General features: G+C 55.4%; 95 protein-coding genes, 4 tRNA genes and 3 pseudogenes. 54 read left to right on the forward strand and 48 right to left on the reverse strand.

Annotated features, from left to right (window positions below):
• Window positions 1-263: 263 nt before the first annotated feature.
• Window positions 264-911 carry a 2,3-diphosphoglycerate-dependent phosphoglycerate mutase GpmB gene (gene gpmB / locus F3J37_RS22165; protein WP_166935882.1) on the reverse strand — a complete coding sequence of 216 codons (648 nt, stop codon included), beginning with the start codon at window positions 909-911 and terminating at the stop codon, window positions 264-266.
• Window positions 912-962: 51 nt separating this feature from the next.
• Here gpmB and yjjX point away from each other — a divergent pair, with 51 nt between their 5' ends.
• Window positions 963-1481 carry an inosine/xanthosine triphosphatase gene (gene yjjX / locus F3J37_RS22170; RefSeq protein WP_160833988.1) on the forward strand — a complete coding sequence of 173 codons (519 nt, stop codon included), beginning with the start codon at window positions 963-965 and terminating at the stop codon, window positions 1479-1481.
• On the opposite strand, the gene trpR is transcribed toward yjjX, so the two are convergent.
• Window positions 1482-1805: a trp operon repressor gene (trpR, locus tag F3J37_RS22175; protein WP_038649187.1), complete on the reverse strand. Its 324-nt coding sequence runs from the start codon at window positions 1803-1805 to the stop codon at window positions 1482-1484.
• A gap of 44 nt (window positions 1806-1849) precedes the next feature.
• Window positions 1850-3769, reverse strand: coding sequence for a murein transglycosylase (sltY, locus tag F3J37_RS22180; protein WP_058959378.1), 1920 nt, complete (start codon window positions 3767-3769; stop codon window positions 1850-1852).
• A gap of 256 nt (window positions 3770-4025) precedes the next feature.
• Between sltY and atzF the strand changes: the two genes are divergently transcribed.
• The 8 genes from atzF to urtE all read left to right on the forward strand — a co-directional run bounded on the left by atzF (window position 4026) and on the right by urtE (window position 15790).
• On the forward strand, window positions 4026-5822 hold the full coding sequence (atzF, locus tag F3J37_RS22185) for an allophanate hydrolase (protein ID WP_166935884.1): 1797 nt from the start codon (window positions 4026-4028) through the stop codon (window positions 5820-5822).
• Between the two features lie 2 nt (window positions 5823-5824).
• Window positions 5825-9442 (forward strand): urea carboxylase, encoded by a 3618-nt coding sequence (gene uca, locus F3J37_RS22190; protein ID WP_166935886.1) that lies wholly within the window; start codon window positions 5825-5827, stop codon window positions 9440-9442.
• A gap of 9 nt (window positions 9443-9451) precedes the next feature.
• Complete coding sequence (locus F3J37_RS22195) at window positions 9452-10150, forward strand: GntR family transcriptional regulator (RefSeq protein ID WP_166935888.1); 699 nt, start codon at window positions 9452-9454, stop codon at window positions 10148-10150.
• 28 nt (window positions 10151-10178) lie between these two features.
• Window positions 10179-11447 (forward strand): urea ABC transporter substrate-binding protein, encoded by a 1269-nt coding sequence (gene urtA, locus F3J37_RS22200; protein WP_034826208.1) that lies wholly within the window; start codon window positions 10179-10181, stop codon window positions 11445-11447.
• 217 nt (window positions 11448-11664) lie between these two features.
• Window positions 11665-13230 (forward strand): urea ABC transporter permease subunit UrtB, encoded by a 1566-nt coding sequence (urtB, locus tag F3J37_RS22205; RefSeq protein ID WP_166935889.1) that lies wholly within the window; start codon window positions 11665-11667, stop codon window positions 13228-13230.
• Complete coding sequence (gene urtC, locus F3J37_RS22210) at window positions 13230-14306, forward strand: urea ABC transporter permease subunit UrtC (protein WP_166935891.1); 1077 nt, start codon at window positions 13230-13232, stop codon at window positions 14304-14306. Before urtB ends, urtC begins: the two co-directional genes overlap by 1 nt.
• A complete protein-coding gene (gene urtD / locus F3J37_RS22215; protein WP_034826215.1) occupies window positions 14299-15090 on the forward strand; it encodes an urea ABC transporter ATP-binding protein UrtD in 792 nt (263 codons plus the stop codon). Before urtC ends, urtD begins: the two co-directional genes overlap by 8 nt.
• Window position 15091: 1 nt before the next feature.
• Window positions 15092-15790 carry an urea ABC transporter ATP-binding subunit UrtE gene (urtE, locus tag F3J37_RS22220; protein WP_038649204.1) on the forward strand — a complete coding sequence of 233 codons (699 nt, stop codon included), beginning with the start codon at window positions 15092-15094 and terminating at the stop codon, window positions 15788-15790.
• Window positions 15791-15881: 91 nt separating this feature from the next.
• Here the strand turns inward: urtE and F3J37_RS22225 are convergent, their stop codons facing one another.
• The 4 genes from F3J37_RS22225 to rbsK all read right to left on the reverse strand — a co-directional run bounded on the left by F3J37_RS22225 (window position 15882) and on the right by rbsK (window position 20895).
• Window positions 15882-17468, reverse strand: a complete 1587-nt coding sequence (locus F3J37_RS22225) for a methyl-accepting chemotaxis protein (protein WP_166935893.1) — start codon at window positions 17466-17468, stop codon at window positions 15882-15884.
• A gap of 164 nt (window positions 17469-17632) precedes the next feature.
• Window positions 17633-18646 (reverse strand): aldose 1-epimerase family protein, encoded by a 1014-nt coding sequence (locus tag F3J37_RS22230; protein WP_166935895.1) that lies wholly within the window; start codon window positions 18644-18646, stop codon window positions 17633-17635.
• Window positions 18643-19968: an L-fucose:H+ symporter permease gene (fucP, locus tag F3J37_RS22235; protein WP_166935897.1), complete on the reverse strand. Its 1326-nt coding sequence runs from the start codon at window positions 19966-19968 to the stop codon at window positions 18643-18645. Before fucP ends, F3J37_RS22230 begins: the two co-directional genes overlap by 4 nt.
• Window positions 19969-19977: 9 nt before the next feature.
• The gene (gene rbsK, locus F3J37_RS22240) at window positions 19978-20895 is read right to left on the reverse strand and encodes a ribokinase (RefSeq protein ID WP_166935899.1); all 918 of its coding nucleotides are present in this window, start codon (window positions 20893-20895) and stop codon (window positions 19978-19980) included.
• Between the two features lie 361 nt (window positions 20896-21256).
• Here rbsK and deoR point away from each other — a divergent pair, with 361 nt between their 5' ends.
• On the forward strand, window positions 21257-22021 hold the full coding sequence (deoR, locus tag F3J37_RS22245) for a DNA-binding transcriptional repressor DeoR (RefSeq protein WP_097118406.1): 765 nt from the start codon (window positions 21257-21259) through the stop codon (window positions 22019-22021).
• 2 nt (window positions 22022-22023) lie between these two features.
• Here deoR and F3J37_RS22250 read toward each other — a convergent pair whose 3' ends face one another.
• Window positions 22024-22971, reverse strand: coding sequence for a 2-hydroxyacid dehydrogenase (locus F3J37_RS22250; RefSeq protein WP_166935901.1), 948 nt, complete (start codon window positions 22969-22971; stop codon window positions 22024-22026).
• 185 nt (window positions 22972-23156) lie between these two features.
• On the opposite strand from F3J37_RS22250, the gene ettA reads away from it, so the two are divergent.
• Complete coding sequence (gene ettA, locus F3J37_RS22255) at window positions 23157-24824, forward strand: energy-dependent translational throttle protein EttA (protein ID WP_072017012.1); 1668 nt, start codon at window positions 23157-23159, stop codon at window positions 24822-24824.
• A 52-nt stretch (window positions 24825-24876) separates the two neighbouring features.
• Here ettA and nadR read toward each other — a convergent pair whose 3' ends face one another.
• The 3 genes from nadR to serB all read right to left on the reverse strand — a co-directional run bounded on the left by nadR (window position 24877) and on the right by serB (window position 28653).
• On the reverse strand, window positions 24877-26103 hold the full coding sequence (gene nadR, locus F3J37_RS22260) for a multifunctional transcriptional regulator/nicotinamide-nucleotide adenylyltransferase/ribosylnicotinamide kinase NadR (protein ID WP_034826244.1): 1227 nt from the start codon (window positions 26101-26103) through the stop codon (window positions 24877-24879).
• Between the two features lie 176 nt (window positions 26104-26279).
• The gene (radA, locus tag F3J37_RS22265; protein WP_034826249.1) at window positions 26280-27662 is read right to left on the reverse strand and encodes a DNA repair protein RadA; all 1383 of its coding nucleotides are present in this window, start codon (window positions 27660-27662) and stop codon (window positions 26280-26282) included.
• Between the two features lie 13 nt (window positions 27663-27675).
• Window positions 27676-28653: a phosphoserine phosphatase gene (serB, locus tag F3J37_RS22270; protein ID WP_166935903.1), complete on the reverse strand. Its 978-nt coding sequence runs from the start codon at window positions 28651-28653 to the stop codon at window positions 27676-27678.
• Between the two features lie 107 nt (window positions 28654-28760).
• Here serB and F3J37_RS22275 point away from each other — a divergent pair, with 107 nt between their 5' ends.
• The gene (locus tag F3J37_RS22275) at window positions 28761-29438 is read left to right on the forward strand and encodes a YtjB family periplasmic protein (protein WP_097118295.1); all 678 of its coding nucleotides are present in this window, start codon (window positions 28761-28763) and stop codon (window positions 29436-29438) included.
• Here the strand turns inward: F3J37_RS22275 and yjjJ are convergent.
• The 4 genes from yjjJ to F3J37_RS22295 all read right to left on the reverse strand — a co-directional run bounded on the left by yjjJ (window position 29435) and on the right by F3J37_RS22295 (window position 32403).
• Window positions 29435-30757, reverse strand: a complete 1323-nt coding sequence (gene yjjJ / locus F3J37_RS22280; protein WP_166935905.1) for a type II toxin-antitoxin system HipA family toxin YjjJ — start codon at window positions 30755-30757, stop codon at window positions 29435-29437. The genes F3J37_RS22275 and yjjJ overlap by 4 nt on opposite strands.
• Before the next feature lie 128 nt (window positions 30758-30885).
• Window positions 30886-31569 (reverse strand): pyrimidine 5'-nucleotidase, encoded by a 684-nt coding sequence (yjjG, locus tag F3J37_RS22285; RefSeq protein ID WP_166935907.1) that lies wholly within the window; start codon window positions 31567-31569, stop codon window positions 30886-30888.
• A gap of 11 nt (window positions 31570-31580) precedes the next feature.
• Complete coding sequence (gene rimI, locus F3J37_RS22290) at window positions 31581-32021, reverse strand: ribosomal protein S18-alanine N-acetyltransferase (RefSeq protein ID WP_166935909.1); 441 nt, start codon at window positions 32019-32021, stop codon at window positions 31581-31583.
• Entirely contained in the window at window positions 31993-32403 is a 411-nt protein-coding gene (locus F3J37_RS22295) for a DNA polymerase III subunit psi (protein ID WP_166935911.1), read from the reverse strand. Before F3J37_RS22295 ends, rimI begins: the two co-directional genes overlap by 29 nt.
• A gap of 106 nt (window positions 32404-32509) precedes the next feature.
• Here F3J37_RS22295 and rsmC point away from each other — a divergent pair, with 106 nt between their 5' ends.
• The 4 genes from rsmC (at window position 32510) to F3J37_RS22315 (ending at window position 34015) form a co-directional block, all read left to right on the forward strand.
• Window positions 32510-33544, forward strand: a complete 1035-nt coding sequence (gene rsmC / locus F3J37_RS22300) for a 16S rRNA (guanine(1207)-N(2))-methyltransferase RsmC (protein ID WP_166935913.1) — start codon at window positions 32510-32512, stop codon at window positions 33542-33544.
• 141 nt (window positions 33545-33685) lie between these two features.
• A tRNA-Leu gene (locus tag F3J37_RS22305) sits at window positions 33686-33772 on the forward strand.
• Window positions 33773-33802: 30 nt separating this feature from the next.
• Window positions 33803-33889 (forward strand) — tRNA-Leu (locus tag F3J37_RS22310).
• 39 nt (window positions 33890-33928) lie between these two features.
• Window positions 33929-34015: transfer RNA gene (locus F3J37_RS22315), tRNA-Leu, on the forward strand.
• Between the two features lie 109 nt (window positions 34016-34124).
• Here the strand turns inward: F3J37_RS22315 and F3J37_RS22320 are convergent.
• Window positions 34125-34409 carry a DUF1435 domain-containing protein gene (locus F3J37_RS22320; protein WP_097118291.1) on the reverse strand — a complete coding sequence of 95 codons (285 nt, stop codon included), beginning with the start codon at window positions 34407-34409 and terminating at the stop codon, window positions 34125-34127.
• A gap of 229 nt (window positions 34410-34638) precedes the next feature.
• Here F3J37_RS22320 and F3J37_RS22325 point away from each other — a divergent pair, with 229 nt between their 5' ends.
• From F3J37_RS22325 to F3J37_RS22335, 3 genes are all read left to right on the forward strand, one after another.
• Window positions 34639-35733 (forward strand): GGDEF domain-containing protein, encoded by a 1095-nt coding sequence (locus F3J37_RS22325; RefSeq protein WP_034826268.1) that lies wholly within the window; start codon window positions 34639-34641, stop codon window positions 35731-35733.
• 149 nt (window positions 35734-35882) lie between these two features.
• Window positions 35883-36677 (forward strand): siderophore-iron reductase FhuF, encoded by a 795-nt coding sequence (gene fhuF / locus F3J37_RS22330; RefSeq protein WP_160868543.1) that lies wholly within the window; start codon window positions 35883-35885, stop codon window positions 36675-36677.
• 95 nt (window positions 36678-36772) lie between these two features.
• A complete protein-coding gene (locus tag F3J37_RS22335) occupies window positions 36773-37237 on the forward strand; it encodes a YbaK/EbsC family protein (RefSeq protein ID WP_034826269.1) in 465 nt (154 codons plus the stop codon).
• Here the strand turns inward: F3J37_RS22335 and F3J37_RS22340 are convergent.
• From F3J37_RS22340 to F3J37_RS22355, 4 genes are all read right to left on the reverse strand, one after another.
• Window positions 37234-38487: an MFS transporter gene (locus F3J37_RS22340; protein WP_205299024.1), complete on the reverse strand. Its 1254-nt coding sequence runs from the start codon at window positions 38485-38487 to the stop codon at window positions 37234-37236. The two genes, F3J37_RS22335 and F3J37_RS22340, sit on opposite strands and share 4 nt — an antisense overlap.
• 253 nt (window positions 38488-38740) lie before the next feature.
• Window positions 38741-39724 carry a nucleoside hydrolase gene (locus F3J37_RS22345; RefSeq protein ID WP_160868542.1) on the reverse strand — a complete coding sequence of 328 codons (984 nt, stop codon included), beginning with the start codon at window positions 39722-39724 and terminating at the stop codon, window positions 38741-38743.
• 12 nt (window positions 39725-39736) lie between these two features.
• Complete coding sequence (locus F3J37_RS22350; RefSeq protein WP_166935917.1) at window positions 39737-40759, reverse strand: LacI family DNA-binding transcriptional regulator; 1023 nt, start codon at window positions 40757-40759, stop codon at window positions 39737-39739.
• A gap of 77 nt (window positions 40760-40836) precedes the next feature.
• Window positions 40837-42231: an MFS transporter gene (locus F3J37_RS22355; protein ID WP_166935919.1), complete on the reverse strand. Its 1395-nt coding sequence runs from the start codon at window positions 42229-42231 to the stop codon at window positions 40837-40839.
• 580 nt (window positions 42232-42811) lie between these two features.
• On the opposite strand from F3J37_RS22355, the gene F3J37_RS22360 reads away from it, so the two are divergent.
• Window positions 42812-43366 carry a histidine phosphatase family protein gene (locus tag F3J37_RS22360; RefSeq protein ID WP_058959398.1) on the forward strand — a complete coding sequence of 185 codons (555 nt, stop codon included), beginning with the start codon at window positions 42812-42814 and terminating at the stop codon, window positions 43364-43366.
• A gap of 70 nt (window positions 43367-43436) precedes the next feature.
• Here F3J37_RS22360 and F3J37_RS22365 read toward each other — a convergent pair whose 3' ends face one another.
• A complete protein-coding gene (locus F3J37_RS22365) occupies window positions 43437-44387 on the reverse strand; it encodes a YncE family protein (RefSeq protein ID WP_166935921.1) in 951 nt (316 codons plus the stop codon).
• A 416-nt stretch (window positions 44388-44803) separates the two neighbouring features.
• Here F3J37_RS22365 and F3J37_RS22370 point away from each other — a divergent pair, with 416 nt between their 5' ends.
• Window positions 44804-45817 carry a glycosyltransferase family 32 protein gene (locus tag F3J37_RS22370; protein WP_034826283.1) on the forward strand — a complete coding sequence of 338 codons (1014 nt, stop codon included), beginning with the start codon at window positions 44804-44806 and terminating at the stop codon, window positions 45815-45817.
• Here F3J37_RS22370 and F3J37_RS22375 read toward each other — a convergent pair.
• The gene (locus F3J37_RS22375) at window positions 45791-46714 is read right to left on the reverse strand and encodes a LysR family transcriptional regulator (protein WP_045832974.1); all 924 of its coding nucleotides are present in this window, start codon (window positions 46712-46714) and stop codon (window positions 45791-45793) included. The genes F3J37_RS22370 and F3J37_RS22375 overlap by 27 nt on opposite strands.
• 120 nt (window positions 46715-46834) lie before the next feature.
• On the opposite strand from F3J37_RS22375, the gene F3J37_RS22380 reads away from it, so the two are divergent.
• The 3 genes from F3J37_RS22380 to F3J37_RS22390 all read left to right on the forward strand — a co-directional run bounded on the left by F3J37_RS22380 (window position 46835) and on the right by F3J37_RS22390 (window position 50629).
• Window positions 46835-47224, forward strand: a complete 390-nt coding sequence (locus F3J37_RS22380) for a tautomerase family protein (RefSeq protein ID WP_034826287.1) — start codon at window positions 46835-46837, stop codon at window positions 47222-47224.
• A gap of 212 nt (window positions 47225-47436) precedes the next feature.
• Window positions 47437-49728, forward strand: a complete 2292-nt coding sequence (gene opgB, locus F3J37_RS22385; protein ID WP_166935923.1) for a phosphatidylglycerol--membrane-oligosaccharide glycerophosphotransferase — start codon at window positions 47437-47439, stop codon at window positions 49726-49728.
• Window positions 49729-49927: 199 nt separating this feature from the next.
• The gene (locus F3J37_RS22390) at window positions 49928-50629 is read left to right on the forward strand and encodes a hypothetical protein (RefSeq protein WP_166935925.1); all 702 of its coding nucleotides are present in this window, start codon (window positions 49928-49930) and stop codon (window positions 50627-50629) included.
• 32 nt (window positions 50630-50661) lie between these two features.
• Here F3J37_RS22390 and F3J37_RS22395 read toward each other — a convergent pair whose 3' ends face one another.
• Window positions 50662-51366 (reverse strand): GNAT family N-acetyltransferase, encoded by a 705-nt coding sequence (locus tag F3J37_RS22395; RefSeq protein WP_166935927.1) that lies wholly within the window; start codon window positions 51364-51366, stop codon window positions 50662-50664.
• Between the two features lie 106 nt (window positions 51367-51472).
• Between F3J37_RS22395 and pdxR (F3J37_RS22400) the strand changes: the two genes are divergently transcribed.
• The gene (pdxR, locus tag F3J37_RS22400; RefSeq protein ID WP_166935929.1) at window positions 51473-52924 is read left to right on the forward strand and encodes a MocR-like pyridoxine biosynthesis transcription factor PdxR; all 1452 of its coding nucleotides are present in this window, start codon (window positions 51473-51475) and stop codon (window positions 52922-52924) included.
• Window positions 52925-52954: 30 nt separating this feature from the next.
• On the opposite strand, the gene F3J37_RS22405 is transcribed toward pdxR (F3J37_RS22400), so the two are convergent.
• The 4 genes and pseudogenes from F3J37_RS22405 to F3J37_RS22420 all read right to left on the reverse strand — a co-directional run.
• On the reverse strand, window positions 52955-53449 hold the full coding sequence (locus F3J37_RS22405; RefSeq protein ID WP_034826295.1) for an RcnB family protein: 495 nt from the start codon (window positions 53447-53449) through the stop codon (window positions 52955-52957).
• Between the two features lie 160 nt (window positions 53450-53609).
• Window positions 53610-54788: a serine hydrolase domain-containing protein gene (locus tag F3J37_RS22410; protein WP_205299025.1), complete on the reverse strand. Its 1179-nt coding sequence runs from the start codon at window positions 54786-54788 to the stop codon at window positions 53610-53612.
• A gap of 147 nt (window positions 54789-54935) precedes the next feature.
• A complete protein-coding gene (locus F3J37_RS22415; protein ID WP_166935931.1) occupies window positions 54936-55718 on the reverse strand; it encodes a MetQ/NlpA family ABC transporter substrate-binding protein in 783 nt (260 codons plus the stop codon).
• Window positions 55711-55905, reverse strand: a pseudogene (locus F3J37_RS22420) (hypothetical protein); the annotation flags it as partial. The gene F3J37_RS22415 and the pseudogene F3J37_RS22420, both read right to left, overlap by 8 nt.
• Before the next feature lie 175 nt (window positions 55906-56080).
• Between F3J37_RS22420 and F3J37_RS22425 the strand changes: the two are divergent.
• Window positions 56081-56758, forward strand: a complete 678-nt coding sequence (locus F3J37_RS22425) for a YecA/YgfB family protein (RefSeq protein WP_166935933.1) — start codon at window positions 56081-56083, stop codon at window positions 56756-56758.
• 139 nt (window positions 56759-56897) lie between these two features.
• Here the strand turns inward: F3J37_RS22425 and F3J37_RS22430 are convergent, their stop codons facing one another.
• On the reverse strand, window positions 56898-57947 hold the full coding sequence (locus F3J37_RS22430) for a DUF1176 domain-containing protein (protein ID WP_166935935.1): 1050 nt from the start codon (window positions 57945-57947) through the stop codon (window positions 56898-56900).
• A 388-nt stretch (window positions 57948-58335) separates the two neighbouring features.
• On the opposite strand from F3J37_RS22430, the gene F3J37_RS22435 reads away from it, so the two are divergent.
• Both F3J37_RS22435 and F3J37_RS22440 read left to right on the forward strand, forming a co-directional pair.
• Window positions 58336-59481, forward strand: a complete 1146-nt coding sequence (locus tag F3J37_RS22435) for a helix-turn-helix domain-containing protein (RefSeq protein WP_160833957.1) — start codon at window positions 58336-58338, stop codon at window positions 59479-59481.
• Window positions 59478-59975, forward strand: coding sequence for a DUF4411 family protein (locus F3J37_RS22440; protein WP_166935937.1), 498 nt, complete (start codon window positions 59478-59480; stop codon window positions 59973-59975). The genes F3J37_RS22435 and F3J37_RS22440 overlap by 4 nt, the downstream gene beginning before the upstream one ends.
• A 40-nt stretch (window positions 59976-60015) precedes the next feature.
• Here F3J37_RS22440 and F3J37_RS22445 read toward each other — a convergent pair whose 3' ends face one another.
• From F3J37_RS22445 to F3J37_RS22465, 5 genes and pseudogenes are all read right to left on the reverse strand, one after another.
• Window positions 60016-60345 carry a DUF1493 family protein gene (locus tag F3J37_RS22445; RefSeq protein ID WP_160868531.1) on the reverse strand — a complete coding sequence of 110 codons (330 nt, stop codon included), beginning with the start codon at window positions 60343-60345 and terminating at the stop codon, window positions 60016-60018.
• An 80-nt stretch (window positions 60346-60425) separates the two neighbouring features.
• Window positions 60426-60920, reverse strand: coding sequence for a chemotaxis protein CheW (locus F3J37_RS22450; RefSeq protein WP_034826310.1), 495 nt, complete (start codon window positions 60918-60920; stop codon window positions 60426-60428).
• Entirely contained in the window at window positions 60917-62968 is a 2052-nt protein-coding gene (gene cheA / locus F3J37_RS22455) for a chemotaxis protein CheA (RefSeq protein WP_166935939.1), read from the reverse strand. The genes F3J37_RS22450 and cheA overlap by 4 nt, the downstream gene beginning before the upstream one ends.
• Window positions 62955-63854: a flagellar motor protein MotB gene (gene motB / locus F3J37_RS22460; RefSeq protein ID WP_166935941.1), complete on the reverse strand. Its 900-nt coding sequence runs from the start codon at window positions 63852-63854 to the stop codon at window positions 62955-62957. The genes cheA and motB overlap by 14 nt, the downstream gene beginning before the upstream one ends.
• Window positions 63851-64381, reverse strand: a pseudogene (locus F3J37_RS22465) (MotA/TolQ/ExbB proton channel family protein); the annotation flags it as partial. The gene motB and the pseudogene F3J37_RS22465, both read right to left, overlap by 4 nt.
• Here F3J37_RS22465 and F3J37_RS22470 point away from each other — a divergent pair.
• Both F3J37_RS22470 and F3J37_RS22475 read left to right on the forward strand, forming a co-directional pair.
• A pseudogene (locus tag F3J37_RS22470) lies at window positions 64380-66062 on the forward strand (flagellar biosynthesis protein FlhA); the annotation flags it as partial. The pseudogenes F3J37_RS22465 and F3J37_RS22470 overlap by 2 nt on opposite strands.
• The gene (locus F3J37_RS22475; RefSeq protein WP_166935943.1) at window positions 66062-66469 is read left to right on the forward strand and encodes a flagellar protein FlhE; all 408 of its coding nucleotides are present in this window, start codon (window positions 66062-66064) and stop codon (window positions 66467-66469) included. The pseudogene F3J37_RS22470 and the gene F3J37_RS22475, both read left to right, overlap by 1 nt.
• A gap of 216 nt (window positions 66470-66685) precedes the next feature.
• Here the strand turns inward: F3J37_RS22475 and F3J37_RS22480 are convergent.
• Window positions 66686-66770, reverse strand: a tRNA-Leu gene (locus F3J37_RS22480).
• A 266-nt stretch (window positions 66771-67036) separates the two neighbouring features.
• Here F3J37_RS22480 and F3J37_RS22485 point away from each other — a divergent pair.
• Window positions 67037-67549 (forward strand): YjjA family protein, encoded by a 513-nt coding sequence (locus F3J37_RS22485; protein WP_160868515.1) that lies wholly within the window; start codon window positions 67037-67039, stop codon window positions 67547-67549.
• 239 nt (window positions 67550-67788) lie between these two features.
• Here the strand turns inward: F3J37_RS22485 and pdxR (F3J37_RS22490) are convergent, their stop codons facing one another.
• The gene (pdxR, locus tag F3J37_RS22490) at window positions 67789-69165 is read right to left on the reverse strand and encodes a MocR-like pyridoxine biosynthesis transcription factor PdxR (protein WP_166935945.1); all 1377 of its coding nucleotides are present in this window, start codon (window positions 69163-69165) and stop codon (window positions 67789-67791) included.
• A 169-nt stretch (window positions 69166-69334) separates the two neighbouring features.
• On the opposite strand from pdxR (F3J37_RS22490), the gene F3J37_RS22495 reads away from it, so the two are divergent.
• The 5 genes from F3J37_RS22495 (at window position 69335) to F3J37_RS22515 (ending at window position 72362) form a co-directional block, all read left to right on the forward strand.
• Window positions 69335-69775, forward strand: a complete 441-nt coding sequence (locus tag F3J37_RS22495) for a GNAT family N-acetyltransferase (RefSeq protein WP_160868513.1) — start codon at window positions 69335-69337, stop codon at window positions 69773-69775.
• On the forward strand, window positions 69772-70377 hold the full coding sequence (locus tag F3J37_RS22500) for an FMN-dependent NADH-azoreductase (RefSeq protein WP_160833924.1): 606 nt from the start codon (window positions 69772-69774) through the stop codon (window positions 70375-70377). The genes F3J37_RS22495 and F3J37_RS22500 overlap by 4 nt, the downstream gene beginning before the upstream one ends.
• 14 nt (window positions 70378-70391) lie before the next feature.
• Window positions 70392-70871: a carboxymuconolactone decarboxylase family protein gene (locus tag F3J37_RS22505; RefSeq protein ID WP_034826422.1), complete on the forward strand. Its 480-nt coding sequence runs from the start codon at window positions 70392-70394 to the stop codon at window positions 70869-70871.
• A 95-nt stretch (window positions 70872-70966) separates the two neighbouring features.
• Window positions 70967-71602: a Mic1 family protein gene (locus F3J37_RS22510; protein ID WP_034826425.1), complete on the forward strand. Its 636-nt coding sequence runs from the start codon at window positions 70967-70969 to the stop codon at window positions 71600-71602.
• An 82-nt stretch (window positions 71603-71684) separates the two neighbouring features.
• A complete protein-coding gene (locus F3J37_RS22515) occupies window positions 71685-72362 on the forward strand; it encodes a MarC family NAAT transporter (protein WP_166935947.1) in 678 nt (225 codons plus the stop codon).
• A 30-nt stretch (window positions 72363-72392) separates the two neighbouring features.
• Here the strand turns inward: F3J37_RS22515 and F3J37_RS22520 are convergent, their stop codons facing one another.
• From F3J37_RS22520 to F3J37_RS22530, 3 genes are read right to left on the reverse strand one after another with little or no spacing between them, the layout of a single operon-like run.
• Window positions 72393-73649 carry a c-type cytochrome gene (locus tag F3J37_RS22520; protein WP_058959422.1) on the reverse strand — a complete coding sequence of 419 codons (1257 nt, stop codon included), beginning with the start codon at window positions 73647-73649 and terminating at the stop codon, window positions 72393-72395.
• A 4-nt stretch (window positions 73650-73653) separates the two neighbouring features.
• Complete coding sequence (locus F3J37_RS22525; RefSeq protein WP_160868511.1) at window positions 73654-75423, reverse strand: GMC family oxidoreductase; 1770 nt, start codon at window positions 75421-75423, stop codon at window positions 73654-73656.
• A gap of 39 nt (window positions 75424-75462) precedes the next feature.
• Window positions 75463-76194 (reverse strand): gluconate 2-dehydrogenase subunit 3 family protein, encoded by a 732-nt coding sequence (locus F3J37_RS22530; protein ID WP_166935949.1) that lies wholly within the window; start codon window positions 76192-76194, stop codon window positions 75463-75465.
• 533 nt (window positions 76195-76727) lie between these two features.
• Between F3J37_RS22530 and F3J37_RS22535 the strand changes: the two genes are divergently transcribed.
• The 3 genes from F3J37_RS22535 (at window position 76728) to F3J37_RS22545 (ending at window position 81355) form a co-directional block, all read left to right on the forward strand.
• On the forward strand, window positions 76728-78299 hold the full coding sequence (locus tag F3J37_RS22535) for an ABC transporter substrate-binding protein (RefSeq protein ID WP_160868510.1): 1572 nt from the start codon (window positions 76728-76730) through the stop codon (window positions 78297-78299).
• 117 nt (window positions 78300-78416) lie between these two features.
• Window positions 78417-79919 carry a helicase HerA-like C-terminal domain-containing protein gene (locus tag F3J37_RS22540; protein WP_160868509.1) on the forward strand — a complete coding sequence of 501 codons (1503 nt, stop codon included), beginning with the start codon at window positions 78417-78419 and terminating at the stop codon, window positions 79917-79919.
• Window positions 79920-80077: 158 nt separating this feature from the next.
• Window positions 80078-81355: a DUF445 domain-containing protein gene (locus F3J37_RS22545; RefSeq protein ID WP_166935951.1), complete on the forward strand. Its 1278-nt coding sequence runs from the start codon at window positions 80078-80080 to the stop codon at window positions 81353-81355.
• 68 nt (window positions 81356-81423) lie between these two features.
• On the opposite strand, the gene lptG is transcribed toward F3J37_RS22545, so the two are convergent.
• Together lptG and lptF are read right to left on the reverse strand one after the other, a co-directional pair.
• On the reverse strand, window positions 81424-82500 hold the full coding sequence (lptG, locus tag F3J37_RS22550) for an LPS export ABC transporter permease LptG (protein ID WP_160868502.1): 1077 nt from the start codon (window positions 82498-82500) through the stop codon (window positions 81424-81426).
• Window positions 82500-83600 (reverse strand): LPS export ABC transporter permease LptF, encoded by a 1101-nt coding sequence (gene lptF / locus F3J37_RS22555; protein ID WP_034826453.1) that lies wholly within the window; start codon window positions 83598-83600, stop codon window positions 82500-82502. The genes lptG and lptF overlap by 1 nt, the downstream gene beginning before the upstream one ends.
• A gap of 267 nt (window positions 83601-83867) precedes the next feature.
• Here lptF and pepA point away from each other — a divergent pair, with 267 nt between their 5' ends.
• The 4 genes from pepA (at window position 83868) to F3J37_RS22575 (ending at window position 89346) form a co-directional block, all read left to right on the forward strand.
• Window positions 83868-85379: a leucyl aminopeptidase gene (pepA, locus tag F3J37_RS22560; RefSeq protein WP_166935953.1), complete on the forward strand. Its 1512-nt coding sequence runs from the start codon at window positions 83868-83870 to the stop codon at window positions 85377-85379.
• 77 nt (window positions 85380-85456) lie between these two features.
• Entirely contained in the window at window positions 85457-85918 is a 462-nt protein-coding gene (locus F3J37_RS22565; protein WP_166935955.1) for a DNA polymerase III subunit chi, read from the forward strand.
• A 2-nt stretch (window positions 85919-85920) separates the two neighbouring features.
• Entirely contained in the window at window positions 85921-88776 is a 2856-nt protein-coding gene (locus F3J37_RS22570) for a valine--tRNA ligase (RefSeq protein ID WP_166935957.1), read from the forward strand.
• Between the two features lie 63 nt (window positions 88777-88839).
• Complete coding sequence (locus tag F3J37_RS22575; protein WP_370662139.1) at window positions 88840-89346, forward strand: GNAT family N-acetyltransferase; 507 nt, start codon at window positions 88840-88842, stop codon at window positions 89344-89346.
• A gap of 33 nt (window positions 89347-89379) precedes the next feature.
• Here the strand turns inward: F3J37_RS22575 and miaE are convergent, their stop codons facing one another.
• Together miaE and rraB are read right to left on the reverse strand one after the other, a co-directional pair.
• Window positions 89380-90141 carry a tRNA isopentenyl-2-thiomethyl-A-37 hydroxylase MiaE gene (gene miaE, locus F3J37_RS22580; RefSeq protein WP_166935961.1) on the reverse strand — a complete coding sequence of 254 codons (762 nt, stop codon included), beginning with the start codon at window positions 90139-90141 and terminating at the stop codon, window positions 89380-89382.
• Window positions 90142-90200: 59 nt separating this feature from the next.
• Window positions 90201-90623: a ribonuclease E inhibitor RraB gene (gene rraB, locus F3J37_RS22585; RefSeq protein WP_034826466.1), complete on the reverse strand. Its 423-nt coding sequence runs from the start codon at window positions 90621-90623 to the stop codon at window positions 90201-90203.
• A 163-nt stretch (window positions 90624-90786) separates the two neighbouring features.
• On the opposite strand from rraB, the gene argF reads away from it, so the two are divergent.
• The 4 genes from argF (at window position 90787) to ridA (ending at window position 93902) form a co-directional block, all read left to right on the forward strand.
• A complete protein-coding gene (gene argF / locus F3J37_RS22590; protein ID WP_166935962.1) occupies window positions 90787-91794 on the forward strand; it encodes an ornithine carbamoyltransferase in 1008 nt (335 codons plus the stop codon).
• A 232-nt stretch (window positions 91795-92026) separates the two neighbouring features.
• On the forward strand, window positions 92027-92962 hold the full coding sequence (gene pyrB, locus F3J37_RS22595; protein WP_034826472.1) for an aspartate carbamoyltransferase: 936 nt from the start codon (window positions 92027-92029) through the stop codon (window positions 92960-92962).
• Window positions 92963-92972: 10 nt separating this feature from the next.
• A complete protein-coding gene (gene pyrI, locus F3J37_RS22600; RefSeq protein WP_034826475.1) occupies window positions 92973-93437 on the forward strand; it encodes an aspartate carbamoyltransferase regulatory subunit in 465 nt (154 codons plus the stop codon).
• 78 nt (window positions 93438-93515) lie between these two features.
• Window positions 93516-93902: a 2-iminobutanoate/2-iminopropanoate deaminase gene (ridA, locus tag F3J37_RS22605; RefSeq protein ID WP_084934256.1), complete on the forward strand. Its 387-nt coding sequence runs from the start codon at window positions 93516-93518 to the stop codon at window positions 93900-93902.
• 180 nt (window positions 93903-94082) lie between these two features.
• On the opposite strand, the gene F3J37_RS22610 is transcribed toward ridA, so the two are convergent.
• The gene (locus F3J37_RS22610; RefSeq protein WP_166935964.1) at window positions 94083-96467 is read right to left on the reverse strand and encodes a beta-N-acetylhexosaminidase; all 2385 of its coding nucleotides are present in this window, start codon (window positions 96465-96467) and stop codon (window positions 94083-94085) included.
• 271 nt (window positions 96468-96738) lie between these two features.
• On the opposite strand from F3J37_RS22610, the gene nrdD reads away from it, so the two are divergent.
• Window positions 96739-98877, forward strand: coding sequence for an anaerobic ribonucleoside-triphosphate reductase (gene nrdD / locus F3J37_RS22615; protein ID WP_166935966.1), 2139 nt, complete (start codon window positions 96739-96741; stop codon window positions 98875-98877).
• Complete coding sequence (nrdG, locus tag F3J37_RS22620) at window positions 98874-99440, forward strand: anaerobic ribonucleoside-triphosphate reductase-activating protein (protein WP_166935968.1); 567 nt, start codon at window positions 98874-98876, stop codon at window positions 99438-99440. Before nrdD ends, nrdG begins: the two co-directional genes overlap by 4 nt.
• Here nrdG and F3J37_RS22625 read toward each other — a convergent pair.
• Both F3J37_RS22625 and F3J37_RS22630 read right to left on the reverse strand, forming a co-directional pair.
• Window positions 99333-100370: a permease gene (locus F3J37_RS22625; protein ID WP_166935970.1), complete on the reverse strand. Its 1038-nt coding sequence runs from the start codon at window positions 100368-100370 to the stop codon at window positions 99333-99335. The genes nrdG and F3J37_RS22625 overlap by 108 nt on opposite strands.
• Window positions 100371-100497: 127 nt before the next feature.
• Window positions 100498-100938 carry a YhbP family protein gene (locus F3J37_RS22630; RefSeq protein WP_166935972.1) on the reverse strand — a complete coding sequence of 147 codons (441 nt, stop codon included), beginning with the start codon at window positions 100936-100938 and terminating at the stop codon, window positions 100498-100500.
• An 80-nt stretch (window positions 100939-101018) separates the two neighbouring features.
• Here F3J37_RS22630 and F3J37_RS22635 point away from each other — a divergent pair, with 80 nt between their 5' ends.
• A complete protein-coding gene (locus tag F3J37_RS22635; protein WP_058959440.1) occupies window positions 101019-101306 on the forward strand; it encodes a GIY-YIG nuclease family protein in 288 nt (95 codons plus the stop codon).
• Here the strand turns inward: F3J37_RS22635 and F3J37_RS22640 are convergent.
• Together F3J37_RS22640 and ubiT are read right to left on the reverse strand one after the other, a co-directional pair.
• Window positions 101290-101796: a GNAT family N-acetyltransferase gene (locus F3J37_RS22640; RefSeq protein ID WP_034826492.1), complete on the reverse strand. Its 507-nt coding sequence runs from the start codon at window positions 101794-101796 to the stop codon at window positions 101290-101292. The two genes, F3J37_RS22635 and F3J37_RS22640, sit on opposite strands and share 17 nt — an antisense overlap.
• Window positions 101790-102314 carry a ubiquinone anaerobic biosynthesis accessory factor UbiT gene (gene ubiT / locus F3J37_RS22645; RefSeq protein ID WP_166935983.1) on the reverse strand — a complete coding sequence of 175 codons (525 nt, stop codon included), beginning with the start codon at window positions 102312-102314 and terminating at the stop codon, window positions 101790-101792. The genes F3J37_RS22640 and ubiT overlap by 7 nt, the downstream gene beginning before the upstream one ends.
• A 203-nt stretch (window positions 102315-102517) precedes the next feature.
• Between ubiT and ubiU the strand changes: the two genes are divergently transcribed.
• The 3 genes from ubiU to F3J37_RS22660 all read left to right on the forward strand — a co-directional run bounded on the left by ubiU (window position 102518) and on the right by F3J37_RS22660 (window position 105533).
• Window positions 102518-103513 (forward strand): ubiquinone anaerobic biosynthesis protein UbiU, encoded by a 996-nt coding sequence (gene ubiU, locus F3J37_RS22650; RefSeq protein ID WP_166935974.1) that lies wholly within the window; start codon window positions 102518-102520, stop codon window positions 103511-103513.
• Window positions 103514-103522: 9 nt separating this feature from the next.
• Window positions 103523-104407 (forward strand): U32 family peptidase, encoded by an 885-nt coding sequence (locus F3J37_RS22655; protein ID WP_166935976.1) that lies wholly within the window; start codon window positions 103523-103525, stop codon window positions 104405-104407.
• 115 nt (window positions 104408-104522) lie between these two features.
• Window positions 104523-105533, forward strand: coding sequence for a luciferase-like monooxygenase (locus tag F3J37_RS22660; protein ID WP_034826498.1), 1011 nt, complete (start codon window positions 104523-104525; stop codon window positions 105531-105533).
• A 3-nt stretch (window positions 105534-105536) separates the two neighbouring features.
• Here F3J37_RS22660 and F3J37_RS22665 read toward each other — a convergent pair whose 3' ends face one another.
• A complete protein-coding gene (locus F3J37_RS22665; protein ID WP_166935977.1) occupies window positions 105537-106454 on the reverse strand; it encodes an AraC family transcriptional regulator in 918 nt (305 codons plus the stop codon).
• Window positions 106455-106637: 183 nt separating this feature from the next.
• On the opposite strand from F3J37_RS22665, the gene F3J37_RS22670 reads away from it, so the two are divergent.
• On the forward strand, window positions 106638-107384 hold the full coding sequence (locus tag F3J37_RS22670) for an SDR family NAD(P)-dependent oxidoreductase (protein ID WP_034826502.1): 747 nt from the start codon (window positions 106638-106640) through the stop codon (window positions 107382-107384).
• The last annotated feature ends 166 nt before the right edge of the window (window positions 107385-107550 follow it).

Consider the following 107550-nt stretch of genomic DNA (forward strand, 5'->3'; position numbering starts at 1 on the left):
AATGGCGATGGCGCCAGGGCTGGTGCTGCCGGAAAGAAGAGTGCGGCATTACCCAAGGGCGGTAAAAAAGAGGCCACAACGTTATCCGTTGCGGCCTCCATTAAGATCTTAACTGACAAGCATTACGTCATGATGACGGCATTTTTTTGCTTCAATAACGGCAGCTCGCCATAAATGGCGAGCTGACCCTTTTGCTGGGCAGGCAATCATTACCCCCACCCTTTACAGGCTGCGCATTGATGCGCACCGAAACCGAATGACGCTTAACGCTGCAATTCGTCCAGCGCAGGCGCGTCCAGATGCGACACATCACCTGCCGTCTCGACCACCCAACCTGCAGCCAGCCACGCGCTCTGTTGATGATCCACGCGTGAAATAGAGCAGTTGCGCAGGCGCAAACGGCGCTCAGCGTGCGCCGGCAATCCCAATAGCGTACTCACTAACACGCCTAACGCCATACCGTGACTGACAATCAACGGACGGCTGCCCGCTGGCAGTTCGAGCAACGCGTTCAGCGCTTCGTGCATGCGCGTCGCCATCTCCAGCATCGATTCACCGCCAGGGATGCGGCCGTCTTGGGTGCCATCCACCAGCGTTTTACGCCAGCTCTCCTCTTCCGGCGTTAAGCCATCAAGGGGGCGCTGTTCGAGACAGCCCATATTCAGCTCACGCAAACGTGCATCAACCGTGACCTTACAACCGCAGGCATCCGCGATGATCTCGGCGGTGCGGCGCGTGCGGCCTAAATCGCTCGCAATCACATGAGTGATGCCCTGCGATTTCATCCGTTCGCCCACTTGTTGGGCCTGTTGCTCACCTTTTTCCGTCAGCGGACTGTCGGATTGACCTTGAATGCGTCGGGCCGCATTCCATACCGTTTCGCCGTGACGAACAAGATAGACCTGTAGCATGCTTAATTTCCGTTATACTGCGACAAATTTGCCTTGAGGGTTCAAACAATTATGTACCACGTTGTCGCAGCCACCATCAACCCGGCAAAAATCCGCGCGATTGCTCAGGCGTTCAACGACGTCTTTGGTGAAGGATCCTGCCATATTGAAGGGGTCGAGGTCGAGAGCGGCGTTGCCGCACAGCCGTTAAGCGATGTCGAAACGCGAACTGGCGCACGTACCCGCGTGGCAAATGCGCGTTTGCAGCGTCCTGAATCTGACTACTGGGTCGCGATTGAGGCCGGTATCGAAGGCGATTGTGCCTTTGCATGGATGGTGATTGAAAACGCCCAGCAGCGCGGCGAATCGCGCTCCGCCAGCTTCACCTTGCCGCCGATTGTCATGGCGGGCTTAGCCGCCGGACACGAACTCGGTCACGAAATGGCGCGCTTAACTGGCGTTGATAATATCAAGCAGAAAGGCGGTGCTATCGGTGCGTTTACCAACGGTCTGTTGAGCCGCTCCAGCGTTTACCACCAGGCGCTGATACTGGCACTCTGCCCGTTCACCCATCCGCTGTATCAGCAGTAATTAATGGCGGCCTAAGCGCGCTTCCAGCCAGCGTTTCAGCTCGGGAGGCGCTTCTTTCAGACTGTTAGATCCACGCGTGATGGTGGCGATACCGACGCCCAGCTCATTCTTCAGCTCGCGCTGGCTCATGTCGCCGTTCATCAGCTCTTCGATAATGCGCAGGCGTGTGCCAAACGCTTCACGTTCATCGGGCGTCATCATCAGTTGCAACAACGGCAACGACACACCATCCGCGAAAGCGTTTTGCATTAAATCGATAAAACGCAGCCAGTTATCTTCAACAGGCTGAGCCGCATCCGGCTGGGAAGAAAGAGGTTGGCTCATGAAGGGCTTCCGTACTCATTAGCGAGTACGGAAGCATAGCACAGCTAGTAACGGCGATTCCACTCGCCATCGGCGAGAATCTTATCCGGCTTGCCCATGAAGTAACGGTAGTAGGCGTCATACGCCAGCACGTTTTTCACGTAGCCGCGTGTTTCTGAGAACGGAATGGTTTCGATAAACGCCACTGCATCCAGTTTGCCACCGCTGTTATTCAACCAGCTGCGTACCCTGCCCGGCCCGGCATTATAGGCCGCCGAGGAGAAGATGCGGTTCTGATCGAACTGCTGATAGACGTATTCCAGATACTGCGTACCAATCTGAATATTGGTCTGTGGGTCGAGCAACTGGCTGCTGTTCACATAGCCGGGGATGTTGTACATCTTCACGGTATGGCTGGCCGTGGCTGGCATCACCTGCATCAAACCACTGGCACCGACCGGCGAACGCGCTTTCGGATTCCACGCACTCTCCTGGCGGGAGATCGCCATGGCATAGCTCTGCGGAATACCTTTATCGCTGGTGTATTGCTGATACAGATTGCGCCATGCCAGCGGGAAGCGCTCTTTCAGGCTATCCCACATTTTCGCGGTGATAGTGGCCTGCACACTGAGATCCCACCAGTCCTGCTCGTTGGCGTAACGCGCCAGCATCTGTTGCTGCGAATGGGTCTTGCTGGAGATCAGATTGGCCCATTCGCTGCGCGCCAGGTTATCCAGCCCCCAGTACATCAGCTCACGTACGCGAGCCAGTTCTGGCCCCTGCACCACCGAGCTGTCTGCCGCCGGGGCCTGATCGATCTGCAACGGATACTCCACGCCGAGACGCTGCGCCGCCACCATCGGGTAGAAACCACGAGCCTGCATCAGCTTACGCAGAATCTCATCGGCTTCTTCTTTGCGCCCCTGAGAAATCAGCAGATCGGCTTGCCAGTATTGCCACTCATCTTTCTCTTTGGCTTCAACCGGTAAACGCGCGATCCAGGTGTTCAGTCCACGACGATCGTTCTGACTGAGCGCCAGACGCACGCGACGCTCCACCAGCGCGGTGGATTCACTGTTCATCACCACCGCATCACGCCAGCGCGCCTGCTCGGAGGTCAGATCGGCGCCCATCATGCGCCACACGACAGTTTCCTTCAGATCCTGCTCTTCCGCCGGGCTCATTTTTTGCGCCTGCACCAGTTGCGGGATCATCATGCGCGCATTATCCATGTCTTCACGCGCGACGCGGGCAAAGGCATAACTGGTGGCCATACGAGTGAAATCGGTCGGACCGAGGCTGCTGGCAAAAGTGGTGACGGTCTGCGGATTTTGCTGCAGCGCAATCAGCGCGCTGGAAGTGGTTTGATAATCCGCCGGCAGCATTTTGGCCAGATAATTCACCAGACTGTCGTTGCCGGCTTTCATCGCCAGGCGAATACGTTCGAGAATGGTAATCGGCGACATCTGTCCGGACGCTTGCCACACCGAGAACAGCTGATCGCAGTCATTCGGCAACGCGGAACCGCGCAGCCAGATCGATTTCGCGCCATCAAACGCCACCTGCTGCTGGCCGGTAGCCCACTTGGCGTAATACCAGTTACAGCGCGCCTGCACCGGTTTGGGCTCATCCGGGCTAAAGCTCAGCACGCCCTGCCAGTCCTGACGATGTGCCAACACGTTGACGAAGCGTGTCGAGAGTGAACGCGCCGGTGGCAGCGTTGGATATTGCTGAATGAAATTCTTCACCGCCAGCGGCGTCTCTTGATCGAGATCCTGCGCCAGCAAACGGTATTGCAGATACGGATAGAGCGGATAATCCTGCAGCGTTGGCATCAGCTGCGAGACCTGGTCCATTTGATTGTTATCCCAGGCTTGTTTGATTTGCGCATAGCGCTGTCTTTGTTGATCCAGCGAGTCGGCCCACACGCTGCTGGCCGTGCTGACCAGACAGATCCCTATCATCCAGTTACGCCACTTCTCCACTCTGCTCTCCTCTCTGCTGCGATCCAGCTCATGCCAGACTTAACTCATGCTAACCAGGCCAACGGTCTCTTGCCATGTTCTTCACAAAATTTACGCAGGCGCACCGTGATTGCACACTGTCTGCGCTGTGACTGTGCAAATTATCATCACAAAATCTTATGTCATATCAATTAGCTACAGCTATTCATTTACTTACAAAAATGGCACGCGCTTTGCTCTATTGAATTCCATCTTGTATACCAGTTGGAATTCACTCATGGCAGCAACCTTCGGATACACGCTTCAGGATTGGCAACACCGCTATCAGCAGGACCCACAGTGCATCAGCACCTTGTTGGCAGCACACCTCGACGCCATCGACCAGCAGGATAACGCCTGGCTGTATGTCGCTTCGCCCGCACAACTGCAGGCGCAAATTGAACCCTTGCTGGCCAGTTACTTGCGCAATCCCGCTGCATTGCCGCTGTTTGGCGTGCCGTTTGCGGTGAAAGACAATATCGATGTGGCAGGCTGGCCGACCAGTGCCGCCTGTCCGGCCTTAACCTATACGGCTGAATCTGATGCCTTTGTGGTCGCACAGCTTAAAGCGGCCGGTGCGGTGGTGATCGGCAAAACCAACCTCGACCAATACGCCACTGGGTTAGTCGGCACGCGTTCTCCGTTCGGTGCGGTAAGCAACACCTTTAACCCCGAGTATGTTAGCGGTGGTTCCAGCTCCGGTTCTGCTTCGGTGCTGGCGCGCGGCCTGGTGGGCTTCTCGCTGGGCACCGATACCGCCGGTTCCGGTCGCGTCCCGGCAGGTTTTAACAACATCGTCGGTCTGAAACCGACCAAAGGCTGGTTTTCGGCCAGCGGCGTAGTGCCTGCTTGCCGTTTGAATGACACCATCTCCGTCTTCGCTCTGACGGTGGAAGATGCCTTCACCGTTGCCACCGCCGCAGGCGGTTACGATGCGGGAGACGCCTACTCACGCAACAATCCGCACACCGCGCCTGCCAGCTTTAAGGCTCGACCTGATTTCGCCATTCCTGCCACGCCTGAATTCTTTGGTGATAAGCAGGCCGAAGCAGCCTGGTTACGTGCACTGGAGCAACTGCAAGCGGGCGGCGCGACGCTGCACCCTATCGACTTCACCGCATTCCACCAACTGGCGGAACAGCTTTATTACGGCCCGTGGGTTGCCGAGCGCACTGTCGCTGTCGGTGAGATGATCAATCGCCCGGAAGAGATGGACCCGGTGGTGTACGGTATTGTCAGCAGTGGCCTGAAATACACCGCCGTCGAGGCTTATCAGGCGGAATACCTGCGCGCTGAGCTGACGCGTCAAATCCAGCAAACCCTGGCGCAGTTTGATGCGCTCGTGGTGCCGACCTCGCCAACCATTCACACGCTGGAAGAGATGAAGCAGGAGCCGGTGCATTACAACTCGCAGTTTGGCACCTACACCAACTTCACTAACCTTGCTGACCTTAGCGCACTGGCGCTGCCTGGTCCGTTCCGCGCCGATGGCCTGCCTGCGGGCATCACGCTGATTGCGTCTGCCTGGCAGGATCGCGCGCTGGCAGGCTTCGGCATTCAGTGGCAACAGCAGATGGCGCTGACGTTAGGCGCGACCGGCAAAGCTCAGCCCGCTCAATACACCGCATTCCCGGTGTCTGCCGATCACGTACGCGTGGCAGTGGTCGGTGCGCACCTCACCGGCATGCCGCTCAATTTCCAGCTCACCACCCGCAATGCGGTGTGGGTGGAAGAGACACAAACCGCCAGTCACTACCGCCTGTTTGCCCTGCTCGATGGTCCGATCAAAAAACCCGGCCTGCTGCGCGGTGACAGCGGTGCCGCCATCACCGTGGAACTGTGGGATATCCCACTCGCGCGCTTTGGCGAATTCGTGGCGGAAATCCCGGCACCGCTCGGCATTGGATCTCTGACGCTGGCTGATGGTCGCGTGGTGAAAGGCTTTATCTGTGAACCGGCGGTGCTGTCGCAGGCGCTGGAAATTACCGAATTTGGCGGCTGGCGCAACTGGCTGGCCTCTCAGGGGAGTAAATAACCATGTTCAGCACCGTCCTGATCGCTAACCGTGGCGAAATCGCCTGCCGTGCGATTCGCACCCTGAAGCGCCTCGGCGTGAAAAGCGTCGCCGTTTACTCCGATGCCGACCGTAACGCGCGCCATGTCAAAGAAGCCGATGTGGCAATTGCCCTCGGCGGTGACAAAGCCAGCGACAGCTATTTGCGCATCGATAAAATTCTGGCTGCTGCTAAAGAGACCGCCGCAGAAGCCATCTGGCCGGGCTACGGCTTTCTCTCCGAAAGCCTGCCGTTTGCCGCCGCCTGTGAAGAGGCGGGGATTGCCTTTGTTGGTCCGACGGCGCAGCAGATTGGCGAGTTTGGCCTGAAGCACCGCGCGCGTGAACTGGCGGCTAGCGCAGGTGTGCCGATGACGCCTGGCACACCGCTGCTCAACTCGCTGGAAGAGGCGCTCAGCGCGGCAGAAAACATCGGTTATCCGGTGATGCTAAAAAGCACGGCGGGCGGCGGCGGTATTGGCTTAACCCGCTGTGACGACGCCGATGCGCTGCGCAATGCATGGGAGAGCGTACGTCGTCTCGGCGAACAGTTTTTCAGTGATGCAGGCGTGTTCCTGGAGCGCTTTATCGACCGCGCGCGCCACGTTGAAGTGCAGATTTTTGGTGACGGCAGCGGCAAAGTGATTGCCCTCGGTGAGCGTGACTGCTCATTACAGCGTCGCAACCAGAAAGTGGTGGAAGAGACCCCGGCACCGAACCTGCCGCAGGCGACGCGTGAGGCGCTGCTCTCATCGGCCGTGCGTCTGGGCGAGTTAGTGAGCTATCGCAGCGCCGGTACCGTGGAATACATCTACGACGCCGAACAGGACGCGTTCTACTTCCTCGAAGTGAACACCCGTTTACAGGTGGAGCATCCGGTGACGGAGTGTGTCACCGGGCTCGATCTGGTGGAGTGCATGCTGCAAGTCGCCGCCGGTGATGCCATCGACTGGGCGCGACTGCAGCAGGCCCCCAAAGGCGCATCGATTGAAGTGCGTATCTATGCTGAAGATCCACTGAAAAACTTCCAGCCAAGTCCCGGCACCCTGACCGGCGTCAGTTTCCCGGATGGCGTGCGCGTCGATGGCTGGATCGATACCGGCACCGAAGTCTCAGCATTTTACGATCCGATGATTGCCAAACTGATTGTTCACGCCGACACGCGTGAAGCGGCGCTGGCAAAAATGCAGCAGGCGCTGGATGCCACGCAGCTGCACGGCATCGCCACCAACCTCGATTATCTGCGCCAGATTGTGGCCACCGAAGCGTTCAGCAGCGGCAAAGTCTGGACGCGTTTCCTCGACAGCTTTACGCCGTCCGCCAGCGTGATTGAAGTGCTGCAACCCGGCACCTTCAGCAGCATTCAGGATTTCCCTGGCCGCCTCGGCTATTGGGATATTGGCGTGCCACCTTCAGGCCCGATGGATGACTTCGCTTTCCGCCTCGCAAACCGCATTGTCGGCAACCACGACAGCGCCGCCGGGCTGGAATTTACTTTGCAAGGCCCAACGCTGCGTTTCCACAGCGACGCAGTCATTGCCCTGACCGGCGCAGATTGCCCGGCAGAACTGGATGGCGCAAGCCTCGATTACTGGCAACCAATCAGTGTAAAAGCAGGCCAGACGCTGACGTTAGGCCGTGCGCAAAGCGGTTGCCGCACCTATTTAGCGGTGCGCAACGGCTTCGATGTGCCGGAATATCTGGGCAGCCGTTCTACCTTCTCACTCGGCCAGTTTGGCGGTCATGCCGGACGCACCCTGCGCATCGCCGATATGCTGCCGATCTCCCAGCCGCTGCTGGCCGCCTGCACCACGCCCGCGCCGATCAGTGAACCGCAAGCGCTCGATCACGCGCTGGTGCCGCACTATGGCAACGCATGGCGCATCGGCGTGCTGTACGGCCCGCACGGCGCGCCGGATTTCTTCACCCAGGCTGCCATCGACGAGTTCTTTGCCAGCGACTGGCAGGTGCACTACAACTCCAACCGTCTCGGCGTGCGCTTAGTGGGACCCAAACCGACCTGGACGCGTGCCAACGGCGGCGAAGCCGGGCTGCACCCTTCCAACGTACACGACTGCGAATACGCAATTGGCGCGGTGAACTTTACCGGTGACTTCCCGGTGATCCTGACCCATGACGGCCCGAGCCTCGGCGGCTTCGTCTGTCCGGTGACGATTGCCAAAGCGGAGCTGTGGAAAGTCGGTCAGGTAAAACCGGGCGACCGCATTCGCTTCCACCCGATCAGCGCTGATGAAGCGGTGGCGCTGGAGAAAGCCCAGGCGCACAGCGTGGAAACTCTGCGCAGCACTCATGCGCCAGCCTTTGAGGTTCCCTCACTGGCGGCCAGTAACATCGGCTCTGCGACCTTGCTGGCCGCACTGCCCGCCACAGACACCACGCCTGCTGCCGTGTATCGCCAGGCCGGAGATAAATACGTGCTGATTGAGTACGGCGATAACGTGCTGGATCTGGCGCTGCGTCTGCGTGTGCACCTGCTGATGAATGCGCTGCGTGAACGTGCAGTGCCCGGCGTCGAAGAGCTATCACCCGGCGTTCGCTCCCTGCAGGTGCGCTATGACAGCCTGATCCTCAGCCAGAAACAGCTGATGAATCTGCTGCTGGAACTGGAAGCCGGACTCGGTGATGTCAGCCAGCTGAAAGTGCCTTCGCGCATCGTCTGGATGCCAATGGCATTTGAAGACAGCGCCACGCTCGGTGCGGTTGAGCGTTATCAGGAAACCGTGCGCGCTACCGCACCATGGCTGCCGAACAACGTTGATTTTATTCAGCGCATTAATGGGCTGGAGAGTCGCGAAGCGGTGCGCGACACGATTTTCGATGCCAGCTATCTGATTCTCGGCCTGGGCGATGTCTACCTCGGCGCACCATGCGCGGTACCGATCGACCCACGCCATCGCCTGCTCAGTTCCAAATACAGCCCGGCACGTACCTTTACCGCCGAAGGCACGGTCGGTATTGGCGGCATGTACATGTGCATCTACGGCATGGATTCACCCGGTGGCTATCAGCTGGTGGGCCGAACGCTGCCAATCTGGAACAAATTCCTCAAGAACGACCAGTTCGCAGCGGATGAGCCATGGCTGCTGCACTTCTTCGATCAGGTGCGCCTCTATCCGGTGACCGAAGATGAACTCACGCAACTGCGCGATGACTTCCGCGAAGGCCGCGCCACGGTACGTATCGAAGAGACGCTGTTTGATTTCGCTGCCCACCAGCAATTCCTCGCTGAACACGCCGGCTCGATTGCTGAATTCCGTCAGCGCCAGTCAGCTGCCTTCGAACAGGAAGTGACGCTGTGGGCACAGGAAGAGCAGAACGCGCCGCTGACCAGTGAAGAGACGCTGATCGCCCCGGAAGCCGACGAAGATGCGCTAGCGGTCTGTGCCGATATGAACGGCAACATCTGGAAAGTGCTGGTGCAGCCAGGTGACGCGGTGGAAGCCGGTCAGACGCTGATCATCGTCGAAGCCATGAAAATGGAACTGGCGATTGTCGCGCCGCAGGCCGGCACGGTGAAACGCATTGCCTGTCAGGCAGGACGTCCGGTGAGTCCGGGCGACACTCTGCTGTGGCTGGAATAAGGAGCTCGTATGCATCAAAGCCCACGCAGCAAAGGCCGCCCGGAAGCGCTGGCGGAGAAGGTTTATCAGGCATTGAAACAGGACATTTTTGAGTTTCGTTTAATGCCCGGTGACCGCTTTAGCGAAAACGAAATCGCCGATCGGCTCGACGTGAGCCGCACGCCGGTGCGTCAGGCGCTGTTTTGGCTGGAGCGCGAGGGCTATGTCGAAGTGTGGTTCCGCAGCGGCTGGCAGGTGAAGCCGTTCGACTTCGAATACTTCGAAGAGCTGTACGACTTCCGCACCGTGCTGGAGCGCGAAGCAGTGCGCCGCCTGTGCGCGCTGCCGCCGCTGGCCTGTGCGGAAATCCTGAACGAACTGACAGGTTTCTGGATCGATGCGCCACGCATGGAGGATGGCAAAGCGGTATCGGCGCACGACGAAGCCTTTCATATGGCGCTGGTAGCCGCCGCGGGCAATCAGGAGATGGCACGCATCCACGCCGAACTGACCGAAAAGATCCGCATCATCCGTCGTCTCGACTTTACCCGTGACGACCGGGTAGATGCGACATACCGCGAACACGCTCAGATTTTACGGGCGATTTTCCAGCAACAAACCGAGGAGGCACAACGCATTTTAACCGACCACATCGCCGTCAGTAAGGCAGAGGTCAGAAAGATCACATTGCATATGTTACAGCAGGCCCGGCTTCAACCCATTGAATAAAAACACTAACACATTTAGAGGGTTAACGATGAAAAGACGTTCTTTGCTAAAAGCTTTTGCGCTCTCCGCCACCGTGGCCAGTTTGGGCTTTACCTTTGGTGCCCAGGCCGCTGATACCATCAAAGTCGGCATCATGTCGTCGCTTTCCGGCACCATGGCAATCTCCGAGACGCCGCTGAAAGACGTGGCCCTGATGACCATTGATGAAATCAACGCCAAAGGCGGCGTGCTGGGCAAAAAGCTGGAACCGGTGGTGGTCGATCCGGCGTCTAACTGGCCGCTGTTCGCGGAGAAAGCGCGCCAGCTGTTGACGCAAGACAAAGTTGCGGCGGTGTTCGGCTGCTGGACCTCGGTCTCACGTAAGTCAGTGCTGCCGGTGTTTGAAGAGCTGAACGGCCTGCTGTTCTATCCGGTGCAGTACGAAGGCGAAGAGATGTCGCCAAACGTGTTCTACACCGGTGCGGCACCCAACCAGCAGGCGATTCCGGCGGTGGAATACCTGATGAGCGAAGACGGCGGCAGCGCCAAACGCTTCTTCCTGCTGGGTACCGATTACGTCTACCCGCGTACCACTAACAAGATTCTGCGCGCCTTCCTGCACACCAAAGGCATCCAGGATAAAGACATCGAAGAGGTCTATACGCCGTTTGGCTACAGCGACTATCAAACCATCGTGTCTAACATCAAGAAGTTCTCTGCCGGTGGCAAAACGGCCGTGATCTCCACCATCAACGGTGACTCCAACGTGCCGTTCTACAAAGAGCTGGCTAACCAGGGCATCAAAGCCACGGATATTCCGGTGATCGCCTTCTCGGTCGGCGAGGAAGAACTGCGCGGGATTGATACCAAACCGCTGGTCGGTCAGTTAGCCGCGTGGAACTACTTCGAATCGGTGGATAACCCAACTAACGCGAAATTCGTGGCGGATTACCGTGCTTATGCCAAAGCGCACAACCTGCCGAACGCAGGCACCGTGGTCACCAATGACCCGATGGAAGCGACTTATGTCGGCATCCATATGTGGGCGCAGGCGGTAGAAAAAGCGGGTACCACCGATGTGGACAAAGTGCGTGCGGCGATGGCCGGACAGACCTTTAAAGCGCCGGACGGCTTCACGCTGACCATGGATAAAACCAACCACCATCTGCACAAGCCCGTGATGATCGGCGAAGTGGAAGAGAACGGTCAGTTCAACGTGGTGTGGCAGACCGATAAGCCAATCCGCGCTCAGCCCTGGAGCCCGTACATCGCCGGTAATGATAAGAAGCCGGATTATCCGGTGAAATCGACGAAGTAATACGCAAAATGCGCGCTGATGCCCGATCCGGCTCTGTAATGGAGCCAGGGTAAAGGCATCAGCCGCCTGCGGATCTTCTCTGGCAAAGTATGGGAGAGGATGCCGAATGTGATTAACAGCGTTCTTTGCTGGATCGGTCCCCTCTCTCGCTTACGGGAGAGGGTTAGGGTGAGGTCATCAACCGCCCCCAAGCCCAACGACATACAGGATCATCATCATGACAATCCGCCGTTATCTTTGCTGTCTGCTGCTGCTCCTGCCGTGGCTCGCCCAGGCGGGCGATGGCGCGGATTTCGCCGCCGCCAGCCGCACTGAACAGGCCAACCTGCTGCAACAATGGGCGGCCACCCCGCAGGCCAGCCGCTTGCCGCTGCTGCAGGCGCTGCGTAACGAAAGCATGGTCATCGACCAAAATAAACAGCCGTTCAGCAAGCAGGATGACAAACTCATCCCGCTGGATCGCGCACAACAGCCGACGGGTGAGACCAAAAAGCTGTTTATGAACAACCGGCTACGCGTGTTAATCGCCAGCGCCCTCGCCGCCCACCAGCTGGTGAGCGAGGATCCCGCGATTCGCCTGCGTGCCGCCCAACAGTTGCAAAACGACGGTGCCGCCGATCAGTTGCCGCTGATCGAACAGCGTCTCGCCGTGGAAAAAGACACTCAGGTTCACGCCGTGCTCGTCATGGCCGCCGACAATCTGCAACTTGCCAGCCCGGATGCCCGCGTGCGCCTCAAAGCCGTCACGCTGCTCGGTGAGTCCAGCGACCCGAATATGCAGGCCAGCCTCAATCGCTTAACGCAGGCCAGCAACGAACCCGATGCGCAGGTGCGCGCCGCGGCCACGGAGAGCCTGCAACAAATCAAACATCGCCTGATGTGGGGCGATCTCTTTGGTCAGGCGTTTACCGGCCTGTCACTCGGCTCGATCCTGCTGCTGGCCGCGCTGGGTCTGGCGATCACTTACGGCCTGCTGGGCGTGATCAACATGGCGCACGGTGAGATGCTGATGCTCGGTGCGTACGCCACCTGGTTTGTACAAAACTTGTTCCAGCAGTTCGCACCGCAGTGGCTGGCGTGGTATCCGCTGCTGGCGCTGCCTGTGGCATTCCTAATCACTGCGAGCATTGGCATGCTGCTGGAGCGCACCATCATTCGTCATTTATACGGCCGCCCGCTGGAAACCCTGCTCGCCACCTGGGGCATCAGTCTGATGCTGATCCAACTGGTGCGTGTGCTGTTTGGCGCACAAAACCTGGAAGTGGCTAACCCAGGCTGGCTGTCTGGCGGCTGGCAAGTGTTGCCTAACCTGGTGCTGCCGTACAACCGTATTGCGGTGATCCTGTTTGTGTTTGCGGTACTCGGCCTGACCTGGCTGCTGCTCAATAAAACGCGTCTGGGCCTGAGCGTGCGCGCCGTGACGCAAAATCGCGCGATGGCCGATTGCTGCGGCGTGCCAACCGGGCGCATCGATATGCTGGCGTTTGGTCTGGGCTCTGGCATTGCCGGACTGGGCGGCGTGGCGCTGTCGCAGCTCGGCAACGTCGGCCCGGAACTCGGCCAGGGTTACATCATAGACTCTTTCCTGGTGGTGGTGCTGGGCGGCGTGGGGCAGCTGGCGGGCACCGTGGTAGCGGCCTTCGGCCTTGGCATCCTTAACAAAGTGCTGGAACCGCAGATTGGTGCGGTGCTGGGTAAAATCCTCATCCTCGTGCTGATCGTACTGTTCATTCAGAAACGTCCACAGGGCCTGTTTGCCTTCAAAGGGAGGGTAATAGACTGATGAGCCAACCCCTGACGTTAACGCTGACGCGCAAAGCGCCGCGCCTCAGTATCAGCCTCTGCATCGTGATCTCCTTGCTGCTGCTGGTGCTGCCGTTCTGCGCCCTATTACCCGCCACGCATCCGCTGGCGATCTCCACTTACACGCTGACCTTGATCGGCAAAATCCTCTGCTACGCCATCGTCGCGGTAGCGCTGGATCTGGTATGGGGCTATGCCGGATTGCTGTCTCTTGGACACGGTCTGTTCTTCGCATTAGGCGGCTATGCGATGGGCATGTACCTGATGCGCCAGGCATCGGGCGAGGGCTTACCGGCCTTTATGTCGTTTCTGTCGTGGAGTGAGCTGCCGTGGTTCTGGGCCGGCACGCAACATTTTGCCTGGGCGCTGTGTCTGATCATGCTGGTGCCGGGTTTGCTGGCGCTAGTGTTCGGTTACTTCGCCTTCCGCTCAAAAATCAAAGGCGTTTACGTCTCGATCATGACGCAGGCGCTGACCTATGCCGGCATGCTGCTGTTCTTCCGTAATGAAACTGGCTTTGGCGGTAACAACGGTTTTACCGGCTTCACCACCCTGCTCGGCTTTAACGTTACCGCCACCGGCACGCGCATTGGATTGTTCGTCGCCACCGTGCTGCTGTTGTTAATCAGCCTTGGCATTGGCTTCGCACTGGCGCGCAGTAAGTTTGGGCGGGTGTTGACGGCGGTACGCGATGCCGAAAACCGCCTGATGTTCGTCGGTTACGACCCTAAAGGCTTCAAGCTGTTTGTCTGGACGCTGTCGGCGGTGTTGTGTGGTCTTGCGGGCGCGCTGTATGTGCCGCAGGTCGGCATTATCAATCCCAGTGAAATGTCGCCGACCAACTCGATTGAGGCGGCTATCTGGGTGGCACTCGGCGGGCGCGGCACCTTAATTGGCCCGCTGTTAGGGGCCGCGATTGTGAACGGGGCCAAAAGCTGGTTCACCGTCGCCTTCCCGGAATATTGGCTGTTCTTCCTCGGCCTGATGTTTATCCTCGTCACGCTGTTCCTGCCGCGTGGTGTGATTGGCCTGCTGCGCCGGAGGCGTGATGACTGAACAACTGTTTACCCAACCCCATCCCGCCGATCGCCATCGCGATCAGAGCGATCCGGTGCTGCAACTGGAGAAGATCAACGTCTCATTTGATGGCTTCCGCGCGCTCACCGATCTGTCGCTGAAGATCGGCGTCGGTGAACTGCGCTGTGTGATCGGCCCCAACGGCGCGGGCAAAACCACGCTGATGGACGTGATCACCGGCAAAACGCGTCCCGATAACGGGCAGGTGATCTATGACCAGGACACCGATCTCACCCGCATGTCGTCGGTGGAGATCGCCCGGGCCGGCATTGGCCGCAAGTTCCAGAAACCCACGGTTTTTGAAGCGCTCACCGTATTCGAAAATCTGGAAATCGCGCTTAAAAACGATAAGTCGGTGTGGGCTAGTTTGCGTGCACGACTCAACGGCGAACAGCAGGATCGCATCGATGAGGTGCTAAAACTGCTGCGGCTGAGCGGTGAGCGCCAGCGCAAAGCGGGCTTGTTGTCGCACGGTCAGAAGCAGTTTCTCGAAATCGGCATGTTGTTAGTGCAGGACCCGCATCTGCTACTGCTCGACGAACCCGCGGCGGGTATGACCGACGCGGAAACCGAGTACACCGCCGAGCTGTTCCGCAGTCTGGCAGGCAAGCACTCGCTGATGGTGGTCGAGCACGACATGGGCTTTGTCGAAACCATCGCCGATCACGTCACGGTGCTGCATCAGGGCCAGGTGCTGGCTGAGGGATCGTTACGCGAAGTGCAGGCGAACGATCGCGTCATCGACGTATATCTGGGGCGCTAACATGTTGCAGGTTTCTGAACTGAATCAATATTACGGCGGCAGCCATATTTTGCGCGGCCTCTCTTTTGAAACCAAACCGGGCGAAATTACCTGCCTGCTGGGGCGCAACGGCGTGGGTAAAACCACACTGCTGAAATGTCTGATGGGGCTGATTCCGGCGAAATCCGGTGAGATTCGCTGGCAGGATAAGGTGATCAACAGCCGTAAGCCGCATCAGCGTGTGCAAGCGGGTATTGCTTATGTGCCGCAGGGCCGCGAAATTTTCCCGCGCCTGACGGTGGAGGAGAATCTGCTGATGGGGCTGGCACGCTTCTCGGGATCGCAGTCCAAATCCGTGCCCGAGGAGATTTACCAGCTGTTCCCGGTGCTGCGCGAAATGAAGGCCCGACGCGGCGGCGATCTGTCCGGTGGGCAACAGCAGCAGTTGGCGATCGGTCGTGCACTGGCTTGCAAGCCACAGCTGTTGATCCTTGATGAGCCGACCGAAGGGATCCAGCCCTCGGTGATCAAGGAGATCGGCGCGGTGATCCGCCAGTTAGCCCAGCGCGGCGATATGGCGATCTTACTGGTGGAGCAGTTTTACGATTTCGCCGCCGAGCTGGCCGATCAGTATCTGGTGATGTCGCGTGGAGAGATCGTACAACGCGGCGCGGGATCCAATATGGAAGCAGAAGGCGTGCGCGGATTAGTGGCGATTTAACTTTTAACTGTAGAGTGCACGAAAGGGCGCCATTGATGGCGCCCTACGACTCAATACCTATCGGTGTAACGGCGTAGTTTGTTGCGCGACGTTACTGAGCCGGCTTCGACTCCAACTGGAATACGCTGATATTCTCCACCAGCGAACCAACCTGCTGATTCAGCGCGCGTGCCGACTGAGCGGACTGCTGCGACAGCGTGGCATTCTGCTGGGTGGCGGCATCCATATGCGTCACCGCCAGGTTCACCTGCTCAATACCCACGCTCTGCTCCGCGCTAGCGGATGAGATGTTCTCCATCAGCTCGCACAGCTGCTTCACGCTCTCGACAATCTCCTGCATCGACGATCCCGCGCCTTTCACCAGCGTGTTGCCCTGCGCAATCAAACTCACTGAACGATCGGTCAGCCCACGAATATCACGCGCTGCGGAAGCGGAGCGCTGTGCCAGCGCACGCACTTCCGACGCTACCACCGCAAAGCCACGCCCATCATTTCCAGCGCGTGCCGCTTCGACTGCGGCATTGAGTGCCAGAATATTGGTCTGGAACGCGATGCCATCTATCACCGTCACGATCTCGTTGATCTCACGCGAGAACTGGTGGATCTCGCCCATTGCCACCACCACTTTTTCCACCACCTCGCCGCCCTCGCCGGCGCGCTGGCGGGTATCACGCGCGATATCGCTGGCATGGCGTGCGTTCTCGGCATTGTTTTTCACCACGGAAGTCAGCTGCTCCATTGAAGCGGCGGTCTCTTCCAACGCACTGGCCTGCGCTTCGTTGCGCGCCGACAACTCGCGGCTGCCGTGTGCGACCTGATCGGTGGTATCGGCTATTGCCTCAGTCCCCGAACGCACGCCGGTCACAATACGCGTCAGGTTATGGTTCATATCACGCAGCGCCGCCATCAGCTGTGCGGTTTCATCACGTCCTGAGACCGCAATCCGGGCTCGCAGATCACCTGCCGCCACGGTCTTCGCGACGTTAATTGCCTGCTTCAGCGGACGCGTGATGCTCTGCACCAGCCAGGCCGTAATGCACACACCAACCAGCAAGATACAGCCCATCGCGATCAGCAGCAGCATGCGCGTTTTCTGGTAATGGGCGAGGTTGTTGGCCTCTATCTCCTGATGCATCTGCTGCGCGCGTTTCAGCGTGGCAGCCACCAGATCGTCGATTTGCTGTGTCGGTGCGCGGTCGATACCGGTGACCAGATGGTCAACGCGTGCCGCACTGTTAATATCGCTGATACTGTAGTTTTCCAGCGCCGCCAGATATTTGCTCTCCAGCCCGGCATGCACCGCGCGCGCCTGTTCCACGGGAGCGTCAGGTAACCCCAGCGACGTCTGAATCTGGCTCAGCTTACTCAGCAGCGCCTGCGTTTGCTGGCTCTCTTTCAAAAACGCCTTTTTGTACTTATCGAAGGTCTCCTGCCCTTGGGTGCCGCGCAACAGGGTATTTTTCCACTCCTGCACCTGTATCTTGAACTGCACCTGCGCACTGCGCGCGGTGTCGATGCTGTCGGCAATCAGGACTTCACGTGCCATCACGTCCTGATTGTTTTCCAGCGCCTGCATATTGACTTGCAGTCCGTGCAGTCCCATCAACAATGTGGCGAGCAACAGCAGCGTGGCGAGAAAACCCAGCCGCTGGCCAATTTTAAACTGATTGAGCTTCATAAATCTGAACCCTGGTAAAGAGAGAGGAGAACCAATGTGACGAATGTCGCAGGGGTTATCGTCATACAGGGCAGTTGGCTTTATAGGATTGGCAAGGATATTGCGTGACAGTTTCGTGAATAGCGAAGCGGTAAAAATTGAGGCGGCACAAGGGCCGCCTGCGATTAGAGAATGCCGGTCTCCACACTGAAATGGCGTTGCTCGCCCGATGCCAACTCAATCAAGGTTCCAGCACGCTGTGCCGCCTTAAATCCTTCAGGCCGACAAGTTGAGGGCAGCACGTAAGCCGCGACCTGCTGATCGTGATTGTGCAGCAGCCAGCGTGTGGCGTGGGGGAACTGTCGGCTATCGAAGCGCGTCATCAAGGCATAACCTTCCGGGGCATGCAGTTCGAACTGCACCTCGTTGCCGTATTGCGGCAGATTATCGGCAAAAAACACGATTTCCGGATCGCACATCTCCGGTTGATCTAGCTGCTGCAATGCCTGGGGATCGCGCGCCAGCCGATCAGTGTACGCGGTCCACTGGGGCGTTGGTTTCACATGTGCCGGGATCGAGGTGCGTAACTTGAACGCATCCTGCGGGATCGACTGCTTAAAGCGGCCATTGGCCAGCCAGGCGCTGTTCAGATGGCACATGTACTGCAGCGGCATCGGCGCGCCCGCCAGATTGGTGACGTTCATCTCAATCTGCAAGCGCGGCGCGTTAGCGTGCAACCGCACCGCTGGAGAAGCCAGATAGTGATGACCAAAACCTTTCACATATTCGGTTTCCCCTTCCAGAGAAACGCGATCTTGCTCCAGCACGATCCACGCGCTGTCCATACGTGCGCAGGCCATTTCACCGTGCAGCGGATGTTCGTCATCGGGCGCAGGACAGCCGTTCGCCAGCAATCCAGAGTGGAAGGCAAAACAGCCGTAAGTATCGATAATCGAACTGCCTGGCAGCGGCTGCTTAAAGCTGTGCCCCATGGTGAGGGAATGGCCATCGAAGGTCGCATCCCACACCATTTGACCGTAAAACGGCAGCACAATTACCTTGCCGCGCTGGTTGCTGATACGCACCGCTTCGACACCCGCCGGATAGCGAAACAACTCGACGTGGAAATAGTCATTGTGCAACAGCGTACTTGGGGTTTCATGGAACTGCTCACGACGCAGCGGCAAACGGGTTTTCATGGCATCTCCTCAACCAGACGACCTGCCTGCATCGCCTGATTTTTATGGCGCAGTTCGCCCCAGAAATAGAAACCCACCCACGCAAAGCACAACAGCGACACGCCAAACGCCAGTTGCATCGATCCGAGATGATCAGAGGCGAATCCCTGTATAGCCGGGATAAACGCCGCACCCACAATCGACATCACAATAAACGCGCCTGCCACTTCGGTGTACTTGTTATCCACTGTGGCTAACGTGCCTGCATAGATAGTGGCCCAGCAGGGCCCAAACAGCACGCTGACAAACACTGCTGCGTACACGGCGGTAAAGTTTGGCACAAACATCACCCACGCGAGGGTGATCACGCCCAGAATCGAGTAGGCAATCAGCACTTTTTCCGCACGGAAGCGCGTCATCAGGAAGTTGGCGACAAACTTGCCGATAAAGAAGCAGATAAAGCTGTAAATCATAAAGTTAGACGCGTGACGTTCGTTCGTTGCCCCCAGCGTCAATGCCAGACGGATGGTGAAGGACCACACCGCCACCTGCATCCCGACATAGAGGAATTGCGCTACGATGCCACGTTTGAAGTGACGATTACCCGCCAGATAGCGGAAGGTTTCACCCAGCGAGGGCAATGACTTCTCACTGGATTCCGGCTTGCAACGTGGATAGCGGGTGAACAGAAACAGCAACATCACCACCACTAACACCATCACCAGATATTTGTAGGGTTCCAGCGTGTGCTCCAGCATGCTAAGACGGAAAGCGTGGGCCTGCCCGGCGTTCATGCCCGCCATCTGCGCATGCAGGCTTTCCCCATCCTGAAACACCAGATATTTACCCAGCACGATGCCCATCAGCGCACCAATCGGATAGAACGTCTGGCTGATGTTAAGACGGAGCGTGGCGTGATCGCGGTGACCAATCATCGAGCTATAGGTGTTGGCGGCCGTTTCGAGGAAGCTGAGGCCAATGGCGATGGCGAAGATCGCCGCGAGGAACATGGTGTAAGTCGCCATATGTGACGCCGGATAGAACAGCACGCAACCGACGATATACAGCACCAATCCCATCAATATCGCCAGCTTGTAAGTGGCTTTGCGGATCACCAGCGAGGCGGGAATCGCGATCAGGAAGTAGCCACCGTAAAAGGCACTCTGCACCAGCGCACTGGCAAAATCGCTCAGCGCAAATACGCTTTTGAATTGCGTAATCAGGATATCGTTTAAGCTCGCGGCACAACCCCACAATGGGAACAGGCACGAGAGCAAAATGAACTGAAACAGTGGCGTCTTATTCAGATAGCCGTCAGATTGCTGAACAATGTTCTGTTGCATGACTCGACCTCAGTTTAGGTTGAGAAAACGCTGGAAGGTTTCCGCGTCCGGGTAGGAACGTTGCGTGCCGCGTCCAGTGACGCTGCAGGCGGCATAGGCCGAGGCTTGCGCCATCGCCGTGGGAATATCGCCGGTCTTCACCAGCGTGTGCGCAAAGCAGCCGATAAAGGCATCACCGGCACCGCTGGTGTCCACCGCCTTCACTGACGTTGGCGCGACCTGATGCAGCGTGTCGCCCGCCATCCACAGTGAACCGCGCGCACCCAAGGTGATAATCAGGTTTTTGAGGCCGCGCTTGAGCAGCGTCTGGCCTGCACGGATCACTTCATCATCGGTTCCGACCGGCATGCCGGTGAGGATCTCCAGTTCGGTTTCGTTAGGCATAAAAAAGTCGCACTTGCAGGCGTAATCGATATCGAGATTCGCCACCGCCGGCGCCGGATTGAGGATCACTTTGATGTCGTGCTGACGGGCAAAATCAATCGCGTAATAGACGGTTTCCAGCGGGATTTCGAGTTGCAGGATAATCAGTTGGCACGCTTTCAGCCCCTCGGCCGCCTCATCAATATCGGCCGGTTTGAGCTGCTGGTTGGCGCCTTTGATGATCAGAATGCGGTTCTGCGATTGATCATCAACAAAGATCGGCGCCACGCCGCTGGAAGTGCCCGGCGCGGTGGTGACAAATTGGGTATCGACGCCCTGTTGTTTCAGGTTCGCCACGGTGTTCGGCGCAAACAGATCGTCACCCACTTTGCTCACCATCATCACGCTGCCGCCCATTTTCGCCGCAGCCACCGCCTGATTTGCGCCTTTGCCACCACAGCCGATGGCGAAATCAGGTGCTTCCAGCGTTTCGCCCGCTTTCGGCATCTGATTGGTGTAGGTAATGAGGTCCACCATATTTGACCCAATAACCGCGATATCCATTGTTTACTCCCCGGTGAATTTTTAGCATTTAAATGTTATTTAAATCACACTAGCAGGTATACAAAGTGATCTGTGTGACAAAATTCACATCCTGAGCAGCGTATGAAAACGATTTTTTGGACAGAAAGGCCCGCGCTGATGTTATTATTTTAACAAAACAACATCAGCGCCGTTGACGCTTTCAGCGCGGTGTGGGAAGTTTGCGGGGCGATTTCATTACAGGTAAGATTGAAAAACTGCCGGCTAGATAAGTCGCAAATCATTAAAATATGAGAGATTTACCTTGGTTTGTCGGTGGCGCTTCTCTCGCGCCGACGGGTAAACTTTTCCCCCTCAGGATAGCCATAACACAGAGATGCTCATGGAAACCCGGCGCGAAGAACGTATTCATAAGCTGGCGCAAGCACTGAAGCGCACCGATAAGCTGCACCTGAAAGATGCGGCGCAACTGTTGGGCGTCTCAGAGATGACTATTCGTCGCGATCTGACTGAGCCAGCTTCGACGGTGGTCCTGCTCGGGGGCTACATTGTCAGCGATCCGAAAAGCCATGCCGGGCACTATTTCGTCTCCGACCAGCACGGGCAAAACGCCGCACGCAAACAGCGCCTGGCGCAGGCCGCAGCCAGTTTGATCAGCGAAAATGACACGGTGTTTTTCGACTGTGGCACCACCCTGCCTTATATCGTGGATGCAATTCCAGACACGCTGGCGTTCACCGCGATTTGCTGCGCCATGAACACCTTCCTCGCGCTGAAAGAGAAACCCGCCTGTAATGTGATATTGAGTGGTGGCGAGTTTCATGCCGATAACGCGCTGTTTACGCCGATTGGCGCGCACTCGATCCTCGACGATCTCTGCCCGACGCTGGCCTTTATCTCAGCCGCAGGGATCGATCCGGAACAGGGCGCAACCTGCTATAACATCAATGAGCTAGCGATGAAACATCACGCCATGCTGCGTTCGCGCACGCGCGTGTTAGTGGCGGACAGCAGCAAATTTGGCAAAGTGCTGCCCGCGCGCATTGGCGAGCTACGCCATTTTGATTTACTGGTGAGTGACAGCGCCCCGGAACCGGCGTTGAAGAGCTGGCTGGCGCAACAGAACATCCCGCTGCGCCTGCCTTAAAATTATGCCTTGCGATCGATCACCGCGTCGCCGTCGCGCAGACGGCGCAAGTTATCGCAGATCCCTTTGATAATTCCCTTCATTGAGACATCGGTGACGCCGCCAATGTGTGGCGTCGCGATCACGTTATAGCGGAACACCGGATCTTGTGGATCGGGTGGTTCCTGCCAGAACACATCCAGCCCGGCGCCAGCCAATTTTTTTGTCTCCAGCGCTGCCAGAAAGGCCTGTTTCTCGATCAGTCCACCGCGTCCCAGGTTGATCAGGAAGCTGTCTGGTTTCATCTGCGCCAGCGCATCGGCATTAATGATGTTATGCGTCGCCGCATTGTCAGGCAGACTGAGCACGACAAAATCGGCTTGCTGCAACAGTTCCGGCAGCTGCGCCATATTGCCGACCCAGTCGAGTTGATGTTGACGCGCAAAAGCTTCATCCGCTTCACGTTTTACCCCGATCATGCGCATACCAAACGGAGCAAGTCGCTTCGCCAAAGCTTTACCAATGCCGCCCAGCCCCACCAGCCCCACGGTTTTGCCCATCAGGCCTAAGCCAATGGGTTGACCCAGTCTCTGCTGCGCCAGGCAATCGGCGATCTCATGCTGGCGACGTGCCAGGCCAATCATCATCCAGATCCCCAATTCCGCCACCGAATCGGCATTACCGGAATGGTCGGAGGGAACATTCGCCACCATAATGCCGGCCTTTTTGGCCGCTTCAAGATCGACACCTTCCAGCCCGACACCCGCCTGCTGCACCAGCTTCAGGCGATCGGCCGTGGCGATCAGTCGGGCATCCACCCGGCACATACCAGGAATTAGCGCATCAAAACCGGCCAGACTCTCCGCCGCATGGCCCGCCGAGGCAATAAACTCCATATCCGGTAACGTCTGACGAATGGCCGGAATTAATCCGCCCCAGGCATGTTCATCTGCAGCAATCAGCACTTTCATCGAACCCCCTCCGTTTTCCAGGCAAAAAAGCAGCATAGCGACTGTTGAGTGAGAATCAATCAGTTATCCCCTGTTCAACCCCACTCCAGAAGATTCAACGCCATGCGGCTGTGATTGCCAGGTGAAAACGGCTAAACTTCAGCATCTGAGGTTCCACCATTCACAGACCAGAGGCTCATTACAACGTGGCTCAATTCGTCTATAGCATGCATCGCGTCGGCAAAGTGGTTCCGCCGAAGCGTCACATTCTGAAGAACATCTCTCTTAGCTTCTTCCCAGGCGCCAAAATCGGTGTACTCGGCCTGAACGGCGCGGGTAAATCCACCCTGCTGCGCATCATGGCCGGTATTGATACCGATATCGAAGGGGAAGCACGCCCACAACCGGGCATTAAAGTCGGCTATCTGCCGCAGGAACCCAAACTCAATCCAGAGCACACCGTGCGTGAATCTGTGGAAGAGGCGGTTTCTGAAGTGGTTGGTGCGCTGAAGCGTCTCGACGAAGTGTACGCACTGTACGCCGATCCTGATGCCGATTTCGATAAACTGGCTGCCGAACAAGGTCGTCTGGAAGAAGTGATTCAGGCGCACGATGGCCATAACCTCGACACCCAGCTGAACCGTGCTGCTGATGCGATGCGTCTGCCAGACTGGGATGCCAAAATTGGCAACCTGTCCGGTGGTGAGCGCCGCCGCGTCGCGCTGTGCCGCCTGCTGCTGGAAAAGCCAGACATGCTGCTGCTCGACGAACCGACCAACCACCTGGATGCAGAATCCGTGGCCTGGCTGGAACGTTTCCTGCACGACTTTGAAGGCACCGTGGTGGCGATCACGCACGACCGTTACTTCCTCGATAACGTTGCAGGCTGGATTCTGGAGCTGGACCGCGGTGAAGGTATTCCGTGGGAAGGTAACTACTCTTCCTGGCTGGAGCAGAAAGATCAGCGCCTGGCGCAGGAAGCTTCTTCTGAAGCGGCGCGTCGTAAGTCGATTGAAAAAGAGCTGGAGTGGGTACGTCAGGGCGCGAAAGGCCGTCAGTCTAAGGGCAAAGCCCGTCTGGCGCGTTTCGAAGAGCTGAACAACACCGAATACCAGAAACGTAACGAAACCAACGAATTGTTCATTCCACCAGGTGCGCGCCTCGGCGACAAAGTGCTGGAAGTGACCAACCTGAGCAAATCGTATGGCGACCGCGTACTGATCGACGATCTGACCTTCTCGGTGCCGAAAGGCGCGATTGTCGGCATCATCGGCCCGAACGGTGCCGGTAAATCGACCCTGTTCCGCATGATGTCCGGTCAGGAACAGCCCGATTCTGGCACCATCGAGCTGGGCGAAACCGTCAAGCTGGCGTCTGTGGACCAGTTCCGTGACGCGATGGACAATTCGAAAACCGTGTTTGAAGAAGTGTCAGGTGGTCAGGACATTATGCGCGTCGGCAACGTTGAGATGCCAAGCCGTGCCTATGTCGGCCGCTTCAACTTCAAAGGCACCGATCAGGGCAAACGCGTTGGCGAACTGTCCGGTGGTGAGCGTGGTCGTCTGCACCTCGCGAAACTGCTGCAGGTTGGCGGCAACCTGTTGCTGCTCGATGAACCGACCAACGACCTGGACATCGAAACCCTGCGCGCGCTGGAAAACGCCCTGCTGGAGTTCCCAGGCTGTGCCATGGTGATCTCGCATGACCGTTGGTTCCTCGACCGTATCGCCACCCACATCATCGATTATCAGGATGAAGGTAAGGTGGAGTTCTTCGAAGGTAACTTTACCGAGTACGAAGAGTACAAGAAACGCACCCTCGGCGCTGACGCGCTGGAGCCGAAGCGTATCAAGTACAAGCGTATGGCGAAGTAATTGTCATGATGTGAAAAAGGCGCCGATTGGCGCCTTTTTTATTGCTGGAGGGTTAGGCCCCCAGCATCTGCTTCACCAGTTCAACGCAGCGCAGGAAGCGCGTGTCGTAGTCATCCTCTTTGACATGGACGAAGTCGATATTGTTTTCACGCAACATGGTCACCAGCATCGACTGAAACTCGCGACGATCCATTGAGCTGCCCAGGCTGCGCAAACCGTCAGCCACCCACGGCACATTGTTCTCCAGCAAGATCACCAGATCGAAACGGTACTCATCGATCAGCGCCTGCACGAAAGGATGCTCGCGCCCTTCATACTTGAGGCAAAACGCCTGCGTGGTGACAAAATCGGTATCGATAAACGCCACTTTGCTGGCGTATTTCACTGCGAAATCAATGTACTGCGCCTGACCCAGCGCGATCTTATCGTAGTCAGAATACTGCAGCGCCATCTCATCGCCACCGAGGTGCGAGAAGACATAATCGCGACCGTATTCCCACGCACTGGTGGTGTTAAAGATGTTCGCCAGCTTGTTCACCAGCGTGGATTTGCCGCTGGATTCCCCGCCAAGGATCGCCACGGTGCGCACAAAGAACGGCTTCACTTCGGTGGGAATATATTCCCAGTAGCGGAAGGGATCCTGGCGAATCTGCCCGCCGCTGATGTTCATAAAGGATCGGTTGGGATCGATCACCACCGTCGAGATGCCGAGATGCTGTTGATACATCGCCGCATCCGGCTCTTCACTGGTGTAAATGCAATCCGGTTCAATCCCCTGCTCTGAGAGGAATTTCTTTACCCCTTCGCTCCACACATCCCAGCCGTGTGGATAAGGTTCGATCCCCTCTTCATCAAACGAGTGGATGCGGATGTTTTTCTGGTACTTGAAGGTCTGTAACAACCAGCGCAGGCGATCGCTGACGGTCGGCTGCTGCGACATGGCGCTGTTTTCAAACAGCTCGCGATCGCGCGGATCGTCATGGCCCATGATGATGTGCAGCTCATCCACCTGGCTGCAGGCGCGCTGGATCAGATAGATGTGGCCGGTGTGCAGCGGGTAGAACTTACCGAACACCACGCCAACGGTTTTGTCACGACGGGGGAATTCCAGCCCAAGAAATCGATGCAGTGCTTCCAGCTTTTGCGCGCTGGGGCTTTTGATTTTGGCATTCAGCAACTGGCTCAAGTAGCCTTTGGTCATCCCGCTGGCATCTGCAACCTGCTGCAGCGTATGGCCCTGCTGGCGTATGGCGGTTTTCAGGTAGTCGAACGATGACATTTGGTGCCTCCTGCATGGGAAAGAATGGGATGGGGCATGCGCTGGCCCTCACCCCGGCCCTCTCCATTTTACGTGAGAGGGAAAAGTCTGTGCGGTACGTTTATCAAGATGCGCATGAATGCGCACGCTACAGTGACGGTGAAAGGCAGGGGCGGCAGGTATGCCGCCCGGCGAAATTACAGCTCGTCTAATATCGCCAGCGCATCCGCCAGCTTCTTCGCGCTATACACCTTCATGCCTTCAATCGCTTTCTTCGGTGCATTGCCCGCCGGCACAATCGCACGTTTGAAACCGTGCTTGGCCGCTTCGGATATGCGCTCCTGACCACTTGGCACCGGACGTATCTCGCCCGCCAGCCCCACTTCGCCGAAGATCACCAGATCCTGCGGCAGCGGACGATCGCGTAAGCTTGATACCATTGCCAGCAGCAGCGCAAGGTCAGCACTGGTTTCGGTGACTTTCACACCGCCGACCACGTTGACGAACACATCCTGATCCGCCATCTGCAAACCACCGTGTCGATGCAGCACTGCCAGCAAAATCGCCAGACGGTTTTGCTCCAGGCCAACAGCGACGCGACGCGGGTTGCCCATCATCGAGTGATCCACCAGCGCCTGAATCTCCACCAGCAGCGGACGCGAACCTTCCCACACCACCATAACCGAACTGCCAGAGGTGACTTCATCTCCACGTGACAGGAAAATGGCTGACGGATTGCTGATTTCACGCATGCCCTGCTCGGTCATGGCAAACACACCCAATTCGTTCACCGCACCGAAGCGGTTTTTATGACTGCGCAGCGTGCGGAAACGGGAATCGGCATCGCCATCCAGCATCACTGAACAGTCGATGCAGTGCTCCAGCACTTTTGGCCCGGCCAGCGAGCCATCTTTGGTCACGTGGCCGACCATCACAATCGCGACGCCGCGTGTTTTAGCGAAGCGCGTCAGGTAAGCGGCAGTTTCACGCACCTGCGCTACGCTCCCGGGCGAAGACTGGATATCCGCCATGTGCATCACCTGTATGGAGTCGATAACCATCAGTTTCGGCTGCTCCTGCTCGGCGATCAGACAGATCTGCTCGATGCTGGTTTCCGACAACATATTCAGGTTTTCAGTGGGCAATCCCAGACGATGGGCGCGCATCGCGACCTGTTGCAGTGACTCTTCGCCAGTGACGTACAGGGTTTTCATCCCTTCGGACAGCTTGCACATCACCTGCAACAGCAGCGTCGATTTACCGGCTCCCGGATTACCTCCGATCAAAATCGCACTGCCTGGCACTACGCCGCCCCCCAACACGCGATCAAACTCTTTGAAGCTGGTGGAGAAACGCGGCACGGCTTCGAGGCTGATCTCGGACAGCTTCTGCACCCGGCCGGGTCCCGCGCTGCCGGCATAGCCACTCAGGCGCTCATTACGCGCTGCCGCAGGCGAGGCGGCAATACGCACCTCGGTGATGGTGTTCCACGCGTTGCAGGCGCTGCATTGCCCCTGCCAGCGTGGATAATCTGCGCCACACTCGTTACAAACGAAGGCGCGTTTTGCCGCTTTGGCCAAATCAAATCCTCAGTTAACGCTCTTCGTGAATCAGGCTGCCGGTCAGGATGCAGAACACCCCCATCAGATCGGCATGACGGATAATGATCGACGCCTGCTCATTCACTTTTGGTTTAGCATGGTAAGCGATACCCAATTCCGCCGCCTTGATCATCGGCAGATCGTTGGCGCCATCGCCAATCGCAACCGTTTGTTCTGGCGCGATTTCATGACGTTCAGCGAGATTCTTTAAGGTATCTGCTTTAAATTGGGCATCCACAATCTGCCCCAGCACTTCGCCCGTCAGCTTACCATCGCGCATTTCCAGCTCATTGGCGACGGCCGCAGCCAGATGCAATGTCTGACGCAAATGGTCGGCGTAGTAAGTGAAGCCGCCGGAGGCAATCGCCACCTGCCAGCCCAGCGCCTGCAGTTTATGCACCAGCGTGGTCAGGCCTGGCATCAGTGGCAGCGTATCGCGTACCTGCTTAAGGATGTTGGCATCAGCGCCCGCCAGTTTTGCCACGCGCTCACGCAGGCTGGCTTTGAAGTCCAGCTCACCGCGCATCGCGCGTTCGGTGACTTCTGACACCTGCTCGCCGCAGCCCGCCAGTTTGGCGATCTCATCGATGCATTCGATCTGAATCGCGGTGGAATCCATATCCATCACCAGCAATCCTGGGGTTTTCAGATGCGGGATCTTGCCAAGCGGCGCCACATCAAATCCCACATCGTGCGCCAGTTTGGTCGCACGGGGCGTCAGCGAACCGGCCAGACGAACCACCTGATACTCATCGACATTCCAGGCACTGACGATCACCATCGCCGCACCCAGCAGATGCTGATAATCGGTCAGTTTTTGTTTATCGAGTCCGCGCCCATACAGCAACCAGCCAGTCCGACCGGCACGGTAATCCAGCGGCATCACTTCATCACCGCTGAGAGAGAGGGGTAGACCCGGCCAGAGTGAAACATCGGCGGGCAGATCGCACCAGGTAAGACGATTTGGCATTACAGCTCCTGTAGGGACAACAAAACCACGCAAGAGGCTACCTTGTCTGCGCGGGTTCTGGCAACATAATTGCCAGCCTTTCTGCTGTTACGTCACACGGGTTTCTGATGGTTAAAACCGCACTGAAATTTCGCCTGCATCGCACGGTGATTGTTCTTATCTCGCTGGCCCTGTTAGTGGTGCTGATGCAAGGGGCATCCTGGTTCAGTCTCGGCCACCAAATGGCACGCTCTGAGCAGGTGGAAGAACTCGCGCATACGCTGACGCGTCAGGTGGCATTTAGCCTCAAACCGCTGATGGACAACAGCGACGACAACCGTACGCAAATCGAAGCCATCCTTAATCAGATGACCGATAATAGCCGCATTCTGGATGCCTCGGTGTATGCCGACGACGGCAGCCTGGTGGCGCACAGCGGCGAAAGCATTAACGTGCGCGATCGTCTGGCGCTGGATGGTAAACGTGCCGGCAGCTACTTCAACCATCAAATCGTGCAGCCGCTGGAAGGCAAAGAGGGGCCACAGGGATTCCTGCGCGTGACGCTGGATACCCACGTGCTGGTCACCGAATCACGCCAGGTGGACAACACCACCAACATTTTGCGGTTGATGATGCTGCTGGCGCTGGCGATTGGCATCATCCTGACACGCACCCTGCTGCGCGACCGCCGTACCCGCTGGCAGCAATCACCGTTCCTGCTCACCGCCAGCCGCGCGGTAAAAGAGGATAAGGAACGAGAGGAAGAAGAAGCGGCCACCAACTCAGAGAATGAAAAAAGCCTTTAAGCCATTTTGCGGATGGTCTCATCCAGCGTATCCAACTGCTGCCATGCTTGCGTGGCGATACGCTGGAAGTTGGCGCTGAACGTTTCGTCATCCGCAATCGCCTGCCAGTAGGTTTTCGCCATAGTGCTGGCAGCACGCCACACCTCACCTGGTAATGAAAAATCCAGCGTTAATGACAGTTCATCACGCATATGCCCCTGCGCGTTCGGTGCCAGTGCCATAGGCAGCATGTCGTAGGCTGGCGTCAGACTGAATTTTTCCTGGTCGGTGAAGAAAGACAAATTCCCTGCGTGCATATCAATGTTACCAATCAGGCGACCAAATGCCCATTGCAAGGTGCCACGCTGTAGGGTGACATCATCAATGCGCTGCTGATGGTGCAGTTCACGCAGCGCGGCAGGCCAGTGTTGTTGATGACCAACAAACTCTGCGCTGACGGCCTCAAGTGAACTCATCTCACGTCGACCACGCTCACCGATGCGATCAAAACGCTGCACTTCGAGAAATAACTGCTCTGCACCTTCAATCAACTGGCTCTGCGCCGCGGCCACGTCTGTAGCATGCAAATGCTTTAATGCCAGATGTTCCGCACGTAGCAAATCGCGCCAGCGCTGCGCATTATCACTGTGGCTCGCCACACTGAATTTCACCAGACAGTGACGATCGCCATTGTCTGTCGCGGCATAACAGAGGAATTTAGGTTGCTCCCCCCCCGCTGATGACCCGGGCTCATCCCCACTCAGCGCATGATGTGCTCGCTGCGGATACGTTAACGTTTTCTCTTTTTCGCTGATGGCGTGCGGTGCTTCCTGCTCTAACCAACGCTGATAGGTGCGTTCACCGATGATGAACGCGCCCGGCATATCGACACCACCGCTTGCCAACGCCATTATGCACTGATCATCACTCCACAGGCGAATGTCATCATTCAATCCTAATGGGTGGGCATTCTCTCTACCCCACTGACGACCAATAAAGCCCTGCGGGCGCATATCCTGTAAAAACCACGGCAACCCTTCGAAAAAGTGGCCTCGGCCCTGCTCATCCTGATGCAGGCAACTGCCCTGCGGCCAGGTGGGTAACAAAGCACCCGCGGGCTGCGCCTGGCCTTGTGCAGAAATGCGATACAGTGGGAAGCGGCTTTCGCCGCGAATCGGACGGAGCAAGGCATAACGCGTCGCGCGGGCTTTGCCCCATTTCAAGATTTGGGGCTGTTGTCGTAATTGCCGCGACAACGTCGCCTGACTAATGCCAGAGCGTTGCAGTAAATCGGCTGCACTGAGCGGTCCCGCTAGCAGCAAACTTTGCAGATCGGCCATTGTCGTTCACCCTATCAGCGTCTGATGAATAGATTCGTGAATAGATTTATGCATAGATTTTATCATAAAAAAAGCCCGCACAGCGGGCTTCTTCGAATCATCACAACGTTAACGGTGAATAGATACTTTTAGCATTCTGCCAGCAACGCCTGCAGCTCAGCCAGCGTCTTCACCTGCCAGGTCGGTTTGATATGTTCCGGCAACGGACGCGTGCCGTGATCGATCCAGCAAGTTTTCACTCCCGCATTCATGCCGCCCAGAATGTCAGACTCAGGTGTATCACCGACCATCAACACCCGGCTGCGATCCGGGTTGCCAAGCAACGCCAGCGTGTGGTCGAAAATCGCCACATCCGGCTTCGGTACGCCGACTTGCTCAGAAATCACCAGCTCATCAAAGAACTCGCGGAATCCGGTACGTTCCAGACGTGCCTGCTGCAAAGCGGTGAAGCCGTTGGTAATGATGGCGATCTTCACCTTTCCCTTCAGCGCATTGAGCAACTCAGCAGCACCGTCGAGAGGCAGGCAAATATCTGCCATGGCACTGAGAAAATCGCTGTTCAGCACTTCGGGCGCGACGCTGAGTTTCTCACCCCACAAGGTGAAACGACGTGTTTGCAACTGCAACGCCGAAATGGTGCCGTTTTGATAATCGACCCACAGCGGTTTGTTGACCGCCTGGTAATCGGCGTAATCCTGATCGCTGAAGTGCACTTCATAGCTGGCAAACATGCGCTGTAAACCGGCGTAAGCGTCAAAATGAAAAAGTGTGTCATCCGCATCAAACAGGATGCAGTCCCAGTCGTTTAACATAGTGTCCCTTTTTAGAGAGTGAGCGCCATGATAATGGCATCTTCACGGCCGTTGGCGGTGGGATAGTAGTTGGGGCGTACGCTGACCTGATGGAAATCCAGTTGCTCATACAGTGCAATCGCCGGGTGATTCGAGGCTCGCACCTCAAGCCACAGCGTCATGACATCGCGCTTTTCCAGCTCAGCAATCAAATGTTTCAGCAGCTGGCGCGCATAGCCACGGCGCTGAAAATCGGGATCGACCGCAATGTTGAACAGCGAGGCTTCATCCAGCACCACTTGCGTAATGGCGAACCCTGCCAGTTTACCCTCGGCTTCCAGACGATAATTCACAAAACGTTCGCCCTGATTACTGGCAAACGTCTGCTCGCTCCACGGAAAAGCGTGGCTGCGACGTTCAATGGCCAGCAGCTGCGGCTGGTCTTCAGGGGTGACTAAAGAGATGGCTGTCATGGTTACACATCTGTTGCCACAGGGCGCGTTTTGCCGCACCACTGCTGATTAATTCGTTGAAAACGGCGGTGGAAAAGGTGATGCCGTTAAAGGTGTATTCGCTCTCGACGCCCAGCAACCAACCGGCACAATCCACCTGCTCAGGCAGCATCGGCAACTGTTCCGGCGTCAGCGTCATCACCTGCGAAGGCTGAATATTCAGGGCATGCAGGACATCGCGAATTAAGGGTTCCTGCAGCGCGGGGGCATGCTCAGCCACCAACACCAGGCGGGTGTCCGGGGCCAGCGTCACGGCAATTTCGCCCTGCAGCACGCGCGGACGCCGCAATTGATACTGCGTAATCCCCATTTGCTGTAGAAGCCAGTCGCGCCTTGTGCTCATGCTATTACCCGTTATGCTGCCAGAATGCGACGCTATGCTAGCAAACCCATCGAACATGCGCCAACAAAGCACTATAATCCCCGCTCTGATTTAACAGGAGCGTTCCATGTCTGCTTTTACCCCGGCCAGCGAAGTCATTCTGCGCCACAGTGATGAATTTACCGCCCGCCATGTTTTGTTTGCTGGCGACCTGCAGGATGACCTGCCCGCCCAGCTGGAAACCGCATCAACGCGCGTGCACACCCAGCAGTACCATCACTGGCAGAACCTGAGCCGTCGCCTCGGTGAACGTGCGGTTTACAGCATGGTGGCCACTGCCGCTGATGTTGAAGGCTGCGATACGCTGGTTTATTTCTGGACGAAGAACAAGCCAGAAGCGCAGTTCCAGCTGCAAAACCTGCTGTCGCTGATGCCGGTCGGCTGCGATATCTTTGTGGTCGGTGAAAACCGCAGCGGCGTGCGCAGTGCAGAAGGCATGCTGGAAGAGTGGGCGAAACTGGAAAAAGTCGACAGCGCGCGTCGTTGCGGTCTCTATCATGGTCGTCTGGATACAAAGCCAACCTTTGATGCCAGCAGCTACGGCAATACTTACATGATCGAGCACCTTACCATCCACACGCTGCCGGGCGTCTTCAGCCGCGATGGACTGGATATCGGCAGCGATCTGCTGCTCTCCACGCTGGAGCCGCACTTCCGTGGCAAAGTGCTGGATATCGGCTGTGGCAGCGGCGTGCTGGCCACCGTGATGGCGCAAATCTCTCCACGCATCCGTTTGTGGCTGTGTGATGTACACGCCGCAGCGATTGAAGCCAGTAAACTGACGCTGGCCGCCAACGAACTGGAAGGTGAAGTATTCGCCAGTAACGTCTTCTCGGATGTCACCGGCCGCTTCGATATGATCATCTCCAACCCACCGTTCCATGATGGCCTGCAAACCAGCCTTGATGCGGCCAACACGCTGATTCGTGGCGCGCTTAAGCATCTGAACAGCGGCGGTGAATTGCGTATTGTCGCCAACGCCTTCCTGCCTTATCCGCAGATTCTGGATGAGACCTTCGGCAACCACGAAGTGCTGGCGCAGACCGGGCGTTTTAAGGTGTACCGTGCAGTGTACGGTCGCGGTGCTAAAACGCGTAAATAACGCATTTTGATCTTCATGACGGTGAAAATGTTGTTTTTTGCAGCAATCGTTTCATCGTCGTGAAATATGTATTGACGCAAAGAGTAAAATCTCTAGAATGCGCCTCCGTGGTTAGCAATACTTTAGAGTGTTGCAGGGTACGCGACGGTGGCGGAATTGGTAGACGCGCTAGCTTCAGGTGTTAGTGTCCTTACGGACGTGAGGGTTCAAGTCCCTCCCCTCGCACCAATAATCACAAAGTTTATATCATAGCACTGAGCGATGGTGGCGGAATTGGTAGACGCGCTAGCTTCAGGTGTTAGTGTTCTTACGGACGTGAGGGTTCAAGTCCCTCCCTTCGCACCAATGCGATGGTATAAACAAGACAAGTAAAGACAACACAATGCGATGGTGGCGGAATTGGTAGACGCGCTAGCTTCAGGTGTTAGTGTTCTTACGGACGTGAGGGTTCAAGTCCCTCCCTTCGCACCACGTTGTCTGAATTGCCTGCCCCTTCTGGTAGTAAAATTCCCATTTGAATCAAAAGAAAATATCACGCACTGAGCGTGATGTTGTCGTTTCTGTCATCCTGAAAGCAGGATCAGATGATATGGAAATTCACGGTGACCGCCGCCGCCCCGCCCGCCAATGCCAGACAAGAAGGCAGCAGCAAATAATGACGCAGACGATGATGGAACAACATCACTACTGTCATCAACAGCGCAACAATCATCACCACGCGCCACTGGCTGAAACTCGGCTCCCACAGCGCAAAAATCGGTAAAGCCGCACAGGGCAACAAGACTCCCCAACCGCTGTCTAGCCGCTTACCCATCATCCAGCTCACGCCCCATAAGCCGCAGGCAGCCATCATCGCCATGATCATCGCGCAACCCTCAAATGATAAATATTCGTATTATCATATGACAATATTTCTCATCTTGCAGCGAATTTTTTATCGAGGGATGCGTTGGATGACAGATTTACTGGAAAATGCTAAATTGCCGCCGATAACTATTTCGATAACACGTCAATAACGTGCTCACTATCCGATTTGCGGGAGTATTTCCCACGGGTAGCGCTTTGATATTTCAGGGCTGTGAAGAGTAATAATAATGAAATTACAATCTTATGATGAGTTGAAACACAGCAAATATCGGCTTTCGCTGATGCTCTTTTTGTTTTTAAATGTCGCCGTTTCGCTTTTTTGCCTGTTACCTTTTTTAGGCACAGATAGCCCGGTAAGCTCGCTGCCAGTAGGCATTGTCGCGGCTTTCAGCCTGACGTTACTGACCGTTTGTCTGATGATGCCAAAACGGAAATTACCGCTATTAAATCCTGTTGCCATGATATTAGGTGCGCTCTGGGCATGGCACATTAACCACAGGTATCATCAGGTTTTTTATTTTGATGGCAGCTTTTTAATAATCAGCTTGTTAAGCGTATTTTTCGTCAGTGCCATTGCGCTCAGTGATTATTTGATCGCATTTTGTTTACACATTACGCCCCCCGTATTAACCGTATTGTTATTAGATGATGGTCAGCATTTAATGATGATCATTTTTACGATCACGCTGCCGTTGATTGGTTTCTCGCTGCATCATTTAATGCGCCGCCGTTTTGATACTTTTACCCGACGACTGGTAAGCCAGCTGTATGAGGAAAAAGAGAGTTTTAGCGATTTGAGTATGCTGGATCCGCTCACTGGTTTGTATAACCGCCGTGGCCTGAAAAATCGCCTCGACACCATCCTGGAAAACCACGCGGGCAGTCATTACGTACTGCTGCTGGATATTGACCACTTCAAAGCCTACAACGACAACTACGGTCATGCGATGGGCGATCAGGCGCTGGCGCGGGTATCGGTTGCCATTCGTGATGCCGTGCGTTCACGCGATGTGGTAACACGGTATGGCGGTGAAGAGTTTCTGGTGCTGATGACCAACGTTAACGCCTCGATTGCGATGAAGCTGGCGGAGCGCATTCGTCAGTACGTAGTGGACCTCGAAATCCCGCATCGCTTTAATGAAAAGGTCTCCACTCATGTCACCATCAGTGCCGGGATCGCGCCTATTTTTGGCGATGAGTTTGACCAGGCGGTGGCAAATGCTGACCGCGCATTATACGTCGCGAAAAATCAGGGGCGTAACACCATACTCGCCTGGGAAGATTTGCCGAGGCTGACGCAAGTCAGTAATGACCTGATGTAACCGGTAGATGAGCGAAGCCATTTATCACGGAGCGGCATCGGATCCTGATAAGTGGTGCCATCCCCCTTCTTCGCTTGATGACATCTTGTTCGCATTGACAGTAACGATTATCATTTGCCTCACGATTCCCGTTATCACTCAGGACCGGCATGACCATCATCACGCGTCAGGATCATCGCTTTAGCGACCATCCTCTGATCTTTATGCAGAGCGACCGCAGCTTAGCGAGCGCACTGGAAGATCTGATGCGTGATCAACGAAGCTACATGCTGGATAACGTCAAACTCGGCCAGGCCGCTCCCGCAGGGACCTTGACGCTGGCCGAGTGGTCCACTCCGCTGCACTATCGTCGCCTGACACAGCGCTATAGCGATTATCTCTATCGCAATCACCCTGATGTGCAACAGGAAGCCAAACCGCTGCAGTCACTTTGGGCACAATGGTATTTTGGCTTGCTGTTGGCCCCGCTGATGCTGATGTTGCTGCAGGAGCCGCGGGCATTGAAGTGCGCCCCCCATCTGATTCATGTGGAGTTTCATGAAAACGGCCATCCCTGTGCTTTCTGGATTGATGTGCAGGAAGATGAAGAGGCGCGTTACCTGAGTGCACAGCAGCGTATTGACCGCCTGATTCAGCAATGCCTGATCCCGGCTGTCAACGGCATGACGCAGCACGGTGATATCAACGCCAAACTCATCTGGAACAACATGGGTTATTCGTTTTACTGGTTCCTCGGTGAACTGAAAGGCCAGTTATCCGCGCCCGTCATCACTCAGCTGGAACAGGCATTGTTCTTCACCCAGACGCTGCTGGATGGCAGCGACAATCCGCTTTATCGCACCATGATCCCGCGTCATGGCGAGATGGAACGTCGCAGTTGCTGCCAGCGCTATCGCATTCCGGACGTGGAACGCTGTGGTAACTGCACGTTAAAAGTGGTTTAACCTGCGCGCATTCTGTTACAGATTCTCTTTTTATCCCGTTTACACTTTTCCCCCCTTATGGCAGCTTTTAGGCTCTGTTTTTACCGGAGAAAAAAATGAGCCTGGAGTCGGTACGGCACTTCTTTGCCGAACATGCACCGGATATCGACATCATCGAGATGCCGGAAAGCACCGCCACGGTAGAACTGGCCGCACGCGTCCATGGCGTGATGCCGGGGCAAATCGCCAAAACCCTGTCGTTGAAGGTGAAGGATGCCATTGTGCTGATCGTCACGCGCGGTGATGCCCGCCTCGACAACCGCAAGCTGAAAGCCGCACTCGGCGCTAAGGCCCGCATGTTGAGTGTGGATGAGGTGGTGAACTGGACCGGACATCCGGTGGGCGGCGTCTGCCCCTTTGGACTGGAAAATCCGCTGACCGTTTATTGTGATGTGACCCTGCGCGGTTTTGATGAAGTGCTGCCCGCGGCAGGTTCGATTCACAGTGCAGTGCGCATTTCGCCGCAGCGCATGGCTGAGCTGACTGCGGCGAAATGGGTCGACGTCTGCGAGGCGCTTTAACGCTGTTCGCGCGCCACGGCACCGGATATTTCGATACCCCGCGTCTCTCGCCCGAAGGCGACAAACACGCAAATCAGCACCGCCACCGTACCGGCAACGATTGCCATCCCTAGGCCGTAGTTGCCGCCGTGAGCCTCGGCAATGCGTGACTGCAAGGTCGCATTGACCGAGGCAATCAGATTACCCAACTGATAAACAAAGCCCGGCAGTACCGCACGTGCATTCGCAGGCACCAGTTCGGTAAGATAGGTCGGCACCACGCCCCATGCGCCCTGCACCATAAACTGCATCAGGAACGCGCCGATGCCAATCATCCAGGATCCGCTGGAGAACGCCCACAGCGGCAACACCGGCAACGCAAGGAAGGAGGCAAGGATAATCGCTTTCTTACGGCCAATGCGTTCTGACAACGCACCAAAGGTAATCCCGCCCAGCATCGCCGCAATGTTGTAGCTGATGGCGATGATGCTCACGGTGTGCGGATCAAACTGATGCTGCACTTTCAGGAAAGTCGGATAGAGATCCTGGGTGCCATGGCTAAAGAAGTTAAAGCACGCCATCAGCAGCACCATGTAGATGCAGATTTTCCAGTGCTGACGAATAATCGGCAGCAGCGCCGTGCTCTCTTTACGCTCGCGTGCAGCCAGCCAGACCGGGGATTCCGGCACTTTAAAATAGATAAACGGCAGCAGCAGAATCGGCAATGCGCCAATCAGGAACATGCCGCGCCAGCCTACCGACTCGAAAAACAGCCCAAAAATGATCGAGGCCAGCAAGTAGCCACAAGGGTAGCCCGCCTGGAAGATGCCGGACATCAGCCCACGCGAGCGATCCGGAATGGTTTCCATTGCCAGTGACGATGCCACGCCCCAGATGCCGCCCATCGCCACGCCGTAAATCACGCGGAAGGCGAGGAAGGCGGTGAAGTTCGGTGACCATGCAGAGAGCAGCTCAAACAGTGAGAACATCACGATATTGAGCATCAGAATCGGGCGGCGGCCATACTTCTCCGCCAGACGGCCAAAAATCAGCGCGCCAATTGGTCGAACCGCCAGCGTGAGCATAATGGCAACAGAAACATCGGAGACGCTGGTGTTGAAATACTGGGCAAGATCGCTGAGTACAAACACCAGGATAAAGAAGTCGAACGCATCCAGCGTCCAGCTGGTGAAACTGGCAAACGCCACGTTTCGCTGGGTCGCAGTCCAGTTGAACATAGGGGTATCCTGTCTGATTAGCTTCCGGTTCATTGACCAGAATTTATTGGAACGTTATCCGGCGAATGATTTCGCTGGTTATTATTGTGTTAACTATTTGTATATAGCATGTCAGAAAGGAGCGCTGCGGCGGGGAATTGTCAGGGAGTGATTCGCGGTGTAAGTAAGCATGTCATGGAGTGAAACATTGCACCGCCGTACAGCAGTGCCATCTGAAAGGGCAAATTCCTGGCGGTATGGCAGGAAGACGGGGGCGGCTCAGTGTGCCGCACCCATCTATGGGCATTCAGCGCTGCAGTTGATTAAACGCCTTTTCAATCATCTCCAGCAGCAACGGATTGTTGACGTTCTGCATCACGTGCACCAATGCCCCGGTCTGCTCCGGCACGCCAATGTCCAGGCGCAGTGGCGACCGATACCGCCAGCTCTTGCCGCGCGTTGCGCCAGCGCGTAACTCAATATCGACAAAGTAATCCACCCCATCCGCCACGCGCTGATTCAATAGCCAGGCAATCACCAGCGCATCGTGGATCCAGCAGCCTGGCAGATGGCGGGTGCGAATCGAGTAATCAATCCACGGGCGCAACGTTTCACGGACAAATTGCGGTAACGGATGATCGTTGGTCGTCAGACGATTAAGATCCTGATGGGTCATCAATGTTTGTGTCGTGGCGTCCATCGGCACCAGCGTGATGGCTGCACCGCTGTGCAGCACCTGATGCGCCGCTTCGGGATCCAGACCAAAGTTGGTGTCTTTGATGTAATCATCTAAAGCGAACACCCCACCCATGATCACAATCTCCGCCACCGATTCGGCCATTTGCGGATAGCGCTGCAGCGCCTGCGCCACGTTGGTCAGCGGACCGATTGCCACCAGGGTGAATTCGCCAGGATTATCGCAAATCAGCTGGCCCATCACGCCTGCGGCATCATTGCCATCTGCCGCGAGCAACTGCGGCTTACGCACGCCCCGCCACAGTTCAGCGAGGTTCGCATCCTTGACGCCATCGAGGCGTGCGCGCCAGGGGGCGGGGTCTTCGCGGAGTGCCTGCAACGCGCCCTGCACTACGGGAATATTCAGCCCTAATCGCTGGAGTAAATCTTTGGCAACCTGCGCCCCTACCGCACTCGGCGTATTGCCAGTGACGGTGGTAATCAGTTCAACCGACAGCGAAGGTGATGCCAACGCCAGTGCCAGCGCCAGGCCGTCATCGGTGTTCGCCCCTGCAATTCCATTTCCCGGATCACAATCAATAATCAGTCTTTTCATAATGTTATAGGTTTATTTTTGTTGAGTAAGCAGGCAGCCGCAGGACTCACCGATTTCAAGATGGTGAGGGAACTCTGCCAGCTGGGCTTCGCCATCCCCATTTTTCAGCATGGCGATAGCGCTGCGTGCCATTTCCCGCAGCGGTTGACGTACCGTCGTCAATGTCGGGACATGGAATGCAGATTGATCGGTGCCGTTAAAGCACACCAGGGCGACATCCTGCGGCACGCGCAAACCGTGTTCAGAGAGCGCACGGATACAGCCAATCGCCTGGCCCTCATTGCTGGTAAACAGCGCGCGCGGCACCTGTCCGCTGGCAATCATACGTTTTGTGGCGTCATAACCGCCTTGTCGCGAGTAGCTGGCAGGGAAAATCAGGGCTTCATCTGCCTGCAGGCCTTTTTCTGCCATGGCATCGCGCCAGCCCTGAATACGATCCTGGGCATTCAACATCTCCAGCGGACCGCTGATCATGCCAACCTGTTGATAACCGTGGCTGAGCAGATGTTCAGTCACCTGACGCGAGGCCTCGCGCTCATTGACCCGCAACATGCTCACGCCAGGACGGGGGGCAACGCGATCCAGCATCACCAGCGGTGTACCACTGGCCTGAATCACATCAATGTATGGGTGGCGGTCGACACTGGTATAAAACAGGCCATCCACCTGACGATTCAGCAAGCCCTGAATCAGTTCCAGCTCACGCTTGCGATCATCTCCGGCATCCCCCAGCAGCATCACGTGACCGTGATCCAGCGACTCCTGCAGCAGCATATGCGCCATCGAAGCCACGAAGGGGTTGCTGATATTCGGCACTACCAGGCCAAAGGTTTTGGTGCTGCCGGATGCCAATGCTCGCGCCACCGCATTCGGTCGATAGCCCGTCTGTTTAATTGCTTCCAGCACGCGCAGCCGCGTGGCTTCCGCCACCGGGCGCGGTCCGTTGTTGATCACGTAGCTCACCACCGCCACTGAGGTGCCGGCGGCTTTCGCCACATCGCTACGTGTTACATTTCCGCCTGGGGATTTCGCCAATGCTCTTGCCTCTGCATGAGTGCCATTGGCCGGAATAACCGGCCAATGGCACTGTTTCACTTACAGCGTGTTGCGCGTCAGATCGCATCTTCCGGTAGATTCAGATCGCGCCCACGCGTTTCCGGTGCCACAAACGTGGTCAGAAAACCGATGGTCGCCATCGCCGAGAAGTACACGGCAATCGCCCACCAGTGTCCGGTGAACGATAACAGCGCCGCAGCCACCAAAGGTGCTGTCCCTCCAGAAAGGATAGACCCCAGCTCTTTTGCCACCGCCATCTTGGTGTAACGGTGTTTGACACCAAACATTTCCACACCCCACGCGGCCTGCACCCCAAAAATACCGAGGGAAGCCAGCGCCATGCCCACGACCATCACCGGGATCACAATCGCCGGGTCACGGCTGTCCATCAGGCTGAATGCCGGCCAGGCGTAAATCATCAGCAGCAGACAGAAACCACGATAGGTGATACGGCGGCCAAAGCGGTCAGACATCCAACCGGCAAACGGAATAATCAGGAAACCCAGCAGCGAGGCAATAAACACCGCCGTCGTTGGCACCGACTTATCGAGCATTAGCACTTTCGCAACATAACCGACGATAAAGCCCTGCGCCAGATAGGAAGGACCGTTTTCGCCGATACGTAAGCCGACCATCGTCCAGAACGCACGGCTGCGCTGCCAGAAACTGCGGGTATCAACCTCGGCGGCGGCATGCTGCAATGTGGCGCTACGCTCTGCCTGCAGTTGCGCCTGCTGGCGCTCAAACACCGGGGTTTCACGCAGATGGCGACGCAGCCATAACGCGACCACGGCAATCAGCACGCTACTGAGGAACGGAATACGCCATCCCCAATCCAGCAAGGTTTGTTTATCCATCTGAATCACGGCAAGCCACACCAGCGAAGCGATCAGCGTGCCACTATTCGAGCCGAGGGCAATCACGGAAGAGACCAGACCGCGACGCGCAACCGGGGCATATTCGCCCAGCATCACGGTGCCACCAGACAGTTCCGCACCGGCGCCCAACCCTTGGGTAAAGCGCAACAGCACCAGACAAGCGGGTGCCCAGACGCCGATCGTGGCGTAAGAAGGGATGAGACCAATCAAGGTTGTCGATGCGCCCATCAGGATGATGGTGGCGATCATCACGGTCTTGCGACCTTTGCGGTCACCGATCCAGCCAAACAGCAGCGCACCAATTGGACGTGCAATAAACCCGACGGACCAGGTGGCAAAGCTGGAGAGCAGCGCCATAGCGGGTGTGGCATTGGGGAAAAACACATCGCCAAAGATGATGCCTGCTGCCAGGCCATAGAGTGCGAAATCCGCATACTCCATTGCCGTGCCGAGCCAGCAAGAGAAGGTGGCGCGCCAGAAATCTTTGCGGCCAGAAGAGGTTTCCAGCCGCATGTCAGCAGCTGAAGAGGTGCTCAGTGAAGTTTGTTGCGAAACGGACTGATGTACCGTCATGACCTTTTCCCTGAAATAGGTGAAAACAGCAAACGCCCTTCCGTGGGACGGTTCCCTTGCAACAAGCGGAACTCCCCGGTGAAGACGTTCAGTAGGCAAACCTGGATGAAAGTCAAAAGAACTCCCTGGTGTTGGAATTCACTCATTCGCCTGTTCTCGTCGATGTTTTTTCATCGATCGCATTAGTAAGGCAAATGTAACCACGTCATCTCAAGGCCAACTTTGTCTCTGGCACCGTGAGTTATCACTGTGGACACAGTCTATCTACGCGCGTAGATAAATCAAGTGATAAAAGTGAAAATAATTAATTTATCTTCACTATAGCTCGGGATTAGAAAGCAAAAATGGCGTTAATTCATAACATTACAGCTCATTCAAACCAACAGCAGCGCATTAACCTCAAGGCAATTAACGAGCGTTGCTTATCATTAGCTGAGTTGTGGCTGATCCTTCATCGCGCTTTTTTTCGCACAAATCAGTTAAGCTTTAATGACAATTGCGAATTAATCTTAAAACCCTTTCGCCAGTGCGGTTCAGCTATCACCTGCATTACACTGGGTAAAAATCACACAGGGCGCCTATGACCATCATCCTCATGCGACACGGTAAACCTGACCATCCGGTCAGCGGGCGCTTTACTGCGCGAGCGCTGGCCGACTGGTGTGAAGGCTATGACCTGGCCGACATTTGCGACTCGCCGCCGCCACGCAGTATGGCCATCGCTCGAATGGCCCGCGTGATCGCCTCCAGCCCGCTACCCCGCGCGCGTTCATCGCTCACGCGTCTCGGCCTGCAACCGCATGAGGTGGATGAGGTTTTCAGTGAAGTGGCCATTCCGCTGCTGCCGTTCGAACGCCTGCACCTGCCGCTGACCGTTTGGCTCGCTCTTTTGCGACTGTTATGGTTATGCGGTTACGCCGGGCATGTGGAATCGTTGACTCATGCCCGAGCACGGGCGCGTCAGGCGGCAGATAAGTTGGTCACGTTATCAAAACAGGGAACGGTGTTACTGGTGGGGCACGGCATCATGAACAAAATGATCGCCCGGGAATTGCGTAAACGCGGCTGGCAGGCGGAAAAACATGCCAGCAGTCGCCACTGGAGCAGCGCGATTTACCATCGCCCGTTTATTTAACCCTGTTACGTCCAATCAAACGTCGCGATCAGGTGCCTGACGAACGTTGCCACAAGGAGATGCCCCGCCGTCAGTTCAACTGGAAGTAACTCAGCACCTCACAGCCTTTTCCGGCGTTCGGGGTCGCTACCACTTTCATTTGCAGCAAATCAATCACGCTCAATGTTCCATCGCCTTCATTGGCAATCAGCAGTGTTCGATTATCAGCACTAAAACAGCCATCCATCGGTTTGTTGCCGACCGGAACATCCCCCAACGGATTGAGTAAATCATCAAACAGTGTGATGAGCGGCTCCTGATCGCCAATTGCTACCAATCGCTCACCGTTGGCGCTAAAACGTACCACCTGGCAGGGCTGTTGATGGGCCGTGAGTTTAATGCGCTGGCGAATACGATGGCTTTGGCGATCGACCACATACAGTAACGGCGCGTCGGCCGCGCTAGCGACCAGATAAGGATGCTTCGGCGAGGCCGCGATACCGGAGATCGGCCCCGGCAGCAGAATGTTGTCAATGATGCGCCCTTCTGCCTCGCACAGATCCACCACCGTGATGCTGGCGTCTTCTTCGTTCTCTGTGAACAATTTACGCCCGCTGGGTGAGAGCGTCAGACGATGCGCATTGTGCGATGGCAGCTTAATCATTTTTTCCACCCTATCGGTAAAGGGATCGATGACTGCCACGGCCGCACTGTTTTCACAGCAGAGGTAGACTTTGCCATCGCGGCCCAATTGGCCACTGTGGGGCGACTGCAACGGAGATAAGTCGATAAAACCGCTGATCTGGCGTTTGCGTAGATCGATCACCGCCACTTTGTGACCGGGGTGGGGATTGTCTCCATGAATGCCATCACCATAGATCGGCACATAGGCTTTCTCTTGCTCAGGCAACATCAGTAGCTCATGCGGACGCGGCGGAAACGCATTCAGCTCCTGTTGCACGGCAAAGGTGTCGGGATCGAGAAACAGAACCCGATTCCCCTGCTTATCGACCGCCAGTAACCCACGGTTGTGTGGCTGCATAGTGCCTCCTTTGTGTTAACCACCTCGTCTAAGCGTAGTTAACCTGCATCAGGAAGGGGCAAATCCCTGCCAGGCCAGCGAAAAATGTAGCCGCTTTAAACCATTTGAATGCGGGGATTTTTTATCTAAGCCGCAGCCAGCGCCAAGGCCAAGTTATTTTATTAGGAATAGTCCTAATGATGATTAATTATAAAATCAGTCGGCCATTCAATTATTTCCGGGAAATTTTACCCTTAACGGATCCTTCATTTTCCGTTTTATCTGAAAGAAAAAAAAAGTCATAGCCTCTAAGGCCAGAATGCTTTATTAAGCTGATGTGCGTACTTTTTACACACAGCCGTGAGGAAACATAAGAGCGCATAAGCTGCCAGCATCAGGGAATCCTTGCCACCATAATCACAATAATCAGGTGCACCATGAATAAAAAACGTCTCCAGCCAGCGCTCGCGCTCTGGCAGAACTGGAAAAGAATCGCTTTTACCAGCCAGACATTACTGCAGAAAAAACAGCATACTGCGCTCTGCGCGCCGGAGTACGATCCTAGCGAAGAGGACAATATCGTGTTGTTTTCTGGCGAAAAGTCGCTGCCAGAAATACCGAAAAAAGTGTGGATGTATTGGGATAATGAATATTTACCGAAATCCATGATGTTAAATATTCAAAAGCTGCGCAAAGATAATCCTGATCACGATATCTATTTGCTCAATCGATTAACGGTAAAAGAAGTTTTACCTGATTTTATTTTCACCTCAACATTATTAAGCGAACAGCAAAAAAGCGAAGTCATTCGTCTGGAACTGCTGTTGCGCTACGGCGGTATTGCCATTGATTGCAGCACGCTGTTATTTGAAGATCTCTCATGGGTACATCGTGCTCATCAAGAGCGCTGCATGGATGTGATTGGTTATTATCGTGAAAACTCCACCGTCAATTATCTGGCGCCAGTGATTGAAAACTGGTTTCTGGCGGCGGCTCCGAATAACCCGTTTATTCGTGAATGGCAGAAGCAATACGCCCCCATCAAACATCTGGGTGAGCAGAATTATTTCAACGAGCTCAACAAGCGCGATGACTTTTCACTCCTGACTCAGAAAATTGATCAACCTCAGCAGCAGTTGGGTTCACTGGCACAACAGGCGGCGATGCGGGAATATCGTCGGGTGAATCTCTATCTGCGCAAATGTGAAGCCAACGCTTACTATTATCAGCGTTTGAGCGGCTGGAAAAGCGAGGCGTTTGCACATGCCATCCTGTTCAACCAGCGTCCTATGACGCCACCACCGGTGATTAAGCTCAGCGGTAACGAACAGATGCACCTCGACTTCAACCTGCGTTTAGGCAATTACAACCGCAGCAGCCTGCTGGGTGAGATGATGCAGCCGCATGCGGCGATGGCGTTGGCTTCACCCATCAACAAAGCGCGCGCGTAGCCAGTGGATAAAGGTGGTCACCGCCCGTGGCACCTGTGCCGCATACGGGCGCACCACCCACAGCCGATCGGCAAAAGCATCCACGGTTTGCCACTGCGGCAGAACCTGTTGCAACGTGCCTGCTGCCAGCGCCGCCGCGGCGCTGAAATCGGGCAGCATGGCAATGCCCAGCCCTTGCAACGCGGCATCGCGGATTGATTCGCTGTTATTGGTGGCAAAATTACCCTGAATTTTCACCTGCACGGATTCACTGCCGCCACTCACCGGGCGGAAACGCCATTGTGGCGATTCCAGACCACGCGGGTAGTAGAGGCAGTTATGTTGCTGCAACGATTCTGGCACCTGAGGCACACCGTTTTGCGCCAGATAAGCCGGCGAGGCCACTAACAGCGCGCGCGTCTCACACAGCGGCAACGCCACATGGGTTTCGGGCAATGTCTGGCTGTGGCGGATGGCGAGATCAAATCCTTCACTGCCTAACGACACTAAGCGATCGGTAACATCCAACTGCAGCCGCACCTGCGGATACTCTCGCAAAAAATCACCGATAATCGGCACCAGCTGCTGACGTGCAAACGCCACCGGCGCGCTGACACGCACCAGGCCGCGAACTGGCCCGGCCTCATCACGCACGCTGAAAAAGCTTTGGGCGATGCGCGCGAAAGGATCGCGCAACTCATCCACCAGCTTCTCGCCCGCCGAGGTCAGACGCACGCTGCGCGTGGTGCGCTGCACCAGTGACACCCCCGCCATCTCTTCCAACTCTTTAATCTTTTGGCTCATGGCCGCTTTGCTGACATCTAATCGTTCAGCTGCACGAGTAAAACTGCCCAGTTCAGCCAGCACCGTTAGCCAGTGCAAATGCACCCAGAGCGCATCAGTTTTGATTTCTTTCATATGGATTGTTCAAAATAATAAATAATCATTTCAACCAGCGCGCTTTTTCTTTCCTGCAGCAAGCGGCAGCATAAAGCCACATCCTACTCTTATCTTGTGAGCAAAAACGAGGGTTTATTTATGCCGTTACTGACTTTTGATGTGATTCAGGGCCGTTCTGAATCAGAAATTCGTACCTTGCTTGATGCCGCGCACCGCGCGGTATTAACCGCGTTCAAAGTACCCGCGCGGGATCGCTATCAGATTGTTCATGAGAATAAACGCTATCAAATGGTGTTTCAGGATACCGGACTGGGTTTCGAGCGGACCGATAACCTGGTGATGGTACGCGTGTACACCAGCCCAAGAAGCGAAGAACAGAAAACGCTATTCATGGCAGAGTTAGCGCGCGAGTTGCAGGAAAATTGTGGCGTGCAGGGCAACGATCTGATGATCAGTTTTATCACTAACAGCAAAGGCGACTGGAGCTTTGCCGACGGCGAAGCGCAGTATCTGACTGGCAAGCTCTGATCCCTCCTCGCCCCTCTCTGGCAGCGACGCGTGCGTTGCTGCCAGGTCAAACCATAGTCAATCTAAACCTGCCTTAAACGGATCGGAACCCGCCGCACAATTCTGTGTGGTTATGTTGCAGCACTGTGACAGCCCATATAAATTGACGCATAACCCCCAAAGAGGGCCGAGGGCGCAGGGATGGCGTCACTAATTTATGTGAGGATCAAACCTTGTCCGAGTTGGTTTCGGTTGTACTCTTTTTAGCGGCAATCGCCGTTTACTCCTGTAAAGCCGGGCGAAATAAATTCTGGTTTATCCTGATCTTAGTGCTGCTCACGCTGTTTATCGTGCTCAATGCCACGCTGTTTGCCAGCAACTATTTTACCGGCGATGGCATCACCGATGCGGTGCTGTATACCCTGACCAACAGCCTGACAGGTGCCGGCGTCAGTAAATATGTGGTGCCCGCCATTGGATTAATCATTGGCCTGTTTTTGCTGTTTTGCCTGCTTTCCTGGCTGCTACGCCGCCGTAGACGGCCGCATCATTTAGGCTGGAGTTTACTGGCTATCGCCTGCGCTGCAGGTTCGGTGCAAACCACACCTGCTTTTCGTCAGGTGAAAGATCTTATTGCCTCGCACTCACGTCTGGCCGACTCTGATTTCGATAACTATTATAAGACGCCCAATAAAACCATTCCCGAACCCAAACTTAACCTGGTGTACATCTACGGTGAGAGCCTTGAACGCACCTATTTTGATCAAGATGCTTTCCCCGGACTCGCGCCGGAACTGAGTCGCGAAAAAGACCAGAGCATCGATTTCAGTGAAACCGAACAGTTGCCAGGCACCGATTACACCATCGCGGGGATGGTAGCTTCGCAATGCGGTATTCCCCTGTTTGCGCCTTTTGATGGCAACGCCTCGGCCTCGCTTTCCAGCTTCTACCCACAGAATATTTGCCTCGGCGATATCCTGAAGAACTCCGGTTATGAAAACTGGTTTATTCAGGGCGCGGATTTACGCTTTGCGGGCAAGGACACCTTCCTGCTGTCACACGGCTTTTCGCCCGCACATATGTATGGTTCAGAAGAGTTAAAGAGCCGGGTTGCCGATCCTGGCTACCGCAACAACTGGGGTTTTTACGATGACACGGTGATGGACGAAGTGTTTGAGAAGTATGAAGAACTTTCACGTCAGCAAAAGCGGTTTGCCTTATTTACCCTGACGGTGGACACCCATCATCCTGACGGCTTTATCTCGCGCAGCTGTCAGCGTAAAAGTTACAGCTACGATGGAAAACCCAATCAATCCTTCAGCGCTGTGGCATGCTCACAAGAGCATGTCGCACGTTTGATTGCGCGTATCAAAGCGTCGCCATGGTTTAAAAACACCATCATCGTGGTCAGTTCGGATCATCTGGCCATGAATAACACTGCGCATCAGTATCTGATTAAGCAGCCGCGCCGCGATCTGTTTATGGTGATTCGTGGTGACGAGCCACAGGCGGAAGTGCTGGATGGTAAACGCAGCACCCTGGATAACGGTGCCACGGTGCTGGATATTCTGGGTGGTGATAAGGCAATTGGACTCGGCCGCAGCGGCCTCTCTTCAACATCTTTATCGGCTCAGTTTGAAGACATGGCGCAGAAGGTGACGGCATGGAAAGCCGATATCATTCAGCTGTGGAAATTCCCCAGTAAGATGGATGTCTTCACCATCGATCAGCCCAAAAACACCTTCAGCTTCTCGGGATCAACCTTCAAATTGCCGATTCTGTTCCGCGTCGGGCAGGATCGCGTCGAGCCACTGCCAGAAGGCGAATATTCTGCTCCACTGCGCTACCAGCTCGCGGACTTTACCGCCTCGGATAAATTCGTCTGGGTCGATCACTGCTTCAAGATGGGCCGCTTATGGCAGCCTGATTTGGCCCTCTCTACCGATCTCTGTGTCGCCATGGGCCAGATGGGCGCAAAACCGACGGTAACGCGCATCGATAAACCGCAGTGGAAGGGCAAAGCGCAATTCCCGAAAGTCGAGGTGAGTGCCGCGACTTATCAACTTAACGAGCAGCAGATTCGCGTGGAAGATAATGCGATTCGCTATAACGCCGACAGCTTCCTGCTGACGGTGCCTGGCGCCCCCACTGGCGTGAAAGGTTTCACCGGGATTTCACGGCCCGAGAGCTGGGGAAGATGGTCGAATGCCAATCTGGCACCGGAAGTGAACATCGAATATGTCGATCCGTTGCCCGCCCGTTTTGATCTAGTGATCACCGCACGCGCCTATGGCCCTAATGCGCATCGGCCCATCCCGGTGCGCGTCGGTGATGAGGAGCAGAGACTGAATCTCGGTGATGAATTCTCTACCACCACGCTGCACTTCAGTAACCCCAACGGCAGCCACAATTTGGTTATCGCACCGCCGGAGCCCCAGCCCTCCAACGATGGCAACATCACGGGCCAGGACCCGCGTAAATTGGGTATCGGTATGGTAGAGATAAAAATAATTCCACAGCCGTAACGCGAACTATTTCTTTCACAAACCAAGGCCTGCCTGTGCGCAGGCCTTTTTATTAGCCATTCACGTTACTCATTGTAAACATTGATTTTTTCCGAGGTAGCGCGCAAAATCCATATTGTCACATTGAGAAACTATCACCCTCTGGATACGCTTGCTTCTTCATGGAACGACACCAGAGGAAATAAGGATGATATTGACAATGCTTAACACTCATAAAGCCTATAAAGCCTTGCAGGACGCGGGCGTTGCGGACAAGCAGGCCGAAGTCATGGTGGATATTTTTGCTGACATGCAGCAAGAAAATGCCTTAACCAAATTCGACTTGTCGCAAGCAACGGAAATCTTAGTACGAGAACAAAGAGCGACTAATCAGCGCATTGATTCTCTTGAAGGGCGTGTCGACAAGTTCGAAACGGAGGTCAATCAGCGATTTGACAAAATCGATGCAAGGTTTGACAAAATCGATGTGAAATTTGAAAAGATCGATGAAAGATTCGACAAAATCGATGTGAAATTTGCAAAGATCGATGAAAGATTTGAAAAGATCGATGCAAAATTTGAAAAGATTGATGAAAGATTTGAAAAGATCGATGCAAAATTTGAAAAGATTGATGAAAGATTTGACAAAATCGATGCAAAATTTGAAAAGATTGATGAAAGATTTGAAAAGATCGATGCAAAATTTGAAAAAATAGATGAAAAGTTTGAAAAGATCGACCAGCGGTTTGAGAAAATCGATGAAAAACTCAGCCAGCACGATGCTAAATTTAACGAATTAGATCAACGCATGCAGATTGGTTTTACCGAGCTAAAACAAGACAATGTCTGGATGAGACGCATAATGTTCACTATCGCCACCACAATGATCGCGTTTACCACCAAATATCTGTTAAGCAACTGAGCCGGGTATCCCGCCCGGCTGTCAACATGCTATTAACGCTGCGCCTGCAACTTTGCGCGCTGCGTTCCATCCTCATTGAAATTGTCTGCTGCCAGCCAGCGCTCAAAGGCCTGTTTCAACTGCGGCCACTCTCCATCAATAATGGAGAACCAGCAGGTGTCACGGCTGCGGCCTTTGTACACGATTGCCTGACGAAAAGTGCCTTCAAATTGGAAACCTAACCGCAATGCTGCCTGGCGTGAAGGCTGGTTGCAGCTATCGCACTTCCATTCGTAGCGACGATAACCCAATTGCTCCAGTGCGTAGCGCATCAACAAATAGTGCGCTTCCGTTGCCATACGGGTTTGCTTGAGCAGCGGCGAAAAAGCCACATGCCCGATTTCGATTGAACCGTGCGTGGTATCGATGCGCATCAGCGCCAACGTTCCGACGGCACGCTGAGTCTGCAGGTCAATCACCGCGAAATGCATCGGATCGCGACCCTGCTCGATCTTGCTGGCATAGGCCAGATAAGCATCCTCATCGGTGAAAGGCTCAGCAAACATATAGGTCCAGTCACGCCCGTCGCTGGCCTGCGCATAGGCAGCATAGAGTTCGCGCCCATGGCGTTCAGCACTGAGTGGTTCCAGTCGGCAGTAGTGGCCGGTAAAGGTCTCATAAGCGGGCCAACTGCGCGATTGCCACTCTGGCAAAGGTGCGCCTACCGGTTGTCCGTACTGGTTAGTGTATTGCGTCATCGCTCAATTCCTTTGTCAGAGAATACCTGTTGCACAGCGTGCCAGTTCGCTGGCATGTTAAAAAGCACCACATTCAGTGAAATTTATGGATCCACGAAGAATCATAATGAATGAGAGTGAATTGCACAGCCTGCTACTGGCACCGTTACTTCCCGAGGGCGCACTTACGCTACAGCAGCAGCTATTGCAGCGTATTAAACAAGCCATTCTGACAGGCGCACTCTCCGCAGGAACGCCTTTGCCCTCAACACGTCAACTGGCTGCCGACCTTAAGGTGTCACGCAATACCGTAACCGGCGTCTGGGCACAGCTTCAGGCCGAAGGCTTTTTGATTAGCGATCGTCAGGGCAGCCGCATCAGTCCTTTCGCGCAACCGCCATCCTCCCCTAATCACGACGTCAGCGCCAGTGACCTTCTGTTACCGCCAAGAGTGGCGCAGCTTCGCTCCAACCACCGCCCCCTAAGCCAGGAGATGGCGCTGCGGCCCGGTGTTCCCGCGCTGGCACACTTCCCGCTGGCCCAGTGGCGACGAACGCTTAATCGCGTGATGCAGCATCAGCCACAGCAGCTCCTCGGCTACGGTGATCCGCTCGGCGAGCCTGCTCTGCGTGCCGCACTGGCCCAACATCTGGCACTGGCGCGCGGCGTCCGCTGCACACCGGAGCAAATCGTCATTACCGAAGGCGCGCAGCAGGCGCTGACGTTGTGCGTGTCTCTTCTAAGCCAGCGCGGCGACATAGGTTGGGTGGAAGAGCCGGGCTATCGCGGAGCAAAAGCCGCCATGCGCCTTGGGGATATGCGCGTTGAGCCTATTCAGGTGGATGCACAAGGCCTGGCTCCGCAAACCCGTGACTGGCAACAGCGCCCGCCGCGGCTGATCTACAACACCCCAACTCATCAATATCCTACAGGCGTGGTGATGAGCGCGCCTCGTCGTATGGCTCTTCTCGCCACAGCGCGCCAACATCAGTCATGGATTATAGAAGACGACTACGACAGTGATTTCCGTTACAGCGGCGAACCGATCGCTGCGATGCAAGGCATGATGCAGCCATCACCGGTGATTTATGTGGGATCGTTCAGTAAAACGCTGTTTCCGGCACTTCGCATTGGATTTATGGTGCTGCCGCCCCAGCTATTGGCCCTGTTACGTCCGGCCTTGCATGAGTTACTGCGCGGGGGAAATCGCCCCGAACAGCAAGCGCTGGCCCAGTTTATTCACAGCGGGGACTACAGCCGTCATCTGAGCAAAATGCGTCGCCTCTATCGGCAGCGTCAAACCAGCTTGCGCGAAGCACTGTTGCTAACCCTGGGGACGCAGACGTCGTTGCTGGGCGGCGAGTGCGGCATGCATCTGGTATTGCGCCTGGCTGATACACAACAAGATACAGAAGTGGTGGAGAGGCTGATGGCCAGCGGCTATGCGCCCGGTGCACTGTCGGGGTTTTATCTGGGAGAGGAAAAGCAACAAGGGTTGGTGCTCGGGTATGGCAACAGCAGTACCAGTCAAATCATTGCCGGCGTCGCGCGCATCGCGCAATGCCTGGACGTGAAGTAGCGGCGGCCTGATAGCCGCCGCGACAAAGGATTAACCTTTGAAGAAGATATCGCCTGATTTACCCATCACAATCTTGCCGCTGTCGTCGGTGATCAGGATGTAGTTGGCATTGATATAAGCCCAGTGTGTACCAGGCTGCGGTGCTGGCAGGTGGCGTGGCTGCCACTCCACAATGGTGTACTGCTTTTTACGATACTCATCGGGTACCACATCACCGACTTTGTACTCTTTGTAGTCGATAATGATGGTATTCAGATCGTAATTATTTTGCCCGGCAGGGGCATCTTGCATCCCGTTCTGCGATGGGCGAATCGGTGCCACATCGCCGCTGGATTCCGCGGGTTCATTGCTGGCCGGGGCATCCACTGCCGGAGCCTGAGTTTGTGCGTCGGGTGCGGTCTGCTGCACCTGAGGTGGCGGTGGTACGTTATCCGTTTGCTCGCCTTCAGCCAGTGCGGCTGGAGTCAGGCTCAAAGCGCCCAGAAAAATTCCTGCAGAAAGAAGGGTGACGTGTGTCCTGCGCATTGGTGATTTCCACTCTGGTTAATTTTTAACTGTCCAATTTACTGACAAGTGCAGCACGCACAAGGTTCCCCCGGCGCGTTTTGCGCGTCAAATTTCGCTGCACAGCATACCTCAGCAAAAGCGACTTTTGGCGCACTAAAATTGCAAGCAACCATGTTCGCTACTCTGCCTGATTCTTCTGTGCCAGATCCATCAACAGAGCAATACCCAGATAGTTGCTCCAGTTAAAGGCATTTTGTAGCACCACAATCGCATTGCCATTTTGTTTATCAAAACCGATAAAGCTGGAGTAGCCGCCAATATAGCCCACCTGATAGGTGATTTTTTGCTGACCGTAGGTGTCCGTGACCCAGGCAATATTTTGAGACTGGTTGCCATGCTGCTCATAGCCTTGATTAACCTGAGCAAAAGCGGCGTTGATGGGTGCGCTGGCGTCATTGTGCAGATGCGCATCCAGATAGCGGATTAAATCACGTGCGTTGCTATACAAACTGGCGGCGGCCACCATGTTATTGCTGAATGCCCAATCCGGCGTCAACTCACCACGCGGAATCAGCTTTGGCTGGTCGCCCGCATGGCCCAGCGCACGCATCGGATAGCCACGCAGGCTTTGTGGTTTGAAGCTGCTGCTGGTCATGCCCAGGGGTTGGAACAGATTGTGTTGCGCCAGGCTTTCGATGCCCTGATGCAGACGATGCTTCAGAATATAGCCGAGCAGCGCATATCCCAGATTGGAATACTGCGCCGCGGGTTTTGCTGGTGCTTCAAAATCAGCCAGATAGCTCAGCACTGCATCGCTATCGAGGTTGCCGTAAAAATTCTCACCGCTGCGCAGATACGCCATGAATTTCATAAACATCGGCAAATCCATATCCTGACGCGGCAGGCCAGAGGTGTGCGTGACCAGTTGCAGTAGCGTAATGCGTTTTGCATCTTCACTGAGCGGCACTTCCGGCGGCATCAGCGTAGCAAGCGTATCGTTCCAGCGCAGCTCGCCGCGATCTACCAGCTCAATGATCACCTCCGCCGTTATACCTTTGCTGAGCGATCCAAGCGCAAACAACGTATCGGGTGTGATCGGATAACGCTGTACCGCATCAGTTACGCCAAAACTATAAAACTGCGCAGGCTGGCGCTGATGGATAATCGCAATGCTGATGCCCGACACCTGCTTCTGCTGCATGTAGTGCCGCACGATGTCATCGACGTTTTCATTGAAGGTCGCATGGGAGAGATAGACTTTATCGCCGACCGGCGCAGAAGTTTGTGACAGCGTGCCACAGGCGCTCAATAGCAAACTGAAGCACAACAGCAGCGATCGCGGAATGATGCAGCGCATCACCGATTATTCCTGGTGAAAGTTTTCATAGCAATTGATTTATAAGATATTTTTTATTTTTAGCAAAACGTGCGATGGGTGTTTGTGGCGAAATATAACACAGAAGAGGTGAATCGCCACCTGCCAGAAACAGGTGGCGAGGCGGGATTATGGGTTGACCGGAATCACCGAACCTTGATAGTGCTGGTTGATAAATTCAGCAGTTTGCTTTGACTCCAGATCTTTGGCTAATTCGAGAATACGCGGATCATGGGCCAGTTTTGGCGTCGTCACCAGCACGTTCGCATACGGATTATCTTTTGCCTGCTCCAGCGCCAGCGCATCTTTCGATGGCACTAACCCCGCCTGCAACGCGTAGTTACCGTTAATGATCGCCAGTTGCGCATCATCCAGTGCACGCGGCAGCTGTGGCGCTTCGATTTCAATGATCTTGAGGTGATGCGGATTGTCACTGATATCCGCCGTTGTCACCAGCGAACTGGCGTTGCTGCCCTTGAGTTTTATCAAACCGCTATCCTGCAGCAGATACAGCGCACGGCTGAGATTGGTGACATTATTGGGCACCGCGACCTGCGCGCCATCAGGCAGATCTTTCAGGGATTTAACTTTATGCGAGTAAATACCCAACGGCTCAATATGCACCGTCGCCACCACTGCTAATTTCTCCCCCAACGCTTTTTCTTGATCGCGCAAATAAGGCACATGCTGGAAGTAGTTTGCATCCACATCGCCGCGCGCTAACAGTTCATTGGCGTTGAGATTGCCGTTGAGCTCAATCACCTTCAGGTCGAGCTTTTTATCGGTTTGTTTGATGTGGTTGAGGATTTCGCTGTGCGGCACCGGATCGGCCGCCACGCGCAATGCGGCTGCCGAAGCATATGTGCTGAATACTGAGAGCAGTGCCAGGGTTGCTATCACCTTTTTAGTCATGTGCTTTCCTTACTTTTATTATGATTGAACAAGTGTTCTGGGCGTCGGCGTAGTAACGCGCTGCCACGTCGCGATGCGATCTCAAACGCCCTTTGAGATAGTTCCAGCCCACTTCACGCAGCAAGGGATTGGTGGGATCGCTGGTCGGCCCGTGCGCTTCTGCCGCGAGCGGCGCGGGTAATTGATATTTACGCTGCCACTGGCGTTCCATTCCAGCCAATACTGTTGCGCAATATGTTATGGCGAATGATTTTTAGGAAAGCTTCAGCAATCGATATGCAAAAAGCGGTAAATCCGTGCCGCTTCCCGCTATAATCGCGCCGTCAAAACTTTGCCTACCCGCACCGCACAGGAGATGCCGTATGAACCAAGGCCCGTTAACCGAGAAAGAACTGAACTGGCTGGAAGATATGCTGGAGAAATACGGCAATGAACAGTCGGTGGTGGATACTTCCGAGCTGGATGGCATGCTGACGGCTCTGGTCTCCGGCCCGAACGATATCGAACCGAGCGAGTGGCTGGTGGCGATGTGGGGTGACAAGAAGCACATTCCAAAATGGTCCAACGAGCGTGAAATGGATCGCTTTATGGCGCTGATTTTCCAGCACTTTAACGACATTGCCGAACGTCTGGCGGAGTTCCCGGATCAGTTTGATCCGCTGTTTGGCATGCAGGAGATGGAAGGTCAGGAGTTCACCGTAGTGGAAGACTGGTGTTATGGCTATCTGCGCGGCGTGGCGTTAGATCAAGATTGGGATCAACTGCCAGAGAGCCTGCAACCGGCGATGGCCGCCATCACGCTGCATGGCAGTGATGCGGAATTGGCAAAGCGTGAAGCGTTCTCGCCAGAAGAGTTCGAGGCCAGCATTGACGCCATCCGCCCAGCGGCGCTGGAACTGCATGAATACTGGCAGGAACAGCGCATGGCGCAGCCCGATCCCGAACCCCAACTGCCGCACTTCGCGGGCGAGAAAACCGGCCGTAACGATCCCTGCCCGTGCGGCAGCGGCAAAAAGTACAAACAGTGTTGCGGTAAATAACGCCACATCACCGTAAGAGGGCGCCAGGTCGCGCCCTCTCCTCAATCTACTTTCAATGCTGCAACTTCACTGAACCCAACTTAGGTCGTGTACGGCCATGAGGCCCACGTGCTGGCTTTTCGCAAAATCTCCCAACGCATTAAGAGGCGGGCTTCACCGCAGTGACCAGGGTCGGCAATTGCCATGCACCGCCAGCGCGAATCGCACGACACATGCCGGTGGTAGCATCACTGCTCTGCACGAAATCTTTGCCATCCCATACCCAGGCCGCTGTACTCCAGCAGTCGCCAATGCCGCGCCCTTTCTGTGCCTCGGAAATCATGCCTTCGCTGTAATCTGAACCGGAATCGGTGATCAGTTGAGGTTTACCCTGCAACGCACGATCCATTAGCCAATAGCCATAGCCTTCGTTATAGGCACCGCGCCAGCACAGCGCGGCAATCAGCACATGTGTGTCATCCACTGGCGTTAACGTGAGCGGCTCAGCGCCCTCTTCAGGTTGATCATCCGTAGGGTCCAGATTATCGCAGCTGTCGTCATCGGTCAGCGAAGCAATCAGCTTCGGCTTGAGCAACGCCAGTTCATCCGCACTCAACGGACGAGGCGCGGCTTTCTCAACTTTGACCTGCTGAATCACCGGCATTGCGACCGCCGCTGGAACACTGTTTTCAGGCTTATTGCCCTTGCGCACCAGCGCGCCAGGCGTACTCAGACGACCCTGTGCATCGTCCATCTTCAGCAGCGTGGCAAAGGCACCATTGCTGGAAAGCTCGAACGGCTCTTCGCCGCCGCGAAACTCCACTTTGCTACTGCTTTTGATGGCATTAATCAGCGCCAGCGTTTGCGCATCGGTCAGCGTCCACTCATCGTTCTCGGCTTTGGTGACCTCGCCCTGCGCGTGATCATCAATCCACAGCGCCAGTGCATCCACTTGCTTGGAGTCATCATCGCCAGTATCGGCCAGCACTACGCGTCCATGGGTCGGTGCATTGGGCCCGCCCTCACGTGTGAGCAGGACTGAACCACCCGCGCCCTCTTCAGCGCTGTAACCCGCAGCGCGGCAGGTTAAGGTATTGTCGCAGGCGAGTTCCCAGTCTTTATGGCTGAAGGAGACGCCATCTTCATCTGCCAGTAATGGCGCGCTCAAACTGGTGAGCAGCGCGAACGCCAGCAGCAATCGGGTTTTCATGCCATCACTCCATAACGGTAAAGGTGGCTAGTGTGATGATTTTTTAGTGCGCGGGAGAAGTGAATTTTTTGCGCTGATAGGTTTTCCATGATCCTGCGTGATAATGACGCCACACCAGTGAATCGGATGCCCCGCAAGAAAATAAAACTCACTATTTCCTCTTTTTTTAATAGATTTTTTTAATAAGTGAACGGCAACTGGCGCGCTGATATTAGAGCAGAAAAGGAGTCTGAAGTGGCATGACCGCTGGGTTGATGGAAACATCGGCGTTAACGTTTCACGTAATGAGCCACATTGGCTTGAGTGGAACGCGTTATTTGGTCAGGTATTGAACGACTCAAAGCTTGCGCACATACTCTCATCACATTCATTGAACGCCCGATGCCTTATGACAATTGCCAATATTAATCCTGCCATGCTCAGTTGGTCCCGCGAACGGGCAGGTTTTACCCTGGATAAATTGGCACAAAAGTGCGGCATCAGCCTGGAACGTCTACAGGAATGGGAAAGTGGCCAGCAACCCTTAACATTCAATCAGGCAATGGCGTTTGCTGGCAAAGTACATGTTCCCTTTGGCTACCTTTTCCTGCCCCATCCTCCCGAAGAACAACTGCCCATCCCAGACTTGCGCACAATTGGCAGCAAAGGGCCACTGCGCCCAAGTGCTGAATTGATCGACCTGCTGAAAGTTATGCTGATGCGCCAGGAATGGTACAGAGAGTACTTACAGCAACAGTTAATTGCGGCACCCAATATTAGTGGGCGTTTTACCGTCGGCAGTTCAGCTAACGCGATAGTTGAGGATATGCGCCACAAGCTTAATCTACCGGCGCACCCAACACGCGGTACCTGGGAGAGCTATTACAATGAATTGATAAAGCGTATCGAAGATCTCGGTATTCTGGTAATGCGAGCGCCTTATCTCAATCATCATACGCGTCCTTTCAACGTGGATGAGTTTAGAGGATTCGCCATTGCGGATGATTTTGCTCCCATTATTTTCATAAATCATGCAGATACACCCGGCGCTCGACTATTTACGTTAATTCATGAGCTTGGTCATATCTGGATTGGACAATCCGGTGTTTCTGATGGAGGCACATCAACTCACAGACAGGAAGAAATCCTGTGCAATGCCGTTGCTGCCGAATTCCTGGTTCCGGCGAGTGAATTCCTCTCTTTATGGAATACCTATAAGGAAAACTGGCGCGAAAATCTTGCCCCGCTGGAAGGGCACTTTCATGTCAGTTGTTGGGTCATCGCCCGCAGAGCTTTGACACTTCAGTTGATTTCCCATGAGGATTATCAGCAATTTATCCAAGAGCAGAAACTTGCCCATCAACAGCGCAGTAAAAATGATAGCGGCGGTCCCAGTTATTTCAGAACGAAGAAGGCACAAATAAGCCCCTCTTTTTCTCGTGCTGTCTTAAGCCAGGCACTGAGTGGTCAAATGTTATTACGTGAAGCCAGCGATTTGCTGGATGGTATGCAGCCTTCCAGGCTATCAAAATTTGCAGAGGAGATGGGGCTTTGAAATATTTGCTGGATGCAAACACTTATATCATGGCGAAAAACTTTTATTACGGAATGGATATTTGCCCCGGCTATTGGGAATGGCTGGATAGACAGTTTGCATTCAACATTGTCGGCAGCGTAGACATGATCGCCCGCGAATTACGAGACGGAAATGATGAGCTATCAGACTGGGTAAAAGCGAGGCCTGCACATTTCATTGCTAATGATGATCATGATACCCAGCTGATTTTTCAGCAAATAGTGGAAGGTGTAATGAAAGCCGATTTCAATCCAGGGTCACGCGATTTATTTCTGGCAAAAGCTGACCCATGGATCATCGCAAAAAGTAAAAGCATCGGGGCTACCGTTATCACGCATGAACTTCCTCTGCCTGCCAACGCACGCAAAGTGAAAGTGCCCAATATCTGCCGCCAATTTGGTGTTCCTTGCATGACCATATTTGAGTTTTTAAGAAAGCTCAACGCGCGTTTCGTGCTGGAACGGCACGATTAATAACCGCAACTGCACGTGAAGTGATCGCGCGGCGTTGGTATTACTCATACAGCCAACGCCCTGCTTTGGCGGATTCAATCAGCATACCCAGGGTAAAGTCCGGCACCACAGGAACTTCGCGCTTATTGAAGGGATTCAGGATCTGCGCCAGTGACGGTTCGTCCGGATAGTAGGTATCAATCATAAATCCGCCGCGATCCACCTCGAATTCGCTGAAGAACTCATCCATTAATGCCTGCGCTTCTTCGCGCTCGAAGTTAAGATCGGTATCGATATCGATCTGTGGCGTCAGCGTTTTTTGTTTAAACAGATAGACGCCGTCGTAGCGACGCACTAATTCGTAGATACGCTGGTCGATTTCGTCGGTCATGATCCACCTCCTGTTAAACGAGCGGCTATTCTGCCATGCAATCTCATCCGCCTGGTAGCGTAAAAGATAGCGCGGTGCCGCTACGCTAATGCATCGGTCACAGCATCCATGGCATCCAACTCTTCACGGCTTAACAGTTTCTCAATATTCACCAAAATCATCATACGATTATCCACCACACCCAGACCCAACAAATAACGGCTGGAAAGCGCTGCCGAGACATCTGGCGTGGGTTTGATCTGCTCGTGATCCAGTGACAGCACGTCCACCACGCCATCCACTACAATACCGACAATGCGGTCGCTGAGATTCAGCACAATCACGACGGTGTTCTCATTCTGGTGAACCACCTGGAGGCTGAACCGCACGCGCAAATCTACAATCGGCACGATGACACCGCGCAGGTTGGTCACACCCGTGAGAAAGTCCGGCGCATTGGGCACGCGCGTCGCCCGGTCGCAGCCACGGATCTCCTGCACTTTGAGAATATCGATGCCGTACTCTTCATCGCCGAGACGAAAAATCAGATACTCCTGCGCTGCCGTATCACTCTGAAGCGCTTTCGATAATGTCATGCTGCTACCTCCTGTTGGCTGACACGCAGACGGTCAGCGTTTTCCTGTGGATGCGCTAAGGTTGCCAGCTCAACCACATCCAGAATCAGCGCCACGCTGCCATCACCGAGAATGGTGGCAGCAGACACGCCGGTCACTTTGCGATAGTTTTGTTCGAGGTTTTTCACTACCACCTGCTGCTGGCCAATCAGCTGATCGACCCACAGCGCGTAGCGGCAGCCGGCGCTCTGCACAATCACCACGATGCCGTTATCACTCGGGGCTTGCCCGCTCACTGAAAAACGCTGACGCAACATCACCAGCGGCAAATACTCGCCGCGTACCTGCAGCAAACGTTCGTCACCCACATAGCGGTACAGCATCTCCTCCTGCGGCATTAGCGATTCCATCACCGCACCCAGCGGCAACACATAAATCTCCTCGGCCACTCTGACCAGCATGCCGTCGAGGATCGCCAGCGTCAGCGGCAACAGGATGCGCACCGTGGTACCCTTTCCCTGCCGCGATTGCACCTCCACATGGCCGCCCATCGCCAGAATATTTCGCCGCACCACATCCATACCCACGCCGCGCCCGGAGACATCGGTGACACTTTCTGCGGTGGAGAATCCGGCGGCGAAGATGAGCATCCACACTTCGTCATCGCTGAGCGTGTCGCTAATGCTCATGCCCTGCGAGCGCGCTTTGGCGAGAATTTTTTCCCTGTTCAAGCCCGCGCCATCATCCGTTACTTCGATCACGATATTGCCGCCGTGATGTTCAGCGGAGAGCGTCAGATTGCCGGTGCCCGGTTTGCCCTGGGCAATGCGCTGTGCTTTGGCTTCAATGCCGTGGTCGAGACTATTGCGCACCAGGTGAGTCAGCGGATCGATAATGCGTTCAATCAGGCTTTTATCCAGCTCGGCGGAACCGCCTTTCAGCGTCAGCTCAATCTCTTTGTCGAGACGCGAACCGAGATCGTGCACCAGACGAGGAAAACGGCTAAAAACGTAGTCCATCGGCATCATACGAATCGACATCACCGACTCTTGCAGTTCACGCGTGTTGCGCTCCATTTGCGCCACGCAGTTGAGCAACGCGTCATGATTGGCGTTATCCAATGTTTGGGTGAGCTGAGACAGCATTGCCTGGGTGATGATCAGCTCGCCGACCTGATTAATGATTTGATCGACTTTGCTAACGGCAACACGAATGCTGCTGGATTCCTGGCTGGCCGCACGCGGCGCGGTAGAAGGCGTGGGTGCCGGGGGTATAGACGTGGCCGTAGAAGTGGCTGGCACCGGAGCTGTAGAAGTGCCCGGGGACGCGGTTGGCGCCGGAGCAGTAAGCGGCACCGTAGATGTCGGCGCAGAAGGTGCAGCCAATACGGAAGCCGTGGGCTCGGGTTCCGCAGTCAATATGGGGGCGGCAGGTATGGCGACCACCGGTTCAATAGCGATCTGCGTGTCATTCAGCACAAAACCAAGCACCGCACGAATATCGTCGGCTGGCGTAGCGGTGGCGAGCACCACTTTCAGGCTTTTCGACGTCTGCTCCTGGTGGCGCAGCGATCCGAGGTTTTCCAGCTCTTGTCTGAGCAGCGTTTGTTCGCCTTCTTCGATATCACTCAGCGTAATGCATAATTCAGCTTCAGCGGCATCACCTGCTACCGCAGCTGGCTCGGCAGCCTCAAGCGCAATCTGCCGCAGGGCTTCGCAGATGTATTGAAAGCGCGCCTCATCGGGCGGCTGAGACGCGCGGTACGCGGCAAGCTGGTTTTGCATGATGTCTTTGCTCTCCAGCAACAGCTGAACCGTTGCCCGGTTAAGCCTGCGTTCACCGCTGCGCGCCTCATCCAGCAGGTTTTCCAGCAGATGGGTGGTTTTCTGCAGAGCATCAAAACCAAAGGTACCCGCCCCGCCCTTCAGCGAGTGCGCAGCGCGAAAGATGGCATTAAGTTGCTCAATATCGGGCGCGGCAATATCCAGCTGCAACAGGTGCAGTTCCATCTCTGCCAGCAGCTCTTCTGCTTCACTGAAAAATATCTGCGAAAAATCATTCAATTCCATCGGAGTGTCCTTCAACAGGCTGAATGGAAGCATCCTGCAATAGGGCATCAGGATGCTGCGCGAGGGTGTTTTCCATCTGAATCTCCTGCTCTTTCATGTGGCTGAGAACAAGAATACTGATGCGGCGATTACGTGGATCGTCTGGCGTGCTCTCTTCCAGCGGCATACGGCTGGCGGTGCCAATCACCCGCAGAAAACGTTCATCCGCCAATCCGCCATGGGTTAGCACGCGTCGCGTGGCGTTGGAACGTCCCGCTGACAGTTCCCAGTTGCTGTATCCACTGACACCGCCCGCGTAGGGCAGCGAATCAGTGTGGCCGGTCAGACTGATCGCATTTGGTAACTCGTTGAGCAGCGGCACCAACGCCTCAAGAATGCCCAACATATAGGGTTCTGGCTGTTCGCTGCCCAGCTTGAACATCGGGCGCTGCTGCGAATCGGTAATCTGAATCAGCAGACCATCCTGCGTCAGCGTCAGCAGCAGATTGGACTGGAAGTTATTCAGTCGGGGATCGGTGGCAATCATCTGCTGCAGTTTCTGTTTTGCCCGCTTCAGGCTCTCCATCTGGCGCTTCAACGCATCCAGCCTGCTTTTATAGACTTCGCCCTGCTGTTTAATCAGATCGTCACCGCCGCCGGGAATGACGCTGTCGCTGAGGCTGGCTTTGTTGCCCTGCGCCAGCGTGGTTTTTAACGGGGTGCGAAAGTAATCGGCAATCATTTCGCGTTGCTGCGCGGTGGACTGCGACAGTAGCCACATCACTAAAAAGAACGCCATCATCGCGGTGATGAAATCGGCATAAGCGATTTTCCACGTCCCCCCATGATGCGCATGTTTATGCTTTTTACGGCGGCGAACGATGATGACCGGGCTGCCGTCCTTCATGCGCTGGCGTCCGACGGCTTCATTTTGCTGGCGTTCGATTTCACGCTACGCACGTGCTCTTCCAGCTCTTCAAAGGAGGGGCGTTCGCTGGTGAAGATGGTTTTGCGACCAAATTCCACCGCAATCTGCGGCGCATAGCCATTTAGGCTGGAGAGCAGCGTGACTTTGATGCACTGCAAAATTTTGACCTGATCGCTGCCCTTCTGTCGTAACAATGTGGCGAGCGGCAATACAAAACCGTACGCCAGCAGGATGCCAAGGAAGGTACCCACCATGGCGTGAGCGATCAGCACGCCCAGCTCGGAGGCCGGGCGATCGGCGGCGGCCAGCGCATTCACCACCCCCATCACCGCCGCTACGATTCCGAAAGCGGGAAAGCCATCACCCAGCGTGTTCATGCTGTTGGCCGGCACTTCCAGCTCCTCTTCGCAGGTTTCAATCTCTTCATCCATCAGCGCTTCGATTTCATGCGCATTCATGCTGCCGGCGATCATCAGGCGAAAATAATCCAGCACGAAATTTTTTAACTTTATGGTGATCACCAAAGGTGCGGGACGTATCGCTGAAGTCGGCGCGCGTTTCACACTGGATGGCATGCCCGGTAAACAGATGGCGATCGACGCCGATCTTAACGCCGGTTTGATCGGCGAAGACGAAGCCAAGCGCCGTCGCAAAGAGGTGACGCAGGAAGCGGACTTTTACGGCTCAATGGACGGTGCCAGTAAATTTGTGCGCGGCGATGCGATTGCCGGACTGATGATCATGGCGATCAACATTATTGGCGGCTTGATCATCGGCGTGATGCAGCATGACATGACCATGGGCGTGGCGGGTGAGACTTACACGCTGTTGACCATTGGCGATGGCCTGGTGGCACAGATTCCAGGGCTGGTGATCTCCACCGCAGCGGGCGTGGTCGTCACGCGCGTGGTCAACGATCAGGATGTGGGCGAGCAGATGGTGGGCCAGCTGTTTACCTCTCCGCGCGTGCTGACGCTAGCCGCCGTGGTGATTGGCTTGCTCGGGTTGATTCCCGGCATGCCGTACATCGTTTTCCTGCTGTTTACCGCCCTGTTGCTCGGATTAGCCTGGTGGCTGCGCGGCCGCGCCCTGCAGCAACCGGCAGCCGGTGCTTCGCCCGTGACGCGGGCAGAGAGCGAGGCTGCGCAGGTCAACGAAGCGAGCTGGGCTGATGTTCAGCTGGAAGATGAGCTTGGACTGGAAGTCGGTTATCGCCTGATCCCGATGGTCGATCATGAGCAGCAAGGCCAGTTGCCGACGCGCGTGCGCGGTATCCGCAAAAAATTCGCCCAGCAGATGGGCTTCTTACCCCCTGCAGTGCATATCCGTGACAACCTTGATTTGCCGCCAACTCGCTATCGCATTTTGCTCAAAGGCGTTGAGATCGGCCACGGCGAGATCCAGCCCGACCGCTGGATGGCGATCGATCCCGGCTGCGCCGAAGGTGAGATTCCCGGCACGCCGTGCATCGAGCCCACCTTTGGATTGCCCGCGTTATGGATCGACGAGGTGCAGCGCGAACTGGCGCAAACGCTGGGCTATACCGTGGTCGACCCGAGTTCCGTGGTCGCCACCCATCTTAATCATCTGATCTCGACCCATACCGAAGAGCTATTTGGCCGTCAGGAAGCGCAGCAGTTGCTGGACCAGCTCAGCAAACATGCCCCGAAACTGGTGGAGGATCTGATCCCCGCGGTCATCAGCCTGACCTTGCTGCACAAGGTGTTGCAGAACCTGTTGGCAGAGCGCGTGCCGATCCGCGATATGCGCACCATTATCGACACGCTGGCGGAGTTTGCCACGGCCAGCAGCGATGCCGATGAACTTACTGCCCGCGTGCGAGCACGTCTGGCGCGCGCCATTACACAGCAGTGGTTCCACGGCGAGGAGGACATTCAGGTCATTGGGCTGGATGTGTCACTGGAACAACTGCTGGTACAGGCCACGCAAAGCGGCAGCGCCATTGAGCCGGGCATTGCCGAGAGCCTGATGAAGCAGACCGAACAAGCGCTGATGCATCAGGAAGGATTAGGTGCGCCGCCGGTGCTGCTGGTGAATCCGGCGCTGCGCCTGATGCTGTCGCGCTATCTGCGCCGCATGTTCCCGCAGATGGCGGTGCTCTCCAGTCAGGAGATCAGTAGCCAGCGCAACGTGCGGATGACGTGGCTGATTGGGGGGAAAAGCTGATGCGGAGCGGGATGTGGGTTGGGCTGCTATTATTCTCGCCGCTGGCGCTGGCTGCGGAAGGGTCATGGAGCAGCCAGAGCTTTGGCGGCGTGATCACTCAGGGTAAACAAGTGTTTAAAAGCCGTCCGGTACAACCCGCCGTACCGCTTCCTGCGGGCGCGATGGCCAGGCATCTGGCATGGCGCATCGCCGTCGATGGGCCCGTACCAATGGGGTTTCAGGTGCAGGTCTGCGGTGGCGGTCGCTGCGTGAGGCTGCCGGGATTGCGCGGAGAGATGGCACTGCCGCACGGCTTTTCGGCTGGCGGACCGTTGTGGTTTGAGTATTTTTCAGCGGTGCGCGGCACGATAGCGCCAGCGGTAACGGTGTTAAGTAATCAGGTGACGGTGGGGTATTGGGTGCGGTGAAATCGATGCTAACTGTCTGAGTAAAATCATTTAAATCATCTGAGATATTACTGTTTAAGACTCATGCCCTCCATCACAAATTAACAATAAAAACATTGAGTTATATGTTTTCGTTACAGGATTATTGAAGATTTTTTCTTTTAGAGGGAGTGTGGATTACTGAATTTCAGACACAAAAAAAGCCGCTCGTAAGCGACTTAATTTTGCATCAATCGATGGTGCCGAAGGTCGGACTCGAACCGACATGTATCTCTACGGTTGATTTTGAATCAACTGCGTCTACCGATTTCGCCACTTCGGCACTGAAGAGGATGCGGAAAACGTTGGCGATTATACCGTTACAAACAGAGTGCGCAACACTAATCGACAGCGCTTTGCGCTAAGCGTTGAAAAAACCAGCACTTCGCAGGTTCTGAGGGGCAAACACGGCAGCACAAGTGCCCTTTCGGCGCTTTCCTGTGCAGATTCCAGAACATTCCCAAACTCCCGCCACTTCGGAACTTTCCGTGCTTACGCCTCTCTTAACCAAAACTGACAGCGTCAGATGTATAAGACAAAGAGGTTGAGATGAACAAAGCAACACAACGCATCATTTTGGGATTGGGTATCGCGGCAGCACTGACAGCAGGCAGTGCATCGGCGGCGAGTTGGCAGGATCAGTTGAGCAGCGCGGCATCGCAGCTGTCTCAGCAAAACAGCGGCTCTACTGCCAGCAACACGCAGAACGGCGGTCTGTCGCTCTCTTCGCTGAGCGGTTTACTGAATGGTGGTGACAAAGCGGTTAGCTCCAACAGCATGACCAACGCCGCAGGCGTGATGTCCTACTGCGTGCAGCACAACGTGGTGGATAACAATGTTTCATCAGTGAAGGATCAGGTGCTGAGCAAGCTCGGCCTGAGCAGCCCTGCCGCGCAAGAGCAGAAAACCGATTATCAGCAGGGTCTGCAAGGTTTGCTGAACACCGGCAACGGTCAGCAGCTGAATCTGCAGAGTCTGAGCAACTCGCCGATGGGTGAGAAAGTGAAGACCAAGGCCTGTGACGTGGTGCTGAAACAAGGTAAGAAATATATCGGCATGTAATTCACGCCCTACTTCGGGTTGCAGGTGCGTTGGCGGCTTTCGTTCCCCCGCATCGCTTAGTGAGTAAGTGCATCGGGCGTCTCTCGATAGCCGCCGTTCTGCATCCGGAATGATAGTGGGTGAAGTAACCATGAATAAGGCGCGAGCTGTCCCTCGCGTCTTATTTACTATTGATGGGGAGCGCAATAAATTGCGCCGCTAGGGCCATTAATCCATCAACCAATCAACTCATCAACTCATCAACTCATCACCCCTTTAGTTTCTTCTACCACCCTGCCCAGCACATCCACCGCCTGTTCAAACGATCGAATATTGGTGTAACCGATCACCAGCCCGTAGCGTTTCTGGGTTTGCGTATACCAGCCTGAAAGCGGCAATACGCGCAGCTGATGACGCTGCCAAATCTCTGCCAGCGCTACGTCCTGAACACCTCGCCGCAGGAAGGCCACGATATGCATGCCACCATCAGTGAGTTCAAAGTCAAACAGCTGCGGGAAACAGTGCTGTAGCGCATCCAGCATCATGCGGCGGCGCTGCTGGTAGAGAATCCGCATCTTCTTGATATGGCGATAGAAGTGTCCATCACTGAGGAATTGCGCGAGGATTTTCTGCGGTAGCAACGGCATACCGGTTTCGAGGATTTCACCCAGTTCGCGAAAGCGTTCGATGGTCTGTTGCGGCATCACCAGATAACCCACGCGCATCGCGGGCATCATGGTTTTGCTGAAAGTGCCGGTGTAGATCACCCGATCGTGCACATCCAGGCTCTTCAGCGCGGGAATCACTTTGCGCGTGTAGTGAAACTCGCCATCGTAATCATCCTCAATGATCCAGCTGCTATTCTGCTGTGCCCACTCCAGTAACTGATGCTTACGGGGCAGCGATAACGTCACCGCCAGCGGGCTCTGATGGGTTGGCGTGACGACCGCGAAGCGTGCGTCTGAGTGATAACGCTGCAGGAAATCCACGTCGAGACCTTCACGATCCACCGGTACATAGTGCAGATTCGGTGCGATGCGCTTTAACAGTTTCTGCCCAAAGAAATAGCCCGGATCTTCAAACAGCACTTTGTCGTGAGGATGGGCCAGCACGGCCAGGATGAGGCGCAGGTTGGCGCGATAACCGGTGGTGATAAAAATCTGCTCCGGCTGGCAGTTGAGCCCGCGCGAAATATTGAGATAGCTGGCAATCGCCTCACGCAATGGCTGGTAGCCCATGATGGCGGGCATGATCATTTCATCGGGCCGCAACGTTCGCGCCGCCTTTCCGGAGATCAGCAGCCACTTCTTGTGCGGGAACTCATCCAGTGCCGGAATACCCAGCCGCAGCTCGCCTTTGCTTTCAATCACCGGATGTTCAAGCGGTGTGGAAGGTGGCGCCGTGTTGACCACGGCGGCTTCGCCAAGATTCAGTGCAGGGTTCACGCGTGTTCCCTTCGCGCCCTGGCTGACAAAGTATCCCTCTCCAATGAGGATCTCATAGGCGGCCTCCACGGTTTTACGCGCAACCTGGAGCTCACTGGCTAACACGCGGATCGCGGGCACCCGATCGCCCGGCTTTAAGCGCCCTTCCAGGATCTGCTGGCGATAGCGAGCGTAAATTTCTTTGTAACCCATCTGTCTTCCTTCATCACGATGAAGTGCACATGAATGCGCCCCTGAAGAATGAGCGCACGTCACAGCAGCATAACCATGTCCTACCTGTTTTCTCCTATATTGACCCTTTTCCCTTCGACATAGAAGTTTAAGATGTCCCCATCAACCCGACAACCGCTTGCAGGCTGCTATGAAGATTGTTCACTACCAAACGCCCACCGAGTTGGCCTGCTGCTATGCATTGATGCGCGAACTGCGTTTCAAACTGAAGGATGAAGCTGCGTTTGTGGCGCAGGCACAGCGTCAGCAATTACAGGGCTATCGGCTGGCGGGTATCGAACAGGGCGGTAAACCGGTGGCGCTGGCAGGCTACCGACTGCTGGAAAACTTTATTCATGGCCGTTTTTGCTACATCGATGATTTGGTGACCTGCACCAGCACTCGCAGCCTGGGTTTGGGAGCCGCGCTACTGCACGGTCTGGCGCAGCAAGCACGGGAACAAGGCTGTGGCCGCATCGTGCTCGACACCGCGCTGAGCAATCAACGGGCACAACAATTTTATCAACGCGTCGGTTACCACGCGTTGGGACTGCACTTTTATCGCGATCTCGCTGAGGGAGAAAATTCATGAAACTGCTGCATATTCAGGTCAGCCCGGATCTGGCCGGATCGGCCTCACGTAACGCCTCGGCGCGTTTGGTGGAGAAGCTTCGCGCCCAGCATAGCGATCTCGAAGAGACGGTACTGGATCTGGCGCAGCATCCGTTGCCACACCTGGATGCCTTCACCATTGGCGCCTTCTTTACCCGTCCCGAAGATCGTAACGATGCACAGCGTGCCGCCATTCAGACTTCCGAAAAAATGGTGGATCAGCTGTTCGCCTGCGACACCCTGGTTATCTCGTCGCCGATGTGGAACCTCGGTTTGCCGTCGGTGCTGAAAGCCTGGTTCGACCATATCACCCGCGCCGGACGCACCTTCGCCTTTACCCCGGAAGGCACCAAAGTCGGTCTGGTGAGCGGCAAGAAGGTGTACAGCGTGGTCGCCAGCGGCAGCGTGTTTGCCCACGGCCCGTTTGTGCAGGATGACCAGTTCACGCCTTACATCCGCGTGGCACTCGAATACATCGGCATCACCGATGTGGAGTTTATCCGCGTGGACGGTACACACGATCCCGTCAGCCGCGACACCGCATTACCCCAGGCTCTGCAAGCTATTGACCGCTTATTTTGAATGAGGAAAATATCATGACTTCACGCGTTAACCATTTTAAAACCGCGCCAGCACTGGCCAAATCCATGTCTGATTTCTCTAACACCGTGGCGAATACCGCGCTGGAGAAGTCACTGAAACACTTGATCGATATCCGTGCTTCGCAGCTCAATCACTGTGCCTTCTGCCTCGATATGCATGTGAAGCAGGCGAAAATTGATGGCGAGCGTGAACTGCGTCTGCATCACGTTTCTATCTGGCGTGAATCTCCACTGTTCAGCGCTCGCGAGAAAGTCGCTTTTGCCCTGACCGAAGCGCTGACCCGCATTGGTGAACACGGCGTGGATGAAGCGCTGTACGGTGAAGTGCGTGAACACTTCTCTGAAGGCGAAATCAGTGAGCTGACCTTTAAGATTGCTGCCATCAATACCTGGAACCGCCTGATGATTTTGTCGCAGATGGCACCGGGTGCTCTGGACAGTGCTTACGGCCTGGATCGTGCTGATTTGCGTTAATTTTTACCGCCAGTAGCGCGTGCTGCTGGCGTTGTCATGTTCATCTGCGCTGCCTGACGCTATAGTGAGATTTTGCACCACACAGGACAGCGCGCATGAAAGGCATCAATATTGCGATTTACTTCGATCCCGACCTGATTCACATCAGCGTTCACCAGCAGGATGACAGCTATCTCAGCCACCACTTCAGCTACGATGACAGCGTCATTGAAGAGATCTACCAGTGGCTGGAGCAGTTCACGCCTAATCGCACCCACATTTGCCTGATTGAGCACGATACTGCCGACATCCTCGCCGATGAGCTGGTCGATAACGGCTATCACGTCCATCAGGTGACGCAGCATGATCTCCTGAACTGGTTTGCCAGCGAGCCTCCCGCAGAACCCGATGGTTCGCCTGTCCGTGCCCTGCTGCGCTATCTGGAAAACGAAAACCCGTCTGAATATCAGTCCCGCACTCCGCAGATCGAAGCCTTGATGGATATGCTGGATGAGCTGGACGATCTGGAAGGCGTGGATGAAGTCGAAGATGAAGACAACCTGCCGGATGACGTACTGCGTTTGATGAAGCAGAAGAAAATCACCGCCAACCAAGCCGCAGAGCGTTTGCTGCCCGACGTCAATGAACGCATTCGCGAACACCTGATAAGCTACCCTGAGCTGATGACGCCCGAACTGCTGGAAGATTTCTTCCCGGAGTTGCTGGAAGCGTTAGAAACGCCAAAACATTGATGCATTTTGCATACGCGCGCTAAATTGTGCCGCGACGCGCCTCTACGGTGTGTCGCGGTGTCATTGAAACTCGGGGAAAACCATGCTGGAACTGTTTAAAGCCATCGGGCTGGGATTGGTGGTGCTGTTGCCGCTGGCCAACCCGCTGACCACGGTGGCGCTGTTTCTCGGTCTTGCGGGAGAAATGAATTTCCAGGAACGCAATCGCCAGGCCATGCAGGCTTCGATTTACGTGTTCCTGATTATGATGGTGGCGTGGTACGCCGGGAATGCGGTGCTGCACACCTTCGGCATCTCGATCCCTGGTCTGCGTATGGCAGGAGGATTGATCGTCGCCTTTATCGGTTTTCGCATGCTGTTTCCGGCGAAACCCGTCGGCCACTCCGTTGAAGCCCGGCATAAACAGGATGAAATCGACGCCACCGATGCGAATCGTGAATCGGTTAATATCGCCTTCGTGCCGCTGGCGATGCCCAGTACGGCAGGCCCGGGCACTATTGCGATGATCATCAGTTCGGCTTCCACCGTAAAAGCGGGTGTCGATTTTCCTAACTGGGTGGTGAACGTGGCGCCGGTGCTGACCTTCTTGTCGGTCGCTGTGATTTTGTGGATTTCGCTGCGCAGTTCGGGCGCCATCATGAAGCTGGTGGGTAAAGGCGGGATTGAGGCAATTTCGCGGTTGATGGGCTTTTTGCTGGTGTGTATGGGCGTACAGTTTTTGATTAACGGCGTGTTAGAAGTGGTACGGACTTTCCATTGAAGAGAGTGCGGCCCGAAGGCCGCACCCGATTTACTCTGCTTTCAACGTCTTGCGCACATCCGCAACCTGATCTTTGGTCACGGCTGGGGCATTGTTACTCCAGCCCTGACGGATAAAGGTCGCCAGCTGCGCCACTTCATCATCCGTCAAACGCTTGCCAAAGCCCGGCATCGCGAGGGTTGACGGCGCCTTCTCGGTCGATGGCTGCTGCGCACCGGCGAGAATGGTGTGGATCAAGCCGGTAGGATCGTTGGCATTCACAATGGTGGCCTGATCCAGCTCCGGGAAGATCCCTGGCGCGCCTTTACCGGTCACGAAGTGACAGGCACCGCAGTTATCGATGTACAGACGCTCACCTTCCGTCAGGTTTTTCGCTGCGGTCAGTTTGGCTTCTGTCGCCTGCTGCTTCTGCACGTTGTACGCCTGCAGCGGCGGGTTGCCCCCGATAAACTTCAGGTACGACGCTATCGCTTTGAGGTCGGCATCGGTCATGTGCGAGCTGGAATGCTCAATCACTGACTTCATCTCTCCGCCCACTGCCGCTTTGTCGTTACGACCGGTTTGCAGGTAATCGACGATCTCCTGTTCGCTCCAGCGCGGTAAGCCACGCAGCGACGGCACATCCCAGTTGTTCAGGCTACCACCGGCGAGGAACTTGTCGTCACCGCTGTCCAGCGCTTTCTCGTTCATACCGAGGCCGCGTGGCGTATGGCACGAACCACAGTGACCGAGGCTTTCCACGATGTAAGCACCGCGATTCACTTCTTCAGATGCGCCGCCAATCGGCTGGAACGGCTTGTCAGAAGTGAATGCCCAGTTCCAGAAGCGCATGCCCCAGCGCTGGCTGAACGGGAAGCTCAGTTTGGTCTCTTCCGGCTGCTCACTGCTCGGCTTCACGCCCTTCATGAAGTAGACATACAGCGCGTGCATGTCTTCATCACTGATTTTGGCGTAATCCGGATATGGCATGGCCGGGTAAAGGCGTGAACCATCCGGCAGCACACCTTTGCGCACCGCATCAGAGAACTGCTGCTCGCTGTAGTTGCCGATGCCGTGCTCTTTGTCCGGCGTGATGTTGGTGGAGAAGATGGTGCCAAGATTCGACTCAATCGCCAGACCACCCGCATAATCCGCTTTGCCCGACACGGTATGGCACGCCATACAGTCGCCAAGACGAGACAGATATTCACCCTGCTTGATCAGCGCGGCTTCATCTTCCGCATGAGCCTGTACCGCAAAGCTTCCCAGCAGCACGGCGTTAGCGATTAACAATGATTTTAATTTCATGTGCTTATGCCTGTACCAATGGACCTGGGTTTTTCAGATAGTGTTCTTTGATCGCCTGCGCCGCCATCAGGGTAATCGCACCGATGGTATCGGTCGGGTTCGCCTGGAAGTTTTGCGGGAAGGCGTTACCGCCCGGTACAAACACGTTATGCACATCCCAGCTCTGCAGGTACTTGTTCAGCGCAGAAGTTCTTGGGTTATCGCCCATCACCGCGCCGCCCACGTTGTGCGTGGAGACGTATTTAGTGAGGTCAAAGTCCGCGCCCATCGGCAGGAAGCTCATGCTCATGCTGTCTGGGTTCAGCTCTTTGGCGATATCGCCAACGATGCCTTTCAAATGCTGCTGCAGCTTAAGTTCGTTCTCTTTCCAGTTGAACGTCATACGCAGCAGCGGCTGACCGCGATGGTCGGTGTAGTGCGGATCCAGATCCAGATAGATATCGCGATACGACTGGCAAGTTGTCGTGATGCTGATCTTCATGGAATGGTTGTACCACTCTTCCAGACCCTCTTTGTAACCCATGCCCCAGGCTGGCGTGCCTTTTGGCAGCGCAGCGGCCATTGGCGTACCGGTGGCTTGCGAGCTGTGGATCTTCGCGCCGCCGAGGAAGCCGAGGCCTGGGCCATCGAAGTTGCCTGGTGAGATGTCGTTGAACATCTGGCCGGTGGCGCCTGCGGTGGCGTAGGAGTTGAAGTTCTTATCTTTGAAGAACAGGGTTGCGCCACCGTTGGACAGGAACGCATAGTTACGACCTACCACACCTTCTTCAGTGATCGGGTTGTACGGTTTGCCGATACCGGACAGCAGCATCAGACGCACGTTGTAAAGCTGGAAGCTGGACAGCACGACGATTTTGGCTGGCTGGAACACTTCATTGCCGTCTGCATCGAAGTAGAGAACGCCCTTCGCGGTTTTACCATCGTCGTGCAGCACCACTTTGTACACTTCCGCATGCACTTCGTAAGAGAAGTTAGGCATACGCTTCAGCGCATCCATCACGGCGGTTTGCGGTGAGGCTTTGGAGTAGTTCAGGCACGGGTATTTCGAGCAGTAACCGCAATAGTTACACGGCGCGATCTGGTTGCCGTACGGGTTTTTCCACGCGCGAGACACACAAGCCGACGGGTTCGGGAACGGGTGATAACCCAGCTTGGTCGCCGCTTCTTTAAACATCACGTTGTTCAGCGTGTCTTCCAGCGCAGGCAGCGGATACGGTTCTGAGCGTGGGCCTTCGAACGGGTCACCGCCTTCCAGAATCTGACCACGCAGGTTGCCGGTATTACCCGACTGACCGCAAATCAGCTCAAACTTATAGTAATACGGCTCGATCTCTTCCCAGGTGAACGGGAAGTCCATCACGCGCATATCATCCTGCAGCACGCCCGGCTTGTAAGCCTGATCGACGTAAGTCTTCAGTTTGATATCGGTTGGGGTTGGGCGAATCAGTACCGCCGTCCAGTGCATACCTGCGCCGCCCACACCGGTACCCGGAGCGAATGCGCCCCACTTACGGGTTGGCAGTGCGGTCTGGCTCATGTTGTAACGGACGGTGACCGCCACTTCTTTTGGGGTGGCGAATACTTTGTTACGCACGTTATAGGCGTATTCATCAGCCGGTTTCGGGTAAGCAAAATCCGGGTAGTCACGCTCGCCGCCGCGCTCTAACGCGCGCACTTCCAGCCCGGCCAATGCCAGTTCGATACTCATCAACGAGCCGGCCCAGCCGAGGCCGCAAACGACGACGTCGACTTCTTTCTTTGTAATCTGTGCCATGTTAATCCTGTCTCACATACCAAATACGGGGGTGTCGGCTTACGCGCGCTCACCCAAGAGGCTGACCGGTCCCAGCGGGTACGGCACGTTGTGCTGCTTCACCCATTCGGTGAAGCTGGCGCGTGCGCCTGGGAAGCCAATCGCAATCCAGGCTTTCATGCCCTTATTGCCGCCATACATCGGATCGGCGAGGTAGCCGTGTTTGGTATCTGCCAGTAACTGACCAAAGAACTGCGAGGCTTTCAGGTTCGGTTCACCCATTGCCGGGAAATCGATACCGTCATTTTTATTGACCTTGGTCAGCACCGCGTCTTTCTCTTCCAGCGTCAGTTCATGGAAGGATTTTTTGTAGGTGCTCTGCGTCCACTGAGCCACCAGCTTGATGCCTGTGCGATACAGCTCTTGCGGGGTGTAAGGGATCTGATAACCCATGGTGGCTGGCGCGTGCACGTCGAACGGACCCTGCATGTAAATTTCGCCGCCGAACTCAGGGCTATGGAGTTGCTGATCGATAAAGATCGGCACGTTAGTTTCCAGTGCACCTGGCGCTTTGCCTTTACCACCGGCCGGAATCAGACGATCGGTCGCGGCCAAAATAAACTGCCACTCCTGAGCGCTGAAAAAGATCGGTTTGTAATCGGCGAGTTCCGGTGCTGCCATTTCCGCAGCTTGCGCCGCAGTTAATCCCTTAAATACCAGGTCGCTTAATGGCAAAGCCAATAACGACCCAAGCAAAAACTTACGTCTGGTGGTCGGTTTATTTAGAAGCATGGCGCGACGACTCTCACTTGCTAAGAAAGATAATTATTTTTGTTAATGGCTTTATAAATCGGTAAATAACCTGGCAATCTTAGGGATATAGATATTTCTGAATGTAAAAATCAATGTTCGAATGTGTTTTGATGAGAAACCATCATGATGTTGAATTTAGGTTAAGGGCAGGTAAAGGGCTTTCGGAGGGTGAATTGGACTTTTAACCGTACAATTGCTGTGTTTTTAGCAATTCAGGATGGGCAAATGACCAAAATTGATCGCGCAAGGAAATAATCGCTCAATTCAATCGATAAAAATAAATCATACTTCCATACAAGAGAATTATTCTCATTAATAACATCTTATTTACTTAATTGACCAGTACATGAACGATCTATTTCCTGGAAATGACAGGCGGCGCACAAAATAAGTGAAATAATCGCCGAATGTTATCATTTGTTAATTTCCGGCACAGCTCAGAACAAACCGGCATTTTGCCTGAGCGGCAGCAGCGATAGAGTCAATTTATCTATCACTCAGGAAAACAATAAATGCGTGCATTGATTTTGTTGGTCACTTTATGGAGTAGTGCATTCGCCTTGCAGGCTGCGACACCGAAAGACACGCTGGTGGTTGCCGTACCGCTGGATGGCATCATCAGCTTCGACCCCGCTGAAAGCTTTGAAACGGTCAGCAACAGCGTACAACGCAACATTTATCAGACGCTGGTGCAAGCCGACCGCAATACGCCACAGAAACTGGCACCGCTGCTGGCGACTTCCTGGCAAAGTGGCAGTACGCCGCACAGCCTGGTATTTAACCTTAAACCAGGTGCCCGCTTCTCCAGCGGCAATGCGGTGACGCCGCAGGATGTGATTTTCTCACTGACGCGGGCTGTGCAGTTGAACAAAGCGCCCTCTTTTATTCTCGCCGAGTTTGGCTGGACCAACGAGAACATCGCCAGCCAGTTTAAGGTGCTGAATGATCACCAGCTGGAGATTCAATGGCCCGCGCAGATTGGTCAGGATTTGGCGCTGCGCCTACTGACTGCGCCGGTCGCATCCGTAGTGGACAGTAAAACTGTGCAGCAGCATGCGGTGAATAACGATCTTGGCAATGGCTGGCTGCACACTAACACCGCAGGCAGCGGCGCGTTTACGATTCAGCAGTATGTGCCACAGCAGGCGCTGGTGCTGAGCGCCAACCCACAAGCCAATCCGCAGCCACACCTGAAGCGTATTTTGCTGAAAGGCGTCGCCGATGCGGGTGCCCGTCGCCTGTTGATTCAGCAAGGCGATGTCGATGTCGCTTATCAACTCGGCCCAGACCAGATTGATGCACTGAAGAGCGATAAGCACCTGCACATTGCGGCATTCCCTTCGAGCCTGGTGTATTACCTGGGCTTCAATACGCAGAACCAGGCGCAGCCCGCACTGGGTAATCCGGCCCTATGGGAAGCGGCGCGCTGGTTGGTGGATTACCAGTCCATCTCACAAGATTTGCTGAAAGGTCAGTACCGCATTCATCAAAGCTTCCTGCCGCAGGGCTTTGACGGCGCGCTGGAGGAACAACCGTTCCATTATGATGTGGCTAAAGCCAAAACGATTTTAGCCAAGGGCGGGATTAAACCGGGCAGCAAGTTTGCGCTGACGGTGATCAATCAGCCGCCGTACATTGATGTCGCGCAGGCGCTGCAGGCCAGCTTTGCCAAAGCGGATGTACAGATTGAGCTGCAGCCGGTGGCGGAATCCGAGCTGTGGAGCAAGATGCGCGGCCGCGATTTCCAGTCGATCTTTATCTACTGGGGCGCGGATTACGTTGACCCGAATACCAATGCCAGCGCCTTTGCTTACAACGTGCCGGGCGGCTCGAAAACATTGGCGTGGCGTGTCGGCTGGGAGATTCCGGAACTCAGCGCCAAAACACGTGCCGCAGCAGGCGAAAGTGATGCCGCCAAACGCCGTGCGCTTTACACCGACCTGCAAAACACCGTGCAGCAGAACTCTCCGTTTGTGGTGATGCTGCAGGGCGCGCAGCAGGTGGCGGTGCGGAACAACGTCAATCATGTGCAGCAAGGGATTGGCGTGAGCTTGCTGTTCTTTGATGTGGTGCAGAAGCAATAGATCCTGTTGATGGGGGGATGGCTTCCCCCATCAACACTTTCAGTACAATCTTCATCCTTCCCCTCGCATCGCTTGCTATTCTTTCTGGCATAACCTGTTGCCTGCGAGTGAAAAAATATGACCACCCCGTTGCTGATTGCTCAAACGCCTGACATCCAGTTATCCCTGCTTTCCAATATGGCGAACCGCCACGGCTTAATCACTGGTGCCACCGGCACCGGTAAAACCGTGACGCTGCAAAAAATCGCCGAGTCCTTCTCCAATATCGGCGTGCCGGTGTTTATGGCCGACGTCAAGGGCGATCTCACTGGCGTGGCGACCGCCGGTGAAGGCTCGGAAAAGTTACTGGCGCGGTTGGAAAAGATTGGCGTGACCGACTGGCAGGCACAGAAAAATCCGGTGATGGTGTGGGATATTTTTGCCGAGAAAGGCCATCCGGTGCGTGCCACAGTTTCCGACCTTGGCCCGCTGTTGCTGGCGCGCTTGCTCAACCTCAATGAGGTGCAATCGGGCGTGCTGCAAATCATCTTCCGCATCGCCGACGATCAAGGGTTGTTGCTGCTGGATTTCAAAGATCTGCGCGCCATGACGCAATACATCGGCGATAACGCTAAATCTTTCCAGACGCAGTACGGCAACATCAACAGCGCTTCCGTGGGAGCGATTCAGCGTGGCTTACTGGCGCTGGAACAGCAAGGCGCTGAACACTTCTTCGGCGAGCCGATGCTGGATATCCGTGACTGGATGCGCTGTGACAACGAAGGCAAAGGTTTCATCAACATCCTTTCCGCCGAGAAGCTGTATCAAATGCCGAAACTCTATGCCACCAGCTTGCTGTGGCTGCTGGCGGAGCTGTACGAGCAGTTGCCCGAAGCGGGCGACCTTGATAAACCGAAAATGGTGTTCTTCTTTGATGAGGCACACCTGTTGTTTACCGATGCGCCGCCGGTACTGCTGGAGAAAGTGGAGCAAGTGATCCGTCTGATTCGATCCAAAGGCATCGGCGTCTATTTCGTCACGCAAAATCCGTCGGATATCCCTGATAACGTGCTCGGTCAGCTAGGCAATCGCGTGCAACACGCCCTGCGCGCCTTCACGCCGAAAGATCAAAAAGCGGTGAAAAGCGCCGCCGAAACCATGCGCGCCAATCCGGCGTTCGATACCGTGGAAGCCATTCAGGCGCTGGGCACCGGCGAAGCATTGATCTCCTTCCTCGATGAAAAAGGCAGCCCGTCGATGGTGCAACGTGCGATGGTGATTGCACCCGGTTCACGCATGGGGCCGGTGACGCAGGATGAACGTAATGGCTTAATCAATAACTCCCCGCTGTACGGCAAATACGACACCGAAGTGGATCGCGAATCCGCGTTTGAGATGCTGCAAAAAGGCGTGCAGGCCGCCCCGCAGCAGGCCAATGCACCAGAAGCCAAAGGCAATAATGTCGAGGTCGATGACGGCATTCTCGGGGGACTAAAGGACATTTTGTTCGGCACCACCGGCCCGCGCGGCGGCAAGCGCGATGGCGTGGTGCAGAGCGTGGCAAAAAGCGCGGCGCGCCAGGTCACCAACCAAATCATTCGTGGCGTGCTGGGAAGTTTGATGGGCGGCCGTCGTCGATAACACACTGAAAATATTTATCTTCCTCCGCGGCGCTATGTATGGCGCGGGCATCAGCAACGCTGCAGTGACACCTGCGCGCCGCGACATTAATGACGCTGATTGAATCGGTGCAATGATTCGCACCGCCACCTTAAGGTGTGGTCTGCTAAGATCGTTATATGGATAAATATCAACAACTCAAACGGAGCAAGCGGCTCGCGCTCGCATTGCTGCTGGTTGCCGCAGCGACTTTTGTCGTGACGCTGTTTCTGCCACCCAATTTTTGGGTGCTTGGTCTCAAGGCCATTGCCGAAGCCGCAATGGTCGGTGCGCTGGCCGACTGGTTCGCGGTGGTGGCACTGTTTCGCCGCGTGCCGGTGCCCTTCATTTCACGTCATACGGCGATTATTCCACGCAATAAGGATCGCATCGGGGAGAATCTTGGCCGCTTTGTGCAGGAGAAATTTCTCGATACTGATTCGTTGCTGGCGCTGATTCGCCGTCACGATCCTTCGCAGATGCTGGCGCAGTGGCTTAACACGCCGGGCAATGCCGATCGTATCGGTCGCCATCTGTTGCAGGTGATGCGCGGCTTCCTTGATCTCACGGATGATGAACGCATCCAGCGCTTCCTGCGGCGGGCCGTGCATCGTGCATTGGATAAGGTCGATCTCACCCAATCCAGCGCGTTGTTACTGGATAGCTTGACCAAAAACAATCGTCATCAGGAACTGCTGGATGCCGCGGTACAACAATTGCTACGACTGCTGCACAAGCCCGGCACGCGTGAGTTTATCGCAACGCAGATCGTGCGCTGGCTGAAGCGGGAACATCCCATTAAAGCCAAAATGTTGCCAACGGAATGGCTGGGTGAGCACAGTGCTGACCTGGTGGCCAATGCAGTGGACTCGATTCTGGATGAAGTGGCGCTGGATCAGGGCCATGAATTCCGCCTCGGTTTTAATCGCGCCGTGCAGCGACTGATAGAGAAGTTGAAAACAGACCCCGAAATGGCTGAACGTGCTGAGGTGATCAAAAGCTGGCTGAAAGAGGATGAATCACTGAATCGCTATATCGGCGAACTATGGCAGGATCTGCGTAGCTGGTTGAAGGCCGATCTCAACAGTGAAGATTCCCGCGTGCAGGAGCGTGTGCGTCTCGCGGCGCTGTGGTTTGGCGAAACGCTGGCGGCGGATGAAGCGCTGCGTACCTCAATGAATCAGCATCTGGAAGATGCCGCTCGCAGTATCGCGCCGGAGTTTGCAGAGTTCCTGACGCGCCACATCAGCGATACCGTGAAGAGCTGGGATGCGCGGGAGATGTCGCAACAGATCGAGCTTAACATTGGCCGCGATCTGCAGTTTATCCGCATTAACGGCACGCTGGTCGGCGGCACCATTGGGTTGGTGCTGTATTTGCTATCGCAGTTGCCGGCCTGGATTCATACCTTGAAGTGACAAAAAAGCCGCCATGACATCGGCGGCTTTTTAGATTTTCGTTATAGCGACAGGTTATAGCTGAGCTATCAACTGCGCTTCATCAACAGATACAAGCTGATGGCAAAGAACGCGGCGCTCGGCAATAGCGCCCCCAGAATCGGCGGGATGCCATACACCAGACTTAACGGACCGAAGATCTGATCCAGCACGTAGAACAGGAAGCCGAAGCTGATACCCGTCACCACGCGCACGCCCATCGACACGCTACGCAGCGGACCAAAGATAAACGACAGCGCCATCAGCATCATCACCGCCACGGATAGCGGCTGGAAGATTTTACCCCACATGTTCAGCAGATAACGCCCTGACACCTGGCCACTCTGCTTAAGGTATTTGCTGTAGTTGTACAGACCGCTAATGGACAGCGCATCCGGATCCAGCGCCACCACGCCGAGTTTGTCAGGCGTCAGGTTGGTTTTCCACTCCCCACCCAGACTTTGCGAACCGGTAATCTGTTTCGCATCACTCAGGTTGGACTCATCTACCTGCGACAGCTGCCACAACTTCTTGTCCTTGTTCCAGGTCGCACTGGCGGCATAACGCACGCTGAGCAGACGACGCTGATCGGTGAAGGTGTAAATGCTGACGCCATCAATCTCGCTGTCGCCTTTGATGCGTTCGATGTAGATAAAGTCATGGCCGTCTTTCGCCCACAGCCCATTCTGCGTCGACATCAGCGAGCCACCGTACAGCTGCTGCGCACGGTAGTTACGCGCCATCTGCTCGCCCTGCGGTGCCACAAATTCGCCGATAGCCATGGTCAACAGCACCAGCGGAATCGCGGTTTTCATCACCGCCAGCGCCACCTGCATACGGGTAAAGCCCGATGCCTGCATCACCACCAGCTCGCTGCGCTGCGCTAGCGTTCCCAAGCCCAACAATGCACCCAAGAGTGCGGCCATCGGGAAGAAGATCTCAATATCTTTCGGTACGCTGAGCAGCGTGTAGTAACCGGCGTCGAGCGCGGTGTAAGCGCCCTGCCCGGTTTTACGTAGCTGATCGACAAATTTGATGATGCCCGATAGCGACACCAGCATGAACAACGTCAGCATGATGGTGTTGAAGATGGTTTTGCCGATATAGCGGTCAAGGACCTTAAACATTACTGCGATCCTCCACGACTAAAGCGACCACGAATGCGTCGCATCGGTACCGTATCCCACAGGTTCAACATCACGGCCAGCGCCAGATAAGCCAGGTTCACTACCCACATCCAAATCGCGGGATCGAACTTGCCTTTCGCTGCGTTAGAACGTAACGAACTCTGCAGCAGGAAGAAGATCAGATACAGCAGCATCGCAGGCAGCATTGACAGCACACGCCCCTGACGAGGGTTGACCACACTGAGCGGCACCACCATCAACGCCATCACCAGCACCGCAAACACCAGCGTTAGACGCCAGTGGAACTCGGCCTGGAACTGCGGCGTTTTGTTTTGGTACAGCGTGCTAATACTCGCCTGATCGGCATCATTCGGATCGAGCGTGGCTTCTTTATAGCCCACCAGCGCCTGGTAGTTGGTGAAGTCGGTGATGCGGAAATCGCGCAGCATCGCAGTGCCCTCGAAGCGCGTGCCTTTATCCAGCGTCACCACTTGTGAGCCGTCTTTGCGCTGCTCCATATGACCGCTGTCAGCCAGCACCACGGATGGGCGCGCATTACCTTTTGGACGCAGCTGCGCCAGGAACACGTTACCAAACGTGTTGCCTTTGACGTTCTCGACAAACAGCACGGTATTACCGTCGCTGGAGGTCTGGAACTGGCCCGCTGCCAGCGCCGCTGCGCCAGGGTTGGCTTTGGCATTTTGTGTGACTTCATCCTGGTAACGCGATGACCATGGTCCTAACCAAAGGACGTTGACCGCTGCGACCGCTGAAGTCAGCAGCATCAGGATCATCGCGGCCTTGACCAGCACGCTTTTCCCCAGGCCGCAGGCATGCATCACCGTGATCTCACTTTCGGTGTACAGCCGCCCAAGGGTCATTAAAATCGCCAGAAACAAGCTTAGGGGCAGGATAAGTTGTGCCATTTCAGGCACGCCAAGTCCTAACAATGTCAGAACCAGATTTGTTGGGATCTCGCCATCCACCGCTGCACCCAAAATCCTGACTAACTTCTGGCAAAAGAAGATCAGTAGCAGGATGAACAGGATAGCCAGCTGGCTTTTGAGCGTTTCCCGAACCAGATATCTAATGATGATCACGCTTAGTACGCCTGTGATAACTTGTCTTTTTGCAGGAAAATCGCTAGTTTCAACGCTTATCAGCCATTTTTCTTCATCAATGGCCATCATCGTAGCTAAAATAGTATGACGAACGCGTTAGGGTGGTGAAAAAACAACACATTGCCACCACATCTCATTATGACCTTCGGCGTTAAATTGTCATGGCGCCGCTAAAAATAATGGGTTACGAACGCGCTACATTCTAACGACAGCTAAGGCCGTTGTCTTTAAGATTCAGGAGAGTGCATGGAGTTCAGTGTAAAAAGCGGTAGCCCGGAAAAACAGCGTAGCGCCTGCATTGTTGTGGGCGTTTTCGAACCGCGCCGTTTGTCACCCATTGCTGAACAGCTGGATAAAATCAGCGACGGCTACATCAGCGCCCTGCTGCGCCGCGGTGAACTGGAAGGCAAAGTCGGTCAGACATTGCTGCTGCACCATGTGCCTAACATCCTGTCTGAACGTATCCTGTTGATCGGCTGCGGTAAAGAGCGCGAGCTAGATGAACGCCAGTACAAACAGGTGATTCAGAAGACCATCAATACGCTGAACGACACGGGTTCGATGGAAGCGGTGTGCTTCCTGACCGAACTGCATGTTAAAGGGCGCAACACTTACTGGAAAGTCCGCCAGGCGGTTGAAACCTCAAAAGAAGCGCTCTACAACTTCGATCAGCTGAAAAGCAATAAAGTTGAACCGCGCCGTCCACTGCGCAAGCTGGTGTTCAACGTGCCAACCCGTCGTGAACTCACCAGCGGTGAACGTGCGATTCAGCATGGTTTAGCGGTGGCAGCGGGCGTCAGAGCCGCCAAAGACCTCAGCAATATGCCGCCAAATATTTGTAACGCCGCGTATCTGGCGTCGCAGGCGCGTCAGTTGGCTGATGCGTACAGCAAAAATGTCACCACGCGTGTCATCGGCGAACAGCAGATGAAAGAGCTGGGCATGAACGCGTATCTGGCGGTCGGGGCCGGTTCACACAACGAATCGCTGATGTCGGTCATTGAGTACAAAGGCAGCACCGATCCTGAAGCGCGTCCAATTGTGCTGGTGGGTAAAGGTCTGACCTTCGATTCCGGTGGTATCTCGATCAAACCGGCCGATTCGATGGATGAAATGAAGTACGACATGTGCGGCGCGGCGTCCGTGTACGGCGTGATGCGCATGGTGGCGGAACTCAATCTGCCGTTGAACGTCGTCGGCGTACTGGTGGGTTGTGAGAACATGCCGGATGGTCGTTCGATGCGTCCAGGCGATGTGCTGACCACCATGTCAGGCCAGACTGTTGAAGTGCTGAATACCGATGCGGAAGGCCGTCTGGTGCTGTGCGACGCGCTGACTTACGTGGAGCGCTTCGAGCCTGAAGTGGTGATTGACGTTGCGACCCTGACCGGTGCCTGCGTGATTGCGCTGGGCCATCACGTCAGCGGTTTGATGTCGAACCATAATCCGCTGGCGCACGAGCTGATCAGCGCCTCCGAGCAAGCGGGTGACCGCGCCTGGCGTCTGCCGATGGCGGATGAGTATCAGGAGCAGCTGGAATCCAATTTTGCCGATATGGCAAACATTGGCGGCCGTCCGGGTGGTGCTATCACCGCAGCCTGCTTCCTCGCACGCTTTGCCCGTAAATTTAACTGGGCGCACCTGGATATCGCCGGTACCGCATGGCGCTCTGGCAAAACCAAAGGCGCCACCGGTCGTCCAGTTCCGCTGCTGTCGCAGTTCCTGTTGAACCGCGCAGGATTGAACGGCGACGATTAATCGCGGTTCAAAGATAGACGTATGAACTCATGGGGCGCAAAATGCGCCCCACTGTCATTAATGGAAATAAGCTTGCCATGAAAAACGCCACTTTCTATGTGATGGAGTCGGAAAACGCCAGCGACGGCCTGAGCGCCATCGAAGCACTGGTGTGCGATCTGGCCGAAACACGCTGGCGTGACGGCAAACGCATTCTGATTGCCTGCGAGAATGAAGACCAAGCTAATCGTCTGGATGAAGCGCTCTGGCAGCGTCCCGCCAACGCCTTTGTGCCGCACAATCTGGCGGGTGAAGGCCCGCGTTACGGCGCACCGGTAGAATTGGCCTGGCCGCAGCGCCGCGGCAGTTCCCCGCGTGACCTGCTGATCAGCCTGCTGCCACAGTTCGCAGATTTTGCTACTGGTTTCCATGAAGTGATAGACTTTGTTCCTTACGAAGAATCCTTAAAACAACTGGCGCGCGATCGCTACAAAACGTATCGCAGCGTTGGTTTCCAATTGAATACGGCGACGCCACCTCCGCCGCAAACGACAGTGTAGAAATGGAAAAGACATATAACCCGCAAGATATCGAGCAGCCGCTCTACGAGCACTGGGAACAGCAGGGCTACTTTAAACCGAATGGCGACACCAGCCAGGAAAGCTTTTGCATCATGATCCCGCCGCCGAACGTCACCGGCAGCTTGCATATGGGTCACGCTTTCCAGCAGACCATCATGGATACCATGATTCGTTACCAGCGTATGCAGGGTAAAAACACCCTGTGGCAGGCAGGTACTGACCATGCCGGTATCGCGACGCAGATGGTGGTTGAGCGCAAGATCGCCGCTGAAGAGGGCAAAACTCGCCAGGATTACGGCCGTGATGCTTTCATCGACAAAATCTGGCAGTGGAAAGCAGAGTCTGGCGGCACTATTACCCGTCAGATGCGTCGTCTTGGCAACTCCGTGGATTGGGAGCGCGAACGCTTCACCATGGATGAAGGCCTGTCGAATGCGGTGCGTGAAGTCTTCGTGCGCCTGTATAAAGAGAATCTGATTTACCGTGGCAAACGCCTGGTGAACTGGGATCCTAAACTGCGTACCGCGATCTCCGACCTGGAAGTGGAAAACCGCGAGAGCAAAGGCTCAATGTGGCATATCCGCTACCCGCTGGCGGATGGCGTGAAAACCGCAGAAGGCAAAGATTATCTGGTGGTCGCCACCACTCGTCCGGAAACCCTGCTGGGCGATACCGGCGTGGCGGTGAACCCGGAAGATCCGCGCTATAAAGATCTGATCGGTAAAGAACTGATCCTGCCGCTGGTGAACCGTCGCATTCCGATCGTCGGCGATGAGCACGCGGACATGGAAAAAGGCACCGGCTGCGTGAAGATCACCCCAGCGCATGACTTCAACGACTATGAAGTCGGTCGTCGTCACAAGCTGCCAATGATCAACATCCTGACCTTTGATGGCGATATCCGCGAGCGTGCGGAAGTGTTCGACACCAACGGTGAAGTCAGCGACGAATGCGCCGATGAGATCCCAGCGCAGTTCCAGAAAATGGAGCGTTTCGCGGCGCGTAAAGCCATGGTGGCTGCGGTTGATGAACTCGGCCTGCTGGATGAAATCAAACCACACGATCTGACCGTGCCTTACGGCGACCGTGGCGGCGTAGTGATCGAGCCGATGCTGACCGACCAATGGTATGTGCGCACCGCTCCACTGGCGAAAGTTGCGGTAGAAGCGGTCGAAAACGGCGACATCCAGTTTGTGCCAAAACAGTATGAAAACATGTACTTCTCATGGATGCGTGACATTCAGGATTGGTGCATCTCGCGTCAGCTGTGGTGGGGACATCGCATCCCGGCCTGGTATGACAACGACGGCAACGTCTATGTCGGCCGTACTGAAGCCGAAGTGCGTCAGGAAAATAACCTGGCTGACGTTGTGGTACTGCGCCAGGACGACGACGTGCTGGATACCTGGTTCTCATCAGGTCTGTGGACCTTCTCGACCCTTGGCTGGCCAGAGAATACCGAAGCACTGCGTACCTTCCACCCAACCAGCGTGCTGGTGAGCGGCTTCGACATCATTTTCTTCTGGATTGCGCGCATGATCATGCTGACCATGCACTTCATCAAAGATGAAGACGGCAAGCCACAGGTGCCGTTCAAAACCGTCTACATGACCGGTTTGATTCGTGATGAAGAAGGCCAGAAGATGTCCAAGTCGAAAGGCAACGTCATCGATCCACTGGATATGATCGACGGCATTTCGCTGGAAGACCTGCTGGAAAAACGCACCGGTAACATGATGCAGCCGCAGCTGGCTGAGAAGATCCGCAAGCGTACCGAGAAGCAGTTCCCGGACGGCATTGTGGCTTCCGGCACCGATGCCCTGCGCTTCACCCTGGCGGCACTGGCCTCAACCGGTCGTGACATCAACTGGGACATGAAGCGTCTTGAAGGTTATCGCAACTTCTGTAACAAGCTGTGGAACGCCAGCCGCTTCGTGCTGATGAACACCGAAGAGCACGATTGCGGGCAGAACGGCGGCGAACTGAAGCTGTCACTGGCGGATCGCTGGATTCTGACCGAATTCAACAGCACCGTGAAAGCCTATCGTGAAGCGCTGGACAGCTATCGCTTTGATATCGCAGCCAACATTCTGTATGACTTCACCTGGAACCAGTTCTGTGACTGGTATCTGGAGCTGACCAAGCCGGTCATGAGCAACGGCAGCGAAGCGGAACTGCGCGGCACGCGTAATACGCTGGTCACCGTGCTGGAAGCGGTCTTACGCCTGGCGCACCCAATCATTCCTTACATCACCGAAACCATCTGGCAGCGTGTGAAAGGTCTGAAGAATATCGATCACGACACCATCATGCTGCAGCCGTTCCCGCAGTTTGACGCGGCAAAAGAAGATGCGGAAGCCAAAGCGGATATCGAGTGGATCAAGCAGGCGATCGTGGCAGTGCGTAACATCCGTGCTGAAATGAACATCGCACCGGGTAAACCGCTGGATGTGCTGCTGCGTGACTGCTCGCCAACCGCGCAGCGTCGTGTCGATGAGAACCGTAGCTTCCTGTCACGTCTTGCGCGTCTGGAAAGCCTGACCATTCTGCCTGCGGGCGAGAAAGGTCCGGTCTCGGTCACCAAGATCGTCGAAGGCGCTGAGTTGCTGATCCCAATGGCGGATCTGGTCAACAAAGAAGCCGAGCTGGAGCGCCTGGCGAAAGAGTTGACCAAGCTGGATGTCGAGATTGAGAAGATCCAGGTCAAACTGGCGAACGAAGGCTTTGTTGCACGTGCACCGGAAGCGGTGGTGGCGAAAGAGCGCGAGCGCATCGTTGAGCTGGAACAATCAAAAGCAAAACTGATTGAACAGCAGGGCGTGATTGCGGCATTGTAAGCGCATCAGTCCAATTGCTAAATCATAGCCGGGCACTGCCCGGCTTTTTTACACCGGAAGAAAATGATGACCACCGCTACGCCACTGAATTTACAGGTGCGCCCGATTGTTGCGGCCGATAATCCGCTGATTGCGCAAGTGATCCGTGATGTCTCCGCAGAGTTTGGCCTGACCGCCGACAAAGGTTACACCGTGTCCGATCCGAATCTGGATCGCCTGTTCGAGTTGTACAGCGAAGCGAACAGCGCTTACTGGATCGTCGAGCATGAGGGACGTGTTGTGGGCGGCGGCGGCGTGGCACCTTTGGCGTGTAGCGCACCGGACATCTGCGAATTGCAGAAGATGTACTTCCTGCCCCAAGTGCGCGGTTTAGGGCTGGCGCGTGCGCTGGCGTTGCGGGCGATGGAGTATGCGCGTCAGCAGGGTTTCCGTCGCTGCTATCTGGAAACCACCGGCACGCTCACCCGCGCGATTAAGCTGTATGATTCATTGGGTTTTGAGCTGATCGACAGCGCGATGGGCTGTACCGGGCACGGCGATTGTGAAGTGCGGATGCTGAAAGTGTTGTGATGTAAAAGCGGTGCGCAGATTTGCGCACCCAACTTAGTAAGCAGGCACACCGCTATGGAAACGCAGCTCACCATCCGGCTCGCTGATTAAGCGCGCTTCCGCTGCACCAAACGCCTGCACGCGCGGGGCAATGTCCTTCGCTGAAATCTGCTCCGCCAGCTTCAAATAATCCTGATAGTGACGCGCTTCAGAACGCAGCAGCGAAATATAGAACTTCTGCAGCTGTTCATCCAGATACGGCGCCAGGCTGGCAAAACGCTCGCAGGATCGCGCTTCGATATAGGCCCCGCAAATCAGCTTATCCACCAGCGCTTCAGGTTCAAAGGTACGGATTTCACGAATCAGTCCTTTGGCATAGCGGCTGGCTGTGATTTTGCGATACGGCAAACCACGCGACTGCATGATTTCCCACACCTGATAAAAATGATGCAGCTCTTCTTTGATCAGCAGAATCATCATCTCGACCAAATCATCCGCCCACGGCAGTTCGTTACGCACAATGATGCTCTTGGTCAGATTTTTATGCGCGTTAATGAAGTTGCTGTCTGGTTCTTCGCGGTAGATGAAATCTTCGTATGGCTTGAGCCACGCCAGAATGGCATCGCCACTGGGTTTATCGGCCACATACTTACGAATGATAAACACCGCGGTTTGTGCCGCTTTTAACTCGCACACCATGTGATCGGTCAACAACAGCGTCAGGTTTTCCGGCTTGCGCGCTTCGTCAATCCACGCTTGTGGCGTGCGGCAGTGCAGAAATTCATAAATGGGTTCTAACAGGGGAGCGTAATTCATCGGCGTTCTTTATCTGGCGGGGAAGTGGTTCTGGGCGGCGAGCGCCGCCCGTTTAAGACCTAGTGACGCACACCGTCGTCTTCTTCGTCATCGATGAAATCACCATCGTCGTCTTCATCTTCCGCGTCCGGGTCTTCGAAGTAAGTGCCCCAGCCGTCGTAATCGACGTTGAACTTACCGGCCAGATTCACCAGTTGCTCAACTTGTGCATCAATCAGCTCTGGCTTCAATGCGCCTTCGCTCAGGATATCCACACACATCACCGTGCCGCCCTCTTCCAGCTCCAGCTCTTCTGGCTCACTCACTTCAAAGCCCAGTTTGAAAGCCTCAACCGCGACTTTCTCCAGTGAGTCGAAGTTGTTGCAAGAGAGGTGATGCTCGATAGTGTAAAGCGCATCCGGATCGCTGCCGTCTTCCAGCAACTCTTCAATGATCAGGCGGGTTTCTTCGCGCTGTTCTTCCAGCAATGCTTCATATGCCATGTGCGTGTCCTCAAAATGTTCGACGTGAATGCAATTATTTTCCCACACTGCCTCGCGCGCCACTACACAAAACGGAAAGTTTCTTAACGTCGGGGTTGAAAATGCATATTCATACGGTTAGATTGAATTTTAATTCATTATTAGTCCCCATCTGGAGCGCTGTATGAGTCAGCTGTATTCGAGACACTTCCTGAGATTGCTGGATTTCACACCCGCCGAAATCGCTAACCTGTTAAGTCTGGCAGGTGAATTAAAACACGCTAAGAAAAATGCTACCGAAACGCAGTACCTGAAAGGCAAGAATATCGCGCTCATCTTCGAAAAAGACTCGACCCGTACCCGATGCTCTTTCGAAGTTGCCGCATACGATCAGGGCGCTAACGTCACTTACCTCGGCCCAAGCGGCAGCCAGATCGGCCATAAAGAGTCGATGAAAGACACCGCGCGCGTATTAGGCCGCATGTATGATGGCATTCAGTATCGTGGCTTCGGCCAGGAACTGGTGGAAACGCTGGCGGAATTTGCCGGTGTGCCGGTGTGGAACGGATTGACCACGGAATTCCACCCGACGCAGTTGCTGGCAGATTTGCTCACCATGCAAGAACATCTGCCAGGTAAACCATTGAGCGATATGACGTTGGTGTATGTGGGTGACGCACGTAACAATATGGGCAACAGCATGCTGGAAGCGGCAGCTCTGGTAGGGCTGGACCTGCGCCTGGTGGCACCGAAGGGTTGCTGGCCGGAAGAGCAGTTGGTTGAACAGTGTCGCGTTGCAGCACAGAAAACCGGTGGCAAAATCACCCTGACCGAAGAGATTGCCGAGGGCGTACAAGGTGCGGATTTCATCTACACTGATGTGTGGGTGTCGATGGGTGAAGCGAAATCGGTATGGGAAGAGCGTATCGCCCTGCTGCGTCCGTATCAGGTAAATAGCGCGATGCTGGCGCTGACCGGCAATCCACAGGTGAAATTCCTGCACTGCCTGCCCGCCTTCCATGATGATCAAACCACGCTGGGCCGTCAGATGGCTGAACAGTATGGTCTGAAAGACGGCATGGAAGTGAGTAACGAGGTGTTTGAATCGGCGCACAGCATCGTTTTCGATCAGGCCGAAAACCGCATGCATACCATCAAAGCGGTGATGGTCGCCACGCTGGGTAACCCATAAAGCAAACGTTTACCTTGCGGCGATTTCTGCTTGATGCAAATCAGTGAATGCGTATAATGCGCCACAATTTGCCGGAGGAAACATGCAACAGCGCAGCGCACAATTTGCCGCTCTATCCCGCCTGACCACAGGCGATGCCGCTGTTTCTTTCCGTCAACCATTGATCGTAAAAAAAGCCCCTTAAGCAGGGGCTTTTTTTTGTCCGCAATCCGGCAGCGCAGAGGAGAACGCTATGGCCAACCCGCTATATCGCAAGCACATTATTTCCATTAACGATCTCAACCGCGAAGAACTGGAGCTGGTGTTACACACCGCTGCCCAGCTCAAGGCTCATCCCCAGCCGGAACTGCTGAAGCACAACGTGATCGCCAGCTGCTTCTTTGAAGCCTCGACGCGCACCCGCCTTTCGTTTGAAACCGCTATGCATCGTTTGGGTGCTTCAGTGGTGGGCTTCGCCGACGGCAGCAATACCTCGCTGGGTAAGAAAGGCGAAACGCTGGCCGACACCATTTCGGTGATCAGCACTTATGTCGATGCGATTGTGATGCGTCATCCGCAGGAAGGCGCCGCGCGCCTGGCGACTGAATTCTCCAGCGGCATTCCAATTCTCAATGCCGGTGACGGTGCCAACCAGCACCCGACGCAAACCCTGCTGGATCTGTTCACCATCCGTGAAACCCAGAGCCGCCTCGACAACCTGAATGTGGCGATGGTCGGTGACCTGAAATATGGCCGTACCGTGCACTCGCTGACCCAGGCGCTGGCGAAATTCACCGGCAACCGTTTCTACTTTATCGCGCCGGATGCGCTGGCGATGCCGGCCTACATCACCGATATGCTGGATGAGCAGAACATTGTCTGGACGCGCCACGACACCATCGAAGAAGTGATGCCGGAACTCGACATCCTGTATATGACCCGTGTGCAGAAAGAGCGTCTCGACCCGTCTGAGTACGCCAACGTCAAAGCACAGTTCATCCTGCGCGCGGCCGATTTAGCCGGCGCTCGCGACAACATGAAAGTGCTGCATCCGTTGCCGCGTATTGACGAGATCACCACTGACGTCGATAGCACGCCGCACGCCTGGTATTTCCAGCAGGCGGGCAACGGCATCTTCGCCCGCCAGGCTCTGCTGGCACTGGTACTGAATAGCGAACTGGCCCTGTAAGGAGAAACCGATGACTCACGATAATAAATTGCAGGTTGAAGCCATCAAGCGTGGCACGGTAATCGACCATATTCCTGCGCAGGTCGGTTTTAAATTACTGTCGCTGTTTCGCCTGACCGAGACCGACCAGCGCATCACCATTGGACTGAATCTGCCTTCAGGTGAGATGGGGCGCAAGGATTTGATTAAGATCGAGAATACCTTCCTGACCGATGATCAGATTAACCAGCTGGCGGTGTATGCGCCTCACGCCACGGTTAACCGTATTGATGAATACGAAGTAGTAGCGAAAATCGCCCCGACCTTACCGGACCGTGTCGAACGTGTGCTGACCTGCCCGAACAGCAACTGCATTAGCCGCAGTGAGCCAGTATTCAGCAGCTTCGCGGTGAAACAGCGTGACGATGATGTGCACCTGAAGTGCAAATATTGCGAGAAAGAGTTCGCGCGCCACGTGGTGCTCGGTCACTGGTAATCGTGCTTATCGTCCCTATAATGGGGCGAACCAATACGCGGCTGACAAAGGTCGGCTGCGCACTTTTAAGGAGAAACAATGTCTCGCGAAATCAGCACAGAAAAAGCACCCGCAGCAATTGGCCCTTATGTGCAGGGCGTGGATCTCGGCAGCATGATCATCACTTCAGGCCAGATCCCTGTTGATCCGGCGACCGGTGCCGTGGCAGATGATGTGTCTGCGCAGGCGCGTCAGTCACTGGAGAACGTGAAGGCGATCGTGGAAGCTGCTGGCCTGAAAGTGGGCGACATTGTGAAAACCACCGTGTTCGTGAAAGATCTCAATGACTTCGCCACCGTTAACGCCACTTACGAAGCCTTCTTCACCGAGCACGATGCCAGCTTCCCAGCACGTTCTTGTGTGGAAGTGGCGCGTCTGCCAAAAGACGTGAAGATCGAGATTGAGGCGATTGCCGTACGTCGTTAAGTAAAGGCAATGCGCAATAAATTGCGCCGCTACAAATTTGTACTCAACTGTGGCGGCGCGATGAGTGTGTTAGAACATCACCTTAGCGACATCAATGCATGGCGTGCTCTTCACCCCCGTAGCGACGTAATTCCATGGTGTGCCATCCCCTCGTAGCGGCGTGATTGATCGCGCATCCGTTTATTTAGACGACCTCAGCAGCTTCTCTAGCGGCCTGACCAGCGCCAGCACGGTTTCATCCTGCACCTCGGCAGCGGCATCCAGTTTGGCATGCATCTCGGCCACTTCGCTGGCACCGTACGCCTGATTACGCTGCATCGCATTGACCAAATCGATGCCCATGCGGCTCAGTTGCGCCACCTGTTGAACCTGCTGCTGCAGCGGCTTGAGCTGATAGCTGCTCAGAATCAGCGGCATCACCGCGTCACTGTTGTTCTGCCAGCGCTGTAACTGCTGACGAATAACGTTGGCCGCCATGCGATCCTCACGATTGGCGATCAGTGCATCGACTTGTTTATCCAGTAACCGCACCGGTTCGCTTTCGGCAGGCAGTACATCCGCCAGACGATTGAGCGGCTCGAAATAGTCATAGTGCCCTGCCTGGAATTTCAGGTGCTGACGCGTGTAATACTGCGCCGGTTCCAGCACCTCCGCCAGCACGCGCAGCGGCGTGATATCGCTGGTGTTGGCCAGTCGCATCATCTGCACCTCCGCCTGCTGATGCTGCTGTAATCCCACCGACACCGTGCCCCAGCGATCCACCGCGTTTAAGCGTTGGTACATGTTGTCGCTGTCGGTGACATCCTTCGCCGACCACAGGCGCTCAGCCACCACAAAGGCACGCGGCCATAAACGCGTATCAATTACCCGGCTGTTGACGTTTTCCGCCCACAGCGCTGCTTCACCGCCAATCAGGTTGTTTTGCATTTGCTCAGGCGCTGGCACTGAAGGCTGAATACCGGTCGGCACCTGTGCCAGCTTGCTGCCCTCAGCGGGATAGCGCACATTGCCCACCAGCATGTAACCGGTCAGTTTGTCCTGCGTCAGAGTGACCATTGGCTGAAACGGCCCCATCCAGGTATCGACGCTAAAGGTCAACTGCGTGGGCGACAGCCAGCGAATATCACTCACCATACGCCGCGCTTTGCCGCTGAAATCAATAAAGCCACGCCAGCCGTTTTTAGCTTCCACCAGAGTGAAACTGCCTTTGACCGGGCTGCCCTTCAAACGCGGCATGGTGAACTGCCAGCTCTGCGCTTGCTCGTCGGCTTGAATCTGATCCTGACCCTGGAGTCCCTGCGGCCAGGGATCGTTGCGGTAGTGGTAGGCTGCGGTTTGCGGTTGATCGAGATAGAAACCGGTTGAGAGAATGCCACGGAAATCGTGCTTCGCCACCTCACCTAACGCATCCTGCCCCTGCCAGGACTGGATCAAAATGCTTTTCGGCAGATCCGGATGGTAAACCTCATCCCAGCCAATCATGCGACGTTGATGCGCTTCCAGGATCTTCTCCACCCGCTGATTGAACCACGCCTGTAATGCGTGCGTGTCTTTCAGACCATGGTCACGCATAAACTGCTGAATTTTCGGCGAGTCATTCCATTGGGTCGGATCCACTTCATCGCCGCCGATATGGATATAAGGATCGGGGAAGATCGCCGTAACCTCGCCCATTAGCGTATCGATGAAGGTGAAGACCGCTTCGTTGCTGGGATCGAGCAGCGGTTTAAACACGCCCCAGCCGCGTTCCATCTGGTACGGGCCCGGCGCGCTGAGCAGTTCTGGCATCGCCACCGCGATCGCCGAGGCGTGCCCCGGCACATCAATTTCCGGCACCACGCGCACGCCGCGCTGGGTGGCATAACGCACCACATCACGCATCTGTTGCTGCGTGTAGTAAAGGCCGTCGCTGGCCTTCTCCTGCAACTGCGGATAGTGGCTGGAGGCAAATCTCCAGCCCTGATCATCGGTCAGATGCCAGTGGAATACGTTCATTCGCGCTGCGGCGATACCGTCGATCTGCCGCTTCACCGTTTCAATCGGCAGGAAGTGGCGTGCCGAATCGATCAGCACCCCGCGCCACGGGAAGCGTGGTTTATCGTCAATGATGACGTAGGGGATCTGCGTTCCCGTCTCATTATTCTCAATCAACTGCAGCAGTGTCTCCATGCCGCGCATCGCACCGAAACGCGTGTTGGCTTTTAGCGTCACGCCGCCGCTGTTGACCTCAAGATGATAGCTCTCATCGCTGTCCGGTTGTGGCAAGGGATCCACTGCCTGGGCAATTTGTACCTGAATGGTGGCCTGATCGCTCGGCGCACTGGCGGGCAGCAGCGGCCAACCGGTTTGACGTGAAATGCGCGCACGCCAGCGCGCTTCAGCCCCCTCCAGATGATCGCCCGTAATATGCAGCGTGAATTGCGGTGTCAGCGTCAATGCGCCGCCGCTGGCAGGCTGCACCACTTTTTGCGGCCAGGGCATTAAAGGCAGATCAGAGGCGGGGGCGGCAACAGCGGAAAAAGTCAGGGATAAACAACAGGCGAGCAGCGTTCGTTGCAGAGGCATGTAAGGCATCCTTGTAATTAAATGACGGGCCAAAAATAGGCAAAAAAAAAATCATTAAACCTGCTTCGCATCGCAAATCAAGTTGTAAAAGTTCGAAGTTTGGTCTGCTTAAAACTTTTGAAGTTTAGTCCGCTTTACCATTGTGCGGCTTTCAATCTTCGTTATGTCTTCTTTGAGGCAGGTCAAAAACAGCGCGATTATTTTCCGCCAAAACACCATATATAGCGATTACACTCTGGTTAAACACCCATATGTAGTTCACGGAGAAAAAATGGCGACGGTGGTGATTAAGCGAGACGGCTGCAGAGTGCCGTTTGAAGCGCAGCGTATCGCGCTGGCGGTTCAGGCGGCGGCGCGAGCTGCACGGATAGAGGATGCGAGCTGGTGTACTCAGGTGGCTGAACAAGTGAGCCAGCGGCTGTCCGATCGCATTGAGGTAGATATCCGTGACATCCAGTGTGCAGTGGAAGAGACGCTGATGGCCGGGCGCTGGCCGCAGCTGGCGCGCGCGTATATCGAATATCGCCATGACCGTGATTTAGCCCGTGAACAGCGTGGCAAACTGCACCACGCGATTCGTGGCCTGGTTGAACAGACCAATGCCGCGTTGCTCAACGAAAACGCCAACAAAGACAGCAAAGTGATCCCCACCCAGCGCGACTTACTGGCAGGCATCGTTGCCAAACATTATGCCCAACAGCAGCTGCTGCCGCGTGATGTGGTTCTGTCGCATGAGCGCGGTGAGATCCACTATCACGATCTCGACTATTCGCCATTTTTCCCGATGTTTAACTGCATGTTGATCGATCTTCAGGGCATGTTGAACAACGGCTTCAAGATGGGCAACGCCGAAATCGAGCCGCCAAAATCCATTGCCACCGCGACGGCGGTGACAGCACAAATTATTGCGCAGGTCGCCAGCCATATTTACGGTGGTACCACCATCAACCGCATTGATGAAGTGCTGGCGCCGTTTGTGACGCTTAGTCTGGAGAAACATCGCGCCGTGGCACAGCAGTGGCAGATCCCGGATGCGGAAGCCTATGCGCGCGTGCGCACCGAGAAAGAGTGTTATGACGCATTCCAGTCTCTCGAATATGAGGTCAACACGCTGCACACTGCCAACGGGCAGACGCCGTTTGTCACCTTTGGCTTTGGTCTCGGCACCGATTGGGCCGCGCGCCTGATTCAGCAGTCGATTCTGCGTAATCGCATCGCAGGGTTGGGGAAAAACCATAAAACCGCGGTGTTCCCGAAACTGGTATTTGCCATCCGCGAAGGTGTGAATCGTCGTCCCGGTGATTTTAACTACGACATCAAACAGCTGGCGCTGGAGTGTGCCAGCAAGCGCATGTATCCCGACATTCTCAATTACGATAAGGTGGTAGAAGTCACCGGTTCGTTCAAAACCCCGATGGGCTGCCGCAGCTTCCTCGGCGTGTATGAGGAAAACGGTAAGCAGATTCACGAAGGGCGAAACAATATTGGGGTGATAAGCCTGAACCTGCCGCGCATTGCATTGGAAGCCAAAGGCAATGAAGCTCATTTCTGGCTGCTGCTGGATGAACGGCTTGAACTGGCTAAACGGGCATTGATGACGCGCATCGCCCGGCTGGAGAAAACCAAAGCACGCGTAGCGCCGATTCTCTACATGGAGGGCGCGTGTGGCGTACGTTTGAACGCTGATGACGAAGTCGGCGCGATTTTCCGCAACGGCCGTGCTTCGATCTCGCTCGGCTACATCGGCCTGCATGAAACGCTAAACGCGCTGAGCGGCAATGAAGTCCATCCGTATGATGCGCAGCACCTGCGGGAAAAAGGTGTGGCGATTGTACAGCGTCTGCGCGAAGCCGTGGATGCGTGGAAAGACGAGACAGGCTACGGTTTTAGCCTGTACAGCACGCCGAGCGAAAACCTGTGTGATCGCTTCTGCCGGCTCGATGCCGCCGAATTTGGTGTGGTGCCGGGCGTCACCGACAAAGGTTATTACACCAACAGCTTCCACCTCGACGTCGAAAAGAAAGTAAATCCCTTCGACAAGATCGATTTTGAAGCGCCCTATCCCGCCATCGCCAATGGCGGCTTCATCTGTTACGGCGAATACCCCAATATTCAACACAACCTCAAGGCGCTGGAGGATGTGTGGGATTACAGCTATCACCGCGTGCCCTATTACGGCACCAATACGCCCATCGATGAGTGCTACGAATGCGGCTTTACGGGTGAATTCAGTTGCACCAGCAAAGGCTTTACCTGTCCGTGCTGTGGTAACCACGATCCGGCACGGGTTTCCGTCACGCGCCGTGTTTGTGGCTATCTGGGCAGCCCAGATGCGCGGCCGTTCAATGCCGGTAAGCAGGAAGAGGTACAGCGCCGCGTTAAACATCTGGATACCGGACAGCTGGGATGATGCGTTTTCATCGCTATTACGCCGTCGATATCGTCAACGGGCCGGGCACCCGCTGCACGTTGTTTGTCTCGGGTTGTGAACATCAGTGCCGTGGCTGCTATAACCAAAGTACCTGGCGGCTCGATTCCGGTGATCCCTTCACGCTGGAGATGGAAGAGCAGCTGATTGCCGATCTCAAGGATCAGCGCATTCCACGTCAGGGGTTGTCGCTGAGCGGCGGCGATCCCCTGCATCCGCACAATGTGCCGCACATCCGTCGTCTGGTGAAACGCGTGCGGCGTGAATGCCCGGACAAAGATATCTGGCTGTGGACCGGCTATGAGATGGCGGAACTGAGCGCGGCACAGCGTGAAGTGGTGGCTGAAATTGATGTGCTGATCGACGGGCGGTTCGTGGAAGCGGAGAAAGATGCGCGGCTGCTATGGCGCGGCAGCCGCAATCAGAAGATCTGGTATTTACGTCAGCCACAGGGCGAGTGTGCCGAGGATCATGCCGCTGAGCGCCACGCCAATCAGCGCGATCCACAGCGCGCGCGCCGGGAAGGCACGGTGCAGCATCAGTAGCGATGGCACACTCACGGCGGGTAAGGTTACCAGCAGCGCCAGCGCAGGCGCGATCCCCATGCCCGCCAGCATCATGGTCTGTACAATGGGAATTTCTGCAGCGGTGGGAATGACAAACAAACAGCCCGCTATCGCCATCAGCATCACCCAAAACAGCGTATTGCCCACCGCACCATCGGCATGCGGGAATAGCCAGACTCGCGCAGCACCCAATAACAGCACGGCAACGATATACAGCGGGATGGTGTTCCAGAACAGCCGCCACATCACGCGCAGCCAGCGAGTCAGGAAGGGCTGTTCACTGCTTGCTGTTGTGACCAGCGGCGCTGCGACCCTGTTATCCGGCACGCTACGCTGCACCAGCGATGCAATGCCTGGCACCATGATCAAGCCCGCCACCAGCCGAATCGCCGCGAAGTGCCAACCCAGCACAAATCCCATAAAGATTAACGTGGCGAGATTTAATAGCGGATTGGCCAGCCAAAAGGCCATCGCCGCCCCGCTCGACACCTGCGACTGACGCAACCCCGCCGCCACTGGCGCGGCACAACAGGTGCACATCATGCCCGGCAAGCCTAAACCGGTGCCGATCAGCGTCGATCCAAACCGCGAGTTGCCCATTAAGCGAAGCAACCAGTTGCGCGGAATAAGCACCTGTACCAGCGATCCCAGCATCACACCTAACACTGCGGCTTTCCAGACGGCGAGGAAGTAAACCATCGCGTAATCCAGCGCCGCGCGCCACGGTGAATCCGCGGCATTCGCCAAAATGGATATGCCGATTGAATGGGTTTCAGCCGCTGTGAAGGCTTTGCCGTAATAGGGCTGCCATTTGACGTACCACAGGCCAATGACGACGACGGCGAGGAACAGCAAGGGTTTCCACCATGCGAAGCGCGCCGCTGGTGCAGAGGATGCAAGTTGGGTCATAGCAGATTCCGTATTCTACAGAATAACGAATGCCGCACCGGGGAGTGAGGCGGTTAGTCCATAGTGTTATTCAGGTTATTGGAATCTGCTACGCAAAGTTAGCGTAAGTTTGATCGGGCGCGGAAAATTAACTTTCGCCGGTTTTATCGCGCTGCCAAAGGATTTTTTTGCCGAAGCCCAGCGCGTTGTCAGTCATCTTCAGCTCATCCAACATAATCTCCCACAAGGGTGCCTGAACCTTGCGGGCAATCGGATAGCGTTTCTGGTAGGCATGCCGCGCCTGCGCTTCACGCTCTCCAGTAAGCTGCTGAATACGGCCACTGTACTGCACGCCTTTGATTAACAGCACGGTTTTTGGCTGGCCGTTGACTGTGCCCGCGACGCGCGACTGGGCCTGCATTAACATGCCGTGTCGCGTACCCGGTTCGGTCATCAACCAAAACGCCATTCGTGTTTCATCCAGCACGTAAAAGCAGTTGGCACACCACAGATCGTTGCCATTGCTGGCACATAATGACAGCGCACGCTGTTTTTTAAGAAAACGAATAAGATGAGAATGGTCAGACACAATGCAACTCCATGTGGCAGATAGCGAGGCTAGCCTAAGCGCGCTACACTGCCCAACAGCCATTTAACAGGAAAAGTCATATGCAACAGGGCTGGCAGCTCTATATGCTGCAAACCGCCGCCGGGATGCTTTATACAGGCATTACCACAGATGTTCATCGCCGCCTGCAGCAGCATCAATCCGGGAAAGGTGCGCGCGCATTGCGTGGCAAAGGTCCGCTGACGCTGGTGTTTAATTGCGATGCAGGCGACCGCTCGGCCGCTTCGCGTCTGGAGTATCAGGTGAAGCAACTCAGCCGCACGCAAAAGCTGCTGCTGGTATCGCAGCAGCCTTCATGCCTGAATGCGTGGTTTAATCGAAACGATTAAAAGGTTCGGAGAAAGCGATTAATCCTTCTGCGCCCGTAAATGCATCATCCGCTAATTTATAGACCTGAAATGCCGCTTCGCTACCCAACCAGCGACAGTGCAGGCCATGACGAGCAGCTGGTTCGAAGCCCAACGGGTTGTAGAATTCGGGGTCGCCCAATACCACCACGGCGCTGTAGCTGAACTCGTTCAGGGAATCGAGCCCTTCATACACCAGCTGTTTGGCAATGCCCTGCTTGCGCACGGATTCATCCACCGCCAGAGGCGCCAGCGCCACCCAATTGCGGTCTTCACCTTGTAAGGTCACCGGGCTAAAGGCGGCATAACCTAATACCTGCCCTTCATCATCCGTGGCCACTACACCTAGCGTTAATAAACCATCTTCACGCAGCTGCTGCACCAGTTCAGCCTCGGCGGAGGTCGCAAAACTACGCTTCAATAAGCTGTCGATGCCCGCCGCATCCACACCAATTTCAGTACGAATCAACATGAGATCCCCGCGCGCGCCTTAGCGGCCTTCGCGTCCTGTTTCATTCCTGCCTCAATAAAGGCAGCCAGCTGCTGCAACCCCGTGCGCAAAGGCGTAGGCATGGCATCCAGTTCAATGGCATCCATCAAATTCTTCACCTCCAAACCCAGCTCCGTGTCGCCCTCAATCACCAAACGGCGTTGAAAAAACAACATATCGGGGTCTGCTTTGCGTGCTGCCACCAGCAACAAGTCGTTGGCTTCACCGCGGAACCAGACATCTGCCTCGGCGTCGCGTGAAACGGTCAGGCGTCCATTCTGCAAGGTGGTGATCCAGCGCAGATTCACATCTGCAATCTCAATCCCAAGAAAGCGCCCTTCCAGAAAGTCTAACTCACCTTCAGACAAAGCATGACGAAATTGCCAGTTTAAGAGTTGTTGCAAAACCACTTTTTTTACAGGGAATGGGGTGAATGAAATAGGTAAGGCAAGGAATTCTGGGCCTTTTTTCACCATCAGGCCGCGTAAGCGCGAAAACATCATCAACAATCCCTTCAGAAAATTTTACCTATATTGCCACATCCAGGCGCCCTCGCCTCCACTGAGATCAAGGAAATTGCGGAACAATTGATTAAATAATCTTCACTCTGCATGCTGACTGACGCTTTCACTGCCTTAAATCAACATTCACGCCTGTCGCCTTCCCTACACTTTAACGCTTCGGAATTCGGGGGAGGAAATGTATGGAACTGCTGTGTCCAGCGGGGAATTTACCTGCGCTGAAATCGGCGGTGGAGCATGGCGCCGATGCAGTGTATGTCGGTTTGAAAGATGACACCAATGCCCGCCACTTTGCTGGCCTTAATTTTACTGACAAGAAGCTGGCAGAAGCGTCGCGCTTCCTGCACCAGCATCGCCGCAAGCTGCACGTGGCCATCAATACCTTTGCCCATCCTGATGGGATGAATCGCTGGCAAACGGCCATTGATGTGGCGGCGCAGAACGGCGCAGATGCCTTGATTCTCGCCGATATCGCTACGCTGGAGTATGCCGCGCAGCGTTATCCGCAGGTGGAACGCCACCTTTCCGTGCAAGCTTCGGCGACAAATTTGCAGGCCATCCACTTTTACCATCGCCATTTCGATCTCAGCCGCGTGGTGTTGCCGCGCGTACTGTCGATGCATCAGGTTAAACAGCTGGCGCGTGAAACACCGGTGCCGCTGGAAGTCTTTGCCTTTGGCAGCCTGTGCATTATGGCGGAAGGCCGTTGCTATCTCTCCTCCTGGCTGACGGGGGAATCACCCAACAGTGCGGGTGCCTGCTCGCCGGCAAAATTCGTGCGCTGGCAGCAAACGCCGCTGGGGATGGAATCACGCCTGAATGAAGTGCTGATTGATCGTTACAGCGCCGATGAGAGCGCCGGTTATCCCACGCTGTGTAAAGGGCGCTATCAAGTGGATGACCAGCGCTATCACGTGCTGGAAGAACCCACCAGCCTGAATACCTTATCGCTGTTGCCGGAGTTGCTTCGCGCCAATATTGCTTCGGTAAAAATTGAAGGCCGCCAGCGCAGTCCGGCTTATGTGGCGCAAGTAGCAAAAGTGTGGCGCCAGGCGATTGATCGCTGCATGGCCTCGCCCGAGCAATTCGCGGTGCAGGAACCCTGGATGCGCGCGTTGGGCGAACTTTCTGAAGGTAGCCAGACCACGCTCGGTGCCTATCACCGCAGCTGGCAGTGAGGAGATGCTATGAAATATGCCATCGGGCCGGTGCTGTGGTACTGGCCAACGGAAACGCTGGAACGCTTTTATCAGCAGGCTGCCGTCAGCTCTGCTGACATCATCTACCTCGGCGAAGCGGTATGCAGTAAACGTCGTGCAACCTCATTCCAGCAATGGATGGAATTAGCACGCCACCTGGCACAACACGGTAAACAGGTCGTGCTCAGCACGCTGGCGCTGTTGCAGTCGCCTTCGGAAGTCAAAGAGCTGCGGCGCTATGTGGAGAACGGTGAGTTTTTGCTGGAAGCCAACGACATCGGCACCGTTAACATGGCAGCCGAACGTAAGCTGCCGTTTGTCGCCGGGCCGACGCTTAACGTCTACAACGCGCAAACGCTACAGTTGCTGCTCAAAGAGGGTATGACGCGCTGGTGTTTACCGGTCGAGATGTCGCGCGACTGGCTGATTCAACTGTTGCAGCAGTGCGATGCCGCAGGCCTGCGCGACAAGTTCGAAGTGGAGGTATTGGGCTATGGCCATCTGCCGCTGGCGCTGTCGGCACGCTGCTTTACCGCCCGCTCCGAAAATCGCGCCAAAGATGACTGTCAAACTTGCTGTATTCACTATCCCACTGGCCGCCGCGTGCTGTCACTGGAGGGCCAACAGGTGTTTGTGTTGAATGGCATCCAGACCATGAGCGGCTACTGTTATAACCTTGGTAACGATTTGGCCGGCATGCATAACTGGATCGACATCGTACGCCTCTCGCCGCAGGATGAAACCACGCTAACAGAGGTTGCTCGCTTCCGTGCGAACGAAGCCGGTGAAGCGCCGCTGATGATGGCGCGCGGCAGTGAATGCAACGGTTACTGGCGTCGTTTGGCGGGTATGGCGCTTGAAGGCGGACGGTAAAGGCACATTCCGGCTATATTCCTGCTGTTAATAGCAGTTTTAATATGGGTAATGATGCGTAATACTGACTGGCGCAGGTCTGATAACACCTGCGCCATCATTATCTGGAGTGCCCATGTCTGAGAAAAAAAACGTTCGCCTGTCCGTGCTGGATCTTGCACCTATCCCGCAAGGTTCTGCTGCGCGCGAAGCTTTCCACAATTCGCTGGCGCTGGCGCGTCAATCTGAAGCCCTTGGTTTCCATCGTTACTGGCTCGCTGAGCACCACAACATGACCGGTATCGCCAGTGCGGCAACCTCCGTGTTGATTGGCTATCTGGCCGCGAATACCGAAACTCTGCGCCTCGGATCTGGCGGTATTATGCTGCCCAACCACGCACCGCTGGTGATCGCTGAACAGTTTGGTACGCTCGAATCCTTATACCCTGGCCGTATTGATTTAGGGCTGGGCCGTGCGCCAGGTTCTGACCAGCGCACCATGCTCGCACTGCGCCGCCATCTCTCCAGCGCCCAGGCGGATAGCTTCCCGGAAGATGTAGCAGAACTGATTCGTTGGTTTGATGCCGAAGAGGGTGAGCATCCTCCGGTACAACCGGTACCGGGTTTAGGCTTAAAAATTCCAGTCTGGTTATTGGGTTCCAGCCTCTACAGCGCACAACTGGCTGCACAGCTCGGCTTGCCGTTCGCCTTTGCTTCCCACTTTGCACCGGACCTGTTGTTCCAGGCTTTGCATCTCTATCGTGAGAAATTTAAGCCTTCTGCGCGTCTGGCGAAACCTTATGCCATGGTGTGCGTCAACGTGGTCGCGGCGGATAGCGAACGCGATGCGCGCTTCCTGTTTACCTCGATGCAGCAGCAATTTATTAATCTGCGCCGGGGCAAACCGGGCCCGCTGCCTGCACCTGTCGAAAACATGGATAACCTCTGGTCGCCATCGGAGCAGTACGGTGTACAGCAGGCGTTGAGCATGTCGATTGTCGGCGATAGCGACAAAGTGCGTCAGGGATTAGCCGCGCTGATGCGCGAAACGCAGGCCGATGAAATCATGGTTAATGGCCAGATTTTCGACCCGCAAGCCCGTCTGCGTTCCTTCGCACTGGCGATGGAAGCGGCACGCTCGCTGTAACGTTTACTGCTGTGGGGTCAATCCTTCTGGCCCCACAGCCACCATACGCACATCACGAGCCGGCGATTGCCCGTAAAAACGGCTGTATTCACGGCTAAACTGCGAAGCGCTCTGATACCCCACGCGATACCCTGCGGTTCCCGCATCTAACTTATCAATCAACATCAAACGCCGCGCTTCGTTAAGACGTAACTGCTTTTGATACTGCATTGGTGTCATGGCCGTGACCGATTTGAAATGATGGTGCAGCGACGAAATACTCATGCCCACGCTACTGGCCAGCTGATCCATCTTGAGCGGCTGATGAAAGTTTTCACGTAGCCAGCGTGCCGCGCGCGCCACTTTGTTGCCCGGCCGCTCCGTCAACGCCATGTTGAGGATGCGGGGTCCTTCCGGCCCGGTAAGGAGTCGATAGAAAATCTCTTGCTCAATTAACGGTGCCAGCGCCGGAATATCCTGGGGCTGATCCAACAGCTCAATCAGGCGGATCACGGCATCGACCAGGGGCGGCGCCACTTTGTGTACCGTAATCCCACGTTCATTGGTTACCGTTGCGCCAATCTGCTGCAGCGGGAAATGTTCGAGGTAGTGCATCAGGCGCGTTTCATTGATGGTGATCCCGACGCCCAGATTCGGTTTCTCCTCCGTGGCCTGCACCACGCAGGATTGCACCGGCATATCCAGCGTCACTAGCAGCAGATCGCCCGGTCCGTAATGCATCACGTCGTCACCCATGCGCAATGCTTTTTGCCCTTGCGCCACCAGTGCAAAACTGGCCCAGGTGGCAATGTGCGACAGGCTCGTGGGTTTGGAGCTTCGGCCAAAAGAGAGAAAATCGATGGGGCTGAAGTGGCGGCCATCTTCCGGGGTATGGCGAGCGATCATCGCCACCAACTGCTGCCACTGTTCCTGATGAATCATGCGTTGCGCACTCCGTGATGAGTGATCACTGTCCCCGCATTCTCGCCTTTCGCTCGCGTTACGCCTAGTCCCTGCACAACACATTTGCAGGATTGTGCAAAAAGCTTGCAGGATTGCGCTACCGCAAAATTGTATGGACAGCGCATGCTTACCCTTCCCCGAATTCTCAGGTGGAGAGACACAATGAAAGCACTTGAAGGCAAAATCGCGCTGGTGACGGGCGCCTCGAAAGGCATTGGCGCCGCCATTGCTATGACTTTCGCGGCGGCCGGCGCTCGCGTCATTGTTAATTACCGCCAGGATGAAGCGGGTGCTGCAGATGTGGTCGCGGACATCTGCGAGCTGGGCAGCGATGCCATTGCGGTACAAGCAGATATCTCTCGCGAGGCCGATGTGCAGCGTTTATTCGCGCGCAGCATCGAGCAGTTTGGCGCGCCGGATATCGTGGTCAACAATGCCGGTATTTTCCATCATGGCGATTTCGCCGAACTCAGCCTCAGTGAAATGCAGCAGCAGCTCAATGTAAATGTATTGGGCACGTTACTGGTCTGCCAGCAGGCGGCGAAACATTTCCCGGCTCGCGGGGGCACCATCATTAACTTGAGCGCCCTTAACAGCCAACGCAGCACACCGGGCTCGGTGTTATGGGCAGCGACCAAAGGGGCAATTGATACCTTAACGCAGGGCCTGGCTCGTGAATTGGGGCCACGTAATATTCGCGTCAATGCGCTGGCACCAGGAATCATCCTGACCGAAGGTTTACTGGCAGCGAAGAAGATGAATCCGGATGTCAAAGCGAAGCTGATCGCTGCTACGCCGTTGGGACGATTTGGTCTGCCGGAAGATGTGGCGCAGGTTGCCCTGTTTCTGGCATCAGAAGAGTCAGCCTACGTCAGTGGAGAGCGGGTGTTAATTGCCGGCGGCGTGTAACGTTTAATTTACGAACATAAAAAAGGGACGCCATGGCGTCTAATGCCGATCAGTTAAGGATCAGTTGAACGATCCAGTGGCTGTGTAAGAATCCGGAAACGCTTCGTTTCCGGATTTTTTTATGCAGCTCAGTCAGGCCCTTGATATCGTCTCTCGTTACGATTCT

The sequence above is a fragment of the Candidatus Pantoea communis genome, from assembly GCF_011752685.1.
GTDB classification, from domain to species: domain Bacteria; phylum Pseudomonadota; class Gammaproteobacteria; order Enterobacterales; family Enterobacteriaceae; genus Pantoea; species Pantoea communis.

Excerpts from the sequence above, each read along its gene's own strand:
- gpmB (WP_166935882.1), bottom strand. The coding sequence starts at position 911 with ATGCTACAGGTCTATCTTGTTCGTCACGGCGAAACGGTATGGAATGCG.
- yjjX (WP_160833988.1), top strand. The coding sequence starts at position 963 with ATGTACCACGTTGTCGCAGCCACCATCAACCCGGCAAAAATCCGCGCG.
- trpR (WP_038649187.1), bottom strand. The coding sequence starts at position 1,805 with ATGAGCCAACCTCTTTCTTCCCAGCCGGATGCGGCTCAGCCTGTTGAA.
- atzF (WP_166935884.1), top strand. The coding sequence starts at position 4,026 with ATGGCAGCAACCTTCGGATACACGCTTCAGGATTGGCAACACCGCTAT.
- uca (WP_166935886.1), top strand. The coding sequence starts at position 5,825 with ATGTTCAGCACCGTCCTGATCGCTAACCGTGGCGAAATCGCCTGCCGT.
- F3J37_RS22195 (WP_166935888.1), top strand. The coding sequence starts at position 9,452 with ATGCATCAAAGCCCACGCAGCAAAGGCCGCCCGGAAGCGCTGGCGGAG.
- urtA (WP_034826208.1), top strand. The coding sequence starts at position 10,179 with ATGAAAAGACGTTCTTTGCTAAAAGCTTTTGCGCTCTCCGCCACCGTG.
- urtB (WP_166935889.1), top strand. The coding sequence starts at position 11,665 with ATGACAATCCGCCGTTATCTTTGCTGTCTGCTGCTGCTCCTGCCGTGG.
- urtC (WP_166935891.1), top strand. The coding sequence starts at position 13,230 with ATGAGCCAACCCCTGACGTTAACGCTGACGCGCAAAGCGCCGCGCCTC.
- urtD (WP_034826215.1), top strand. The coding sequence starts at position 14,299 with ATGACTGAACAACTGTTTACCCAACCCCATCCCGCCGATCGCCATCGC.
- urtE (WP_038649204.1), top strand. The coding sequence starts at position 15,092 with ATGTTGCAGGTTTCTGAACTGAATCAATATTACGGCGGCAGCCATATT.
- F3J37_RS22225 (WP_166935893.1), bottom strand. The coding sequence starts at position 17,468 with ATGAAGCTCAATCAGTTTAAAATTGGCCAGCGGCTGGGTTTTCTCGCC.
- F3J37_RS22230 (WP_166935895.1), bottom strand. The coding sequence starts at position 18,646 with ATGAAAACCCGTTTGCCGCTGCGTCGTGAGCAGTTCCATGAAACCCCA.
- fucP (WP_166935897.1), bottom strand. The coding sequence starts at position 19,968 with ATGCAACAGAACATTGTTCAGCAATCTGACGGCTATCTGAATAAGACG.
- rbsK (WP_166935899.1), bottom strand. The coding sequence starts at position 20,895 with ATGGATATCGCGGTTATTGGGTCAAATATGGTGGACCTCATTACCTAC.
- deoR (WP_097118406.1), top strand. The coding sequence starts at position 21,257 with ATGGAAACCCGGCGCGAAGAACGTATTCATAAGCTGGCGCAAGCACTG.
- F3J37_RS22250 (WP_166935901.1), bottom strand. The coding sequence starts at position 22,971 with ATGAAAGTGCTGATTGCTGCAGATGAACATGCCTGGGGCGGATTAATT.
- nadR (WP_034826244.1), bottom strand. The coding sequence starts at position 26,103 with ATGTCATCGTTCGACTACCTGAAAACCGCCATACGCCAGCAGGGCCAT.
- serB (WP_166935903.1), bottom strand. The coding sequence starts at position 28,653 with ATGCCAAATCGTCTTACCTGGTGCGATCTGCCCGCCGATGTTTCACTC.
- F3J37_RS22275 (WP_097118295.1), top strand. The coding sequence starts at position 28,761 with ATGGTTAAAACCGCACTGAAATTTCGCCTGCATCGCACGGTGATTGTT.
- yjjJ (WP_166935905.1), bottom strand. The coding sequence starts at position 30,757 with ATGGCCGATCTGCAAAGTTTGCTGCTAGCGGGACCGCTCAGTGCAGCC.
- yjjG (WP_166935907.1), bottom strand. The coding sequence starts at position 31,569 with ATGTTAAACGACTGGGACTGCATCCTGTTTGATGCGGATGACACACTT.
- rimI (WP_166935909.1), bottom strand. The coding sequence starts at position 32,021 with ATGACAGCCATCTCTTTAGTCACCCCTGAAGACCAGCCGCAGCTGCTG.
- F3J37_RS22295 (WP_166935911.1), bottom strand. The coding sequence starts at position 32,403 with ATGAGCACAAGGCGCGACTGGCTTCTACAGCAAATGGGGATTACGCAG.
- rsmC (WP_166935913.1), top strand. The coding sequence starts at position 32,510 with ATGTCTGCTTTTACCCCGGCCAGCGAAGTCATTCTGCGCCACAGTGAT.
- F3J37_RS22320 (WP_097118291.1), bottom strand. The coding sequence starts at position 34,409 with ATGATCATGGCGATGATGGCTGCCTGCGGCTTATGGGGCGTGAGCTGG.
- F3J37_RS22325 (WP_034826268.1), top strand. The coding sequence starts at position 34,639 with ATGAAATTACAATCTTATGATGAGTTGAAACACAGCAAATATCGGCTT.
- fhuF (WP_160868543.1), top strand. The coding sequence starts at position 35,883 with ATGACCATCATCACGCGTCAGGATCATCGCTTTAGCGACCATCCTCTG.
- F3J37_RS22335 (WP_034826269.1), top strand. The coding sequence starts at position 36,773 with ATGAGCCTGGAGTCGGTACGGCACTTCTTTGCCGAACATGCACCGGAT.
- F3J37_RS22340 (WP_205299024.1), bottom strand. The coding sequence starts at position 38,487 with ATGAACCGGAAGCTAATCAGACAGGATACCCCTATGTTCAACTGGACT.
- F3J37_RS22345 (WP_160868542.1), bottom strand. The coding sequence starts at position 39,724 with ATGAAAAGACTGATTATTGATTGTGATCCGGGAAATGGAATTGCAGGG.
- F3J37_RS22355 (WP_166935919.1), bottom strand. The coding sequence starts at position 42,231 with ATGACGGTACATCAGTCCGTTTCGCAACAAACTTCACTGAGCACCTCT.
- F3J37_RS22360 (WP_058959398.1), top strand. The coding sequence starts at position 42,812 with ATGACCATCATCCTCATGCGACACGGTAAACCTGACCATCCGGTCAGC.
- F3J37_RS22365 (WP_166935921.1), bottom strand. The coding sequence starts at position 44,387 with ATGCAGCCACACAACCGTGGGTTACTGGCGGTCGATAAGCAGGGGAAT.
- F3J37_RS22370 (WP_034826283.1), top strand. The coding sequence starts at position 44,804 with ATGAATAAAAAACGTCTCCAGCCAGCGCTCGCGCTCTGGCAGAACTGG.
- F3J37_RS22375 (WP_045832974.1), bottom strand. The coding sequence starts at position 46,714 with ATGAAAGAAATCAAAACTGATGCGCTCTGGGTGCATTTGCACTGGCTA.
- F3J37_RS22380 (WP_034826287.1), top strand. The coding sequence starts at position 46,835 with ATGCCGTTACTGACTTTTGATGTGATTCAGGGCCGTTCTGAATCAGAA.
- F3J37_RS22390 (WP_166935925.1), top strand. The coding sequence starts at position 49,928 with ATGCTTAACACTCATAAAGCCTATAAAGCCTTGCAGGACGCGGGCGTT.
- F3J37_RS22395 (WP_166935927.1), bottom strand. The coding sequence starts at position 51,366 with ATGACGCAATACACTAACCAGTACGGACAACCGGTAGGCGCACCTTTG.
- pdxR (WP_166935929.1), top strand. The coding sequence starts at position 51,473 with ATGAATGAGAGTGAATTGCACAGCCTGCTACTGGCACCGTTACTTCCC.
- F3J37_RS22405 (WP_034826295.1), bottom strand. The coding sequence starts at position 53,449 with ATGCGCAGGACACACGTCACCCTTCTTTCTGCAGGAATTTTTCTGGGC.
- F3J37_RS22410 (WP_205299025.1), bottom strand. The coding sequence starts at position 54,788 with ATGCGCTGCATCATTCCGCGATCGCTGCTGTTGTGCTTCAGTTTGCTA.
- F3J37_RS22415 (WP_166935931.1), bottom strand. The coding sequence starts at position 55,718 with ATGACTAAAAAGGTGATAGCAACCCTGGCACTGCTCTCAGTATTCAGC.
- F3J37_RS22425 (WP_166935933.1), top strand. The coding sequence starts at position 56,081 with ATGAACCAAGGCCCGTTAACCGAGAAAGAACTGAACTGGCTGGAAGAT.
- F3J37_RS22430 (WP_166935935.1), bottom strand. The coding sequence starts at position 57,947 with ATGAAAACCCGATTGCTGCTGGCGTTCGCGCTGCTCACCAGTTTGAGC.
- F3J37_RS22435 (WP_160833957.1), top strand. The coding sequence starts at position 58,336 with ATGACAATTGCCAATATTAATCCTGCCATGCTCAGTTGGTCCCGCGAA.
- F3J37_RS22445 (WP_160868531.1), bottom strand. The coding sequence starts at position 60,345 with ATGACCGACGAAATCGACCAGCGTATCTACGAATTAGTGCGTCGCTAC.
- F3J37_RS22450 (WP_034826310.1), bottom strand. The coding sequence starts at position 60,920 with ATGACATTATCGAAAGCGCTTCAGAGTGATACGGCAGCGCAGGAGTAT.
- cheA (WP_166935939.1), bottom strand. The coding sequence starts at position 62,968 with ATGGAATTGAATGATTTTTCGCAGATATTTTTCAGTGAAGCAGAAGAG.
- motB (WP_166935941.1), bottom strand. The coding sequence starts at position 63,854 with ATGAAGGACGGCAGCCCGGTCATCATCGTTCGCCGCCGTAAAAAGCAT.
- F3J37_RS22475 (WP_166935943.1), top strand. The coding sequence starts at position 66,062 with ATGCGGAGCGGGATGTGGGTTGGGCTGCTATTATTCTCGCCGCTGGCG.
- F3J37_RS22485 (WP_160868515.1), top strand. The coding sequence starts at position 67,037 with ATGAACAAAGCAACACAACGCATCATTTTGGGATTGGGTATCGCGGCA.
- pdxR (WP_166935945.1), bottom strand. The coding sequence starts at position 69,165 with ATGGGTTACAAAGAAATTTACGCTCGCTATCGCCAGCAGATCCTGGAA.
- F3J37_RS22495 (WP_160868513.1), top strand. The coding sequence starts at position 69,335 with ATGAAGATTGTTCACTACCAAACGCCCACCGAGTTGGCCTGCTGCTAT.
- F3J37_RS22500 (WP_160833924.1), top strand. The coding sequence starts at position 69,772 with ATGAAACTGCTGCATATTCAGGTCAGCCCGGATCTGGCCGGATCGGCC.
- F3J37_RS22505 (WP_034826422.1), top strand. The coding sequence starts at position 70,392 with ATGACTTCACGCGTTAACCATTTTAAAACCGCGCCAGCACTGGCCAAA.
- F3J37_RS22510 (WP_034826425.1), top strand. The coding sequence starts at position 70,967 with ATGAAAGGCATCAATATTGCGATTTACTTCGATCCCGACCTGATTCAC.
- F3J37_RS22515 (WP_166935947.1), top strand. The coding sequence starts at position 71,685 with ATGCTGGAACTGTTTAAAGCCATCGGGCTGGGATTGGTGGTGCTGTTG.
- F3J37_RS22520 (WP_058959422.1), bottom strand. The coding sequence starts at position 73,649 with ATGAAATTAAAATCATTGTTAATCGCTAACGCCGTGCTGCTGGGAAGC.
- F3J37_RS22525 (WP_160868511.1), bottom strand. The coding sequence starts at position 75,423 with ATGGCACAGATTACAAAGAAAGAAGTCGACGTCGTCGTTTGCGGCCTC.
- F3J37_RS22530 (WP_166935949.1), bottom strand. The coding sequence starts at position 76,194 with ATGCTTCTAAATAAACCGACCACCAGACGTAAGTTTTTGCTTGGGTCG.
- F3J37_RS22535 (WP_160868510.1), top strand. The coding sequence starts at position 76,728 with ATGCGTGCATTGATTTTGTTGGTCACTTTATGGAGTAGTGCATTCGCC.
- F3J37_RS22540 (WP_160868509.1), top strand. The coding sequence starts at position 78,417 with ATGACCACCCCGTTGCTGATTGCTCAAACGCCTGACATCCAGTTATCC.
- F3J37_RS22545 (WP_166935951.1), top strand. The coding sequence starts at position 80,078 with ATGGATAAATATCAACAACTCAAACGGAGCAAGCGGCTCGCGCTCGCA.
- lptG (WP_160868502.1), bottom strand. The coding sequence starts at position 82,500 with ATGTTTAAGGTCCTTGACCGCTATATCGGCAAAACCATCTTCAACACC.
- pepA (WP_166935953.1), top strand. The coding sequence starts at position 83,868 with ATGGAGTTCAGTGTAAAAAGCGGTAGCCCGGAAAAACAGCGTAGCGCC.
- F3J37_RS22565 (WP_166935955.1), top strand. The coding sequence starts at position 85,457 with ATGAAAAACGCCACTTTCTATGTGATGGAGTCGGAAAACGCCAGCGAC.
- F3J37_RS22570 (WP_166935957.1), top strand. The coding sequence starts at position 85,921 with ATGGAAAAGACATATAACCCGCAAGATATCGAGCAGCCGCTCTACGAG.
- F3J37_RS22575 (WP_370662139.1), top strand. The coding sequence starts at position 88,840 with ATGATGACCACCGCTACGCCACTGAATTTACAGGTGCGCCCGATTGTT.
- miaE (WP_166935961.1), bottom strand. The coding sequence starts at position 90,141 with ATGAATTACGCTCCCCTGTTAGAACCCATTTATGAATTTCTGCACTGC.
- rraB (WP_034826466.1), bottom strand. The coding sequence starts at position 90,623 with ATGGCATATGAAGCATTGCTGGAAGAACAGCGCGAAGAAACCCGCCTG.
- argF (WP_166935962.1), top strand. The coding sequence starts at position 90,787 with ATGAGTCAGCTGTATTCGAGACACTTCCTGAGATTGCTGGATTTCACA.
- pyrB (WP_034826472.1), top strand. The coding sequence starts at position 92,027 with ATGGCCAACCCGCTATATCGCAAGCACATTATTTCCATTAACGATCTC.
- pyrI (WP_034826475.1), top strand. The coding sequence starts at position 92,973 with ATGACTCACGATAATAAATTGCAGGTTGAAGCCATCAAGCGTGGCACG.
- ridA (WP_084934256.1), top strand. The coding sequence starts at position 93,516 with ATGTCTCGCGAAATCAGCACAGAAAAAGCACCCGCAGCAATTGGCCCT.
- F3J37_RS22610 (WP_166935964.1), bottom strand. The coding sequence starts at position 96,467 with ATGCCTCTGCAACGAACGCTGCTCGCCTGTTGTTTATCCCTGACTTTT.
- nrdD (WP_166935966.1), top strand. The coding sequence starts at position 96,739 with ATGGCGACGGTGGTGATTAAGCGAGACGGCTGCAGAGTGCCGTTTGAA.
- nrdG (WP_166935968.1), top strand. The coding sequence starts at position 98,874 with ATGATGCGTTTTCATCGCTATTACGCCGTCGATATCGTCAACGGGCCG.
- F3J37_RS22625 (WP_166935970.1), bottom strand. The coding sequence starts at position 100,370 with ATGACCCAACTTGCATCCTCTGCACCAGCGGCGCGCTTCGCATGGTGG.
- F3J37_RS22635 (WP_058959440.1), top strand. The coding sequence starts at position 101,019 with ATGCAACAGGGCTGGCAGCTCTATATGCTGCAAACCGCCGCCGGGATG.
- F3J37_RS22640 (WP_034826492.1), bottom strand. The coding sequence starts at position 101,796 with ATGTTGATTCGTACTGAAATTGGTGTGGATGCGGCGGGCATCGACAGC.
- ubiT (WP_166935983.1), bottom strand. The coding sequence starts at position 102,314 with ATGTTTTCGCGCTTACGCGGCCTGATGGTGAAAAAAGGCCCAGAATTC.
- ubiU (WP_166935974.1), top strand. The coding sequence starts at position 102,518 with ATGGAACTGCTGTGTCCAGCGGGGAATTTACCTGCGCTGAAATCGGCG.
- F3J37_RS22655 (WP_166935976.1), top strand. The coding sequence starts at position 103,523 with ATGAAATATGCCATCGGGCCGGTGCTGTGGTACTGGCCAACGGAAACG.
- F3J37_RS22660 (WP_034826498.1), top strand. The coding sequence starts at position 104,523 with ATGTCTGAGAAAAAAAACGTTCGCCTGTCCGTGCTGGATCTTGCACCT.
- F3J37_RS22665 (WP_166935977.1), bottom strand. The coding sequence starts at position 106,454 with ATGATTCATCAGGAACAGTGGCAGCAGTTGGTGGCGATGATCGCTCGC.
- F3J37_RS22670 (WP_034826502.1), top strand. The coding sequence starts at position 106,638 with ATGAAAGCACTTGAAGGCAAAATCGCGCTGGTGACGGGCGCCTCGAAA.